The organism is Pseudomonas sp. WS 5071, assembly GCF_012985765.1.
In the GTDB taxonomy this organism is placed as follows: domain Bacteria; phylum Pseudomonadota; class Gammaproteobacteria; order Pseudomonadales; family Pseudomonadaceae; genus Aquipseudomonas; species Aquipseudomonas lundensis_A.
In genome coordinates, this window is the sequence record NZ_JAAQWY010000021.1 from 1 (window position 1) to 94836 (window position 94836).

The 94836-nt window shown below is 58.0% G+C and carries 95 protein-coding genes, 1 tRNA gene and 4 pseudogenes; 41 read left to right on the top strand and 59 right to left on the bottom strand.

Going from position 1 to position 94836, the window contains the following annotated elements:
• Window positions 1-128, top strand: a pseudogene (locus tag HBN61_RS13930) (IS5/IS1182 family transposase); the annotation flags it as partial.
• 185 nt (window positions 129-313) lie between these two features.
• Here the strand turns inward: HBN61_RS13930 and HBN61_RS13935 are convergent.
• The 3 genes from HBN61_RS13935 to HBN61_RS13945 are packed head-to-tail and all read right to left on the bottom strand — an operon-like array spanning window position 314 to window position 2861.
• Window positions 314-1363 carry an alkene reductase gene (locus tag HBN61_RS13935; protein ID WP_047277154.1) on the bottom strand — a complete coding sequence of 350 codons (1050 nt, stop codon included), beginning with the start codon at window positions 1361-1363 and terminating at the stop codon, window positions 314-316.
• Window positions 1364-1380: 17 nt separating this feature from the next.
• Window positions 1381-2547, bottom strand: coding sequence for an MFS transporter (locus tag HBN61_RS13940; RefSeq protein ID WP_047278244.1), 1167 nt, complete (start codon window positions 2545-2547; stop codon window positions 1381-1383).
• A gap of 11 nt (window positions 2548-2558) precedes the next feature.
• Window positions 2559-2861 carry an ArsR/SmtB family transcription factor gene (locus HBN61_RS13945; RefSeq protein ID WP_047277151.1) on the bottom strand — a complete coding sequence of 101 codons (303 nt, stop codon included), beginning with the start codon at window positions 2859-2861 and terminating at the stop codon, window positions 2559-2561.
• Between the two features lie 156 nt (window positions 2862-3017).
• Between HBN61_RS13945 and HBN61_RS13950 the strand changes: the two genes are divergently transcribed.
• Window positions 3018-3596, top strand: coding sequence for an acyl carrier protein phosphodiesterase (locus HBN61_RS13950; protein WP_047277149.1), 579 nt, complete (start codon window positions 3018-3020; stop codon window positions 3594-3596).
• 12 nt (window positions 3597-3608) lie between these two features.
• Here the strand turns inward: HBN61_RS13950 and HBN61_RS13955 are convergent, their stop codons facing one another.
• Window positions 3609-4406, bottom strand: coding sequence for a lysophospholipid acyltransferase family protein (locus tag HBN61_RS13955; protein ID WP_083333304.1), 798 nt, complete (start codon window positions 4404-4406; stop codon window positions 3609-3611).
• On the bottom strand, window positions 4406-5161 hold the full coding sequence (gene olsB, locus HBN61_RS13960; RefSeq protein WP_047277145.1) for an L-ornithine N(alpha)-acyltransferase: 756 nt from the start codon (window positions 5159-5161) through the stop codon (window positions 4406-4408). The genes HBN61_RS13955 and olsB overlap by 1 nt, the downstream gene beginning before the upstream one ends.
• Before the next feature lie 262 nt (window positions 5162-5423).
• Between olsB and HBN61_RS13965 the strand changes: the two genes are divergently transcribed.
• The 4 genes from HBN61_RS13965 (at window position 5424) to HBN61_RS13980 (ending at window position 9302) form a co-directional block, all read left to right on the top strand.
• On the top strand, window positions 5424-6014 hold the full coding sequence (locus tag HBN61_RS13965; RefSeq protein WP_047277143.1) for a YceI family protein: 591 nt from the start codon (window positions 5424-5426) through the stop codon (window positions 6012-6014).
• 1 nt (window position 6015) lies between these two features.
• Window positions 6016-7170 (top strand): phospholipase D-like domain-containing protein, encoded by a 1155-nt coding sequence (locus tag HBN61_RS13970; protein WP_083333306.1) that lies wholly within the window; start codon window positions 6016-6018, stop codon window positions 7168-7170.
• Window positions 7171-7294: 124 nt separating this feature from the next.
• On the top strand, window positions 7295-7930 hold the full coding sequence (locus tag HBN61_RS13975) for a LysE family translocator (RefSeq protein WP_047281096.1): 636 nt from the start codon (window positions 7295-7297) through the stop codon (window positions 7928-7930).
• A gap of 85 nt (window positions 7931-8015) precedes the next feature.
• The gene (locus HBN61_RS13980; RefSeq protein ID WP_083333307.1) at window positions 8016-9302 is read left to right on the top strand and encodes a diguanylate cyclase domain-containing protein; all 1287 of its coding nucleotides are present in this window, start codon (window positions 8016-8018) and stop codon (window positions 9300-9302) included.
• A 53-nt stretch (window positions 9303-9355) separates the two neighbouring features.
• Here HBN61_RS13980 and HBN61_RS13985 read toward each other — a convergent pair.
• The 4 genes from HBN61_RS13985 to HBN61_RS14000 all read right to left on the bottom strand — a co-directional run bounded on the left by HBN61_RS13985 (window position 9356) and on the right by HBN61_RS14000 (window position 11434).
• Window positions 9356-9429 (bottom strand) — tRNA-Gly (locus HBN61_RS13985).
• A 66-nt stretch (window positions 9430-9495) separates the two neighbouring features.
• Window positions 9496-10380, bottom strand: a complete 885-nt coding sequence (locus tag HBN61_RS13990; protein WP_083333308.1) for an alpha/beta fold hydrolase — start codon at window positions 10378-10380, stop codon at window positions 9496-9498.
• A gap of 103 nt (window positions 10381-10483) precedes the next feature.
• Window positions 10484-11176 (bottom strand): pseudouridine synthase, encoded by a 693-nt coding sequence (locus HBN61_RS13995; RefSeq protein ID WP_047281093.1) that lies wholly within the window; start codon window positions 11174-11176, stop codon window positions 10484-10486.
• 33 nt (window positions 11177-11209) lie between these two features.
• Window positions 11210-11434: a cysteine-rich CWC family protein gene (locus HBN61_RS14000; protein ID WP_047278229.1), complete on the bottom strand. Its 225-nt coding sequence runs from the start codon at window positions 11432-11434 to the stop codon at window positions 11210-11212.
• Window positions 11435-11582: 148 nt separating this feature from the next.
• On the opposite strand from HBN61_RS14000, the gene ung reads away from it, so the two are divergent.
• The gene (gene ung, locus HBN61_RS14005; RefSeq protein ID WP_047277131.1) at window positions 11583-12275 is read left to right on the top strand and encodes a uracil-DNA glycosylase; all 693 of its coding nucleotides are present in this window, start codon (window positions 11583-11585) and stop codon (window positions 12273-12275) included.
• A 95-nt stretch (window positions 12276-12370) separates the two neighbouring features.
• Here the strand turns inward: ung and HBN61_RS14010 are convergent, their stop codons facing one another.
• Window positions 12371-12730 carry a hypothetical protein gene (locus HBN61_RS14010; protein WP_083333309.1) on the bottom strand — a complete coding sequence of 120 codons (360 nt, stop codon included), beginning with the start codon at window positions 12728-12730 and terminating at the stop codon, window positions 12371-12373.
• Complete coding sequence (locus HBN61_RS14015; protein ID WP_080960237.1) at window positions 12727-12993, bottom strand: Ogr/Delta-like zinc finger protein; 267 nt, start codon at window positions 12991-12993, stop codon at window positions 12727-12729. Before HBN61_RS14015 ends, HBN61_RS14010 begins: the two co-directional genes overlap by 4 nt.
• Window positions 12994-13327: 334 nt before the next feature.
• Here HBN61_RS14015 and HBN61_RS14020 point away from each other — a divergent pair, with 334 nt between their 5' ends.
• The gene (locus tag HBN61_RS14020; RefSeq protein ID WP_047277128.1) at window positions 13328-13729 is read left to right on the top strand and encodes a helix-turn-helix domain-containing protein; all 402 of its coding nucleotides are present in this window, start codon (window positions 13328-13330) and stop codon (window positions 13727-13729) included.
• Window positions 13730-13746: 17 nt separating this feature from the next.
• Here HBN61_RS14020 and HBN61_RS14025 read toward each other — a convergent pair whose 3' ends face one another.
• The 7 genes from HBN61_RS14025 to HBN61_RS14055 form a co-directional block, all read right to left on the bottom strand.
• Window positions 13747-14100 (bottom strand): putative holin, encoded by a 354-nt coding sequence (locus HBN61_RS14025; RefSeq protein ID WP_047277126.1) that lies wholly within the window; start codon window positions 14098-14100, stop codon window positions 13747-13749.
• 112 nt (window positions 14101-14212) lie between these two features.
• A complete protein-coding gene (locus HBN61_RS14030; RefSeq protein ID WP_139047525.1) occupies window positions 14213-14509 on the bottom strand; it encodes a response regulator transcription factor in 297 nt (98 codons plus the stop codon).
• Between the two features lie 98 nt (window positions 14510-14607).
• Window positions 14608-15639, bottom strand: coding sequence for an AbrB family protein (locus tag HBN61_RS14035; protein WP_170047005.1), 1032 nt, complete (start codon window positions 15637-15639; stop codon window positions 14608-14610).
• Window positions 15632-17146: a tripartite tricarboxylate transporter permease gene (locus HBN61_RS14040; RefSeq protein WP_047277122.1), complete on the bottom strand. Its 1515-nt coding sequence runs from the start codon at window positions 17144-17146 to the stop codon at window positions 15632-15634. Before HBN61_RS14040 ends, HBN61_RS14035 begins: the two co-directional genes overlap by 8 nt.
• Before the next feature lies 1 nt (window position 17147).
• Entirely contained in the window at window positions 17148-17606 is a 459-nt protein-coding gene (locus HBN61_RS14045; RefSeq protein ID WP_047277119.1) for a tripartite tricarboxylate transporter TctB family protein, read from the bottom strand.
• 57 nt (window positions 17607-17663) lie between these two features.
• On the bottom strand, window positions 17664-18641 hold the full coding sequence (locus tag HBN61_RS14050; protein WP_047277118.1) for a Bug family tripartite tricarboxylate transporter substrate binding protein: 978 nt from the start codon (window positions 18639-18641) through the stop codon (window positions 17664-17666).
• A gap of 49 nt (window positions 18642-18690) precedes the next feature.
• Window positions 18691-18858: a hypothetical protein gene (locus HBN61_RS14055; protein ID WP_159434370.1), complete on the bottom strand. Its 168-nt coding sequence runs from the start codon at window positions 18856-18858 to the stop codon at window positions 18691-18693.
• Between the two features lie 236 nt (window positions 18859-19094).
• On the opposite strand from HBN61_RS14055, the gene tctD reads away from it, so the two are divergent.
• Window positions 19095-19766 carry a two-component system response regulator TctD gene (gene tctD / locus HBN61_RS14060; protein ID WP_047277116.1) on the top strand — a complete coding sequence of 224 codons (672 nt, stop codon included), beginning with the start codon at window positions 19095-19097 and terminating at the stop codon, window positions 19764-19766.
• Entirely contained in the window at window positions 19759-21150 is a 1392-nt protein-coding gene (tctE, locus tag HBN61_RS14065) for a two-component system sensor histidine kinase TctE (protein WP_047277114.1), read from the top strand. The genes tctD and tctE overlap by 8 nt, the downstream gene beginning before the upstream one ends.
• Window positions 21151-21185: 35 nt before the next feature.
• On the opposite strand, the gene HBN61_RS14070 is transcribed toward tctE, so the two are convergent.
• Together HBN61_RS14070 and ygfZ are read right to left on the bottom strand one after the other, a co-directional pair.
• Window positions 21186-22007 carry an HDOD domain-containing protein gene (locus tag HBN61_RS14070; RefSeq protein ID WP_047277113.1) on the bottom strand — a complete coding sequence of 274 codons (822 nt, stop codon included), beginning with the start codon at window positions 22005-22007 and terminating at the stop codon, window positions 21186-21188.
• Between the two features lie 39 nt (window positions 22008-22046).
• Window positions 22047-22988 carry a CAF17-like 4Fe-4S cluster assembly/insertion protein YgfZ gene (gene ygfZ / locus HBN61_RS14075; protein WP_047277112.1) on the bottom strand — a complete coding sequence of 314 codons (942 nt, stop codon included), beginning with the start codon at window positions 22986-22988 and terminating at the stop codon, window positions 22047-22049.
• A gap of 150 nt (window positions 22989-23138) precedes the next feature.
• Between ygfZ and HBN61_RS14080 the strand changes: the two genes are divergently transcribed.
• Both HBN61_RS14080 and HBN61_RS14085 read left to right on the top strand, forming a co-directional pair.
• Window positions 23139-23393, top strand: coding sequence for an FAD assembly factor SdhE (locus HBN61_RS14080; protein WP_047277109.1), 255 nt, complete (start codon window positions 23139-23141; stop codon window positions 23391-23393).
• Window positions 23377-23829, top strand: a complete 453-nt coding sequence (locus HBN61_RS14085; protein WP_080960236.1) for a protein YgfX — start codon at window positions 23377-23379, stop codon at window positions 23827-23829. Before HBN61_RS14080 ends, HBN61_RS14085 begins: the two co-directional genes overlap by 17 nt.
• On the opposite strand, the gene nadB is transcribed toward HBN61_RS14085, so the two are convergent.
• Window positions 23798-25414 carry an L-aspartate oxidase gene (gene nadB / locus HBN61_RS14090; protein WP_047277107.1) on the bottom strand — a complete coding sequence of 539 codons (1617 nt, stop codon included), beginning with the start codon at window positions 25412-25414 and terminating at the stop codon, window positions 23798-23800. The genes HBN61_RS14085 and nadB overlap by 32 nt on opposite strands.
• Before the next feature lie 512 nt (window positions 25415-25926).
• On the opposite strand from nadB, the gene rpoE reads away from it, so the two are divergent.
• From rpoE to HBN61_RS14110, 4 genes are all read left to right on the top strand, one after another.
• Complete coding sequence (gene rpoE / locus HBN61_RS14095; protein ID WP_047277106.1) at window positions 25927-26508, top strand: RNA polymerase sigma factor RpoE/AlgU; 582 nt, start codon at window positions 25927-25929, stop codon at window positions 26506-26508.
• Window positions 26509-26539: 31 nt separating this feature from the next.
• Window positions 26540-27130, top strand: a complete 591-nt coding sequence (locus HBN61_RS14100) for a sigma-E factor negative regulatory protein (RefSeq protein ID WP_047277104.1) — start codon at window positions 26540-26542, stop codon at window positions 27128-27130.
• Window positions 27131-27137: 7 nt separating this feature from the next.
• Complete coding sequence (locus HBN61_RS14105; protein WP_047277102.1) at window positions 27138-28100, top strand: MucB/RseB family sigma factor regulatory protein; 963 nt, start codon at window positions 27138-27140, stop codon at window positions 28098-28100.
• A 187-nt stretch (window positions 28101-28287) separates the two neighbouring features.
• On the top strand, window positions 28288-29718 hold the full coding sequence (locus HBN61_RS14110) for a DegQ family serine endoprotease (protein ID WP_371057692.1): 1431 nt from the start codon (window positions 28288-28290) through the stop codon (window positions 29716-29718).
• A gap of 104 nt (window positions 29719-29822) precedes the next feature.
• Here HBN61_RS14110 and HBN61_RS14115 read toward each other — a convergent pair whose 3' ends face one another.
• The 12 genes from HBN61_RS14115 to arcD (HBN61_RS14170) all read right to left on the bottom strand — a co-directional run bounded on the left by HBN61_RS14115 (window position 29823) and on the right by arcD (HBN61_RS14170) (window position 44088).
• Window positions 29823-30314 (bottom strand): RDD family protein, encoded by a 492-nt coding sequence (locus HBN61_RS14115; protein ID WP_083333312.1) that lies wholly within the window; start codon window positions 30312-30314, stop codon window positions 29823-29825.
• A 94-nt stretch (window positions 30315-30408) separates the two neighbouring features.
• Window positions 30409-30621 carry a cold-shock protein gene (locus HBN61_RS14120; RefSeq protein WP_007977299.1) on the bottom strand — a complete coding sequence of 71 codons (213 nt, stop codon included), beginning with the start codon at window positions 30619-30621 and terminating at the stop codon, window positions 30409-30411.
• Between the two features lie 388 nt (window positions 30622-31009).
• Entirely contained in the window at window positions 31010-32134 is a 1125-nt protein-coding gene (gcvT, locus tag HBN61_RS14125; protein WP_083333313.1) for a glycine cleavage system aminomethyltransferase GcvT, read from the bottom strand.
• A 17-nt stretch (window positions 32135-32151) separates the two neighbouring features.
• On the bottom strand, window positions 32152-33528 hold the full coding sequence (locus tag HBN61_RS14130; protein ID WP_047282971.1) for an L-serine ammonia-lyase: 1377 nt from the start codon (window positions 33526-33528) through the stop codon (window positions 32152-32154).
• Between the two features lie 91 nt (window positions 33529-33619).
• The gene (gene gcvP, locus HBN61_RS14135; RefSeq protein ID WP_083334346.1) at window positions 33620-36478 is read right to left on the bottom strand and encodes an aminomethyl-transferring glycine dehydrogenase; all 2859 of its coding nucleotides are present in this window, start codon (window positions 36476-36478) and stop codon (window positions 33620-33622) included.
• Between the two features lie 10 nt (window positions 36479-36488).
• A complete protein-coding gene (gene gcvH / locus HBN61_RS14140) occupies window positions 36489-36872 on the bottom strand; it encodes a glycine cleavage system protein GcvH (RefSeq protein WP_047277090.1) in 384 nt (127 codons plus the stop codon).
• Between the two features lie 356 nt (window positions 36873-37228).
• Window positions 37229-38737: a transcriptional regulator GcsR gene (gene gcsR, locus HBN61_RS14145; protein WP_047277088.1), complete on the bottom strand. Its 1509-nt coding sequence runs from the start codon at window positions 38735-38737 to the stop codon at window positions 37229-37231.
• 117 nt (window positions 38738-38854) lie between these two features.
• On the bottom strand, window positions 38855-39214 hold the full coding sequence (locus tag HBN61_RS14150; RefSeq protein WP_047277087.1) for a DUF5064 family protein: 360 nt from the start codon (window positions 39212-39214) through the stop codon (window positions 38855-38857).
• A gap of 56 nt (window positions 39215-39270) precedes the next feature.
• Window positions 39271-40200 carry a carbamate kinase gene (gene arcC / locus HBN61_RS14155; RefSeq protein WP_047277085.1) on the bottom strand — a complete coding sequence of 310 codons (930 nt, stop codon included), beginning with the start codon at window positions 40198-40200 and terminating at the stop codon, window positions 39271-39273.
• An 84-nt stretch (window positions 40201-40284) separates the two neighbouring features.
• Window positions 40285-41295: an ornithine carbamoyltransferase gene (locus tag HBN61_RS14160; RefSeq protein ID WP_047277083.1), complete on the bottom strand. Its 1011-nt coding sequence runs from the start codon at window positions 41293-41295 to the stop codon at window positions 40285-40287.
• Between the two features lie 75 nt (window positions 41296-41370).
• Complete coding sequence (gene arcA / locus HBN61_RS14165; protein ID WP_047277081.1) at window positions 41371-42627, bottom strand: arginine deiminase; 1257 nt, start codon at window positions 42625-42627, stop codon at window positions 41371-41373.
• Between the two features lie 33 nt (window positions 42628-42660).
• Window positions 42661-44088, bottom strand: coding sequence for an arginine-ornithine antiporter (arcD, locus tag HBN61_RS14170; protein ID WP_047277080.1), 1428 nt, complete (start codon window positions 44086-44088; stop codon window positions 42661-42663).
• Window positions 44089-44545: 457 nt separating this feature from the next.
• On the opposite strand from arcD (HBN61_RS14170), the gene arcD (HBN61_RS14175) reads away from it, so the two are divergent.
• Window positions 44546-45973 (top strand): arginine-ornithine antiporter, encoded by a 1428-nt coding sequence (gene arcD, locus HBN61_RS14175; protein ID WP_170047006.1) that lies wholly within the window; start codon window positions 44546-44548, stop codon window positions 45971-45973.
• Between the two features lie 31 nt (window positions 45974-46004).
• On the opposite strand, the gene HBN61_RS14180 is transcribed toward arcD (HBN61_RS14175), so the two are convergent.
• The 7 genes from HBN61_RS14180 to gap all read right to left on the bottom strand — a co-directional run bounded on the left by HBN61_RS14180 (window position 46005) and on the right by gap (window position 53083).
• Window positions 46005-46406: a YbaN family protein gene (locus HBN61_RS14180; RefSeq protein ID WP_047277076.1), complete on the bottom strand. Its 402-nt coding sequence runs from the start codon at window positions 46404-46406 to the stop codon at window positions 46005-46007.
• A 58-nt stretch (window positions 46407-46464) separates the two neighbouring features.
• Entirely contained in the window at window positions 46465-47073 is a 609-nt protein-coding gene (locus HBN61_RS14185) for a biliverdin-producing heme oxygenase (protein ID WP_047281073.1), read from the bottom strand.
• A gap of 110 nt (window positions 47074-47183) precedes the next feature.
• Complete coding sequence (locus HBN61_RS14190) at window positions 47184-49787, bottom strand: TonB-dependent receptor (RefSeq protein ID WP_083333315.1); 2604 nt, start codon at window positions 49785-49787, stop codon at window positions 47184-47186.
• A gap of 118 nt (window positions 49788-49905) precedes the next feature.
• Window positions 49906-50811 carry a FecR family protein gene (locus HBN61_RS14195; protein ID WP_095009092.1) on the bottom strand — a complete coding sequence of 302 codons (906 nt, stop codon included), beginning with the start codon at window positions 50809-50811 and terminating at the stop codon, window positions 49906-49908.
• Between the two features lie 167 nt (window positions 50812-50978).
• Complete coding sequence (locus tag HBN61_RS14200) at window positions 50979-51497, bottom strand: RNA polymerase sigma factor (RefSeq protein WP_047277068.1); 519 nt, start codon at window positions 51495-51497, stop codon at window positions 50979-50981.
• Window positions 51498-51612: 115 nt separating this feature from the next.
• Window positions 51613-52077: a methylglyoxal synthase gene (locus HBN61_RS14205; RefSeq protein ID WP_047282967.1), complete on the bottom strand. Its 465-nt coding sequence runs from the start codon at window positions 52075-52077 to the stop codon at window positions 51613-51615.
• A 4-nt stretch (window positions 52078-52081) separates the two neighbouring features.
• On the bottom strand, window positions 52082-53083 hold the full coding sequence (gene gap, locus HBN61_RS14210; RefSeq protein WP_047281069.1) for a type I glyceraldehyde-3-phosphate dehydrogenase: 1002 nt from the start codon (window positions 53081-53083) through the stop codon (window positions 52082-52084).
• 207 nt (window positions 53084-53290) lie between these two features.
• Here gap and edd point away from each other — a divergent pair, with 207 nt between their 5' ends.
• Genes edd through HBN61_RS14230 form a run of 4 tightly spaced genes read left to right on the top strand, consistent with a single transcriptional unit; the run spans window position 53291 to window position 58294 of the window.
• Window positions 53291-55117, top strand: a complete 1827-nt coding sequence (edd, locus tag HBN61_RS14215; RefSeq protein ID WP_047277063.1) for a phosphogluconate dehydratase — start codon at window positions 53291-53293, stop codon at window positions 55115-55117.
• The gene (locus HBN61_RS14220; protein ID WP_083333317.1) at window positions 55114-56070 is read left to right on the top strand and encodes a glucokinase; all 957 of its coding nucleotides are present in this window, start codon (window positions 55114-55116) and stop codon (window positions 56068-56070) included. The genes edd and HBN61_RS14220 overlap by 4 nt, the downstream gene beginning before the upstream one ends.
• Before the next feature lie 42 nt (window positions 56071-56112).
• Window positions 56113-56844: a response regulator gene (locus HBN61_RS14225; protein WP_047282965.1), complete on the top strand. Its 732-nt coding sequence runs from the start codon at window positions 56113-56115 to the stop codon at window positions 56842-56844.
• A gap of 19 nt (window positions 56845-56863) precedes the next feature.
• Window positions 56864-58294 (top strand): ATP-binding protein, encoded by a 1431-nt coding sequence (locus HBN61_RS14230; RefSeq protein ID WP_202969406.1) that lies wholly within the window; start codon window positions 56864-56866, stop codon window positions 58292-58294.
• Between the two features lie 57 nt (window positions 58295-58351).
• Here the strand turns inward: HBN61_RS14230 and HBN61_RS14235 are convergent, their stop codons facing one another.
• A complete protein-coding gene (locus HBN61_RS14235) occupies window positions 58352-58996 on the bottom strand; it encodes an AP2 domain-containing protein (protein ID WP_047281065.1) in 645 nt (214 codons plus the stop codon).
• Window positions 58997-59345: 349 nt separating this feature from the next.
• Here HBN61_RS14235 and HBN61_RS14240 point away from each other — a divergent pair, with 349 nt between their 5' ends.
• The 6 genes from HBN61_RS14240 to HBN61_RS14265 all read left to right on the top strand — a co-directional run bounded on the left by HBN61_RS14240 (window position 59346) and on the right by HBN61_RS14265 (window position 66018).
• The gene (locus tag HBN61_RS14240; protein ID WP_047277056.1) at window positions 59346-60623 is read left to right on the top strand and encodes an ABC transporter substrate-binding protein; all 1278 of its coding nucleotides are present in this window, start codon (window positions 59346-59348) and stop codon (window positions 60621-60623) included.
• A 107-nt stretch (window positions 60624-60730) separates the two neighbouring features.
• Window positions 60731-61639 carry a carbohydrate ABC transporter permease gene (locus HBN61_RS14245; protein WP_047277054.1) on the top strand — a complete coding sequence of 303 codons (909 nt, stop codon included), beginning with the start codon at window positions 60731-60733 and terminating at the stop codon, window positions 61637-61639.
• Window positions 61632-62468 (top strand): carbohydrate ABC transporter permease, encoded by an 837-nt coding sequence (locus HBN61_RS14250; RefSeq protein WP_047277053.1) that lies wholly within the window; start codon window positions 61632-61634, stop codon window positions 62466-62468. The genes HBN61_RS14245 and HBN61_RS14250 overlap by 8 nt, the downstream gene beginning before the upstream one ends.
• A 3-nt stretch (window positions 62469-62471) precedes the next feature.
• Window positions 62472-63632 (top strand): ABC transporter ATP-binding protein, encoded by a 1161-nt coding sequence (locus tag HBN61_RS14255; RefSeq protein ID WP_083333320.1) that lies wholly within the window; start codon window positions 62472-62474, stop codon window positions 63630-63632.
• Window positions 63633-63718: 86 nt separating this feature from the next.
• On the top strand, window positions 63719-65056 hold the full coding sequence (locus HBN61_RS14260; RefSeq protein ID WP_047277050.1) for a carbohydrate porin: 1338 nt from the start codon (window positions 63719-63721) through the stop codon (window positions 65054-65056).
• 98 nt (window positions 65057-65154) lie between these two features.
• Window positions 65155-66018 (top strand): D-hexose-6-phosphate mutarotase, encoded by an 864-nt coding sequence (locus HBN61_RS14265; RefSeq protein WP_047277048.1) that lies wholly within the window; start codon window positions 65155-65157, stop codon window positions 66016-66018.
• A 40-nt stretch (window positions 66019-66058) separates the two neighbouring features.
• Here the strand turns inward: HBN61_RS14265 and HBN61_RS14270 are convergent, their stop codons facing one another.
• Window positions 66059-66919, bottom strand: coding sequence for a MurR/RpiR family transcriptional regulator (locus HBN61_RS14270; RefSeq protein ID WP_169835829.1), 861 nt, complete (start codon window positions 66917-66919; stop codon window positions 66059-66061).
• A gap of 209 nt (window positions 66920-67128) precedes the next feature.
• Here HBN61_RS14270 and zwf point away from each other — a divergent pair, with 209 nt between their 5' ends.
• The 3 genes from zwf to HBN61_RS14285 are packed head-to-tail and all read left to right on the top strand — an operon-like array spanning window position 67129 to window position 69981.
• Complete coding sequence (gene zwf / locus HBN61_RS14275; RefSeq protein WP_083333321.1) at window positions 67129-68598, top strand: glucose-6-phosphate dehydrogenase; 1470 nt, start codon at window positions 67129-67131, stop codon at window positions 68596-68598.
• Window positions 68585-69298: a 6-phosphogluconolactonase gene (gene pgl, locus HBN61_RS14280; RefSeq protein WP_170047007.1), complete on the top strand. Its 714-nt coding sequence runs from the start codon at window positions 68585-68587 to the stop codon at window positions 69296-69298. The genes zwf and pgl overlap by 14 nt, the downstream gene beginning before the upstream one ends.
• 17 nt (window positions 69299-69315) lie before the next feature.
• Window positions 69316-69981: a bifunctional 4-hydroxy-2-oxoglutarate aldolase/2-dehydro-3-deoxy-phosphogluconate aldolase gene (locus HBN61_RS14285; RefSeq protein ID WP_047277040.1), complete on the top strand. Its 666-nt coding sequence runs from the start codon at window positions 69316-69318 to the stop codon at window positions 69979-69981.
• A 99-nt stretch (window positions 69982-70080) separates the two neighbouring features.
• Here the strand turns inward: HBN61_RS14285 and HBN61_RS14290 are convergent, their stop codons facing one another.
• On the bottom strand, window positions 70081-71268 hold the full coding sequence (locus HBN61_RS14290; protein WP_083333322.1) for an aminotransferase class V-fold PLP-dependent enzyme: 1188 nt from the start codon (window positions 71266-71268) through the stop codon (window positions 70081-70083).
• Between the two features lie 13 nt (window positions 71269-71281).
• The gene (locus HBN61_RS14295; RefSeq protein ID WP_047278153.1) at window positions 71282-71518 is read right to left on the bottom strand and encodes a DUF3820 family protein; all 237 of its coding nucleotides are present in this window, start codon (window positions 71516-71518) and stop codon (window positions 71282-71284) included.
• 209 nt (window positions 71519-71727) lie between these two features.
• Here HBN61_RS14295 and HBN61_RS14300 point away from each other — a divergent pair, with 209 nt between their 5' ends.
• Window positions 71728-72195, top strand: coding sequence for a ferritin-like domain-containing protein (locus tag HBN61_RS14300; protein ID WP_047277035.1), 468 nt, complete (start codon window positions 71728-71730; stop codon window positions 72193-72195).
• A 55-nt stretch (window positions 72196-72250) separates the two neighbouring features.
• Here the strand turns inward: HBN61_RS14300 and HBN61_RS14305 are convergent, their stop codons facing one another.
• Both HBN61_RS14305 and HBN61_RS14310 read right to left on the bottom strand, forming a co-directional pair.
• Window positions 72251-72721, bottom strand: a complete 471-nt coding sequence (locus tag HBN61_RS14305) for a MaoC family dehydratase (RefSeq protein ID WP_047277033.1) — start codon at window positions 72719-72721, stop codon at window positions 72251-72253.
• Window positions 72722-72793: 72 nt separating this feature from the next.
• Window positions 72794-73738, bottom strand: coding sequence for an alpha/beta hydrolase (locus HBN61_RS14310; protein WP_083333323.1), 945 nt, complete (start codon window positions 73736-73738; stop codon window positions 72794-72796).
• Window positions 73739-73947: 209 nt separating this feature from the next.
• On the opposite strand from HBN61_RS14310, the gene fadD2 reads away from it, so the two are divergent.
• Both fadD2 and fadD1 read left to right on the top strand, forming a co-directional pair.
• Window positions 73948-75636, top strand: coding sequence for a long-chain-fatty-acid--CoA ligase FadD2 (fadD2, locus tag HBN61_RS14315; protein ID WP_047281059.1), 1689 nt, complete (start codon window positions 73948-73950; stop codon window positions 75634-75636).
• A 350-nt stretch (window positions 75637-75986) separates the two neighbouring features.
• A complete protein-coding gene (gene fadD1 / locus HBN61_RS14320; protein ID WP_047277026.1) occupies window positions 75987-77678 on the top strand; it encodes a long-chain-fatty-acid--CoA ligase FadD1 in 1692 nt (563 codons plus the stop codon).
• A gap of 55 nt (window positions 77679-77733) precedes the next feature.
• On the opposite strand, the gene HBN61_RS14325 is transcribed toward fadD1, so the two are convergent.
• Window positions 77734-78114: a hypothetical protein gene (locus tag HBN61_RS14325; protein WP_094994245.1), complete on the bottom strand. Its 381-nt coding sequence runs from the start codon at window positions 78112-78114 to the stop codon at window positions 77734-77736.
• A 200-nt stretch (window positions 78115-78314) separates the two neighbouring features.
• Here HBN61_RS14325 and HBN61_RS14330 point away from each other — a divergent pair, with 200 nt between their 5' ends.
• From HBN61_RS14330 to def, 3 genes are all read left to right on the top strand, one after another.
• Window positions 78315-78506, top strand: coding sequence for a CsbD family protein (locus HBN61_RS14330; RefSeq protein WP_047277023.1), 192 nt, complete (start codon window positions 78315-78317; stop codon window positions 78504-78506).
• 193 nt (window positions 78507-78699) lie between these two features.
• The gene (locus tag HBN61_RS14335; protein ID WP_094994246.1) at window positions 78700-79653 is read left to right on the top strand and encodes a YihY/virulence factor BrkB family protein; all 954 of its coding nucleotides are present in this window, start codon (window positions 78700-78702) and stop codon (window positions 79651-79653) included.
• 2 nt (window positions 79654-79655) lie between these two features.
• Window positions 79656-80195, top strand: a complete 540-nt coding sequence (gene def / locus HBN61_RS14340) for a peptide deformylase (protein WP_170047008.1) — start codon at window positions 79656-79658, stop codon at window positions 80193-80195.
• A gap of 42 nt (window positions 80196-80237) precedes the next feature.
• Here the strand turns inward: def and HBN61_RS14345 are convergent, their stop codons facing one another.
• Window positions 80238-80648, bottom strand: a complete 411-nt coding sequence (locus tag HBN61_RS14345; protein WP_094994248.1) for a GNAT family N-acetyltransferase — start codon at window positions 80646-80648, stop codon at window positions 80238-80240.
• Window positions 80649-81040: 392 nt separating this feature from the next.
• Between HBN61_RS14345 and HBN61_RS22995 the strand changes: the two are divergent.
• Both HBN61_RS22995 and HBN61_RS23000 read left to right on the top strand, forming a co-directional pair.
• Window positions 81041-81712 (top strand): annotated as a pseudogene (locus HBN61_RS22995) (PAS domain-containing protein); the annotation flags it as partial.
• A 117-nt stretch (window positions 81713-81829) separates the two neighbouring features.
• Window positions 81830-82261, top strand: a pseudogene (locus HBN61_RS23000) (methyl-accepting chemotaxis protein); the annotation flags it as partial.
• An 82-nt stretch (window positions 82262-82343) separates the two neighbouring features.
• Here HBN61_RS23000 and HBN61_RS14355 read toward each other — a convergent pair.
• Window positions 82344-82808 (bottom strand): hypothetical protein, encoded by a 465-nt coding sequence (locus HBN61_RS14355; RefSeq protein WP_170047010.1) that lies wholly within the window; start codon window positions 82806-82808, stop codon window positions 82344-82346.
• A gap of 153 nt (window positions 82809-82961) precedes the next feature.
• On the bottom strand, window positions 82962-83993 hold the full coding sequence (gene gntR, locus HBN61_RS14360) for an HTH-type transcriptional regulator GntR (protein WP_094994251.1): 1032 nt from the start codon (window positions 83991-83993) through the stop codon (window positions 82962-82964).
• A gap of 226 nt (window positions 83994-84219) precedes the next feature.
• On the opposite strand from gntR, the gene HBN61_RS14365 reads away from it, so the two are divergent.
• Both HBN61_RS14365 and HBN61_RS14370 read left to right on the top strand, forming a co-directional pair.
• Window positions 84220-84753 carry a gluconokinase gene (locus tag HBN61_RS14365; RefSeq protein ID WP_170047011.1) on the top strand — a complete coding sequence of 178 codons (534 nt, stop codon included), beginning with the start codon at window positions 84220-84222 and terminating at the stop codon, window positions 84751-84753.
• An 85-nt stretch (window positions 84754-84838) separates the two neighbouring features.
• Window positions 84839-86191: a GntP family permease gene (locus tag HBN61_RS14370; protein ID WP_094994253.1), complete on the top strand. Its 1353-nt coding sequence runs from the start codon at window positions 84839-84841 to the stop codon at window positions 86189-86191.
• A 46-nt stretch (window positions 86192-86237) separates the two neighbouring features.
• Here the strand turns inward: HBN61_RS14370 and alaC are convergent, their stop codons facing one another.
• The 6 genes from alaC to HBN61_RS14400 all read right to left on the bottom strand — a co-directional run bounded on the left by alaC (window position 86238) and on the right by HBN61_RS14400 (window position 92073).
• A complete protein-coding gene (gene alaC / locus HBN61_RS14375) occupies window positions 86238-87446 on the bottom strand; it encodes an alanine transaminase (RefSeq protein ID WP_169964255.1) in 1209 nt (402 codons plus the stop codon).
• A 178-nt stretch (window positions 87447-87624) separates the two neighbouring features.
• On the bottom strand, window positions 87625-88134 hold the full coding sequence (locus HBN61_RS14380) for a GNAT family N-acetyltransferase (protein WP_094994255.1): 510 nt from the start codon (window positions 88132-88134) through the stop codon (window positions 87625-87627).
• Between the two features lie 115 nt (window positions 88135-88249).
• On the bottom strand, window positions 88250-89041 hold the full coding sequence (gene mddA, locus HBN61_RS14385; RefSeq protein WP_169964257.1) for a methanethiol S-methyltransferase: 792 nt from the start codon (window positions 89039-89041) through the stop codon (window positions 88250-88252).
• Window positions 89042-89190: 149 nt separating this feature from the next.
• Window positions 89191-90378: a GAF domain-containing sensor histidine kinase gene (locus HBN61_RS14390; RefSeq protein ID WP_170047012.1), complete on the bottom strand. Its 1188-nt coding sequence runs from the start codon at window positions 90376-90378 to the stop codon at window positions 89191-89193.
• A 157-nt stretch (window positions 90379-90535) separates the two neighbouring features.
• Entirely contained in the window at window positions 90536-90841 is a 306-nt protein-coding gene (locus HBN61_RS14395; protein ID WP_169964262.1) for a PepSY domain-containing protein, read from the bottom strand.
• 104 nt (window positions 90842-90945) lie between these two features.
• On the bottom strand, window positions 90946-92073 hold the full coding sequence (locus tag HBN61_RS14400; RefSeq protein ID WP_170047013.1) for a glycerophosphodiester phosphodiesterase: 1128 nt from the start codon (window positions 92071-92073) through the stop codon (window positions 90946-90948).
• Between the two features lie 233 nt (window positions 92074-92306).
• Here HBN61_RS14400 and HBN61_RS14405 point away from each other — a divergent pair, with 233 nt between their 5' ends.
• The gene (locus HBN61_RS14405) at window positions 92307-92633 is read left to right on the top strand and encodes a DUF2025 family protein (protein ID WP_094994260.1); all 327 of its coding nucleotides are present in this window, start codon (window positions 92307-92309) and stop codon (window positions 92631-92633) included.
• Between the two features lie 17 nt (window positions 92634-92650).
• Here the strand turns inward: HBN61_RS14405 and HBN61_RS14410 are convergent, their stop codons facing one another.
• From HBN61_RS14410 to HBN61_RS22430, 3 genes and pseudogenes are all read right to left on the bottom strand, one after another.
• Entirely contained in the window at window positions 92651-93727 is a 1077-nt protein-coding gene (locus tag HBN61_RS14410) for a diguanylate cyclase (protein WP_170047014.1), read from the bottom strand.
• Between the two features lie 416 nt (window positions 93728-94143).
• A complete protein-coding gene (locus HBN61_RS14415; protein WP_094994262.1) occupies window positions 94144-94461 on the bottom strand; it encodes a helix-turn-helix domain-containing protein in 318 nt (105 codons plus the stop codon).
• A 248-nt stretch (window positions 94462-94709) separates the two neighbouring features.
• A pseudogene (locus HBN61_RS22430) lies at window positions 94710-94836 on the bottom strand (ribonucleotide-diphosphate reductase subunit beta); the annotation flags it as partial.

Sequence of the window (94836 nt, forward strand, 5' to 3'; positions counted from 1 at the left end):
TTGGCTGGCTGAAGGAGAACCGTCGCATCGTGACGCGCTTCGACAAGCTCGCAACAAGTTTTGCGGCGATGGTCTCATTGGCCTGCGCTATGCGGTGCTTGCGACAATACTTTACGTACAGAGCCTAGGGAATAAATGTGGGCGGGTCAAACCGCCCCTTTTTTTACTTGGCCTACGTGCCACAGACGAACGCTTGATTTATCTCGCTTGCGTCTGAGTGTGACCCCCCTTATTTAAAACAAAACGCCCAAGGTCATTAAGGCCTTGGGCGTTTTTTATGGCGTGCGTTAAAGGCGCGTCATCTCAGCACCACTCACAGCGCCGGGTAGTCGATGTAGCCTTCCGGTCCGTGAGAGTAAAAAGTCTGCGGTTGAGGTTCATTGAGCGGGGCATCCGCTTTGAAGCGCTCAGGCAAATCCGGGTTTGCGATGTAAGGCACACCAAAAGCCACGGCGTCTGCTTTGCCAGCAGCCAGCAAGGCGTTGGCGCTGTCTTTGGTAAAGCGCTCATTAGCGATGTAAGGACCGCCAAACGCCGCTTTCAATTGCGGGCCCAGGCTGTCAGCGCCCTCTGCTTCGCGCGAGCAGATGAACGCGATACCGCGCTTGCCCAGTTCCCGTGCGACATAGCCAAAGGTTTCAGCTAGGTTCTCATCCCCCATATCGTGCAAGTCGGCACGAGGGGACAAGTGCACGCCCACACGACCCGGTCCCCAGACGCTGATAGCGGCGTCCGTGACTTCCAGCAACAGGCGGGCACGGTTTTCCACTGAGCCGCCGTACTGATCCGTGCGCTGGTTCGTGCTGCTCTGCAGGAACTGATCGAGCAGATAACCATTGGCGCCGTGAATCTCGACACCATCAAAACCAGCGGCCTTGGCGTTTTCTGCGCCTGTGCGATAGGCCTCGACAATGTCAGCGATCTCGGCTGTTTCCAGTGCGCGCGGTGTGGGGAAATCCACTTTCGGACGCAGCAGGCTGACATGGCCTTTAGCCGCGATGGCGCTTGGCGCAACTGGCGTTTCGCCGTTCAGGTAGGTGGGGTGCGAGATACGGCCCACGTGCCACAGTTGCAGGAAGATTCGGCCACCCGCCTGGTGCAACGCTTTAGTGATATTGGTCCAGCCGCGTACCTGAGCGTCTGACCAGATCCCTGGGGTGTCCGGGTAGCCAACGCCCATTGGCGTCACCGAAGTCGCTTCGCTGAGGATCAGACCGGCGCTGGCACGTTGCACGTAGTACTCAGCCATCAACGCATTCGGGACGCGGCCTTCATCGGCGCGGCAGCGGGTCAGCGGGGCCATGATGATGCGGTTGGGCAGTTCGAGCTCGCCCAGTTTGATAGGGTCGAAAAGGGTGGTCATGTCTGTAGCCTCTCGGATCAGTGTGTGGCAGTGGCCAGGTCGGGCGTCCCGCCCTGGCGAAAAGTAATCAGGGTCACCAGCAACGCCAGGACCGCCAACGCTGCGGCAGCCAGCGGCACGCTGGTCAGGCCGAAGCCATGTGCAATCACGCTGCCGCCTACCCAGGCGCCCAGTGCGTTACCGATGTTGAAGGCGCCGATGTTCAGGGTTGAAACCAGATTGGGGGCCGCTTTGCCGAAGGTCACGACGTTGACTTGCAGCGCCGGGACGGCTGCAAACGAGGCGGTAGCCCACAGGAACAAGGTGATCTCAGTCGGGATCACGGCCACGCTGGTCCAGGTCAGGACGGTCGATATCACGGCCATGGCGATGAAGACGCCCATCAGGGTGGCGGCCAGACGCTTGTCAGCCAATTTGCCGCCGATGATGTTGCCGACGGTGAGCCCGAGGCCGATCAGCAGCAAGGTCCAGGTCACGCCCCGCGGCGATACGCCAGTCACGTCACCCAGCAATGGCGCCACATAAGTGAAGAGGGTGAACATCGACGCGGCAAACAAAGCGGTCATGCTCAAGGACAACCAGATGCCAGCGCCTTTGAGTGCTCTGAGCTCGGCTCGCATGTCGAGTTTTTCTTCGTCGCGCTTGGTCGGCAAGAAGCGGATCAGGCCAATCAGCGCGATCACGCCGATGACGGTGACGGCGAAGAACGTCGAGCGCCATCCGGCGGCTTGCCCCAGCGCGGTCCCCAACGGCACGCCCAGCACGTTTGCCAGTGTCAGCCCCGTGAACATCAGCGCAACGGCGGAGGCGCGCTTGTTGGCGGGCACCAGGCCCGCCGCCACGACCGAGCCAATGCCGAAAAAAGCGCCATGGCAAAGCGCTGTGACGACACGGGCAAACATCAGCACGTTGTAATCGCTGGCCACAGCGCACAACAGGTTGCCGACGATAAAAATACCCATCAAGGCCACCAGCGCGGCTTTGCGTGGCAGCTTGGCAGTCGCCAGCGCCATGAACGGCGCGCCGATGGCCACGCCTAACGCGTAACCGGTGACCAGCCAGCCAGCACCGGGAATGGAGACACCCAGGTCGGCAGCCACATCGGGCAGCAAGCCCATGATGACGAACTCGGTGGTCCCGATAGCGAAGGCGCTAAGCGCCAGGATGAGAAGCGAGAGGGGCATGAAAATCCTTGTTAAAGCGTTTGGTTGAATTGTTCGAGGAAGGCCCTGATGGTGTCTTCGTTACGTTTGAAAAAGTGCCATTGGCCATGCTTCTGGCTGGTGATCAGGCCCGCGCGCTGCAAGGTCGCCAGGTGCGCTGAGACCGTCGACTGCGAGAGGCCGCAATGCTGGTCAAATTGACCGGCGCACACGCCGTGCTCGGTGGAATGCAATTGGTCAGGAAATGACTTTTCGGGATCTTTAAGCAGGTGAAGGATTTCTCGGCGTACTGGGTGTGCCAGCGCTTTTATTATTTCGTCGAGGTCGATGTTCATGGTGGCAGTGCTCAATGAGGTACAACGTTATATCGCGATGAGGCGAACTTTAAATCGTAATATCGCGATATACAAATATGATTTTGATCTGAGATCAGTACAAATCGGTATATCGGGTTATAACGATATGGAGGGTGCAGTGCTAAACTGCGCGCCATGAATTATCTCGCACATCTGCACCTTGGCGGCCAGCGCCCTGAAGAATTACTCGGTAGCCTCTATGGCGACTTTGTCAAAGGCCCGCTGCAAGGTGAATTCCGGCCGGGTATTGAGTCCGGCATCCAGTTGCACCGCAGCATTGATGCCTTCACCGACGCTCACCCCTTAGTCGGGCAGGCACTGTCGCGGTTTACCCACACGCGACGGCGGTATGCAGGCATTGTGCTCGATGTGTTTTTCGACCATTGCCTGGCCCGGGACTGGGGTCACTATGCCGATGTACCGCTGGAGCGCTTTACGTCGGGTTTTTATCGTGTGTTGGGGGCCGAGCCGCAGTTGCCCGCCCGATTGGCGGCCATTGCACCGCACATGGCCGCCCACGACTGGTTGGGTTCCTATCAGGACTACCCAACGCTGGAGCGGGTGTTTAGCGGGATTGCCCGCCGCCTGTCACGCCCCCAGGAACTGGCGGGCGCCATGCAGGACCTGGATGCGCTGTATCAGCCTTTAAGCGACGACTTTCAAGCGTTCTACCCCGAGCTACAGGCTTACGCCGCTCATGCGCTGAGCCGCTGAATGCGCGTTGAGTTAGCGCTGCATTAACCAGCTGGCCTGAGCTGCACCCGCAGGCCCTGTCTGTTGGGGCTGCACCAGCACGCGTTCAATGGCTTGCTGCGCGCGGAAGGCGAGGACGGCCCGTTCCTGATTCAGGCACGCAATGGGTTCGAGCAGGTGGATCTCCACGTCCGCCGTGTCGTGACTGAACAACCGCATCAAATGCGACAGCAAGTCGTCATCGCCGATGAAAGGCGCAATCGGGTCGGTCGAGCCATCACGCAGATAACGGATCGCGACCGGTTGCAGGTGCGCGCCGCTGTCGATCGCCGCGCAGAGCAGTCGGCCGTGGAAGGTGCGCACGCAGTGGCCATCTGTCGTGGTGCCCTCGGGAAACATCAACAGCGGCAAGCCCTGACTCAAATGGTGGTGCATCTGTTGGCGGATCAATTGGCTGTCGCCGGCACCGCGCCGGATGAACAGACTGCCCGCCTTGGCGGCCAGCCATCCTGCGATCGGCCAGCCGCGCACATCTGCTTTGGACAAAAACGACAGTGGCGTCAATTGCCCCAGCAGTGCGATGTCTGTCCATGACACATGGTTACTGACCCACAGCATCGAGGTGTCCGGCAACTGTCCGAACACCCTGATGCGAAAGGGCAGGGCATGGCTCAGGCGCGCCATGAAAAACTGTGACCAGCGCTGGCGCCTGACCTGAGTGCTGTTGAGTTTCAGGCGTTCCATCACGCCAAATACGCTGGCCATGCCCAGCCCCAACCCTACGACGCACAACACGTGGATCACGCGGCCGTAACGCCGCAAGCGACCCATTACATGGCCGCCTTGAAGTGCCGGGCATAACGCGGGCACAGCTCGTCACGTTTAAGCAAAATAAACACGTCGGCCACCTGGAAGTCTTCATCCCAGCAGGGTTCGCCGCAGATTTTCGCTCCCAGGCGCATATAGGCCTTGAGCAGCGGCGGCAGTTCGGCAATCACATTGGCGGGCAGTTCCTGGTGCGGAATCGGCTTTTTCGGTTCGGCGCGCAGGTGTTCGGTGCACAGGTAGCGTTCGCGCAAGCGCTGCATGATGGCATGGGCCTGAATGCCGCCGTCCTGCATCGGGATGCTGGCGCAGCCCATCAGGTATCGGTAGTGGCCCTGATTGAGGACTTCAGCCAGTTCGCCCCACAGCACGGCAATGGTGCCGCCATTGCGGTAGGCGGGGTCGACGCACGTTCGTCCGATTTCAAGAACAGGCCCTTGCAGGTGCGCCAGCCCGTGCAGATTGAATTCTTCTTCGCTGTAAAAATGCCCGATGCCGCGCGCGGCCGTGTGGTCCAGCAGCCGGGTGGTGGCGACCAGATGGCCGGTGTTGAGGTCGCGCACGCCGATGTGCGCACAATGCCTGTCGAAGTCGTCCTGATCCAGGCCGCCTTCTGCGCCTTTAAGCGTGGCCTTGAGTTCATCACTGAACACCCGGAAGCGCAGGGCCTGTGCCTCGCGCAACGCTTCGGGGCCGATCAGGCGTTCTGCTTGCAGGCGTCGTTCTTGAGCGGTGTCGCGAATGCGGGCGATTTGAGACATTGCGAATCTCCATGCAGGCCAGTGCCCGCCGAGGGTGACTGCCAATCGACTGAGGGGCGCAACGTCAGGCTAGGCAGGCGCAATGTCATCGCCATGACAATTGAGTGATGCTTGCGTGACAAGCGCCGCGCCGCTTTGGGCCTGATGAACTGTTTGGGCCGGCTGGCGTCCTACCCGATAAGCTAAAAAAATCCCTCGCACCGCTTGCATGTGCCCCGGCTCGGGGTAATGTTCGCCCACGTTTAATTGCCGAAGAGTTCTTATGTTCAAAGCGTGTTTGTCTTCTGTGTGCGCACTCTTGCTGACGCTGGGTGTCAGCCTGTCCGCACAGGCCAATTGGTATCTGGATGGCGAGTCGTCACGGCTGTCGTTTATCACCACGCAAAATGCCAACGTTGCCAACGTGCACCGTTTTTTGGTGTTGCACGGCAAGGTGAATAGCAAAGGGCAGGCGCAATTGAGGGTCGAGATGGATTCGGTCAACAGCGCGGTGCCACTGCTCGACGAGCGGATGCGTGATGTGTTGTTCGACTTCAAGCACTTTCCGGAAGCACAGATCACCGCGCAAATAGACCTGCAACCGATTAACGACCTGGCACCCGGCGCCCAGTTTGAGCTGCGTTTGCCGGTCACGGTCAGCCTGCGGGGCAAGCAGCACACCTATGATGCTCAACTGTTGGCCACCCGCCTGGATGAGCATCGGTTTCAGGTAGTGACGCTGGAACCGTTGGTGGTGCAGGCCGAGGACTTCGGTGTGCAGCCCGAGCTTGAAACACTGCGCAAACTGGCGGGATTGTCCGCAATCAGTTTTTCAGTGCCGGTGGGTGCCGTCTTGATCTTCACGGCCCGCTGAGATGGCTGGCGCAGTGTTTCCATGGCGTGACGCCAATCAGTTCGAATTGCTGATCGATGGTCCGCAATTCTTTGCGCGCATGATCGCGGCGATGGGCGACGCTCAGGCCCACATTGACCTGGAGCTTTATCTCGTCGAAAGCGGCGCGTGTGCCGAGGCCATTGTGGCGGCGCTGGAGCAAGCGGCCACGCGCGGTGTGCGCGTACGGTGTCTGTTCGACGGCTATGGCAGCCTGGCGTTTACCTTGGGGCTGCGTCGACGGCTGATCGATGCCGGCGTGGAGCTGCGCTTTTACAACGCCATCAGCTGGCGCAAAGGGTTGAATAACCTCTATCGCGATCACCGAAAGCTGTTGCTGGTGGATCAACGTCTGGCGGTAGTGGGCGGTACTGGGGTGACCGATGAGTTTTGGCAGCCGGGCACCAATACCTGTGACTGGCATGAAGTGATGGTCGACATTCAAGGGCCGTTGGTGTTGGACTGGCAAATGCTGTTTGACCGTCAATGGCGCGCCAATATCAGTCGTAAAGCCTGGAAACCCGCCACCCACTTCGGGTTACCTCATTTACCGCGCGTGCCGGCGTCGGGAACAGGCATGGGCCGTGTGGCCTACGCAGACGCCCATCAGCATCGCGATATTTTGAAGTCGCTGGTCAGGGCCATTAACAGTGCAAAACAGCGTATCTGGCTGGCAACGCCTTACTTTTTGCCCACCTGGCAAGTGCGCCGGTCGCTGCGCCGGGCTGCCAACCGGGGCGTGGATGTGCGTTTGCTGCTTACTGGCCCGCGCACCGATCACCCTTCTGTCCGTTATGCCGGGCACCGTTACTACCCGCGGCTGCTCAAAGCCGGGGTGAAGATCTTTGAATATCAGCCGTGTTTTTTACACCTGAAAATGGTGCTGATCGATGACTGGGTCAGTATTGGCTCATGCAATTTTGATCACTGGAACCTGCACTTCAACCTCGAAGCTAATCTGGAGGCGCTGGACCCTGCACTGACTCGCGCTGTGGCGGCCAGTTTTGTCACCGACTTCGCGCAGAGTCAGGCCGTGAGTTTGCAGGCCTGGCAATCGCGGCCTTTGTGGCGGCGGGTCAAACAGCGGGTCTGGGGTTGGGTGGACCGGCTAGTGGTGAATCTGGTCGGACGTCGATAGCGGTTTTATCAAGCGAGCCGCTGTTTTATTCAACACGCGGTTACATAACGTTTCAGAACGTGCAAAATCAAGCAGCCTTACGGGCACTTGGAGAGCGTGAGCGGGATTTCTGGAGCGTTTTTGCATGACACCTTCGCTGTTGTGGGCGGTACTGGCCTCGGGCTTCATTTATGGCATCACGCCGGGGCCAGGCGTATTGGCTGTATTCGGGATTGGCGCCGCGCGTGGTCGCCGCGCCGGCGCCGGTTTTTTGTGCGGGCACCTGCTGGGCGATGTGATGTGGTGCAGCACTGCGCTGATCGCCATTGTCGGCGCCCGTGAGTTCGGCAGCACGGCGTTCAACGTGCTGGGCCTGCTCAGTGGGCTCTACCTTTTTTGGCTGGGCGTGCGTGCCGTACGTGCACAGCCTAGCCGCGGGGCGCAGCAAGGCCCGGCCCGCCAGCCTTTTGCCCACGGCATTTTCTTCGGTTTGACCAACCCCAAGGCGTATCCCGTTGCCGTTGCCACCTTCACGGCCTTGCTCTCCAGTCGCGCAGAGTTGCTCACATGGACGATGCTGCCCTGGCTGATTGCTCTCAGTTTTGTGGGCGGCGCGGCGGCCTATGCCATTCTGGTCGCGATTGTGGGGGCCGGGCACGTTCGCGCGCTGTACCAGCGCCATGAATTACTGATTACGCGGTTGTGTGGCGTCATGTTCATCGGGTTTGCGATCAGCGCACTGGCGCATGCATTGCCCGGTTTGTGGATGAGTGTTGTGTGACCTGAGCTGCAAGGAATCAGCCGGGGGGAGTGCCGCATCAAGAGGATGGAGTGTGAGGTTTTACCTTCTGGCATAGAGCTGCCCAATGGATATTAAAAGCTACCTGTCGCAATCCAGCTTCATCGATCTGTTGCTTGATGCCGTGTGCGTGGTGGACCGTCAGGGGCGGTTTATCTTTGTAAGTGCGGCCTGCGAGCGCATTTTCGGGTACACGCAGGAGGAACTGATCGGAACGTACATGATTGAGCTGGTGTTGCCCGCTGATCGGGCGCGCACGTTGCAGGCGGCTCAGGACGTCATGGGCGGCGAGCCCAAACTCAATTTTGAGAACCGATACCTGCACAAGGATGGCCGAGTCGTGCATATCCTGTGGTCTGCCCGTTGGTCCGAGACCTGGCAGATGCGCATCGCCGTTGCACGTGACATCACCGAACGCAAGCACGCCGAATCGCGGCAGCAGGCGCTGTTTGATATCTCTGAAGCGGCCCATGGCGCCGAAGACTTGATGCAGCTGTTCAAACGTGTGCACCTGCTCATCGGGCAATGGCTGCCCGCGTTGAATTTTTCGGTCGCCCTGTGGGATCAGGCGCAAGGCACGTTGAGCTTTCCTTATCACGTGGATGACCACCCGCAACGACACAGTAACGAAGCCCTTGAGTTGAGCGAGCAGGTGATACGCACCGGGCAAGCGATGCTGCACCGCTCGCCGGATGCGCCTTCGAGGCTGGGTGTGCCGCTGGCCACGCATAAGGGCATTATTGGCGCGCTGCTGGTCAAGAGCTCGCTGGGCGAAGAGCGTTATACCGAGGAGCATCAGGAACTGCTGCAATATGTCTCGACGCAAGTGGCCGCCGCCATCGAGCGCAAGCAGTTACACGCCCGGTTGCAGTACCTGGCGCAGTACGATCCCCTGACACAACTGTTCAATCGCGAATCACTGTATGAACGGCTCGACCGGGCACTGGCCAAAGCGAGGCGGGAGTACGGGTTTGTCGGCGTGTTGTATGTCGACCTGGATCATTTCAAACAGATCAATGATCAATATGGGCACGGCATCGGCGATTGCTTGCTGCAGCAGATTGCTAAACGCATGAAGCACTGCGTACGTGAAAGCGACACCGTGGCGAGGATGAGCGGGGATGAATTCGTGGTCGTGCTGGATAACCTCAAGCACCCTGACCATGCACAGATCGTGTCGGAAAAAATCCGCCAGAACCTCAGTCAGCCACTCCTGATAGAAGGCCATACCCTGCACGTGTTGCCGAGCATTGGTGTTGCGGTCTACCCCGAGAACGGAGAAGTCGCGCAGCAATTGCTACACCATGCGGATACGGTGATGTACAGCGTGAAGAAAAGTGGTCGGGCAGTGTGAGGAGTGCTGCGAAGAAATGTCGCTTTCAGAAAGCTGACAGCGCAATGAAGAAGTGGAGCGGGTGAAGGGAATCGAACCCTCGTTATCAGCTTGGGAAGCTGGAGTAATGCCATTATACGACACCCGCTCAGAGCGGCTGACTTTGTACCAGAAGTCGGCGCGGATGAGAAGGTTTAATTGTTCATTCCCTCGTTTACAGCCCGATGTGCTCACCGGATGGCGTCATTTTCAGCCCTGCCGATGAAGGGGATTGCACTGGGTTCAGGAAGTCCAGCACGACGCTTTTCGTGTGTCGACTGGCAGCGGTGTGTTCCATGTCCAGAAAGTGTCCGGTGTTGTCCACGATGGCAAATTGGCTGTTGGTAACAGGGTGTGCGAATTGTCGAGCGTCTTTTGCCGCCGTGTATTCGTCCCATTCGCCATTGATGAACAGCACGGGAATAGCAATGCGTTCAGCCGCCTTGATCCGACTCGCGTAATCACTCGCCAGCAAATGGTCGATGTGGAAGTGCATTTGCGCGTATTCGTGATCGGCAAGGGTGCTGATGTGACGAAAATTAAAGCGTTTGAACAGGTGCGGCAAATGCTTGCCCAGTGTGTCGTTCACCAGATGGCCCAGCAGGGTGCGGTCGCCCCTGGCCAGCCCGTGACGGCCCCGTTCCAGATAATCCTGCATGGCCGTATTGATGGCGGGTGAGAACGAACTGATCACGGCTTTCTCAATACGCTGTGGTTGTTCAGCCAGGGCGGCCAGTGCAACCAGTCCGCCCCACGAAAACGACAACACGTAATGGGCGTTAAAGTGCTCGATCAACTCCAGCAACACGTGAGCTTCAAGCTCATTGGTCAGCAGGGAATGATGAGGATTGTGGGGTTTTGACTGGCCCGCGTAGGGTTGGTCGTACAGCACGACATTCAGTGCGGGGTGCAGGTTCTTGAGGGTCTGGGCAAATGAGGCCGTTGTGGACATCGACCCGTTGACCAGAATGATGGTGCGGTGTGCCGATTCGGATCGGTAATGCTCGGTATGGATTCGATACTGACCTTGTATATCCAGCACGGCGATTTCAGGCTTCATGGCGTCGGACTCCAGCACATCGAACGTCGTTTAATCCGAGAGTGAACCCGGAATGTGACAGTTAATCGTGCGGGGCTTGAGCTTACGCCAGAGGGTTGCGGTCTCAGAACAACTCGATTTCCTGCGCAGTCAGTGCCCGGTACTGGCCTGGCGCCAGGCGTTCATCGAGTACCAACGAGCCGATGCGCTCGCGGTGCAGGCGCAGCACTTTGTTGTTGAAGTGGCCGAACATGCGCTTGACCTGGTGATAGCGGCCCTCAACGATGCTCAGCCGGGCACAGCGCGGGCCAAGCAGGTGCAGGTGGGCTGGCTGGGTGGTGAGGTCTTCATACGCGAAATAAATGCCGTGGTTGAACGTGACGGCATACGCGTCGGTGATCACGTGCTCTGTTTCAACGTAATACACCTTGGGCAGTTTGGTTTCAGGTTGCGTGACCTGTCGTGACCAGTGCCCATCGTTGGTAATCAGCATCAACCCGCTGGTGTTGAAGTCCAGGCGCCCGGCGATATGCAGGTCGTCCTTGTCCGGCTCGTTCAGCCAGTCGAGCACAGTGGGGTGTTGCGGGTCGTGGGTGGCGCTGACACAGCCGGGCGGCTTGTGCAGCATGAAATACCGCGCGGGCTTGCCGACCTGCAGACATTGCCCGTCGCACTCAATGCGACTGAAGGCCCGCACCTCATGGTGAGGATCGCAGACGATGTGGCCATCGACCTGAACGCGCTTCTCGATCAGCAACAGGCGCACCTGTTTGCGATTGAATTGCGGCAAGTTGCTGAGGAAACGGTCTAAACGCATAGCCATCGATCACATGAAAAACCGGCGCGTAGCTTAACGGTTGGCGTCGCCAGTCGTTGCAGGAAGTTGCTCAAGTACACCGGCGCACCGTGGGCACAGACAGGCCGCATTGCGCAGTTCGGCAGGTAACGCGTCAATGACGCTCGGGTCGAGGGTGACGCTAAAACACCAGCATGCGCTCGTCGGCACATCGTCGCTGGCGAGCATCGCGCATTCATTGCTGGCGCCGCAGGCGGGGCACAGGGCGGGTGTTGACATGGTCAATCCAATAAAACCGTGGGAGCTGGCCGCCTTTATACAACAGTTGTGCGACCGGCATGGTCATCCGCGACAGACGTGCCTGATTGCATTGACAAGGCGGGTGGGCTTTTTTAGTGTCCGCATCATTGTTTTTCGAGATGTAGCCATGACGCTGGACGACCGTATAAAACTTGAACCCCTCTGGAAGCAGGCGCTGCGCGAGGAGTTCGAAAAACCCTATATGGGCGAGCTGCGTGAGTTCCTGCGTCAGGAGCACGCTGCGGGCAAAGAAATTTATCCGCCAGGCCCCCTGATTTTCAATGCCCTGAACTCAACGCCGCTGGACAAGGTCAAGGTGGTGATTCTGGGACAGGACCCTTACCACGGCCCGGGTCAGGCCCATGGGCTGTGTTTTTCCGTGCAGCGCGGCGTGCCTGCGCCACCTTCGCTGGTCAACATCTACAAAGAACTCAAGCGCGATCTGAATATCGACATTCCTTCGCATGGTTGTTTGCAGTCATGGGCCGATCAGGGGGTGTTGCTGCTCAATACCACCATGACCGTAGAGCGCGCCAACGCAGCGTCTCACGCCAAAAAAGGCTGGGAGCACTTCACCGACCGGATAATCCAGGTGGTCAGCGAGACGCAGCCCACGTTGGTGTTTTTGCTGTGGGGGGCACATGCGCAGGGCAAACAAAAGCTGATTGATGCCACCAAACATCTGGTGCTGACCTCAGTGCATCCTTCGCCGCTCTCGGCTTATCGTGGCTTTATCGGTAACGGGCATTTCAGCCGCACCAACAAGTTTCTTGAGCAAAACGGTTTAACGCCCATCAATTGGACATTGCCTGCCGATTGATCTGCGACCACTACAGGTGTGGTCAGAGAAACGCGGCATGACACACCAGGTGTGACGCCTGGTGTGTAAGTGATAACACGTGAAAATCGCGCGAATTAAACCAGTCGCATTCGACAATTGTCGGGTGCCTCAATAACTCTTTCTACAATGGCTTTAATTGGAACGGCCCACGTCATTCCACTTTCCGGGTCTGTGATAACGGCCAGATGTTCAGTACTGGCATCCAGATCCAGTCGGCACCGTTCATCAATGATTTTGAGTTCGCCGTAGGCGCGACTGACCAACTTCTGTGCCGCCGGAACGCTCAGCGCGTAAATACTGACCAGGTAATTGACGGTTTTACAAAATAAAATCTGACCGCTTTCCGGATGCTGGGGTTGGAACTTTCGCAAGAATGTCAGCGCTGAGGCCTGTATCTGTTGCTCGTCATCCTCGACTAAATGGGCAGATGTCATGGTGTTACTCCGCACGCATTATCAACGTTCTGAATAGCAGCGCGACGCAGGTCTTTATCAACATGAGGAAGACGAACATCCGGATTGGGCATACCGCTGGGTGATAGCTCATGGGTCATTTCGAACTCAGCTCGGACTGACCATCCACAGGCTTCGGTTGTACATTGCAAATAGGCAACACGTAAAAAAATATGTCTGCCTTCGCTGGTGCGGATCCGCATTTTACTCAAGCAATGTGGGCAAACCATTTTGTAGGTGCTCATGAGTGACTCCGGTTAAACATTGTTAAGTGCCAGTTGTAGCAGGCACGGCGTATAGAAAAGACCACTCCTTTGATCTCGGTGGGTGAGTGTCGGAACAGGCGGCAATAAGCAGTTCCGGCATTAAGTAAGTTTTTGGTTTTCTTTTTGTAGGATTTTTTGATTAATTTTGTATGAGTTGCGTTTTTTTGAGCCTGAAGCGAGTTGTATGAGAGGTAAGTCAGTGTTGTCATTTTCGAAATATTTATAAGGTTGCAATTTTTTAATAATCTTGAAGTACTCAATGTGAGTAGATATTGAAGCAAAATCGCGCTGAGTCAAATTTGGATTATTCAAAATGAGTAACAAGAAATCAATTGAAGTACTTTTAAGGTTGAAGCAGGTCTTCGGTGTTAAAACTGACGCTGACCTTTCAGGCGCCATGGGGGTTAGCCCTCAAACATTGAGCAGTTGGAAAGGACGCTCAAAGATTCCCTATGCGCACTGCATTGATCTCGCAGAAAAGCACGATATTTCTCTTGACTGGTTGTTTAGCGGGCATGGCCCCATGTTGCTGTCTAACTGCCATCAAGTAACGTCAGGGCATGACGTTTTTAATGCAAATGAGTTTCAAATCTTACGGCTTTACCGCGCCTTAAATACGTTCAATCAAGGGCTGGCGCTAAGTGCTATACAGGATCGTCAACATGTGCAGGGTTTGACGGAACGCATAGAAATTTTGTCACAGCGTGTCGAGTAGTCTGCTCAGCCATCTGGTCACTTTCCCCCTCTAAACCGTCGTATCAGGTCGACAATGTCCGTCACCTGTATCCAGTCAGTCAGTTTTCGGCTGAGGGGGATTACCACCAATGCACATATAAAACCGCACACGCCGGGCGGTATGACGGGCAAGTAAAGTGATGCCACCGGCGAGAATAAGTAACCCACACTTGCGCTGAGTAAAAAGCTCGCCATTTTTTTGAATATATTTTTATTTTTTCGTGAGCTCGCCACCAGCCATGCCCCTAAAAAAGCTCCCCAGAACATCGGGTTGTTCACCATGTTTTCCAGCACGAGAAGGCACAGTTCAAGGTATTTATTGGCTGTGTACGCTAATTCTTCAGTGGCCATGTCGGGACGCTCTTTTGTCGTAGGGCTGTGCAGGGTTCAGAACATCGTTTGACGTGCATTTCAGACGGATTAATACGTATCGCGTCGGTCAGTTTTTTGAGGTTTATAGACGTCAGATGTGTGTCAGGATGCCGAACTTTAATGCTTTTAAAACAGTGGCGTGACGGCACCGTGTTCCAAACTTTGCTCTGAGGTTGAAGAAGTGAAAGTTGATGGTGCTCTCGGCGCGGTGAAGTGTTCTGGCAATTTCTGCGGTGGTCATACCTTTTGCACAAAGTTGCAGTATTTGCTGTTCGCGAACGGTGATTTTTGGCGTGCAGGGCGCGTGCTCATTATCCAGAATTAATGATTTATAAGACTCGTCCTGTTTCATTTCAAAGCCTGCACTGTTGAAGGAATTAGGCTTCACAGTAAATGCTGAGTCTCAGGCGCTCAATGTAATTAGGCTGTAAGAATCGGTCTTACATTGCGTGCATTTTCCTACATGGGGCTGGCTGTTTTCGACTGTCAGGATTTAAGCCGTGTCCAGCGCCGGAACACAGGTTGCGCGAGAAACAACACAAACAGCAGGCGCATGACTTGCAGTGCCGTGACCAAAGGCACGGACAGTTGTAATACCTCGGCGGTCAGGCTCATCTCTGCGATTCCCCCTGGCATCATGCCCAGGGTCAGGGAGCGCAGGTCTAGATGCGTGAGCGCACTTAACCCCACAGCGCATGCACTGGCGATCATCATGGTGAGCGCTGTACCAAGGAGTGTGTGGGCGATAAAAGAAGGGGCGCGGCGAAAGAACTCGCGATTAAAGTGACAGCCCAGGCCGCTGCCGATCAGCCATTGGCCTGCCTGACTGCTGCCTTCAGGAAGCCCCGTGTGTACGTCCCACACACTGCTGACGCAAGCGCTGACAAGCAGAGGGCCGAACAACCAGGGGTTGGGTTGACCCAAACGTTGCCAAGTCCAGGCCAGCATGGCACCGGCCGCAAACAGTAACGTCAGCCTGGCGAAATCCACGGGTACGGCCTGCAAAGTCGTCGGCCCGGTGTCCAACGTGTATTTAAATGCGGCGGGTACGCATAAGACCACGGTCAATACGCGCAAACTCTGGCCCGCCGCCACACGGCTCAGAACAGCGCCGTTGCGTGCGCCGAGGTTGACCATCTCGCCCGAGCCGCCAGGCATGCTTGAGAAAAACGCAGTGGCTCGATCTTCTCCGCTGCGAAGCATGATCCATACGTTGATGATGCTCGACAGGCTCGTCAGCAGCGCACCGCACACAATCAGCCAAAAATGCGCGAGTACCTGCTCCATCACCGTTGGCGTGAAATGCAGGCCGATGCCAATCCCGATAATCCATTGGCCGCACTTTCTGCCACCGGGGATTTCGGCCAACTGCCAGGGTGTCAGGCAGCGAACCAGGATGACTGCCAGCAATGAGCCGACCATCCAGGGCAACGGCCAGCCGATCAGGCTGGCCAGATAACCGCCAGCCAGCCCGACCAGCGGCGTTGCCCCCCAGTGTTGGAAACGGCTGTCAGGCATTGGCCAGCGCACGGCGCTGAGCGCTGCGCTTGCGCCAGATTCGTACGATGGGCAGCAGTAACATCACGACCGTGAGCATCCACACGCCCAGCGTGATCGGGCTTGACCACAAGATCTCCAGCGCGCCATTGGAAATCGACAGGGCGCGGCGCAGGTTCTGTTCCATCAGGCCGCCCAAAATAAAGCCCAGGAGCACAGGCGAGAGCGGGAAGTCGAGCTTGCGCAGGATGTAACCGAAGATGCCTATGCCGATCATCAGGAACAGGTCGAAGGTGGTCGCATGCACCGCGTACACGCCGATCGCGGTAATGATGGCAATCACGGGCACCAGCGCCCAGTTCGGCACGGACAGAATGCGCGTGAAGATACGGATCATCGGGATGTTGAGGATCACCAGCATGATGTTGGCGATAAACAACGAGGCAATCAGGCCCCACACGATGTCCGGCTGTTGTTGGAACAACAGTGGACCGGGGGTGATGTTGTACAGCGAAAGGGCGCCGATCATCACCGCCGTGGTGCCTGAGCCCGGCACGCCAAGGGTCAGCATCGGCACCAGTGCGCCACACGCCGAGGCGCCGATGGCCGTTTCAGGGGCCGCCAGGCCGCGCATGTCACCCTGCCCGAATTGACCCGTCGCGCCGGCCATGCGCTTCTCGGTCATGTAGGCCACGGCACTGGCCAGCGTCGCGCCTGCGCCGGGCAGCACGCCCATGATGAAACCCAATAACCCGCAACGGATATTCACGACAAATACCGCAGACGCTTCTTTGAGGTTAAACATCATGCGGCCTGTGGCTTTGACCGCTTCCTGGCCCCGGTGGGTTTTTTCCAGCAGCAACAGAATTTCGCTGATGGAGAACAGGCCCAACACCAGGACCACGAACTGAATGCCGTCAGTCAGGTGAATGTTGTCCCCGGTGAAACGGTACACACCGCTGTTGGCATCGATACCGACACTGGACAGAAACAGGCCGATCAGCGCGGCGATAAAGGTTTTCAGGGGGCGGTCGCCCGCCATCCCGCCCAGGCACACAATTGCAAAAACCATCAGCACGAAATACTCGGCGGGCCCGAATGCAATGGCCCACTTGGCGAGCAGTGGCGCGAACAGCACCATGCCGCAGGTCGCAATAAAGGCGCCGATGAACGAGCTCCAGGCTGACAGCGAGAGTGCGACGCCCGCCAGGCCTTTGCGGGCCATCGGGTAGCCGTCCAGGGTGGTCATGACGGTTGACGCTTCGCCGGGAATGTTCAGCAGGATCGAGCTGATCCGCCCGCCGTATTCACAGCCCAGATACACCGCTGCCAGCAGGATGAGTGCGGACTCGGGCGGCAGGCCCAGTGCAAATGCAATCGGGATTAACAGCGCAACCCCGTTGATGGGCCCAAGGCCGGGTAACAATCCTACGACCGTGCCGATCAACGTCCCGCACAGCGCAGTGACCAAGTTGTAGGGGCTGAGTGCGACGCCGAAGCCCTGGCCCAAATAACCAAAAGTGTCCATATCAGTTCTCCAGAACGTCGAGCAGGCCGAGGGGCAGTGGAACATCCATGGCTTTATCGAACAGCAGATAAAGGCCGACGCTCATCACACTGATGATCACGACACTGGGCATCCAGCGACCGCCGTACAGACGGGCCATCGGAATGCCAATCAGGATGCTGCTGAGGATAAAACCCAGGGGTTCGAAGGTGCCGGCAAAGATCAGCAATAGCACGACGCACACCGCGATCTTGAGCAGGGTGTCGCGGTCCAGCTGTGGGTCTTCTTCGCTGTGCACCACGGGCGTCGGGCGCACAATCATGTAGATCAGGCCCAGCCCCATCAGGCCCAACATTAAGAGCGGGAAAGCCCGGGGGCCGACGGGCTCGTAGGAAAATGCTGCCTGATACGGCCAGGCCATCAGCGCCAGACCGACGCAGACCAGCAGCAACACCGAGGCAAAAATGCGTTGTAAGAGCATGGTTCACTCCTGCGCTGCGCGCCGGCGGTACGGCGCGCAATCAACTGTCAGCGGCGGTTACTGGATCAGGCCGAATTCTTTGGCCAGCACTTTGTAATCGCTCACCTGTTTTTTCACGTAGGTGTCCAGCTCGGGGCCGGTCATGGCGAACGGGAAGAGTTCGCGCTGATCGCGCAACGTGGCGAATTCCTCAGAGGCTAGCAACGTGTCAAAAGCGCCTTTCCACCACGCGTAGTCCTCGTCGCTGACTTTTGGACCAAGGTAAAAGCCGCGCACCACTGGCCAGACGATGTCGTAGCCTTGCTCTTTGGCCGTGGGAATATTCTTCATTTCGGGTTCATCCAGGCGGGTGTCAGAGAACACTGCGAGGATGCGCATGTCGCCGCTCTGGATGTGCGGCATGGAGTCGGAAATATCCGTACTGCCAACCTGAATGTGGCCGCCGAGCAAGGCGGTGGCAATTTCGCCGCCGCCTTCGAGCGCCACGTAACGCAAGTCGCGCGGGTTGATGCCGGCCGCCTTGGCGATCAGCGCCGTTTGCATCCAGTCCTGACTGCCTACGGTGCCACCGGAGCCGATGACCACGCTGCTGGGATCTTTTTTCAGGGCCTGCACCAGATCATCGAGGTTTTTGTAAGGTGAGTCGCTTTTAACGGCAATGGCGCCATAGCTGGTACCCACGGCGGCAAGCCAGCGCACTGCGCCCTCATCGAAACGTCCGAATTTACCCTGCGCCAGATTGAGCAATGAGCCACTGGACCAGGCCACCAGCGTGCCCGCGTCTGCGGGGCGTTGCGCCACGACCGCGTTGTAGGCCACTGCCCCGACGCCACCCGGCATGTAGGTCACGCGCATGGGTTTGCTCAGCAGCTTTTCGTTCACCAGCGCGCTTTGCGCCAGTTTGCAGGTCAAGTCAAAACCTCCACCCGGTGAGGCGGGGGCGATGCATTCGGGGCGTTTGGGTTCGGCAAGCGCGTGGCCCGCCAACACAAGGCAACTGGCCGCAAGGGCAAGGGCGCGCAGTGATTGATTCATGGTGTCTCCCGGTGCGTTTTTGTTTTTAGAGAGGGGCGGGGCCGCGTCACTACAAGGCGATACCGAAACCGATGAGCAAGCTGATTTCAGTGGCATTGCGTGGCAGTGAGGGGCGAGGCAGCAGGTGTCGCAGGCGCAACCTGGCGCTGAGTGAGGCGATTTGGCGAATACGCAATAAACGGACGGGCCAGGTGGCCCAAGGCTTTAAAGCCGGCATGAGGCAGTGCTCCATTATTGTTCTTATTGGCGAAAACGCTTCAGGGCGCTTTTCGGGTCGCTACGGCATCCATAGCGAAGACAGTTGTAACTGTCCGTTTCAGGATCCTAATCGGCCAACCTTTCACCAACCTTTCAAGACTTTTTCACGCCGTTTCGTACTTCACAGCCGGGCTGGCGTCTGTACACTCCGCGCAAAGAAGGGCAGGTGCCTAGAACAATAATGAGGACGATCCGATGCGTGTGCTCTTGGTCGAAGACCAGCCGCAACTGGCCGAAAGTGTGGCTCAGGCGTTGAAAAGTACCGGCCTGACCGTGGACGTGTTGCACGATGGCGTGGCTGCCGATCTGGCGTTGGCCAGTGAAGACTATGCCGTAGCGATTCTGGATGTGGGGCTGCCGCGCATGGATGGGTTTGAGGTGCTGGCGCGTTTGCGTGCCCGTGGCAAAACCCTGCCAGTGTTGATGTTGACTGCCCGCAGTGACGTCAAGGATCGGGTACACGGCCTCAATTTGGGCGCCGATGATTATCTGGCCAAACCTTTCGAGCTGACCGAGATGGAAGCCCGCGTCAAAGCCCTGTTGCGTCGCAGTGTGTTGGGTGGCGAACGTCAGCAACGCTGCGGGGCGTTGGTGTATGACCTGGAAACCCGCCGCTTTACGCTCGGTGACGAACTGCTGACCTTGACCTCCCGCGAGCAAGCGGTGCTGGAGGCTTTGATTGCCCGGCCGGGGCGGGTCATGAGCAAGGAACAACTGGCGGCGCAGGTGTTTGGTCTGGACGAGGACGCAAGCCCGGACGCCATCGAGATTTATGTCCATCGCTTGCGAAAAAAACTCGACGGCCAGCCCGTTGCGATCGTGACCTTTCGTGGCCTGGGCTACTTGCTGGAAAGCCGTGATGCGTAAGCTCGACAGTTTGCGCGGGCGACTGCTCTGGCACCTGACGCTGATGTTAGTGGTGTTGATGCTGGCCAGCAGTTTGAGTGCCTGGTTCAACGGCCGCGAGGCTGCTGACACCGCTTACGACCGAACCCTGCTGGCTTCGGCGCGCACCATTGCGGCGGGCTTGTCGCAGCGAGATGGCAGCCTGAGCGCCGACGTGCCCTACGTCGCGCTGGACACGTTTGCCTATGACAGCGCGGGGCGGATCTACTACCAGGTCAATGACATTCATCAGCGCCTGATTTCAGGGTACGAAAACCTGCCAGCGCCGCCGCCCGGTACGTTACGGACTGACGATTACCCGGCGCTGGCGCGTTTTTATGATGGCCAGTATCGGGGGCAAAACGTGCGCGTAGTGAGTTTGCTCAAGGCCGTCAGCGAGCCGAACATGAACGGCATGGCTGAAATTCGGGTGGCAGAAACCGATGAGGCGAGGGTTGCGATGGCGCGCAGCCTGATGGCGGACACCGTGCTGCGTCTGGGCATGCTCGGGCTGGGCGCGCTGTTGGTGGTGTGGTTTGCCGTGAGCGCTGCGTTGCGTCCGCTGGAGCGTTTGCGCACCGCGGTGGAGGAGCGTGAGCCTGATGATTTGCGCCCTTTACCGTTAGTGCCGGTGCAGCGTGAGCTGTGGCCGCTGGTACAGGCGCTCAACCACTTTACCGAGCGTTTGCGTGGGCAGTTTGAACGTCAGGCGCAGTTTATTGCCGATGCCGCCCACGAGCTAAGAACCCCGCTGGCGGTGCTCAAGGCCCAGCTTGAACTGGGCTTGCGCGCGCATGATCCGAACGTATGGCGCACGACGTTGACACAGGCGGTGCAGGGCACGGACAGGGTGACCCACTTGGCCAATCAATTGCTGTCGTTGGCGCGGGTGGAGAACGGAGCCCGGGCGATTGCCGAAGGCGGCGCGCAGTTACTGGATCTGAGCCAATTGGCGCGTGAGCTGGGCATGGCGATGGCGCCCCTGGCGCATGCGCGTGGCGTGGCGCTGGCACTTGAAGCGGACCGGCCTGTGTGGCTGCACGGCGAGCCCACCTTGCTCAACGAGTTGCTCAGTAACCTGATGGACAATGCGCTGGCCCACACACCCGTGGGCGGCAACGTGATTTTGCGCGTGACTGAACCTGCCGTGCTGGAGGTGGAAGATGACGGTCCGGGGATTCCCCATGAAGACCGTGAACGGGTATTCGAGCGGTTTTACCGACGAAATCCCTCTGTGGCGGGTTCAGGGCTTGGGCTGGCGATTGTGGGAGAGATCTGTCGCGCCCATCTGGCACACATCACTTTGCATGATGGCGCGCAAGGCGGGTTGAAAGTCCGGGTCAGTTTTGTGTACGCCCAGCGTTGAAGGGGGTTGCTGAAGGGGGTTAAAGGCGGTGTGGCTCAGATGAACATGACGCGCGCGGCGTTCAGTTCTTCCTGCAGCTTGATGCTCATGCCATCAAGGCCCAGCCTTTTGAAGGCGGGCAGGGTGCTCAGCTCAAGGTTCAAGAGGGCGGAATCGCCCTGCTTAAGGCAGAAAACCGTGGCGATTTGCACCAGGTCGATGTAATCCACTGCTGCGGATTCGCGAGAAAAGTCCAGATATTGGCCCGGCAGCTTGACCAGCATTTCAGGGAACTCCCAGACGCTCAGCAGTTTGTCGCCAATCAGCGGGTGGATGTTTTCGATGACATGGTTAAGGGAAACCGGGTCCGAGAGCAGTTCGTTGTGTTCTTCGGCGTAGGTCAGGATCGGCAGCACCCCGATTTGATGCACCAACCCGCCCAGCGCTGCCTGATCCGGTTTAAGGGAGGTGCAACGGCGGCACAAGGCGTAACAAATGCCGGCGATTTCGAGGCTTTGACGCCACACATCACGCATTTTGTTTTCAACCACCTCGGAGCGGGCATGGAAGATTTGCTCCATGACCAGCCCGATCGCGAGGTTGCTGCTGTAGTTGACACCCAATCGGGTGATGGCGGTGTGCAGGTTGGTGACCTCCTGAGCGGCGCGCAGCAGCGGGCTGTTCACCACTTTGATCAGGCGCGCTGACAGCGCGGTGTCACGGCCAATCACTTTGCTCAGGTTGCTGACGCTGATGTCGGGGTTTTCGGCGGCCTTGCGAATGTTCAACGCTACTTCGGGTAGCGTGGGCAGAACCAGGTCATCTTTGGTAATGGCCTGAATCAAATCCTTTTGGACCTTATGCGCCAGGTTGCTCATTTCTGTTCTCTAGGATGCTGCGTTTCAAGGTGTTGCAATTTAGCGCTGGATTTCGCGATCACGGTCCAGTTGATAAGGCAGATCCAGAAGGGTCAATTCAGGGCCTTGCGCATCACCCAGATGCACGTCGCCGGCGTGTGCTGCTTCAGATTGCAGGACAGCCAGCAGTTCAACGCCGTGCTCACTGCGGGCGCCGATCACGACTTCGCCAATGGCGCTGCTATGAGTCGGGGCAAACAGCGGAGTTCCCGGCAATGGCACCTCATTGAGGTCGAGCGACAAGCGGTAGAGGTGGCGCTTGAGTTTGCCCAGGTATTGCATGCGCGCCACGATTTCCTGACCCGTGTAACACCCTTTCTTGAAGCTCACGCCCCCCACGGCCTGCAGGTTGATCATTTGCGGAATGAACAGCTCGCGGGTCTGTTCCATCACCTGACCGATGCCGGCGCGTATTTGCCCAAGCAACCATTCATTGAGGTTTGCCTGAGGCAAGTGGGCGTGAAGTTCACGGGTGACGCTGTCGGCCTGATCGGCGGGGGCCCAGAGTTCTGCACGATTGTGGCTGGCGCGAATCGCGATCAAGCCGTTGGCACGCACGACGCTGTCGGTGTCGGCTGGCAGGTCGAGCCCGAGCCCGGCCAGCACTGCGTCTGCACCGGAGAGGCCGAAGCGTACCCAGTTAGCGCTGTCATCGGTGAGTTTGGACTTTGAGAAGACGGCGTACTTTTTCAGGTCGGCCAACTGTGGCTCAACCAGTTCCCGCGCCATGGCCAGCAAGCAGCCGTCGGGCTGAAGCAGGATACGGAAGCTCGATTGCATGCGGCCTTTTTGCGTGCAGCGCGCGCCCAGACTGGAGCGCGTGTCGCTCAAGTAGTTGAGATTGCAGGTCAGCTGCCCTTGTAAAAACTTGCTGGCGTCAGCGCCGATCACAGCAAGAACGCCTTCGTGGGTCAGGGTGCAGAAAAAAGCAGAGTCGGCCATGGTTCATCGCAGGTCAAAAAGTCTGAAGGACATCATAGAGGGGCGATCCTCAAATGGATAGTTCGCGCAGGACCTGTGGGGGCCCGACCAAAGCCGACTGGTCTATGTTGGAGCGGCCTGTATACTTGCGCTCTATTTGAGGAGCGCTCCATGGTCGAAGATGTTGAACTCAATCGTCTCTACTGGCACAGCCGTCGCGGCATGCTTGAACTGGACGTGCTGCTGGTGCCTTTCGTTAAAGAGGTGTATGCCACCCTCAATGATGTTGACCGCGAGTGCTATCGCAGGCTGCTTGAGTGTGAAGACCAGGACATGTTTGGCTGGTTCATGGAGCGCAGCGAGTCTGAGGACCCTGAGCTGCAGCGCATGGTTCGCATGATTCTGGATCGTGTCCAGCCTAAGTAAGTATTTCGAATGCCGCTGGCGTGCTTCCGGGCACTTGCTGGCGGCGTATCTCGCAGCCCAGTCTTTGGCGCTGATCTCAATATGCCTTCTGTCGATTCCCCTCTGGGCCCGCATGCTCGGTGTTTTAGCGTGCCTGTCTCATGGGATTTGGGTGTGTCCACGGCATATTCGCTTGACTCACCCGACGGCTATTACGGGGTTGCGCCGTACGGCCGAGGGCTGGCAGCTATGGAGTCGCGCCACGGGTTGGCAAGCGGTGCAGTTGCGTCGTGACAGCATGGCGCTGCCGATGTTGGTGATTGTGCGCTTCAGCCGACGCGGGGAGCGCCGCGTGCGAGCGGTGTGCATTCCCCGCGACGCGCTGGCGCCCGATCAGCATAGGCGCTTGCGCGTACGGCTCAAATTCAGTCGGCGTAGGTGGTTGGCACCAGAATAGTGTCCAGTGCTTCGGGCAACATGTCCGGGTAGTCAAGGGTGTAATGCAAGCCACGGGACTCCTTCCTCGCCATGGCGCTGCGGATCATCAATTCGGCGACTTGCGCCAGATTGCGTAACTCGATCAGGTCGCGGCTCACTTTGTAGTTGCTGTAGAACTCGTCGATTTCATCCAGCAACAACCGCACGCGGTGTTGCGCGCGTTGCAACCGCTTGTTGGTGCGTACGATGCCCACGTAGTCCCACATAAAGCGCCGTAGCTCATCCCAGTTGTGGGCGATGATCACGTCTTCATCCGAGTCGGTCACCTGGCTGGCATCCCAACTGGGCAAGGCCACTGGAATGGCCACTTGTTGCAATTGCGAGAGGATGTCGTCAGCGGCTGCACGGCCGTACACGAAGCATTCCAGCAACGAATTGCTGGCCATTCGGTTGGCGCCGTGCAGGCCGGTGAAGCTGGTTTCGCCAATGGCATACAGGCCCGGGACGTCGGTTCGGCCATGGGCGTCAACCATCACGCCACCGCAGGTGTAATGCGCGGCCGGGACGACCGGGATGGCCTGGCGGGTGATGTCGATGGAAAAGCCGAGGCAGCGCTCATACACCGTCGGAAAGTGGGTTTTGATGAATGTTTCGGACTGATGGCTGATGTCCAGGTAGACGCAATCAATGCCCAGGCGCTTCATCTCATGGTCAATGGCGCGGGCGACGATATCGCGAGGCGCCAGTTCACCGCGCGGATCAAAGCGGTGCATGAATCGCTCGCCATTTGGCAGTTTTAAATGCGCCCCTTCGCCGCGCAGGGCTTCGGTGATCAAAAAGCTTTTGGCTTGCGGGTGGTACAGGCAGGTAGGGTGAAACTGGTTGAACTCCAGATTCGCCACTCGGCAGCCCGAGCGCCAGGCCATGGCAATACCATCGCCACAGGCGCCATCCGGGTTGCTGGTATAGAGGTAGACCTTGGCGGCTCCGCCGGTCGCCAGAATGGTGAAGCGCGCCCCGAACGTGTCGACTTCCCCGCTGCTGCGATTGAGTACATAGGCGCCAAGGCAGCGATCGCCCTCCAGGCCCAGTCTGCGCTCGGTGATCAGGTCCACCGCTACCCGTTGTTCGAGCAGCTCAATGTTGGGCCGCTGCTGTGCCTGTTCGAGCAAGGTTTTGAAAATGGCCGCACCAGTGGCATCGGCGGCGTGGATGATGCGCCGATGACTGTGCCCGCCTTCCCGGGTGAGGTGAAACTCAAAACCGGCATGCTGCGGGTCGGCAGGTTCATCGCGGGTGAAGGGCACGCCTTGATCGATCAGCCACTGAATGGCTTCGCGGCTGTGTTCGACGGTGAAACGCACGGCGTCTTCATGACACAGCCCGCCACCGGCGTTAAGCGTGTCTTCGACATGGGATTGAACGGTGTCGGTATCATCCAGCACGGCGGCCACGCCACCTTGTGCCCAGAACGTCGAGCCATTGGCCAGATCGCCCTTACTCAGGACTGCAATGCGCAAATGGCTGGGCAGGGTAAGCGCGAGGCTCAAACCGGCAGCGCCGCTGCCAATCACCAGCACATCATGTTGAAAATGTTGGCTCATTCTTCTGACGTCCGCAAAAAAAGCGCCCACTAGTATATAGAGGGGGGGATCGGCACAATAGCCGGGCCTTTATGGCATTGTGAAACTACAGCGGGCACGAAGTGTGCCTCACTCGTGTGGGATCTGTATGCCGATTTGCAGAATTAATCTGCCAGAATCGTTCGGGCCCCAGGGGTGTAGAGCACCCTGACGATGCAGTGAAACAATGCGCGGCACCTCGCCGGAATATTGAACTTTTCCTACAGGCCAATGTTCCATAGAGGGTTGCCCATCATGAAGGGGAGCAGCGTTGGCTTTGAAGCGGAGCTTGCGGTACGGCTTCAGCAGGTAAATTCAACGACAAGATTATCGACGCAGCCGGCAAGGCCCGAGCTGCGTTTTCGTGCGTGCCAAATCCGAGTGCGCAGGAAACTTGCCAGGGGGAGAGAACTTTTGCGCAATGCCCGAGTCTATGTTTGCAAGCCTGATCACTTAGCAAAGCAATCTCCCTCTCGGTCTTATGAGGAGTATTCATGCTAACCCAGGAAGAGGATCAGCAGCTGGTCGAGCGCGTACAGCGTGGCGACAAGCGTGCATTTGATCTGCTAGTGCTGAAATACCAGCACAAAATTCTCGGGTTGATCGTGCGTTTTGTGCACGACACCCATGAAGCCCAGGACGTTGCACAAGAAGCCTTTATTAAGGCTTACCGGGCACTTGGTAATTTTCGCGGTGACAGCGCTTTTTATACCTGGCTGTACCGTATCGCCATTAACACGGCGAAAAACTACCTGGTATCACGCGGTCGACGTCCGCCTGACAGTGATGTGAGTTCTGAGGACGCTGAGTTTTACGATGGTGACCACGGCCTCAAAGATCTTGAATCGCCGGAGCGCGCATTGCTCCGTGACGAGATTGAAGGGACCGTTCATCGCACGATTCAGCTATTACCAGAAGATCTACGAACGGCGTTAACTTTACGCGAATTCGACGGTCTGAGTTACGAGGACATTGCGAGCGTCATGCAATGTCCGGTGGGTACCGTGCGCTCCCGGATTTTCCGCGCTCGGGAAGCCATCGATAAAGCCCTGCAACCTTTGTTGCAGGAAACCTGAGACAGCGGCGACAGCCAAGAGAGGAACCGCCATGAGTCGTGAAGCCCTGCAGGAATCGCTGTCCGCGGTGATGGATAACGAAGCGGACGAACTGGAACTACGTCGGGTGTTGAATGCCTTCGACGATGCGCACACACGTGATACCTGGTCGCGTTACCAGGTGGCCCGTGCGGCAATGCACAAGGATTTGATGATTCCACGGCTGGACATCGCATCGGCCGTATCGGCTGCATTGGCCGAAGAGCAAACCCCGGCCAAAGTGGCCCGTGGTCCCTGGAAGAGCATTGGCCGTCTGGCTGTTGCTGCTTCGGTGACCGTGGCAGTACTGGCAGGTGTAAGGCTTTACAACCAGGATGACATCGTGGGTGCGCAACTTGCCCAGCAAGGCAGCCAGCCAAGCATGAGCGCTCCGATGGTTAAAGGTCCTGCCGTATTGGCCAACTACAGCGAAAGCGCCGATCAGGCGACGGGTCCGATGGCTAACGGTGTACTGCAAGGCCAGTCCGGCTGGCAGGATCAGCGTTTACCCGGCTACCTGCGTCAGCATGCCCAGCAAGCCGCCATGAAAGGCACTGAAGGTGTCCTGCCATACGCTCGTGCAGCCAGCCTGGAAAACCGTTAAGACCACCATGCGCGTCCTCCCTCTGTTACCGCTGTTGCTCAGTGGCTGGTTTGCAGTACCAGCCCATGCCGATGAAGCCCGGGACTGGATTAAACGTCTCGGTCAGGCTGAGCAGCAGCAGAGCTATCAAGGCACCTTCGTCTACGAACGCAACGGTAGTTTTTCTACCCACAGCATCTGGCACTTGGTGCAGGATGGGAGCGTTCGTGAGCGCTTGCTGCAACTTGACGGCCCTGCGCAAGAGGTCGTTCGCACCAATGGTCGTACTGAATGTGTAACGGGCAAGCTGGTTTCCGGGCTCGCAGGGGTATCTGCAAGTGCGGTACGTAAACTGGATGCCGATAAAATCAGCAACTGGTACAGCGTCGCCAAGTCGGGTGATTCGCGCGTAGCGGGGCGTCCCGTCGCCATCATCTCACTGACCCCACGGGATCAGCACCGCTATGGGGTTGAGTTGTATCTGGATAACCAGACCGGTCTGCCGCTCAAGTCATTGTTACTCAATGACAAGGGGCAGTTGCTGGAGCGCTTCCAGTTCACCGAACTCGATCCTCATGCGCCAGAGGTCACCTTGCTCAACCCCGGCGCTCAATGCCGTCAGATCGCTGCTCTGGAGCCCAAAGACCTTGTCGTCAAGCAAGTCAATAATTGGCACTCCGACTGGCTGCCTCCGGGCTTTGAATTGGTCAACAGCACCGTTCACCGTGATCCGAAGAGCAAATCCGAAGTCACCAGTCTCTTGTACGACGACGGTTTGACACGATTTTCTGTCTTTCTTGAGCCTCTCAATGGCGCTTCAGCCCCTGATACACGGGTCCAGCTAGGGCCTACTGCGGCGGTTTCAAGGCATCTCACCACCAATAATGGCGATATGCTCGCCACGGTGGTCGGGGAAATCCCGATCGGAACCGCTGAGCGCATTGCATTGAATATGCGCCCGGGTCAGGCCTCCACACAGGCCAAGCCATAGTGGTGCGCAGAAATGTCTGGTGAAGAATTTCATTTGCCAAACGTTTCATCTTTTTCTATAGGTCAGAGCCCTAAAGGCTCTGGCCTTGTTTGTTTTCGGGTATCCAAAATTAAGGTCTATGCTTTGACCTTGAACTTTGAATGCCAGCCGCTTAACTCTGCTTGCTATTAACGGGAGCTGTATGTCGATGCCTCGATTGAAAAATTACTTACCCATTTTTGCGGCCGTGATGATGCTAGGGCAGGCAGTCCCGGCCCTGGCAGATGCGCCGGTGGTGCAACTGCCGGACTTTACGCAATTGGTGGAACAGGCTTCCCCGGCGGTCGTCAACATCAGTACCACGCAGAAACTCCCGGAACGTCGCGTCTCCAACATGGGGCAAATGCCAGATCTGGAAGGCTTGCCGCCAGGCCTGCGTGACTTCTTCGAACGCAGTATTCCGCAGCCACCGCGCAGCGGCGGCGGGCGTCAGCGCGAGGCCCAGTCCCTGGGTTCGGGTTTCATCATTTCTCCTGACGGGTACATCCTGACCAACAATCACGTGGTGGCCGATGCGGATGAAATCATCGTTCGCCTGTCAGACCGCAGTGAAATGAAAGCGAAACTGATCGGCACTGATCCGCGCTCCGACGTGGCGCTGCTCAAAATCGAAGGCAAAAACCTGCCCGTGCTTAAACTCGGCAAGTCTCAAGATTTGAAGGCTGGCCAATGGGTGGTTGCCATCGGTTCACCGTTTGGTTTCGATCACACAGTGACCCAAGGCATCATCAGCGCCATCGGCCGTAGCCTGCCGAACGAAAGCTATGTGCCGTTCATCCAGACCGACGTGCCCATCAACCCCGGTAACTCGGGCGGCCCATTGTTCAACCTGGCCGGTGAAGTGGTCGGGATCAACTCCCAGATCTACACCCGCTCAGGCGGCTTTATGGGCGTGTCGTTCGCAATCCCTATCGATGTGGCGATGGATGTGTCCAACCAGCTCAAAAGCGGTGGCAAGGTCAGCCGTGGCTGGCTGGGCGTAGTGATTCAGGAGGTCAACAAAGACCTGGCTGAATCCTTCGGTCTGGAAAAACCCGCCGGTGCGCTGGTGGCCCAGGTACTGGAAGACGGTCCGGCTGCCAAAGGCGGGCTGCAAGTGGGGGATGTGATCCTCAGCATGAACGGTCAGCCGATTGTCATGTCAGCCGATTTGCCGCATCTGGTAGGGGCACTCAAGGCTGGCAGCAAGGCAAGCCTTGAAGTCGTGCGCGACGGCAAGCGTAAAACCCTCGACCTGACCGTGGGCGCGATCCCCGATGAAGGCAAGGAAATGGATTCGCCAAGCGGCGCAGAGCGCAGCAGCAACCGTCTGGGCGTGTCTGTGGCGGACTTGAGTGACGAGCAGAAGAAAACCAACGACATCAAAGGTGGCGTGATCATCAAGGATGTTCAGGATGGCCCGGCTGCCTTGATTGGTCTGCGTCCAGGCGACGTCATCACGCACCTGAACAACCAGGCGATCAGCGATGCCAAGCAGTTCACTGAAATTGCCAAGGCATTGCCGAAAAACCGTTCGGTGTCGATGCGCGTCCTGCGTCAAGGCCGTGCCAGTTTCATTACTTTCAAACTGGCAGAGTAAGCAGTGCGCTCGCTTGGGGTGAGGGAGGTCATCTCCACCTGAGGTGAGCACTGCACAACAAAAAAGCCCGTATCAAGTGATACGGGCTTTTTTTGTGCGGCGTGTTATTTCTTTTTTTGCTTGGGAATTCTGACGAGCTGCGTGTTGGAGTACATGTCATGCCAGGTGCGTTTTTGCTTGTCGATCAATGACCAGAAAAAACCCAGCCCGAAGCATAACCACGAGCCGATGGACACAATAAAACGCAACAGCGCCTGCCACAGGCTGATAGCTGTTCCGTCTGCGTTCTGAACACGAACCCCCCACACTTGCATGCCCAGGGTTTGCCCGGAGTGGGTCCAGAACTTGGCAAAGAAGCCGAACAAGACAAAAAACAGGAGTGTCGACAGCAGCGGATCGCCGTCAAGGGCACCGGCTTCAGACAAGGCACGCATTTTAGCCTCGCCGATAAAAGCCATCATGATCAGTTTGTAAAGGAACGTGGTGACGATCATCAGCGCCGTGCACAACAAAAAATCGTAGAACATGGCTGCCAGGCGGCGCCCCAGTCCAGCGGCGGGAAACGCGCCTTGAGGGCTTAACAGTTGTTTCGACATGGCAGGGTCTCTAAAAGAAAAAAGCCATCTTACGGAATTGCGCCCATAAAAAAGCCTCTGATGTCACCATCAGAGGCTTTTCTGTACGAGAACGTTAAGCTTCGGCTTGAACTTCGTCAGCCTGCATGCCTTTTTGGCCCTGCACGGCGATGAAGGTGACTTTCTGGCCTTCTTTCAGGCTCTTGAAGCCGTTGCCCTGAATGGCGCGGAAGTGCACGAACAGATCCGGTCCGCTTTCAGGCGTAATAAAACCAAAACCTTTCTCATCGTTAAACCACTTAACGGTACCGCTCTGACGTTGGGACATTTCTTAATTCCTTGACGCTAACAATTAATGACAGTCTCTTTCACCTGAAAGAGTACTGGTGCTGGGTTGCAGGAAAGTAAGAGACGTCGAACGGGTTGTAGCAAACTTAGAGCTACTGCCCAGGTCACGATTCCAGCGACCCATGCAAACACAGTGGGCAAACTCTACGACAACTTAGACGATAAAAACAAGCCCCGAAAATAAACCGTCTATCCCTGATTTTCAGAGGCCCCGGCGCTTTTTTACAGCACAGTGACGGTATAGAAAGGTTCAATTATTTTCGACATTAAGTGCACGCTTTCACTATCGAAAGTTTGCACGGTAATGGGGCAGTTGCATGACACGCGCATGGCGTAAACATGCAACTGTGTAACTTCCAGTGAAGCGTTTAACCTCTGTAATAACGCTGCGGTACAAACGGCATTTTGGACACTTTCATCGCGACTCGCTTAGCGCGCACGATTGCCCATACTTCGGTGTCCATAGGCGCATGCTCCACGTCCAGATAGCCCATGGCGAGCGGGGCTCCCAGCGTCGGACCAAACCCACCGCTGCACACCTGGCCAATAACAGTGCCTTCAGCATCCACAATCTCGGCTCCTTCGCGCACGGGTGTTCGCTCTTGGGGCAGCAGGCCGACCCGTTTGCGTGCAACGCCGCCTTGTTGTTGGGCGAAGATTGTTTCTGCCCCCGGGAAGCCGCCTGCACGAGGCCCGTCTGCGCGGCGCGCCTTTGAAATGGCCCACAGCAAACTGGCTTCGATCGGTGTGGTGGCTTCATTCATGTCATGGCCGTACAGGCACAATCCGGCTTCGAGTCGCAGCGAGTCCCGCGCACCCAGGCCGATGGCCTTGACTTCGGGTTGGTCGAGCAAATGACGCGCGAGTGCTTCAGCTTGTTCGCGCGGTACTGAAATCTCAAAACCGTCCTCACCGGTATAGCCAGAGCGACTGACGTAGCAGTCCGCGCCCATCAGTTTGACCGGGGCAAACTGCATGAACGTCATCTTGGCCACGTCCGGTGCCAAACGCGCCAGCACGTTGACTGCATCGGGACCTTGCAAGGCGAGCAGTGCGCGAGATTCAAACAGCGGTTCAATCTCGCAGCGATCGCCCAAGTGTTGACGCAGATGCGCGAGGTCCTGTTCCTTGCAGGCGGCGTTGACCACCAGAAACAACGTGTCATTGCCCAGATTGGCCACCATCAGGTCATCCAGAATGCCGCCTTGCTCGTTGGTAAACATGGCATAGCGCTGCATGCCCACCGGCAGGTCGAGGATATCCACCGGGACCAGCGTCTCCAGGCCTTGGGCTGCTTGCGCACCGCGCAGCCGGATCTGGCCCATGTGCGAGACATCGAACAACCCGGCGTGCTCACGGGTGTGTAAATGCTCCTTCAGTACGCCCAGCGGGTATTGCACCGGCATGTCATAGCCGGCAAACGGCACCATGCGCGCGCCTAGCTCCAGGTGAAGGGCGTGCAGCGGGGTTTTAAGCAGGGGTTCGGTAGACATTCATGACTCCTTGAAAATCAGCACTCAATAATGTTGACGGCCAGGCCGCCGCGGGCCGTCTCTTTGTATTTGCTTTTCATGTCGGCGCCGGTCTGGCGCATGGTGCGGATCACTTTATCCAGCGAAACAAAATGCTGGCCGTCGCCGCGCAGGGCCATGCGTACAGCGTTGATGGCTTTCACTGAACCCATGGCGTTGCGCTCGATACAAGGCACTTGCACCAGACCGCCAATGGGGTCGCAGGTCAGCCCCAGGTTGTGTTCCATGCCAATTTCGGCGGCGTTTTCGACTTGCTGCACCGTGCCGCCGAGCACCTCGCACAAGGCACCTGCGGCCATGGAGCACGCCACGCCGACTTCACCCTGGCAGCCCACTTCGGCCCCGGAAATCGACGCGTTTTCTTTGTACAAAATGCCGATGGCCGCCGCCGTCAGCAAAAAGCGCACCACGCCGTCTTCATTGGCACCACCGATAAAGCGCATGTAGTAATGCAGCACCGCGGGAATAATGCCGGCCGCGCCGTTGGTCGGTGCCGTGACCACACGGCCACCGTTGGCGTTTTCTTCGTTCACCGCCAGCGCGTACAGGTTGACCCAGTCGAGCACCGACAACGCGTCGCGCAATGAGGCTTCAGGGTGGGCACATAACTGACGATGCAAGGCCGCGGCCCGACGTTTGACCTTCAACCCGCCAGGTAGAATGCCTTCATGTCGACAGCCCGCGCTGACGCAGTCCTGCATCACTTGCCAGATGTTCAACAACCCGCTTCGGGTCTCGGCTTCGGGTCGCCACGCCCGCTCGTTGGCCAGCATGACCTGGCTGATCGACAGGTGGTGGGTGACGCAGTGGCGCAACAGGTCTTTGGCGGTCTTGAACGGGTAAGTGAGTTCAGTGCTGTCCTCGACGATCCGGTCAGCCCCCGCCGCCCCTTCGTCCACCACAAAGCCGCCCCCCACCGAGTAATACTCGCGGCTGCGGATCTGAATGCCTGCGTCGTCCAGGGCGCGAAAAATCATGCCGTTCGGGTGATAGGGAAGGGGTTTACGAATCATCGCCAAGTGCAGTTTTTCGTTGAATTCGATGCTGTGGCGGCCCAGCAAGTTGAGGTGGCCGCTGTGGCGAATCGTGGCCAGACGTTCGTCCACGGTGTCCGTATTGACGGTGTCCGGGTGTTCGCCTTCGAGCCCCAGCAGCACCGCCTTGTCACTGCCGTGACCTTTGCCGGTGGCCCCGAGCGAGCCATACAGTTCCACTTTGACGCAGGCTGTTTGTTGCAATAACGCATCACGCTGCAACCCTTCAACAAACCGCGCAGCGGCCCGCATGGGACCAACGGTGTGTGAGCTGGAAGGGCCGATGCCAATTTTGAACAGGTCGAACACGCTTAACGACATGGGGTTCTCCGGTTTCTTATAAAAGGATTGGCATAAGGTCAATGCTCCCGCCGCACCGGTTTAAATCGCTGCGGCGGGAACTGAGGGGGTGTCAGGCCTCCTGATAGCTCTCGATTGACGGGCAGGCGCAGACCAGATTGCGATCGCCGAAGACGTTGTCGACACGCCCCACTGGCGGCCAGTATTTGCCTTCGATCAACGACTCGACCGGGTACACCGCCTGTTCGCGGCTGTACGGGTGGGTCCATTCGCCGACCATTTCCGCTGCCGTGTGCGGGGCGTTTTTCAGCGGGTTGTCTTCTTTGTCCAGCGTGCCGTTTTCTACCGCGCGGATTTCTTCACGGATGCGGATCATGGCGTCGCAGAAGCGATCCAGTTCGTGTTTGGACTCACTTTCGGTAGGTTCGATCATCAGCGTGCCGGCCACCGGGAACGACATGGTTGGCGCGTGGAACCCAAAGTCGATCAGGCGCTTGGCCACGTCATCCACGCTGATCCCGCTGCTGTCTTTGAGCGGGCGCAGGTCGAGGATGCATTCGTGTGCCACCAGTCCGTTGCTGCCCGAATACAGCACGGGGTAGTGCTCTTCGAGGCGACGGGCGATGTAGTTGGCATTGAGAATGGCCATTTGCGACGCGCGCTTGAGCCCTTCGCCGCCCATCATGCGGATGTACATCCAGGTAATGGGCAGAATGCTCGCGCTGCCAAACGGCGCGGCGCACACGGCGCCCTGTGTGCGAGGCAAGCTGGCATGGCCTGGCAAGAAGGGGGTCAGGTGCGACTTGACGCCAATCGGGCCGACGCCCGGGCCGCCACCGCCGTGGGGGATGCAAAAGGTCTTATGCAGGTTGAGGTGAGACACGTCGCCCCCGAACTTGCCCGGCGCGCACAAGCCCACCATCGCATTCATGTTGGCGCCGTCGATGTACACCTGACCGCCGTTGTCGTGAATGATGCCGCAGATTTCGCGGATACCTTCTTCGAACACGCCGTGGGTCGACGGGTAGGTAATCATCAGTGCCGCCAGATGTTCGCGGTGCTCGATGGCCTTGGCGCGCAGGTCTTCGATGTCAACGTTGCCACGGGCGTCGCAGGCCGTAACCACCACGCGCATGCCCGCCATGTTGGCGGTTGCCGGGTTGGTGCCATGGGCCGAGGACGGGATCAGGCAAATGTCGCGGCGCTCGTCGCCACGGCTCTGGTGGTAGGCACGTATGGCCAATAGCCCGGCGTATTCGCCCTGTGAACCGGCGTTGGGTTGCAGGGAAATGGCGTCATAACCGGTGGCAGCGCACAGCATGGCCTCCAGTTCAGTCGTGAGCTGCTGGTAGCCCTGACTTTGTTCGGCCGGTGCAAACGGGTGCAGGTTGCCAAACTCGGCCCAGGTGACCGGGATCATCTCGCTGGCCGCGTTGAGTTTCATGGTGCAAGAGCCCAGCGGAATCATGGTGCGATCCAGAGCCAGATCCTTGTCTGCCAAACGACGCAGGTAGCGCATCAGTTCAGTTTCAGAGTGATAACGGTTGAACACCGGGTGGCTGAGGATTGGCGATTGGCGCAGCAGGGCAGGCGGCAGGGTGCTGCTCACGGTGGCGGCCAGCGTGTCGACGTCTGGCAGCGCTTGACCCTCGGCTGCGAGCAGGGCCCACAGCGCAGTGACATCGGACGGGCCGCAGGTTTCATCCAGCGACACCCCCAGACGCTCGTCATCCACCACGCGCAGGTTGATGTGTCTGGCGTGTGCCTTGGCATGCAGGGCCGTTGTTCTGGAGCCGGTGTGCAGGGTCAGGGTGTCGAAAAACTCGATCTGCTCGACGTTGAGTCCCAGTGCAGTCAGGCCCTTGGCCAGAATGGCCGTGAGCTGATGAACGCGCCGGGCGATTTGAGTCAGGCCCTGAGGGCCATGGTAGACGGCGTACATGCTGGCCATGTTGGCCAGCAACACTTGTGCCGTGCAGATATTGCTCGTGGCCTTCTCGCGGCGGATGTGTTGCTCGCGGGTTTGCATGGCCAGACGCAGCGCAGGTTTGCCGTGACGATCCACCGACACACCCACCAGGCGCCCCGGCATGTCGCGTTTGAACGCATCACGGGTGGCGAAATACGCCGCGTGCGGGCCGCCGAAGCCCAAGGGCACGCCAAAACGCTGGGCGCTCCCGATGGCCACATCGGCGCCGAATTCCCCCGGAGGGGTCAGCAGGGTCAGGGCCAGCAAGTCAGCGGCCACGGCCACCAGTGCGTGGGTGGCGTGAAAACGCTCGACCAGCTCGCGGTAGTCGAACACATCGCCGTTGCTCGCCGGGTATTGCAGCAGCGCGCCGAAGAACGGAGACAGGTCGCTCAGACCGCGCTCGTCGCCCACCACCACTTCGATGCCCAGCGGTTCGGCACGGGTGCGCAGCACGTCGAGGGTTTGCGGGTGGCAATGGCGCGAAGCAAAGAATGCGCGGCCGGATTTGTTTTTGCTCAGGCGTTTACAGAAGGTCATGGCCTCGGCCGCCGCAGTGGCTTCGTCGAGCAACGACGCGTTGGCAATCGGCAGGCCGCTGAGGTCGCTGATCAGGGTCTGGAAATTGAGCAGTGCTTCCAGGCGGCCTTGGGAAATTTCTGGTTGATAGGGGGTGTAGGCCGTGTACCACGCCGGGTTTTCCAGCAGGTTGCGCAAGATCGGCGCGGGCGTGTGGCAGTTGTAATAGCCCTGGCCGATGTAGGTCTTGCACAGCTGGTTTTTGCCGGCGATGGCTTTGATCGAGGCCAGTGCATCGGCTTCGCTTTGCCCGGCGGGCAGGTTCAGAACGCTGGTGCCCTTGATGCTTTCGGGGATCACGCTGGCGCTCAGGGCCTCTAGCGAGTCAAAACCCAGCGAGGCGAGCATGGCGTGCTCGTCGGCCTGATCCGGGCCGATGTGGCGCGCGATGAATTCGTTGGCGGTGCTCAGGTTAATGGTCATGGCGCTGTCCTCAGGCTTGGGCATTGGCTTTGATCAGGCGGTCATAGGCGTCCTGATCCAGCAACTGGCTGACGGCGTTGGCGTGCGCCGGCTTGAACCGGAAGAACCAGCCTTCGCCCAACGGATCTTCGTTGACCACTTCGGGGCTGCTGTCGAGCGCCGGGTTAACCTCCAGCACCTCACCGTCCAGCGGCATGTACACGCCGCTTGCGGCTTTGACCGACTCAACGGTGGCCGCTTCTGCGCCTTTTTCGTAAAACTGCAACTCGGGCAGTTGCACAAACACCACATCACCCAGAGCGTTTTGCGCAAACGCGGTAATGCCCACGGTCACGCTGCCATCGGCTTCGGCGCGCAGCCATTCGTGGTCTTCAGTAAAACGCAATTCGCTCATGGAAACTCCTCAAGGCCAGACTCGTCTGGTGGTCGCAGTTAAATGCTCGTGCAAGATCGAGCGCATTGAGGAGTGCTCTGCAAGATGGCTGCCACAATCAATAAACGTTTATTTATCAAGTGGTTATGGGTTTCAGGATGGAATGTGATGGATGAGTGTGTAGCGAAATCGCTACACGGCGACCGGGTTTAAAAAAACGAAGGGGATCAAAGCCTTGCAGCACTGCGTCGGGCTTTGGCTGTAGCGAATTCGCTACACTGGAACGAAATCAATACGGCCGGGCGGTGGGCATCGACGCCACCTACATCATGTCGACGTCGAGTAGAACGCGGGTTGTATGAAGGGGCGGGCAACCTTCAGGTCTTGTCGGGGATCCCGTATTTTCGCAGGCGGTGGGCGATGGCGGTGTGGCTGGTTTGCAGGCGGCTGGCCAGTTGGCGGGTCGAGGGGTAGCTGACGTAGAGCTTTTCCAGCAGGGCTTTTTCGAAGCCTTCAACGGCGTGCTCCAGGGTTTCGACGTCTGCGTCGCTTTGGCGTGCGACGGAGGTTCCGGCAATGTCGAGGTCGCCAATGTCGACCACGCTGCTTTCGCAGATGGCCGCGGCGCGGAAGATCACGTTTTGTAATTGGCGAACGTTCCCCGGCCAGCGGTTACCCAGCAAGGCCGGGTACGTACCGGGCGCCAGGCGACACACCGGACGCTGTATTTGAGTGCAGGCCTGCTGCATAAACGTGCGCGCCAGCAGCAGGATGTCCTGGCCCCGCTCACGCAAAGGAGGCACTTCGATGTTGAGCACGTTCAGCCGATAGAACAGGTCTTCGCGAAACGTGCCTTCGTTGACCATTTTTTCGAGGTTGCGATGAGTAGCGCTGAGGATGCGGACATTGACCTTTACTTCGCGCTCGCCGCCCACACGGCGGAAACTGCCGTCATTCAAAAACCGCAGCAATTTGGCTTGCAGGTAGGGCGACATCTCAGCGATTTCATCCAGAAACACCGTACCGTTGTTGGCCAATTCCATCAGCCCCGGCTTGCCGCCCCGTTGTGCGCCGGTAAAGGCGCCGGGGGCGTAGCCGAACAGCTCGCTTTCGGCCAGGTTTTCCGGCAATGCCGCGCAGTTGAGGGCCAAAAACGGTGCGCCGACGCGATCGCTGATGGCATGACACGCGCGGGCGACCAGTTCTTTGCCGGTGCCGGTTTCGCCCTGAATCAATAACGGCGCATCCAGAGCGGCGACGCGTTGGGCTCGTGCCTTCAGGGTACGTATTGCCGGTGACTCACCCAGCAAGGCGTCAAACCCCTCGGCGTGGTCGTGATGCAGCGCGGCCAGACGTTCACCGATGCGGCTGGGCTGATACAGGGTCAACAAAGCCCCCGCGTCGGTAATCGGCGTGGCATCGAGCATCAGCGGGTGGCCGTTGAGCGTGACTTCACGCAGGGGCAAGCGAAAGCCGTTTTCCAGCAAGGCGCTCAGCAAGTCGGGATCGGTGAACAACTCGCCAATGCTTTCGCCGGCAGGTTCGCGGCCATACAGCGAGACCAGCGCCGGATTGGCCAGCAGCACATGGCCTTCACTGTCCAGGGCCAGCACCGGATCGGTCATGGCGGCCAGCAGGGCATCGAGTTGCAGGTGCCGACGCTGCCCCGGGAGGATGTCCACCACCATCACCGACTGCACGCCCTGAACCCGGAACAGCGCTTCACGCAACTCATCGAGTACGTGCGGGCTCAAGGTCGGGGCATCGATATACACGTTGGGGGGGATCATCTCCACGGCGTCGAGATTGAGATGGCGTGCCCCCAGCAGTGCCAGCACTTCCTGGGTAATACCGACGCGGTCAATAAAGCTGACATGGATACGCATGAGAACGGGGAACACTGTAGGCCGTGAGACGGCCAGTATGCCTTGGGCGAGGCTACAGGACAAAGAGACGCGTCCTGTAGCGGCTGGCGCAGCCTGCGGCAGCGGCTACAGGCAGGATCAGTCCAGATGATCGAGGTTAATCGGGTCACCGGGTTTGTGGTTAAGCTGGGCCATCACATCCGAAAACATCTTGTCGTAGTGACCGTGCATCGAACGGATGTCAGCGGTCTTGGGAATGCCATGTTTGACAGCAATCTGAAAGGCATCGTGGGCAAAATTGAAGGCCACGTCTTTAGGCAGCGTGAATGAATCCTTGAAATCCTTTCCGTTGATCTGACCGTGCATGTCGAACTGCATGGACTTGCCTTCCTTGGGATCCTGAACGACCTGGTAATCAATCTTGATGTCATACCCGAAATCGCCCGGTTGCAGCGGTTCGCGGTGGATATGCAGGTGACCGGGTTCGAACGAGGCCATAGGGTGACTCCTTGGGCAGGGGGTAAAAGGGCAGGCCCGAAAGCCCGCCCCGTGGTTCAGAAGTAGGTAATACCAGATTTTTCAGTGCTGACGCGAGTACCGGCTTTGCCCTGAACGATGGCCTCGATATCGGCCAGGGCGCCAATGACGGCGGTTTTGCCTGTTTTACGGGCAAACTCACAGGCCGCTTCCACTTTTGGCCCCATGGAGCCGGAGGCGAAGCCGAGTTTTTCCAGCTCGTCAGGGTGCGCCTGGGAAATGCCCTTCTGGGTTGGCTTGCCCCAGTCAATAAAGGCGGCATTGACGTCAGTGGCAATGACCAGCAAGTCGCTGTCCAGTTGCTGCGCCAGCAGGGAAGAGGCCAGATCCTTGTCGATCACCGCCTCAATGCCTTGCAGCTTGCCGTCTTCGCCATACATGGTCGGAATGCCGCCACCGCCCGCGCAGATCACGATGGTGCCTTTTTCCAGCAGCCATTTGATCGGACGGATTTCAAAGATGCGTTTTGGTTTAGGGCTGGGCACCACGCGGCGGAACTTGTCGCCATCGGGGGCAATGTTCCAGCCTTTTTCAGCGGCCAGGCTTTTGGCTTCGGCTTCGCTGTACACCGGGCCGATCGGCTTGGTCGGGTTCTGGAAGGCCGGGTCTTTGGGGTCCACTTCCACCTGGGTCAACAACGTGGCGAAGGGCGCGTCCTGCGGCAACAGATTGCCCAGCTCTTGCTCGATCATGTAGCCGATCATGCCTTCAGTTTCAGCACCCAGCACATCCAGCGGGTAAGGGCTGACGGCGGTGTAGGCGGCAGCTTGAAGGGACAGCAGACCCACTTGCGGGCCGTTGCCGTGGGCGACGACCAGTTCATTGCCAGTGGCGATGCGGGCGATTTGGGCAGTGGCGGTGCGGATGTTTTCGCGTTGATTCTCGGCAGTCATGGGTTGACCGCGACGCAGGAGGGCGTTACCGCCCAGTGCAACGACGATACGCATAGGTATTTCCTTAATAGAAGGGAAGTTCACAACAGCCGGGTTGTGCCGGAGCAGGCGAGCCCGCTCCGGCAGCCATGCACGTCCTTAGATATCAGCCAGGGCTGCAACCAGGATTGCCTTGATGGTGTGCATGCGGTTTTCGGCTTGTTCAAAGGCAATGTTGAAGGGGGATTCAAACACTTCCTCGGTCACTTCAATGCCGTCTTTGAGGTTTGGATGGTGCTCAGCCACATCTTTACCGACCTTGGTTTCACAGTTATGGAACGCTGGCAGGCAGTGCATGAACTTCACACGGATATTTTCGGCGGCTTTGATCAGGTCCATGTTGACCTGGTAAGGCAGCAGCAGTTTGATGCGTTCGTTCCAGGCTTCAACCGGCTCGCCCATCGACACCCAGACGTCGGTGTGGATGAAGTCCACGCCTTTGACGGCTACTTTAGGGTCTTCGGTCAGGGTGATTTTGGCACCGCTTTCCTTGGCGAATTCCTGGCATTGCTTAACGAACGACTCTTCTGGCCACAGGGCTTTAGGGGCGGCGATGCGCACGTCCATGCCCAGTTTGGCGCCGATCAGCAGCAGCGAGTTACCCATGTTGTTGCGGGCGTCGCCCAGGTAGGCGTAGCTGATGTCGTGCAGAGGCTTGTCGCTGTGTTCGCGCATGGTCAGCACGTCAGCGATCATTTGCGTCGGGTGGAATTCAGCGGTAAGGCCGTTGAACACCGGTACGCCAGCGTACTTGGCCAGTTCTTCAACGATTTCCTGCGCAAAGCCACGGTATTCGATGGCATCAAACATGCGGCCCAGAACGCGGGCGGTGTCTTTCATGCTTTCTTTGTGGCCGATCTGCGAAGAAACCGGGTCGATGTAGGTGACGTGGGCGCCTTGGTCGTGAGCGGCCACTTCGAACGCGCAACGGGTACGGGTCGACGTTTTTTCAAAGATCAGCGCAATGTTTTTGCCTTTGAGGTGCGGCTCTTCAGTACCGGTGTACTTGGCGCGCTTGAGATCACGAGACAGGTCCAGCAGGTAGTGCAGTTCGCGTTGGGTGTGGTGCACCAAGCTGAGCAGGCTGCGGTTTTTCATGTTAAACGCCATGGGAATCTCCTGGGTTTCTGGTAACCGGCTTGCGCCGCCCGGTTCGGGGCTGGCGCAAGCATTCAAAGGGATGAATTAATAGTCAATCGGGTCGCGGATGATTGGGCAGGTCATGCAGTGACCGCCGCCACGGCCGCGTCCCAGCTCAGAGGCGCTGATGGTGATGACTTCCACACCGGCCTTGCGCAGCAGGGTGTTGGTGTAGGTGTTGCGGTCGTAACCGATCACCACGCCAGGCTCCAGTGCCACAACGTTGTTGCCGTCGTCCCACTGCTCGCGTTCTGCCGCGAAGGAGTTGCCGCCGGTCTCAACCACACGCAGGGCTTTAACGCCCAGCGCTTTGGCGACCACATCCAGGAAGCTGCTTTCTTCACGTCGAACGTCAATGCCGCCCTGTTTGCTCTCGTCCGGGTACAGCGAGAAGGCAACAATTTGGTTCACGACTTCAGGGAAGATGGTGACCAGATCGCGGTCGCAGAAGCTGAACACGGTGTCCAGGTGCATCGCGGCGCGGGATTTAGGCATACCGGCAACGATCACGCGTTCCACGGCTTTGTTCTTGAACAGGTTCTGCGCCAGTTGGCCAATGGCCTGACGCGATGTACGTTCGCCCATACCGATCAGTACCACGCCTTTGCCGATTGGCATCACGTCGCCACCTTCAAGGCTGGCGTTGCCGTGGTCCAGAGTCGGGTCGCCGTACCAGATCTGGAAGTCGGCGTTGGTGAACTCAGGGTGGAATTTGTAGATGGCGGTGGTCAGCAGGGTTTCCTGACGACGCGCTGGCCAGTACATCGGATTCAGTGTCACGCCACCGTAGATCCAGCAGGTGGTGTCACGGGTGAACTGGGTGTTGGGCAGCGGTGGCAGGATAAAGCTGGTGTGACCGAGGAAGTCACGGAACATCTCGATGGTTTTGCCACCGAAGCTGTCTGGCAGGTCGTCGGCCGACACACCACCGATCAGGTACTCAGCCGCTTTGCGTGGCTCAAGGCTTTTGATCCAGGCTTTGACTTCGTGCACCAGACCCACACCCACCTGATTGGGGGTCACTTTGTGGTCAAGAATCCAGTCCAGTGCTTCAGGCATCGCCACGATGTCGGTCAGCAGGTTGTGCATTTCCAGTACATCGATACCGCGCTCGCGCATCTTGGTCACGAAATCGAAGTGGTCGCGCTTGGCCTGGTTGACCCACAACACGTCATCAAACAGCAGCTCGTCGCAGTTGTTTGGCGTCAGGCGCTGGTGAGCCAGGCCAGGGGAGCAAACCATCACTTTGCGCAGTTTGCCGGCTTCGGAATGTACGCCGTATTTCACTTTTTCCGTGGTCATTACAGTCAACCTCCAAAGTACATAAACAGGGACTTACAGGGTCAGGAAGCCGTCGTACAGTCCATAGGCCGCCACCAGGGCGCCGATGATGACGGCAGCAAAAATCACTTTTTCAATGCTGGTAAACACTTGCTGGCCTGTCTCGCGTTTAGCCTTGGCGAAGAAGATCGCGCCAGGTGCGTACAGCAGGGCTGATAGCAGCAGGTATTTCAGGCCGCCGGCATACAACAGCCACACGGCGTAGATCAGGGCGATGCCGCCGATGATCAGGTCTTTCTTGCGTTCTGCCAGTGCGTTCTCGTAGGTCTCGCCGCGCACCGCCAGCAGCAGGCCGTAAGCCGCCGACCAGAGGTAAGGCACGAGGATCATCGAGGTCGCCAGGTAGATCAGCGACAGGTAAGTGCTGGCCGAGAACAGGGTGATAACCAGGAACACCTGCACCATGGCGTTGGTCAGCCACAGGGCATTGACCGGTACATGGTTGGCGTTTTCCTTTTTCAGGAAGGCCGGCATGGTGTGGTCTTTGGCGGCCGAGAACATGATTTCGGCGCACAGCAGGACCCACGACAGCAGGGCACCCAGCAGCGAGATGATCAAACCGACGCTGATCAGCACCGCGCCCCAGTGACCGACCACATGCTCAAGCACGGCCGCCATCGAAGGGTTTTGCAGTTTGGCCAGTTCGGGCTGAGTCATGATGCCCAGCGACAGCACGTTCACCAGTACCAGCAACAGCAGCACGGTGATGAAGCCGATCACAGTGGCTTTACCCACGTCCGAACGTTTCTCGGCACGGGAAGAGAAGATGCTCGCGCCTTCGATACCGATGAACACCCAGACGGTGACCAGCATCATGTTGCGCACTTGGTCCATCACGCTGCCCAGATCAGGGTTTTTCAGTCCCCAGATGTCACTGGTGAAGATGTCCAGTTTGAAAGCGAAGACCGCGATCAGAATGAACAGGATCAGCGGCACGACCTTGGCCACCGTGGTCACCAGGTTGATGAACGCTGCTTCCTTGATGCCGCGCAGAACGAGGAAGTGAACGGCCCACAGCAGGACCGACGCGCCGATGATCGCGGCGGGGGTGTTGCCTTCACCAAAGATCGGGAAGAAATACCCCAGAGTACTGAACAGCAACACAAAGTAGCCGACGTTGCCCAACCAGGCACTGATCCAGTAACCCCAGGCGGATGAGAAACCCATGTAATCGCCAAAACCGGCCTTGGCATAGGCGTAGACGCCGCCGTCGAGGTCGGGTTTGCGGTTAGCGAGGGTCTGGAAGACAAAAGCGAGGGTTAGCATACCGACTGCGGTGATTGCCCAACCAATAAGTACGGCTCCAACATCGGCACTTGCTGCCATGTTTTGAGGTAGCGAAAAAATACCGCCACCAATCATTGAGCCGACTACCAGAGCAACCAACGCACCCAATCGTAGTTTTCCGGGAGTATCAGACATTTGTGTTAACTCCAATCCAGGAGAAGTGAGGCCTTAAGATAATTCCGTTGATATTTCAGCCGTTTGACTTAGATCAGGGCATTACTACATTCCATTGTGTGGCGCGTGGGAAGGTCGCAATCACGTATTATTTTGACGCTTCCTGAAAGGCCCGCTCCAGAGGACTTACAGGTTCTTAATACGCATGTGGCAACGAGGTCGTGGGGATTGAAGCTAGTCACTATTTTCAGTTTTGCAAATGTAGCTTTCATATTTCATGAACCGCGCCATGAAATAAAAACGTCATGTACACAGGGTTGTTTTTTCAGGCTTCAATAGAAAATCTTGCGATTAAAAAGAAGGGGCTTATTGCGGGGTGCTTATAGACGTTTAACCGGCTCATATATTTAGTCAGTGAACATCTGTAGCCTATTAAGCGTGTATCGAAAACAGTTCCAGACCCAATAACGAGGTGGCGATGTCGCAACAAACCCAGAAGCTTCGGCTTAATGCTTTGATCGCCCTGGTGGTCGGTTCCATGATTGGCGGCGGGATTTTTTCGCTGCCGCAAAATATTGCGGAACACGCCGCTGGCGGGGCAGTCCTGATTGGTTGGGGCATTACCGCGGTGGGGATGCTGGCGCTGGCGTTTGTGTTCCAGACCCTCGCTAACCGCAAACCGGAACTCGATTCCGGGGTCTACGCCTACGCCAAGGCCGGTTTTGGCGATTACATGGGCTTCTCCTCGGCCTGGGGCTATTGGATCAGCGCGTGGATGGGCAACGTCGGCTACTTCGTGTTGCTGTTCAGTACGCTGGGGTATTTCGTACCGGTCTTCGGTCAGGGCAACACGCCCATCGCCATTGGCTGCGCCTCGCTGTTGCTGTGGGGTGTGCACTTTCTGGTGCTGCGCGGCATCAAGGAAGCGGCGTTTATCAACCAGATCACCACCGTGGCGAAAATCGTCCCGATCGTGATGTTTATCGTGTTGACCGGCGTCGCGTTTAAAGCCGACATCTTCACCCTGGACTTCTGGGGCACCGAAACCCCCAGCCTGGGCAGCGTGATGGACCAGGTGCGCAACATGATGCTGGTGACAGTATTCGTGTTTATCGGCATTGAAGGCGCCAGTGTTTATTCGGGGCGCGCCGAAAAACGCTCGGACGTGGGCAAAGCCACGGTCATCGGCTTTTTGGGGGTGCTGGCATTGTTGGTGCTGGTGAACGTGCTGTCGCTGGGCATCATGACTCAGCCGGAATTGACCAAACTGCAAAACCCGTCCATGGCCGGCGTGCTCAAGCATGTGGTGGGGGAGTGGGGCGCCATTTTGATCAGCATCGGGTTAGCCATCTCGTTGCTGGGGGCGCTGCTCTCGTGGGCGCTGTTATGCGCTGAGATTCTGTTTGCCACGGCCAAAGACAACACCATGCCGGCGTTCCTGAAAAAGGAAAACGCCAACCATGTCCCGGTCAATGCCCTGTGGCTGACCAACAGCATGATCCAGATATTCCTGCTGATCACCCTGGTGTCGGCGGGCACGTACACCAGCCTGATCTACCTGGCGTCGTCGATGATCCTCGTGCCTTACCTGTGGTCGGCGGCTTATGCGGTGTTGTTGTGCATCAAGGGCGAGACCTACTCGCAGGCCAGCCGCTCGCGTTTCAAAGACCTGTTGGTGGGGCTGATCGCCCTGATCTATGCCATGTGGTTGCTGTATGCGGCGGGGCCCAAGTACTTGCTGCTCTCGGCGTTGCTGTATGCGCCGGGAGTGTTCTTCTTTGCCCAGGCCAAACGTGAACAGCGCGAGCCGCTGTTTGTCGCCGCGGAACGGGCGATCTTCGGAGCGGTGGTGGTGGCGGCCCTGGCGGCGGCTTATGGGCTGTATGCGGGTGAATTGACGTTATAAGCGCGCCGGATTGAATCGATGGTGCCGCCTGCTACAGCGCTGGCGGTAACCGTTCCGGCCGGGACCAGATCCACAGATTGCCCAGGCTCATGCCCGCAATGGCCAGAAACACCGGCCATTGATGCTCAAGCACATACAACATCAACCCCGCGCAGATCAGCATGCTGATGGTGGCGCTGACTTTGGCTTTGCGTTGAATGATTTTGCCGTTGCGCCAATTGCTCAGGATCGGGCCGAACAGGCGGTGGTTTTCCAGCCAGGCGCTCAGTCGCGGCGAGCTTTTGGTCGCGGCCCAGGCCGCCAGCAAAATGAACTCGGTGGTCGGCAGCCCCGGCACCACGATGGCGATCAGGCCGATGCCCAGGCTGACGTAGGCCAGCAGGCCGAAGAGGATTTGGGCTATTTTCGACGGGGATTGGGTTTGGCGGGTCATAAGCTCAAGACGCAAAAAAGAGTGCTCGGCCAGCGCGCGCCGACCGAGCAGGTCTAGCTTAAGCCAGTTCTGGCTGAGCAGCGTAGGCGTGTTCCAGTAATACGGTGAAACGCTCGAAGGCCGCTACTGCACCTTTGTCTAGATCGGCCTCTTCTTCAGCACTCAGCTCCAGGCCATCAAGGGTTTTGACGAAGCGTTTCCAGCCTTCAGCGCGGCCGCCGGCTGGCTCGCCCAAGTGACGGGCGCCAAAGGTGTCGCTCAGCTCCAGTGCCACGGCCCGTTTGATCAGGAAGGCGGCGCCCAGCTTGGAACCTTCCGACACAAAGATCCAGCCCAGCGCGTGAGCCTTGCTTGGCGCGTTTACCGCGCCTGCGACAGGAGCCGGGACTTCCGTGTCGAGGTCTGCGAGGTCAGCTTTGGCTTGCTCTGCGCGGCAACGCTCTGGCAAGTCCGGGACGATTTCTTTCAACGAAGGGTCGGTGTACAGCGCTTGCAGTTCCGATTGAAAGAGGTATTGAGCCACCACAAAGCGGGCAAAGTTTTCCCGGGTCTCAAAGGGTTTGTGGGCCTTGACCAGCGCGTCGAGTTTTTGATGAGGCTCGTGGGTGATCTGGTTCAGGCGTTGGGAACGCAGGGCAGGACGCTGTGCAGTGTCTTGAGAGGTCATGAAGATGTCCTTGAGAATGAGATGCGCTTGGTAACTAGACGTACAAGAAGACGCGTGACAGTAAAAAATCCTCACTGCGCAGCGAAAACACCGCGCAGTGAGAACGCCGGCTAGATGTCCCAGACCAGGTTGATCGCGAAGTTGCGGCCCGGCTGGGTCAGGCGGTCGAGGTTGGCCGGGTTTACGGCCGATGCTTCACCCACGCCGTCGTAGCTGCGCACGTCATCCCACAGCCAATATTTTTTGTCGGTCAGGTTGTACACGCCTGCGCTGACGGTCACGTCTTGGGTCACTTTGTAATAGGCGCTCACGTCCACAATGCCGAACCCCGGGGTTTCGAATCGTTTGCCCTGAATGTCTGGCGCTTTGAAGGCCGTGTCGTCGATGCGGTCTTTTTTCTTGACCAAGGTCCAGCTCACCAGAGCGCCATAGTTGTCCTGGTCATAACCGAGGCCAAACACTCCCGTCAGCGGGTTCACGCTGTTGAGTGGCTGGCCGGTGTCATCGTTGCGGCCATAGGCGTAAGCAATCGACCCTTTGGTGTACAGGCCACGCGGAGCCCCGAAGGCGTCCAGTTGCAGTTGGCCTTTAAGCTCGACCCCCTTGATGGTGGCGTGCTTGATGTTGCGGCTCTGGAAGCTGTCCATGTCATAGCCGGGCGTGACGTTATCTTCATCGATAAAGTCGCGGTATTTGTTGTAGAACACCGCCACGTCAAACGAGCCTTCGTCGAAGTGGCCGCGCAGGCCGGTTTCGTAGCTTTTGCTCTTTTCCGGCTCAAGGTTGGGGTTGGGTTCGACGACGTAACCTTCCTGCAGGTTTTCGAAGCGGCCGTACAGCGCCTTGGCGGTCGGGGTGCGGAAACCTTCGGAGTACTGGCCGAACCAGGTGTAGTTATCGTTGAACGCGTAGGTCACGCCCAGTTTTGGCGAAAGGCGGTGCCAGGTTTTTTCATCGTCGCTGACGGGGTATTTACCGTCGGGGTTGACCGCGTTCTGGAACTCCTGGGTGATCTTGGGCTTGAGGCGCGTGTAGTCGTAGCGCACGCCGGGCATGAAGGTCCATTGATTCCAGCTGATTTCGTCTTGCGCAAACAGGCTGTAGGTGTCGATGGTCGGGTCCGGGAAGTCGCTGACTTTGGCGAACACGTCGCCTTTGGCCGTGCTCAGGGCGCCGACTGCTTTACAGCCAGCACCTACCGCAAGGCACACCGCGCTGCCGGAACGCGAGCCGGTGACTTTGTCGTGTTTCAAAGTGGTGCCATAGGTCAGCAAATGGTCGGTGGGGCCGACTGCGAAGGCTTTGTCGAACTGGGCATCGAACACCCATTGCTGCTCTTTATAGCGGGTGTCGCGGGTGCGATACACATCACGGCTGAACGGGAAGTAGCGTTCTTCGGTGCTTTGGTCGGTCTTGGCCACCTGATAGTTGAGGCTCAGTTTGCCGTGGTCGGCCAGCAGGCTGTCGAGCGCGAAGGTGTTTTCAATGCCGAAACGCTCGCGGGTCACGGTGTCATTGCCGTTGCGTGACTTGTACATGCCCAGCGGTTGGCCCAGGTTGAACGGGCCGCCTACCACGCTTTTCTGGTTGATGTCGCGCTCGTCCCGGTAGTTCTCGTAGGTGAACGCCAGTCGGTCGTCATCGTTGTAGTTCCAGCCCGCCTTGGCCAATACGTTGGTGGTGTTCACGTCTTCCGGGTTGGCCGCAGTGCGCGTCAGGCCGGTGCCGCCGTGGTTGCCATAGGATTCGGTTTCGTGGCCGTCCCGGCGGCTTACATGCAGCAAGCCGTCGAACTGGTCGGCGCGGCCTGCCACGGTGGCGGACTTGAGCCAGCTGCGGTCGGCCGAGCTGTAACCGGTCTTCAGACGCGCGCCTGCCTCCTGGCCCGGTTTGATGATGTCGTCCGGGTTGAGGGTGAAGTAGCTCACCGCGCCGCCGATGGCGTTGCTGCCATACAGCACCGAGGCCGGGCCGCGCAGGATTTCTACGCGCTTGACGATTTCCGGGTCGACGTAGTTGCGCTGGGTTTTGGCGAACGGACCGTTGAAGAACGAGTTGGGGATTTCAACGCCATCGACTTGAGTCAGGATCCGGTCACCGTCGATGCCGCGAATGTTGTAACCGCTGATGCCGCCGCGCAGACCGCCGCCGCCCACGGACACGCCCGGTTCATAGCGCACCAGTTCTTTGATGGTGTTGACGTTTTGACGGTCGAGTTGTTCACGGTCGTGCACGGTCACGGTGCTGGGCACGCTGATGACGTCTTGCTCCTGACGCGTGGCGCTGATGGTCACTTGCTGCAGAGCGAGGGTGCCGCTGCCGGCGGAACGTTTTTCGAGGACGATGTTATTGCTGCCCAGTTTGCGGTAGCCCAGGTTGGTGCCGATCAACAGGCGGTCGAGTGCCTTTTCTGGCGACAGAGACCCGCGCACACCCGGTGAAGACACGTTCTGCCCCAGTTCGGCGGGTAAACCGACTTGCCAGCCGGTGACGGCCGTGAAGTCGTTGAGTGCCGACACCAGCGGCTGCTGTGATATCGCGAATTTGTAATTGCCCACAGCGCGGCGTTCAGGTGGCGCATCGGTTGCGGCCATGGCCGGAACGACGTGCGCGCCGGCCATCAGCACGGCGACGGTCAACAACGACAAGGTGCACGGGTGTTTTGGGCGGGTGCGACCGTTGGAAGAGGACCGGCTGTTGAAACGTGTGGGCATTGATAGCGCTCCGTGGTGAACGAATCTTATAGTTGCGAAGCTGACTCAAAATGCGAATCAGTTGCATTGACTACAACGAGACGTATGACCTCGTGCTATCGCGTAAAAAAAACCGGATTTAGTTGAGAATGACCAGCGCCGGGAATTCCGAGAGGCTGGACGAGGTGATGTGGGCGAGGGAACGAACGATGTCCAGAGGCTGGTCCAGACGGTAATTGCCGGTCACTGCGACGCTGGCCAGTTGCTCGTTATTATTGACGATCCAGCCGGGGTAATAGCGCCGCACTTCCTCCAGCACTTGGCTCATGGGGCAGTTTTCGAACACCAGTCGCCCCTGAACCCAGGCCAGATCGGTTTGCGGGTTGAGCTTGACCGGTTGGCCAAAACCATTGGGGCCGATATTCACACTGTTCCCGGCAGACAACCGCATCTGCGTGCCCACGCTGTTCATGCGTAAATCGACATCGCCGCGCTGCACGCGCACTTGAGCCTGCCCGTTGAGGTAGCTGACGGCGAAAGCGGTGTCGCGCACGCTGACGCGAACCGGGCCGGCATCGAGCACCAGCGGGAATTCAAGATTGGCCGGAACCTCGAAAAACGCTTCACCCTGATACAACCGCGCATTGCTTTGCGCATTGACCCGGTGGCTGGAGAACGCCGAATTGGTGTTGAGCAACACTTTCGAGCCGTCTTCCAGCTCCAGGCGCTGACGCTCGCCCACCACGGTCAAATGATCGGCCTGCAAGCGCAATGGCACATTGCTGTAACTGCCCACGCTAATCACCAGCACCGCCGCAGTGGCCACGTGTTTCCAGTGACGGCCAATGCGTTGCAACACGGTGGGCGCACGGCGTGTGTTCAGGGTGTGTGCCGCGTCAATCAGCGGCTGGCCATTCCAGACGGCATGGGCTTTGGCAAACGCTTGGGCATGGGCCGGGTCTGCCTTGAGCCAGGCCTGGAACGCTGTTTTTTCGCAGGCGTCGGCACACTCCAGGGTGATCAGCCAGTCCAGCGCCTGATCCATGGCACTGTCTTGCAGAGCATCCTGCGCCAGTTCCGGCACGGCGGGGGGTGGAGTGTCCTTCACGGGTGATCCTTGGCAGTCTCAGGCACAGTGGTGTTCAACGTCTTGGAATCCTTGGCGTGAAAGCGGCCAAGTCGGATTTTTCTTACGGGGTTGTCCCGGCAAGATTACGGCCGATTGATTCGATCGGCTACCCCGACACAGATTGCCATGATTAATTTGAGTTCCTTTTGAACGGTGCTCAGGGACACGTCAAGCTCCCGTGCGATCTCCTGATAGCTGCAACCATGCAGGCGACTGAGAATGAAAATGCGCTGCTGACGTGCGCTTAGCTGGCTCAGGCTCACACTCAAACGCTCCAGTAGTTGCGCGGCTTGATGGGCTTCTTCGGGTGTGCTGAGTGAGGAGGGGACGCTTTCGATGACCTCGGTAGGCACATCTTCGAGCACCGTGCGCGACTGAATACGCCGTGAGCGCAGGTGGTCCAGCGCCAGATTACGCGCAGTCTGGAACACAAACGGCTCCAGATGCTCGACCGTGCGTTCGCTCAGCGCGCGGGTGACGCGCAGGTAAGTCTCCTGCAACAGGTCCTCGGCGGTACTGGGGTTATTGACCATCCGCTGTAACGTGCGCAACAGGATCACCCGTTGCGTCAGGAAGACTTGATTGAAGTGGGACTGACTCACAGTGCTACCAGACCGAATTTGAGCGAATGATAATGCTTATCATCTGTGCGTTTGGTCAAGCGCTGTTTTTGTCTCCCGCCTTTTATGCGCGGTTTACGGCGATGTGCCTGCGGGTTTACACGCGTCCTTTCAAATACGCGGCGTAATCCGGCACCCGGTGATCGTGGGGCTGGCTCATGAGCGGGCTGCTGAGCAGGTAATCCGCGCTGCATTCATTGCACGCCACAGGGATGTTCCACACCGCCGCAACCCGCAGCAGGGCCTTGATGTCCGGGTCATGGGGTTGCGGCTCGAACGGGTCCCAGAAGAACACCAGCATGTCGACCTGTTGCTCGGCGATGCGTGCCCCCACTTGTTGGTCCCCGCCCAGCGGGCCGCTGATCATGCTTTCGATCGGCAGCCCCAAGCGCTGGCTCAGCAACAGGCCGGTGGTGCCGGTGGCGCACAACTGATGCTGGCTGAGGGTGGCCTTGTGACGCTCGGCCCAGTCCAGCAAGAACCCTTTGCAGTGATCGTGCGCCACCAGGGCGAGACGCTTGCGCGCCGCCAGGGTGGCCGTGGTGAAGCTGATACCGATCATCGCGTCACTCCGCGTTGCACAGCGCCAGGCAGTTATCGAGCATGCGGTTGGAGAAGCCCCACTCGTTGTCGTACCACGCCAGGACTTTGAGCATCTTGCCGCTGACTTTGGTGTGGTTGGCATCGAAAATCGACGACAGCGGGTTGTGGTTAAAATCGCTCGATACCAGCGGCAGGCTGTTATAGCCCAGCACTTTGGAATGCTGGCTGGCTTCTTTGAACAGCGCGTTGACTTCAGCCGCCGTGGTTTCGCGCTTGAGCTCGACGGTCAGGTCAACCAGCGACACGTTGATCACCGGGACGCGCACCGCCATGCCGGTCAATTTGCCCGCCAGTTCGGGCAATACCAGGCCCACGGCTTCGGCGGCGCCGGTTTTGCTCGGGATCATGTTCTGCGTGGCCGAGCGCGCGCGGTACGGGTCGCTGTGGTAAACGTCGGTCAGGTTCTGGTCATTGGTGTAGGCATGAATGGTGGTCATCAAACCGTTGGCAATGCCCAGTTCGCGGTGCAGGATTTGGGCAACCGGCGCCAGGCAGTTGGTGGTGCAGGAGGCGCTGGAAATAATTTGATGCGATTGGCGCAGGATGTCGTGGTTCACACCGTACACCACCGTGGCGTCGGCATTTTTGCCCGGCGCGGAGATAATCACCTTGCGCGCGCCAGCGCTAATATGCGCCTCGGCCTTGCTGCGCTCGGTGAAGAAACCGGTACATTCGAACACCACGTCGATCTTCAATGCAGCCCACGGCAGTTCAGCCGGGTTACGAATAGCCGTGACGGCAATGCGGTCGCCATTGACGGTCAGGCTTTCCTGATCGTGCTCAACGGTTGCATCGAAAGTGCCGTGAACGGTGTCGTACTTGAGCAGGTGTGCATTGATTGCGCTGTCACCCAGATCGTTGATTGCGACGATCTGCAGGTCCTGACGGTAGCCTTGGGTATACAGTGCGCGCAGGACGTTGCGGCCGATTCGGCCAAAACCATTGATTGCGATTCGTAGAGTCATGGAAAGCGCCTGCCATCGATTTGTTGTTGGAATTACAAGATTATTCGCATAGAAATAGAAAACAAGCCATTTTGGTGGCAATATTTTGTTTTATCTACAACGAGTGACCTGAATCAACGGGTCCAAATGATCGAAGTGCGTGTCTGGCCCCTCGATCAGCATAGGACACGCACAGGTCGCCACATCCGTTAGCCTGGAGTTCAACACATGCATCCCCGCGTTCTTGAAGTCACCGAGCGTCTTATTGCCCGCAGTCGAGCAACCCGTGAGGCATACCTGACACTCATTCGTGGCGCCGCCAGTGATGGCCCGCAACGCGGCAAGCTGCAATGTGCCAACTTCGCCCATGGCGTGGCCGGGTGTGGCACGGAAGATAAAAACAACCTGCGCTTGATGAACGCCGCCAACGTAGCGATTGTTTCGTCCTACAACGACATGCTCTCGGCGCATCAGCCTTACGAGCACTTTCCCGAGCAACTCAAAAAGGCCCTGCGTGAAATGGGTTCGGTCGGGCAGTTCGCAGGCGGCACCCCGGCCATGTGCGATGGCGTGACGCAAGGCGAAGCGGGCATGGAACTGAGCCTGCTGAGCCGCGAAGTGATCGCCCTGTCGACGGCGGTCGCGCTGTCGCACAACATGTTCGACGCGGCGCTGATGCTGGGCATTTGTGACAAGATCGTGCCGGGTCTGATGATAGGGGCGCTGCGCTTTGGCCATTTGCCGACGATCTTCGTGCCGGGCGGGCCGATGCCATCGGGCATCTCCAACAAGGAAAAGGCCGACGTGCGCCAGCGCTACGCCGAAGGCAAAGCCAGCCGCGAAGAGCTGCTCGAATCGGAGATGAAGTCCTACCACAGCCCCGGCACCTGCACGTTTTATGGCACCGCCAACACCAACCAACTGTTGATGGAAGTGATGGGCCTGCATTTGCCGGGCGCCTCGTTCGTCAATCCCTACACGCCTTTGCGTGATGCGCTGACACGCGAGGCCGCGCATCAAGTCACCCGCCTGACCCGGCAAAGCGGCAACTTCATGCCTTTGGGCGAGATCGTGGACGAGCGTTCGCTGGTCAACTCCATCGTGGCGTTGCATGCCACCGGCGGTTCCACCAACCACACCTTGCACATGCCCGCCATCGCCCGGGCCGCCGGGATTCAACTGACCTGGCAAGACATGGCGGACCTTTCCGAAGTCGTGCCGACCCTGTCCCACGTCTATCCCAACGGCAAGGCCGACATCAACCACTTCCAGGCCGCTGGCGGCATGGCATTCCTGATTCGCGAGCTGCTGGAAGCCGGGTTGTTGCATGAAGACGTCAACACGGTGGCGGGTCGCGGCCTGAGCCTTTACACCCGCGAACCGTTCCTGGTGGACGGCGAGCTGGTATGGCGTGATGGCCCGATTGAAAGCCTCGACGAAAGCATCTTGCGTCCGGTTGCACGCGCCTTCTCGTCCGAGGGCGGATTGCGGGTGATGGAAGGCAACCTGGGGCGCGGGGTGATGAAAGTTTCGGCCGTGGCGCCCGAGCATCAAATTGTCGAAGCCCCGGCGCGGGTGTTTCAGGATCAACAACAACTGGCCGATGCGTTCAAGGCGGGTGAGCTGGAACACGATTTTGTCGCCGTCATGCGCTTTCAGGGGCCGCGTTCGAACGGCATGCCGGAGCTGCACAAGATGACGCCGTTTTTGGGGGTGTTGCAGGACCGCGGTTTCAAGGTCGCGTTGATTACCGACGGACGCATGTCAGGCGCTTCCGGCAAAATTCCGGCGGCGATCCACGTCAGCCCGGAAGCGGCCGTCGGTGGTCCGCTGGCCCGGGTGCAGGATGGCGACATGATTCGCGTCGACGGCGTCAAAGGTACGTTGCAACTGTTGGTGGATGAGGCAGAATTCGCCGCACGCACCCCGGCCATCGGCACCCTGAGCGACGCGGTCGGCACCGGGCGCGAGTTGTTTGCGTTTATGCGCCAGGCCTTCAGCTCGGCCGAGCAGGGCGCCAGTACCTTTACCTCGTCTCTGGAAAACCTTAAATGAAGCTTGCTCTGGTCGGTGACATCGGCGGCACCAACGCGCGGTTTGCCTTGTGGGAAAACGATCAACTGCGCGCAGTCAGCGTGCTGGCCACTGCCGACTTTGCATGCCCGGAAGATGCCATCAAGCTCTACCTGCAAGGCTTGAACTTGCCGCTGGGCGCGATCGGCGCGGTGTGCCTGTCCGTCGCCGGACCGGTGAGCGGCGATGAATTTCGCTTTACCAATAACCACTGGCGCCTGAGCCGTTCGGCGTTTTGTCAGACGTTGCAGGTGGACAACCTGCTGCTGATCAACGACTTCAGTGCCATGGCGCTGGGCATGACGCGCCTGCAACCGGGCGACGTGCGCCAGGTGTGTGCCGGCCTGGCCGAACCGCTGCGCCCTTCGGTGGTGATCGGGCCCGGCACCGGCCTGGGCGTCGGGACTTTGCTGAGCCTGGGCGAGGCGCAGTGGATGGCCTTGCCCGGCGAGGGCGGGCACGTTGACTTGCCCATGAGTAACCCGCGTGAAGTCCTGTTGTGGCAGCACATTTACAACGAAATCGGTCACGTCAGCGCCGAATCCGTCCTGAGCGGCAGCGGCTTGCCGCGTCTTTATCGCGCGATTTGCGCGGTGGACGGGCATGCACCTGTGCTCGACAGTGACCGCGCCATCACGGCCGCTGCCCTGGCAGGCGACCCAATTGCCTTACAGGTCCTTGAGCAGTTCAGTTGCTGGCTGGGTCGAGTGGCGGGCAACAACGTCCTGACACTGGGCGCACGTGGCGGCGTCTACATTGTCGGCGGCGTGGTGCCACGCTTTGCCGACCGTTTTATGGCCAGTGGTTTTGCCCGCAGCTTTGCTGACAAAGGTTGCATGAGCGATTACCTCACGGGCATACCGGTCTGGCTGGTCACCGCGCCGTATCCGGGGTTGATGGGGGCGGGCGTGGCATTGCAACAAGCGTTCGCCTGACCGCGAAACGCCGCACTCACAAAAACAATAAGGAACACCGCTGTGAGCTCACTCGGTAAATCCATTTTGCTGGTCGACGACGATCAGGAAATCCGCGACCTGTTGGACATCTACCTGACCCGCGCCGGTTTTCAGGTGAGCACGGTGAGTGATGGCGCGGGCTTTCGCAAAGCCCTCGAACACACGCCCTGCGACTTATTGATTCTGGACGTCATGCTGCCCGACGAAGATGGCTTCAGCCTGTGTCGCTGGGTCAGGCAGCACCCCCGTTGTGCCCAGACGCCCATCATCATGCTCACTGCCAGCTCCGACGAAACCGACCGCGTGTTGGGGTTGGAGCTGGGGGCCGACGACTACCTGGGCAAACCGTTCAGCCCCCGTGAATTGCAGGCAAGGATTAAAGCGCTGCTGCGGCGTGTGCAATTTGCCAGTGCCGGTGCCGGTCACGAAATCATGGCCTTTGAAGGATGGCGCCTGAACACCGTGACCCATCGCCTGTTTCACACCGACGGCGAAGAAGTCATTCTCTCGGGGGCCGACTTTGCCTTGCTCAAATTGTTTCTCGATCACCCGCAACAAATTCTGGACCGTGACACCATCGGCAATGCCACCCGTGGCCGCGACCTGATGCCGTTGGACCGCATCGTCGACATGGCGGTCAGTCGCTTGCGCCAGCGCCTGCGCGATACCGAAAAGCCCCCGCGACTGATCCGCACCATTCGCGGCAGCGGCTATCAGTTGGCCGCCGAGGTCACGACAGGTCATGGCCATTAAGTACTGGCGCCGGCCGCGTATGCCCCGCTCATTGCTCGGCCGTATGTTGTTGCTCACCTTGATCGCCATCTTGCTGGCGCAAACCTTGTCCAGCGTGATCTGGCTGTCGCAACTGCGGGCCACGCAACTGCAAGGGCTTGTCACCAGTGCGCGCAGCCTGGCGCATTCGATGAACGCCACCGTCACCTACATGAAGTCATTGCCGCTGGCATACCGGCCGCTGGTGCTGGACCAGATGCGCAGCATGGGCGGCACGCGCTTTGTCGTCAGCCTCAATGAGCGGCCCCTGGACATGCGCGCGTTGCCACTGACCCAGCGCAAACAGGCTGTGCTTGAGGCCGTGGACCAAGTGCTGCGCCAATCCCTGGGCCCTGCTGTCGACCTGTCGGTGAAGTTTGTCAGCCCGCAAGACCTGCGGATCTTCAACGCCGGGCTGACGCTCGATGAGCTGCCGCGCTCTTGGGCGCACTTTGCCCTGACCCTGGAACCGGTCAACCCACCGGTGCTGGTGACGCAAATCCAGATGTCCCCCGGCGAGTGGCTCTATATCGCTTCCCTGTTGCCCCAGCCCTATACCAGCCTTGAGGAAGAAGGCCTGCCCGCGATGCAGTTATGGTTTATTGCGCTGAGCAGCGGGTTTTTATTGCTCTCCATCGGTGTGCTGGTGCACTGGCAAAGTCGGCCCCTTAAGCGTCTGGCCCGTGCAGCGCGGGATTTGTCACTGGGCGAGGAGCAAGTCGAGCCAGTCGAAATCGGGGGCGGCAGTGAGGTGGCTGAGGTCGGGCGAGCGTTTAATACCATGCGGGTGCGCATCAGCCGTTACCTCACCGAGCGCAGCCAGTTGTTCAGCGCGATTTCCCACGACCTGCGAACCCCGATTACCCGTTTGCGCTTGCGCGTCGAGCTACTGGAAGACGAAGCGTTGCAGCACAAATTCGGCCGAGATCTGGATGAGCTTGAACTGCTGGTCAAAGGCGCCTTGCAGTGTGTGAAAGACACGGACATCCACGAAAACATCGAGCCGGTGAACCTGAACCTGTTGCTCGAATGTTTAATCGAGCCCTATTTGCTGCCCGACGGCAATGGCCGCGTGACGGTGACCGGGCGGGCGTCGAGACCCTTTTCTGGCAAGCCCCTGGCCTTGCGCCGGTGCATGGGCAACCTGATCGACAATGCGCTCAAATACGGCAAGCACGCGCACCTGGTGATTGAAGACCACGCGCACGCGTTCGTGTTGCATGTCGACGATGACGGCCCCGGGGTTCCCGAACAGCGACTGGAGCAAGTGTTCGAGCCGCATTTCCGGTTGTCAGGGCATCAGCAAGGCTATGGCTTGGGGTTGGGCATTGCCCGCAACATTGCCCATAGCCATGGCGGAGAAGTCAGCTTGCAAAACGTGCGCGGCGGTGGCCTGCGGGTCACGTTGTCAGTACCGCGAACAGCGGATTAAAGCGGCCCCGGCGCTTGCCCGGCGCACCCTGCAACAGCAACCACACAGGCCTGTGGCTCACTTGCCGCTTGCCGCCAGATGCCGACTGATGGACAGGCTTGCCTGTTCTGGCGTGATGGGCAGTACGGGCTCCAGGCACGAACTGGCCGCGGACTCGGTTTCGGGTTCTTGAGCCTTTTTGTTCATGGCCGCCTTGATGCGATTTTCGCGAATGCGGGCGCTGGTTTGACTGAAGTGCTGCTGCAGTTTTTCCATGGCCACGTCGTAGGGTTCGTTACACAGGGTTAACTGCCGCTCGCGTTCTTGCAACGCCATCATTTTGGCCTGCTCGTCGCCATAACGGTCGATACGAAAACTTTTGCTCAAGTTGTAACCGTGAATACGGGTGGTGGCCCGCCAATATTCAATGTTGTTGGACTGGATCCGGTAAACCCCGGGATGGCCACTGGTGTTATGGGGCATCAAGCGTTGACGGTTTTCATAGCTAAAGGCCTGCGGCATCTTCAACACCCATTGATTGCGCGCCTGTTCAGCGGCCTGTAACGCGGCGTCTATACCGCCATACTCGCTCGCATCGAACACTTGAACGTGAACTTTTCCTGCACGCTGGATATCGACTTTCCAGGCATAAATCTCACCGTTCTGATGTTTGAGAGGGTAAATAAAATGCTGGTTGGGCAGAAAAGGGTTACTTCTGGACATGGCTGCTATCTCCTGATGGGTGTCGACATCCGTTCATAAGTTGTAACGATGTAGAGAAGATTCGCCGATGTATTTAATGGGTACAACGTGGGGAAGGGACTTAGGGATGCGTCCTACAGGCAAAGCGGAAATTGCTTTACACGTCTGATGGAAAAGAATCTTCTTTTTTTCAGATTCGCCAACTTGTGGAATACGGTTGCTGTTTGAGCGTGTAGCACGTGAGTGATTTGTCACTGACTTGTGACAAAGGCGCATCTCTTCGTTACGTGCGGCCTATGCCGGATGACTACACTCGTCCCAAGCGCAAGCACCAGACTTGCCCCGTCATAACAACAAGAAAGGTCTACCGATGAATGCGTTCAATCGCCTCGCCCTTGTTATTTCCCTCGCCTCGATTTTTCCCCTCCATGCTTACGCCGCCGACACCAAAGGCAACGTTGAAGTCGTGCACTGGTGGACGTCCGGTGGCGAAGCCAAAGCGGTGGATGTGCTGAAAAAACTGGTCGAAAAAGACGGCTACACCTGGCAGGACAGCGCGGTGGCAGGGGGCGGCGGTGCCGCGGCCATGACCGTGCTCAAAACCCGTGCCGTGTCCGGTAACCCGCCGTCTGCCGCGCAGATCAAGGGGCCCGACATTCAGGACTGGGCCGCGCTAGGGTTGCTGACCCAAGTGGACGATGTGGCAAAGGCCAACAATTGGGAAGCACTGCTCCCTAAAACGGTCTCCGAGACCATGAAGTACGAAGGCCACTACGTTGCCGTACCGGTGAACATCCACCGTGTGAACTGGCTGTGGATCAACCCAGAGGTCTTCAAGAAAGCGGGCATCGAAAAGGCACCTACCACCCTCGACGAGCTGTATGCAGCAGGCGACAAGCTCAAGGCGGCCGGTTTTATTCCGTTGGCCCACGGCGGGCAACCCTGGCAGGACAGCACGGTCTTCGAGGACCTGGTGCTGAGCGTGATGGGGCCGGAGGGCTACAAAAAGGTCTTCGTCGATCAAGATGAAGCCACATTGACCGGCCCGCAGATGACCGAGGTCTTCACCCAGTTGAAAAAACTCAAGGGTTACATGGATCCGGACGGCACGGGGCAAGACTGGAACCTCGAAGCCGCCAAGGTCATTAACGGCAAGGCCGGCATGCAGATCATGGGCGACTGGGCGAAAAGTGAATGGACGGCTGCCGGTAAAACAGCTGGCACCGATTACGAGTGTGTGCCATTCCCCGGTACCGACGGCAGCTTTACCTACAACATCGACTCACTGGCGATGTTCAAACTGGCCAAGAAGAACGACACCCCTGGCAACAATGCCGCGCGTGACGATCTGGCCAAAGTCGCACTGGAGCCGGAGTTCCAGTACGTGTTCAACCAGAACAAAGGCTCGATCCCGGTTCGCAATGACCTGGACATGAGCAAGTTCGACAGCTGCGCTCAAGCCTCGGCCAAAGACTTTGCCAGCGCGGGTGAAAAAGGGCAGTTGCCCAGCATGGCCCACAACATGGCCACCTCTCTGGCGGTGCAGGGCGCCATTTTTGATGTCGTCACCAACTTCATGAGTGACAAAAACGCGGATCCGTCAAAGGCTGGCAAGCAATTGGCTTCCGCGATCAAGGCTGCCCAGTAATCCGCTGACATGAACCGCCGCACACCCGTGCGGCGTCCCCCTTAGATACCCGGCGTGTGCGGCATGTGCGAAGGCAGATGCCGGCATACCCTCTCGGGAGCAATTCGATGAGTGCCGTGGCTGTGTTGAGTAAAGCCTCGCCGTTTGATGCGCTGCAACGCTGGTTGCCCAAGTTGGTCCTGGCACCCAGCATGCTGATCGTGTTGGTCGGTTTTTATGGCTACATTTTGTGGACCTTTGTGCTGTCGTTCACCAACTCCAGCTTTATGCCCAGTTACAAATGGGTGGGCTTACAGCAATACGTGCGGTTGATGGAAAACGATCGCTGGTGGGTGGCCAGTAAAAACCTGGCGGTGTTTGGCGGTTTGTTTATTGCCATCAGCCTGGTGATCGGGGTTTTTCTGGCCGTATTGCTCGACCAGCGCATTCGCAAAGAGGGCTTCATTCGCACCATTTACCTGTACCCGATGGCGCTGTCGATGATCGTCACCGGTACGGCCTGGAAATGGCTGCTCAACCCCGGGCTCGGGCTCGACAAGATGCTCCGCGACTGGGGGTGGGAGGGGTTTCGGTTCGACTGGCTGCTGGATCAGGACCGCGTGGTGTACTGCCTGGTGATCGCTGCCGTGTGGCAAGCCTCGGGCTTTGTGATGGCGATGTTCCTGGCCGGGTTGCGTGGTGTGGATCAATCCATCATTCGCGCGGCTCAAGTCGATGGCGCAACCCTGCCGACCATCTATTTGCGCATTGTGTTGCCCAGCCTGCGTCCGGTGTTTTTCAGTGCGTTCATGATTCTGGCGCACATCGCCATCAAGAGCTTTGACCTGGTGTCCGCGATGACCGCGGGCGGGCCGGGTTATTCGTCTGATTTACCGGCCATGTTCATGTACTCCTTTACGTTCAGCCGTGGGCAAATGGGCGTCGGCTCTGCCAGCGCCATCATGATGCTGGGGGCGATTCTGGCCATTCTGGTGCCGTACCTGTACTCCGAGCTGAGGAATAAACGCCATGATTAATGCGCAGCGTTTTACCTTCAGCCGTCTGGCGATTTACGCCACGTTGATCCTCGCCGCAGCGGTGTATCTGGTGCCACTGGTGGTGATGCTGCTCACCAGTTTCAAAAGCCCGGAAGACATCCGCACCGGCAACCTGCTGAGCTGGCCGCAGGTGATCGACGGGATTGGCTGGATCAAGGCGTGGGACACCGTGGGTGGCTATTTCTGGAACTCGGTCAAAATCACCGTCCCGGCAGTGCTGATCTCCACGTTCATCGGCGCCCTGAACGGCTACGTCCTGTCGATGTGGCGCTTTCGCGGCTCGCAGCTGTTTTTCGGGTTGCTGTTGTTCGGCTGCTTCCTGCCGTTCCAGACCGTATTGCTGCCTGCCTCGTTCACCATCGGCAAGCTGGGGCTGGCCAACACCACCACCGGCCTGGTGCTGGTGCACGTCGTCTACGGGCTGGCCTTCACGACGCTGTTTTTCCGCAACTACTACGTGAGCATCCCCGACGCACTGGTCAAGGCGGCGCGTCTGGACGGAGCGGGGTTCTTCACGATTTTCGGGCGCATTCTGCTCCCGATGTCGGTGCCGATCATCATGGTGTGCCTGATCTGGCAGTTCACTCAAATCTGGAACGACTTTCTGTTCGGCGTGGTGTTCGCCAGCGGCGACGCGCAACCCATCACTGTGGCGCTGAACAACCTGGTCAATACCAGCACCGGGGCCAAGGAATACAACGTCGACATGGCTGCGGCCATGATTGCCGGGCTGCCGACACTGCTGGTCTACATTTTTGCGGGCAAGTATTTCCTGCGCGGGCTGACGTCCGGCGCGGTCAAGGGGTAACGCATGGCAACGCTCGAATTACGCAATGTCAACAAAACCTATGGCAAGGGTTTGCCGGACACGCTGAAAAACATCGAACTGAGAATCGACGACGGCGAATTTTTGATTCTGGTCGGCCCGTCGGGGTGCGGCAAATCCACGTTGATGAACTGCATCGCGGGGCTGGAGAGCATCAGCGGTGGTGCGATTCTGGTGGACGACGCCGACATCAGCGGCATGAGCCCCAAGGACCGCGACATTGCGATGGTGTTTCAGTCGTACGCGCTGTACCCGACGATGAACGTGCGCGACAACATCGCCTTCGGTCTCAAGATTCGCAAAATGAGCACGGCCGCCATTGATGAAGAAGTGGCGCGGGTGGCCAAGCTGCTGCAGATCGAGCACCTGCTCAACCGTAAGCCCGGCCAACTGTCGGGCGGGCAGCAGCAGCGGGTGGCCATGGGCAGGGCGCTGGCGCGGCGACCGAAGATCTATTTGTTCGATGAGCCGTTGTCCAACCTCGACGCCAAGCTGCGGGTCGAGATGCGCACGGAAATGAAGTTGATGCACCAGCGTCTGAAAACCACCACCGTGTATGTCACCCATGACCAGATCGAAGCCATGACCCTGGGCGACAAAGTGGCGGTGATGAAAGACGGGATCATCCAACAGTTCGGCACCCCGAAACAGATCTACAACGATCCGGCCAACCTGTTTGTCGCCAGTTTTATCGGCTCGCCGCCGATGAATTTCATCCCGTTGCGTTTGCAGCGTCAGGAAGGGCGATTGGTGGCGTTGCTCGACAGCGGGCAGGCGCGTTGCGAGCTGCCGTTGGGCACCCGTGATGCAGGTCTGGAGGACCGTGACGTGATCGTCGGCATTCGCGCCGAGCAGATCGTGCTGGCGGCTAACGAGCCCAACGGGTTGCCGACCATTCGGGCTGAAGTGCAGGTGGTAGAGCCCACCGGGCCGGACACGCTGGTGTTTGTGAACCTCAATGGCAGCAAAGTGTGCTGCCGTCTGGCCCCTGATGATGCGCCTCAGGTCGGTCAAAGCCTCAACTTGCAGTTCGATCCTGCGAAAGTGCTACTGTTTGATGCGAACACAGGTGAGCGATTGGGGGCGATGAATGCGCCCCCTGCGCAGGGCCGGGCGGATAACGTGGCGCATTTCAAGGGGCGTTGAATCTGTACAGGGAGCCTGTCATCAGGTGCTTCTTGAGCGGTGCCGCGTTAAACAAAGCCAATAAGAAACCAACGAGGATCCAAGGGATGAACAACACAATGACCCGCACCCGTCTGGCCTGCCAACTGTCGGTGATGGCCGCACTCAGCCTGGGTGCAACCGGCAGTTATGCAGCCGACGCGTTCAGCGCCGACTCGAAATGGATGACCGGCGACTGGGGCGGCGAGCGGACCAAGTTGATCGAGCAGGGTATCGACATCAAGGCCGATTACGTCGGTGAGGTGGGGGCCAACCTGCACGGGGGTTACAACCACGACAAAACGGCGCGCTACAGCGATCAGTTTGGTTTGGGCGTGGCCTTGGACCTGGAAAAACTCTGGGGATGGGATAACACCCAGGCCAAGATTCAGCTCACCAACCGTAATGGTGAAAACATCTCCAATGACCGCGTTGGCGATCCGCGTGCTGGCACGTTGAGTTCATCGCAGGAAGTCTACGGCCGTGGCCACATGGTGCGTCTGACCCAGCTGTGGATCCAGCACCAGTTCCTGGAAGGCAAGCTGGACGTCAAAGCGGGGTACTTTGGCGAAGGCGAGGATTTCAACACCTTCCCTTGCGACTTCCAGAACCTGGCGTTCTGCGGCTCCCAGGTGGGCAACTGGGCCACCAACATCTGGTACAACTGGCCGGTCAGTCAGGCGGCGTTGCGGGTCAAGTACAACATCACGCCCGAGCTGTATGCGCAAATCGGTGCCTACAACCAGAACCCGTCGCAACTGGAACACGGCAACGGCTTCAAGCTCAGTGGCAGCGGCACCAAAGGTACCGTGCTGCCGGTTGAATTGGTGTGGTCGCCCAAGGTCAATGAGTTGCCGGGCGAATACCGTGTCGGTTACTACAAAAGCACCGCCCCGGCGGATGACGTGAAAGTCGACCTCACCAATGATGGCCAAAGTTACCGCGTGCGCGACAGCAAACACGGTTACTGGTTTGTCGTGCAGCAACAGCTCACTCAGCACAATGGTGACCCCACCCGCGGCCTGCACGTAGCCGCCAATGCCACCTTCCATGACAAGGCCACCAACATCGTCGACAACTACCAGTCGCTGATGTTTGTGTACAAAGGCCCCTTCGATGCGCGTCCAAAGGATGACATCGGTATTGGTGCCGCCCGTATTCATGTCAACGATGACGTGAAAAAAAGCGCTGAGCTGATCAACGCATCCATCGGCGCCACTGACTACAGTGACCCGCTGTACTCGCCTCTGCGTTCCACCGAGTACAACTACGAACTCAACTACGGTTTCCACGTGACCAATTGGCTGACCGTGCGTCCAAACCTGCAGTACATCACCCATCCGGGGGGGGTGGACAAGGTGGATAACGCACTGGTCGCCGGGCTGAAAATTCAGTCGACGTTCTGATCGCGCCAAGCTTGCGCTTTATCTGGCGGGTAGCCTTGGCTATCCGCTTTTTTTCGGGTCGACCCAACCCGACGCATGATTTTTCAGGATTGCGGCACATGCACGAGCATCCGCTTCATCGCTTTTTCAAGTCCAAACGTGAACAGCCCGTCTTTCAGTGGGAGCGCTTTCAGCAGCGCGACGTGCTGGTAATCGATCACCCGCATTGTCAGGCCGTGTTCAGCCGTCAGGGCGCGCAGTTGTTGCACTTCAAGCCGACGGGGCAAAAGCCCTGGCTATGGTGCGCGGCGAAATGGCCGCAGGTGGGCGCCATTCGTGGTGGTGTACCGATCTGTTGGCCCTGGTATGGCCGTCATCCTAGCGAAAATGCCTGGCCGTCCCATGGGTGGGCGCGGTTGATTGACTGGAAGTTGCTGGACAGTCATGCCGACGAAGAAGGCGTGAGCCTGCACTGGCGTTTGCAACTGTGCGACTGGCAAGTGGACCTGCACGCCCGCTTGGGTGAAAGCATGACGCTGCGCCTGAGTACCGAACACCAGGACGACGAACCTTGCCACATGAGTCAGGCACTGCGCGCCTATTGGCGTATTGGTGACGTTGCTGAGGTAGCGCTGTCCGGGCTGGACGGGGTGGTGGGTTATGACCAGTTGAATCGTGAGCCGTGCGAACAAAAAGGCGAGTTGCGGGTGGAAGGCGGTTGCCAGCGCGTGTTTCACCACGACGGTGAAATGCAACTCAACGACCATGCCTGGCAGCGCGCGCTGAGCATTGATACAGGCGACAGCGGCAACACAGTGGTGTGGCACCCCGGCAAACGGCCGCTATTGGGCGTCAGTTGGAGTGAAGTCATGGGGTTTGTGTGTGTCGAATCCACCAGTGGTGGCACCCGGCACCAGAGCCTGGCGCCGGGTGAGCAAGCGCATTTGAGCCTGCATGCCCGGGCGGGGTTATGTCATGCCTGATGAGCCTGCGGCTCGCGCTTGGACTTGACCGGCCCGGCGCTTACTCCAGCTCATCGCCCACCGGGTAACGGCTGGCGTTGAGGCTTTCTTTGATCTTGCGCAGGTGTGGCTGGAAGTCGACGCCACGGCGCAGGGTCATGCCGGTGGCCAGCACGTCCAGCACGGTCAGCTGGATAATGCGCGACGTCATGGGCATGTAGATGTCCGTGTCTTCCGGCAGCGGAATGTTCAGGCTCAAGGTGCTGGCTTTGGCCAGGGGCGAGTTTTCAGCCGTCAAGCCCAGCACCGACGCGCCATTGGCCCGTGCAATGCGCGCCACTTCAACCAGTTCTCGGGTGCGCCCGGTGTACGAAATAATCACAAACAGCTCGCCCGTGTGGGCCACCGACGCAATCATGCGTTGCATCAACACGTCGGCGTGGGCCGTCACCGCCAAATTGAAGCGAAAAAACTTGTGCTGTGCATCCAGCGCTACCGGGGCCGAAGCACCCAGGCCGAAAAAGTGGATCTGTCGGGCCTGAATCAACAGGTCCACGGCCCGGCTGATCAGATTGGGGTCCAGCGCCTGGCACGCGCTGTCGAGGGAGGCGATGGCGCTGCCGAAAATTTTCTGGGTGTAAGCGGCGGGGTTGTCGTCCGCTTCCACGGCACGGCTGACATACGCGGCGCCGCTGGCCAGGCTTTGCGCCAGTTGCAGCTTGAGCTCGGGGTAACCGCTGACGCCGAACGAGCGGCAGAAACGGTTGACGGTCGGCTCGCTGACCGACGCAGCCTGGGCCAGCGCCGCAATGCTGAAGCGGGTCGCCTGCTGCGGGTTTTGCAGAATGACCTCGGCCACCTTACGCTCGGCCTTGTTCAGCTCTTCGAGGCGGCCTTTGATTTGTTCGAGTAGATTGCGCACGCGGTCCATTTATGTTCCTTGGGGCGTCGATGCAAAAGAGCCGCATGCGAATGCGGCGCTGAAAGGTGGCCTATCCTACTGTTGGCCCGATACCACCACTAGTAGCAATCTGCATTTAGAGAAAATGTTGTGTTTATTACTACATTTCTCCTTGAGTGATGCCTTGAAAAAAGGTATTTGTAGCTTAACTTGATAAAAGAACCAACATCATGTCTTCGATTACGGTTGAACCGTGCACCTTTGCCTTGTTTGGCGCCCTTGGCGATCTGGCGTTGCGCAAATTGTTCCCTGCTTTGTATCAACTGGATCGCGCCGGTTTGCTGCATGACAACACGCGGATTCTGGCGTTGGCTCGCGAGCCGGGCGACGCACTCACGCATCTGGCCCATATTGACAGCCAGTTGCGCCAGTACGTGGGCGACAAGGAAATCGAAGATCAAGCCATCGGCCGCTTTTTGGCCCGATTGAGCTACCTGCATGTGGACTTTCTCAAGACTGACGATTACGTGGCGCTGACCGAACAGGCGGGCACCGCACAACGCTTGATCGCCTATTTCGCCACACCGGCGGCGGTGTACGGGGCCATTTGCGAAAACCTGTCCCGCGTTGGCCTGACTGAAAACACCCGCGTGGTGCTTGAAAAACCGATCGGCTCGGACCTTGAATCCTCGCGCAAGGTCAACGACGCCGTGGCGCAGTTCTTTCCCGAGAACCGCATCTACCGCATCGACCATTACCTGGGCAAAGACACCGTTCAAAACCTGATCGCCCTGCGCTTTGCCAACAGCCTGTTTGAAACCCAGTGGAACCAGCGTTACATCTCCCACGTGGAAATCACCGTGGCGGAGAAGGTCGGGATCGAAGGGCGCTGGGGCTACTTTGACAAGGCCGGTCAACTGCGCGACATGATCCAGAATCACCTGTTGCAGCTGTTGTGCCTGATCGCGATGGACCCGCCTGCGGACCTCTCGGCCGACAGCATTCGCGACGAGAAGGTCAAAGTGCTCAAGGCGCTGGCGCCGATTACCCCGGAGGGTCTCACCACCCAAGTGGTGCGCGGCCAGTACATCGCCGGTTACAGCGAAGGGCAGTCGGTGCCGGGCTACCTGGAGGAAGAAAATTCCAACACCCAGAGCGACACCGAAACCTTCGTCGCGCTGCGGGCTGATATCCGCAACTGGCGTTGGGCGGGTGTGCCGTTTTACCTGCGCACCGGTAAGCGCATGCCACAAAAGCTGTCGCAGATCGTCATCCATTTCAAAGAACCTTCGCACTACATCTTCGCCCCGGAGCAGCGTCTGCAAATCGGCAACAAGCTGATCATTCGCCTGCAACCGGACGAAGGCATTTCGTTGCGCGTGATGACCAAAGATCAGGGCCTGGACAAGGGCATGCAACTGCGCAGCGGGCCATTGCAATTGAATTTTTCCGACACGTATCACAGTGCTCGGGTCCCGGACGCTTACGAGCGTCTGTTGCTGGAAGTCATGCGCGGTAACCAAAACCTGTTTGTGCGCAAAGACGAAATTGAAGCGGCATGGACATGGTGCGACCAGTTGATCGCCGGCTGGAAGAAGTCTGGCGATGCGCCCAAGCCTTACGCGGCGGGCTCCTGGGGACCGATGAGTTCCATTGCCCTGATTACCCGAGACGGGAGGTCCTGGTATGGCGATATCTGATTTGAAACTGCCTGAAGGCGTCATTGCGCACACCTTCACATCACCGGCGGTATTGGCCGATGAACTGGCCGCGGCTGTGGCCGTGCAATTGACCGAAGCGATTCAACAGCAAGGCACGGCCACGCTGGTGGTGTCGGGCGGTCGCAGCCCGGTAGCGTTTTTTCACAGCCTGATCAAACAGCCTGTCGACTGGTCGCGCGTGGTGGTCAGCCTGGCCGATGAGCGCTGGGTGCCGGTTGAACACGCCGACAGCAACGCCGGCTTGCTTAAAAAACACCTGCTGCAAGGCCCTGCAGCCAAGGCCCGCTTCGTGGGGCTGTACAACGTGGCGGCCAATCTGGAAGAGGCCGCGCAGCAGGCCGATCGCCAGTTGGCCGAGTTACCGCCAATTGACGTGCTGATCCTCGGCATGGGCGATGACGGTCACACGGCCTCGCTGTTCCCTGACAGCCCGAATCTGGCCAGCGCACTGGACCTCAATAACCAGCGCCGCTGCTGGCCGATGCTGGCGCCGACCGTGCCGCATCAGCGCCTGAGCATGAGTCGCAGCCTGCTGAGCAGTGCAAAGCACACTGTGCTGTCGATTCAGGGGCCGGCCAAATTGAACACCCTTAACACGGCGTTGGCTGGCCATGATGTTGCTGCCCTGCCGATTCGAGCCTTTCTGCAACCTACGTTAGAGATTTACTGGTGCCCATGAGCCAAGGATCAGCTGCCATGCAAACAACCACCCCGAACGTTTCGATGGCTGAGAAAGTCGCCCTGATCGATGCGCTGTGTGCCAAGGCCCGGATCCTGCCGGTCATCACCATTGCGCGTAAGCAGGACATCTTGCCGCTGGCCGATGCGCTGGCCGCGGGCGGTCTCAATGCCCTTGAAGTGACCCTGCGTTCGGAGTTCGGGCTGGAGGCGATTCGCATCCTGCGCGACCAGCGCCCCGAGCTGGTGACGGGCGCTGGCACCATCCTGGACCGCCATATGCTGGCAGCAGCCGAAGAAGCCGGCTCGCAATTTATCGTCACGCCGGGCATCACCCGCGACCTGTTGCAAGCCAGTGTGGCCAGCGACATTCCACTGCTGCCGGGTATCAGCAATGCCTCGGGGATCATGGAAGGCTACGGGCTGGGGTATCGCCGTTTCAAATTGTTCCCGGCCGAGGTCAGCGGTGGCGTTGCGGCCATCAAGGCGCTGGGCGGGCCGTTCGGTGAAGTGAAGTTTTGCCCGACCGGGGGCGTCAGCCCGGCCAACATCCGCAGTTACATGGCGCTTAAAAACGTCATGTGTGTAGGCGGCAGCTGGATGCTCGACAGCGAGTGGATCAAAAACGGCGATTGGGCCCGCATCCAGGAATGCACAGCGGAGGCGCTGGCGCTGCTGGACTAAGGGTTGTTTCACGAATGTGTTGTGTGTTCTACGGTTTTTCGGTGCGCTTGGTCGGCGCACCTTTTTTTTTCCTGTGTGTTTTGCCGTGAGGCGCGATTGTTAGCCCACAGCCAGCTCACGCAACGCCCGGATCAATTGATGGATGTCATCCCGCGTCGTGGCCATGCCCACGGTGATGCGAATGCAACTGCCGCACGCCGAGCCATTACGCGCCACAGTCAATAGGTTGTAGTCCTTGAGCAGGCGCTCGACCATCGGCTGCTGATCATCCAGGTGGGTAAAGCGCAACGAGGTGATGGCGCAATACAGGCGCGGGTCGTCGGGCGTCAGCACTTCGATACCCGGCAGCGTGCGCGCTTCACGCACCCACAGATCGCGCAGGGCCCTGAGGCGCTCGCCCTTGGCCTTGGAACCTCCCAGGTCGAGGTGTTCTTGCAGCACTTTGGGCAGGCTCAACCACGCCGGAATGTTGGGTGTTCCGTATGGGGCACGGTTGCGGATGTCCGGTTCCGGGTAGTGCTGGCTGCCCATGTCCGGCGCAATGTCGGCCAACCGCTGCGGGTCGATGTACATAAAGCCCAGCGTCAATGGCGCACCGATCCACTTGTGCAAGTTAAAACCGGCAAATGCCACGCCCATGCCCGGCAGGTCGAAGTCGATCTGCCCCAGCGCGTGGGCGCCGTCCAGAATGACATCGACCCCATGCTCTTTCGCTAATTCGATAATCGCCTGCACCGGCATCACCAGCCCTGTGCGATGGGTGACGTGGGTCAGGGCCATCAGTTTGATGCGCGGGTGTTGCGTAAAGGCTTCTCGATAGCCGTTGAGCAGGCTCTCGTACGTGGCGGGGTGGGCATGGGTGATTTCAATCATCTCCAGCCCGTGTTGCTGTGCCACCCAGCGCATGGCGTATTCGACGCTGTGGTATTCGAGGTCGCAGATCAGCAACTGGTCACCGGGCTGCAAGCCTGTGTAGTTGCGGATCAGCGACTGCAAGGCGTCCGACGCGCGGTTGGTCAGGGCAATACTGGCGGGCTCGACCTTCAGCATGTCGGCCAAGTGAGCACGGATTTCAAGGCTTTGCGTGTCGTCGAAGCGCTGACGCACGTGCACTGAGTTGCTGCGGTTAATAAAGTCGACCTGACGCTGGTAGTCCTGCGCGACGCCGCGGGTCATGCGTCCAAAGTAGCCGTTCTCAAGATTGATCGGGCCGGGGGCCACGTCGTAGCGTTGAGCGATGGCGTGCCAGAAGTGTTCGTCGCGGGCGTTGTCTTCAATCCTTGGCATAGGGGGCGCTCTGTCAATGGCGAGGTTTGGGTTTTCCGTGTTTGGCGCGCAACGGGTCAAGCAGATCGGACAGCCCGTTGTGATCGATCTCTTGCATCAAGGCCAGCAAGCCACCCAGCTCTCCATGGGGGAAACCTTCGCGGGCAAACCAGTTCAGGTACTGGCCGGGCAAGTCAGCAATGAGCCGGCCTTTGTATTTGCCGAACGGCATTTCGCGGGTTACCAGCAGTTCGAGTTTTTCGGGGTTCATGGTTCGGCCTTTTCTGGCGTGAAACGTTGATCTGGAAAATACAGGCATTCTGCATGCAGGCCAATTGACAGATCATGCAAAAAAACCGGATACAGAAGTTCAGTTAATTATTAAGTCTTTGTTTTTAAAGGGTTTTATAAAAATTAAAAGTCTGGCACGGGCCATGCAATCTCTATTGCACGATCCTCAACCTTGTAAGGAATTGAACAATGACTGACATCAATAAAGAATCCATCAAAGTTTTGAACGATCTGATCGAAACCAGCAAAGACGGCCAGGAAGGTTTCAAAACCTGTGCAGAAGACATCAAGCACCCTGAACTCAAAGCCCTGTTTGCCAAACGTTCCGCTGATTGCGCAACCGCCGCCGCTGAACTTCAGGCAGAAGTGCGCAAACTTGGCGGCGACCCGGAGACCAGCACCAGCGTTGCCGGTGATTTGCACCGCCGTTGGGTGGACGTGAAGTCCATGTTTACCGGTAAGGATGAAGAGGCTGTGCTGAACGAAGCCGAGCGCGGTGAAGACCATGCGCTGAAGGCTTACAAAGAAGCCCTTGAGAAAATCACCAAGCATAACCTGCTGGGTATCCGTGACCTGGTAGAGCGCCAATATCACGGCGTGCAACGCAATCACGATCAGGTGAAAGCGCTGCGCAACCAGGCGCGTGCTCAGTCTTAAGTTCAGGCTGAAATGAAAAAACGCCGGTTATCCGGCGTTTTTTTATGCGTGTCATTCAGCCAATGCTGATGGCGGGCAAGGTGGGCAGGGTGACGGTCTGTTGCTTGCGCGGGGCGAGGATTTCGGCCTCACCGTCCACCACCAGTTCGTCGCGCTGATTGAATACGCGGGTGGCAATACGGACGCGAAATTTTGGCAGTTTTTCCAGGATTTCCAAGCGTACGGTCAGGGTGTCGCCAATCTTCACCGGTTTTTGGAAGCTCATTTGCTGACCGATGTAAATGGTGCCGGGGCCGGGCAACTCGCAGGCGACGGCCGCGCTGATCAGAGCGCCGCTGAACATGCCGTGCGCAATGCGCTCCTTGAACATGGTTGCCGCGGCGAACTCCGGGTCAAGGTGGACCGGGTTGTGGTCGCCGGACATGGCCGCAAACAGTTGAATGTCACGCTCTTCCACAGTTTTGCTGTAGCTGGCCGTCTGGCCGACTTCGAGGGCTTCGTACGGGGTGTTGGTAACTTGAGTCATCTAGCGCATGTCCTGTGCCGGTTTTAATTGCAAGTTTTTGATTCTAATGGCTTTTTTAATGATGCTGGGTGTTCATTCGCTGCGCGCGGGCCGTGGGTGAGTCAGTGCCTGTTCGAGCCAGGCAATCACGTCGGCCATCACCGCATCGCGATTGGTTTCATTAAACAGTTCGTGCCGCGCCTGGGGGTACACCTTCAGTTGTACCGACTGATTGCCCGACTGGCGCAAGGCATTGGCCAAGTCAGTGAGACGCTTGCCTGCACTGACCGGATCACATTCCCCGCCAATGATCAGTATTGGCAGGCTCGCGTCGATCTGCGACAGGTTCGCGGGTGTGCTGATTTGCTGCAAACCGCCCAACAGATCGATCCAGAACTGGTTGGTACAGCGAAACCCGCACAACGGATCTGCCGCGTAGGCATCGACCTCGGCAGGGTCGCGGCTGAGCCAGTCATAGCGGGTGCGATTGGGCTTGAAGGCTTTGTTGAATGAACCGAACGACAGCCAGTCGATCAGCGCACTGCGCCCCGTTGGTCCCTGGCGCCAGCGTTCAAAGCGGGCAATCAGGCTGGCCGCGCGGTAGAGCATGGCCGGCTGGAAGTTCGACGCACTGAGGATCGCGCCGTGCAGGCTGGCGCTGTGGTGCAGCAAATAAGATTGAGCGACGTAACTGCCCATGCTGTGCCCCAGCAAAAACACCGGAACACCGGGATGTGCCTGATTGATGTGCTGTTGCAGGGTGGCCACGTCGCTGACCATGGCACACCAGCCGTCGTGATCGGCAAAATAGCCCGGCGTGCCGCGTTCGGCGGTCTTGCCGTGGCCACGCTGATCGTGGGCGTACAACCCAAAACCGGCACTGCACAGGGCGTCCCCCAGCCGTGCATAGCGCCCGCCATGTTCCGCCATGCCATGGGCCAGCAACACAATGGCTTTCGCTGCGCCAGCGGGCAGCCAGCGATTGACGAAAAGACCGGTGCGGTCATTTGCATCCAGCCAAAAACTGTCCGTGGTCATGGTGAGTCCTTCCTCGCGAGTCGTAGCAGTGTATAGCGCATTTGCGCGCTGGCCACTCAACCGGCGGCGTCGCAGCAAAACAATTCAAGATGTAAATGGCGAAGATCGCTGTATTTGCCTACTACTTGAGAACTGTTAACGTCCGCAGGTTCCGCTTTTTAGTGCATGAAAGAGGCGGCCAGACTGGCTCAGGTAAGAGGATAAAAACAATGCAACCTGATTTCTGGAATGACAAACGTCCCGCCGGTGTACCGCTGGACATCGATATGACGGCTTTTACGTCGGTCGTGGATGTGTTTGAACGCTCCTGCAAGAAATTCGCCGACCGGCCCGCTTTCAGCAATTTGGGGGTGACCCTCACGTATGCCGAGCTTGAGCGTCACAGTGCGGCATTTGCCGGGTATTTGCAGCAGCACACCGACCTCAAGCCGGGTGACCGCATCGCGGTGCAAATGCCCAATATCCTGCAATACCCCATCGCGGTATTCGGTGCGCTACGTGCCGGGTTAGTGGTGGTCAACACCAACCCGCTGTACACCTCCCGTGAAATGCGCCATCAGTTCCAAAGCGCCGGTATTCGTGCGCTGGTGTACTTGAACATGTTCGGCAAGCGGGTGCAGGAAGTCTTGCAAGACACCGACATCGACTACCTGATTGAAGCCAAAATGGGCGACATGATGCCCGCGGTTAAGGGCTGGGTGACTAACCTGGTGGTCGACAAAGTCAAAAAGCTGGTACCGGCCTACAACGTGGCGCAGGCGGTGTCTTTCAAAACCGTTTTGCACCGTGGCGCCGGTCAGCCGCTTCATGCCCTGAACGCGACCCTGGATGACATTGCCGTGCTGCAATACACCGGTGGCACCACCGGTTTGCCCAAAGGCGCGATGCTCACCCACGGCAATCTGGTTGCCAACATGCTGCAAGTGCGAGCGTGCCTGTCGCAGCATGACGCCCAGGGGCAGTCGATCCTGCGCGACGGACGCGAAATCATGATCGCGCCGTTGCCGCTTTACCATATCTATGCCTTCACCGCGAATTGCATGTGCATGATGGTCACCGGCAACCACAACGTACTGATTACCAACCCGCGTGACATCAAGGGGTTTGTCAAAGAGCTGAGCAACTGGCGCTTCACGGCGTTTCTGGGGCTTAACACGTTGTTCGTGGCGTTGATGGATCACCCGGATTTCAAGGCGCTGGACTTCTCCGGGCTTAAAGTCACCAACTCCGGCGGTACGGCCTTGGTCAAGGCCACGGCCGAACGCTGGGAGAAACTCACCGGTTGCCGCATCGTCGAAGGCTATGGCCTGACCGAAACGTCGCCGGTGGCCAGCGCCAACCCGTGTGGTTCGTTGGCACGGCTGGGCACGGTGGGTACGCCAGTGCCAGGCACTGCGATGAAAGTCATCAGTGACGACGGGGTCGATCTCGGGTTGGGGGAGCGAGGCGAGTTGTGCGTCAAGGGCCCGCAGGTAATGAAAGGCTACTGGCAAAATCCGCAAGCCACCGCTGAAGTGCTCGACGCTGAAGGCTGGTTCAGAACCGGCGATGTGGCGGTGATTGACCCGGACGGATTCGTGCGCATCGTGGACCGCAAAAAAGACCTGATCATCGTGTCCGGTTTCAATGTGTACCCCAACGAAATCGAAGACATCGTCATGGCTCACCCGAAAGTGGCGAACTGTGCGGTCATCGGTGTGCCGGACGAGCGCACCGGGGAGGCGGTCAAATTGTTCGTGGTGGCACGTGAGGGCGGGGTCACGGTTGAAGAACTCAAGGCCTACTGCAAAGACAACTTCACCGGTTATAAAGTCCCCAAGCAAATCGTGCTGCGCGAGTCATTGCCCATGACCCCGGTGGGCAAGATCTTGCGCCGTGAGTTGCGTGATATCGCCTGATTCGTTCAACCAGGCGACAAACGCCCGTTTACGCGACGTGAACGGGCGTTTTTATTCGTCTCCATTAATAGGACCCGCGTGCCGCCTCCGCCCGGAGAGGCCCGGAATAGAAGGGGTTTGAACGATATTGAGTTTTTATTCTAATGATGACTTAGGATTGTCCTACAGTCAGGTTGGTTACTTTGAAGCCCACTTTTGGCTCTAGGCGGCCTTTGGCAAAGCTGCTACTCTCGGCGCGCTTTGTGACTTCTCGGTAAGTAAAAAGCCAGAGTTATCAATTATAAAAATCAAACAAATAATAACCGCATCAAATGCGGTGAAGAATTCGCGTCGCTGAGGAGTGGGCTTCCATGTTTGAAGGCTTTTGGAAGGATAAGTACCCAGCTGGGATTGCTGCTGAAATCAATCCGGACGAATATCCAAATATCCAGACGGTACTGAAACAATCTTGCCAACGCTTCGCCGACAAACCGGCGTTCAGCAACCTTGGCAAAACCATCACCTACGGTGAACTGTACGAATTGTCGGGTGCCTTTGCGGCCTATCTGCAACAGCACACTGACTTGCAACCCGGCGATCGCATCGCTGTTCAATTGCCTAATCTGCTGCAATACCCCATCGCTGTGTTCGGAGCCATCCGCGCCGGCTTGATCGTGGTCAACACCAACCCGCTGTACACCGCGCGGGAAATGGAACACCAATTCAATGACTCGGGCGCCAAGGCGCTGGTGTGTCTGGCGAACATGGCGCACCTGGCCGAAAAAGTCGTGCCCCAAACGTCCGTCAAATACGTATTCATCACCGAAGTGGCCGACCTGCTGTCTCCGTTCAAGCGCGTGCTGATCAACAGCGTCATCAAGTACGTGAAAAAAATGGTGCCGGCCTATCACTTGCCCAATGCCATCAAGTTCAACGATGTGCTGAGCAAAGGGCACGGCCAGCCGGTCAGGGATGCCAACCCGCCGAGCAGCGATGTAGCCGTGCTGCAATACACCGGTGGCACCACCGGCGTGGCCAAGGGTGCGATGCTGACCCATCGCAACCTGATCGCCAACATGTTGCAGTGCAAGGCGCTGATGGGCTCCAACCTCAATGAAGGTTGCGAAATCCTCATTACGCCATTGCCGCTTTACCACATCTACGCGTTCACCTTTCACTGCATGGCGATGATGCTGATCGGTAACCACAACGTGCTGATCAGCAACCCCCGTGACCTGCCGGCCATGGTCAAAGAACTGTCGAAATGGAAGTTCAGCGGTTTCGTGGGCCTGAACACCTTGTTTGTGGCGCTGTGCAACAGCGAAGCATTCCGCAAGCTGGACTTCTCCGCGCTTAAAGTCACGTTGTCGGGCGGCATGGCCTTGCAGTTGTCCGTGGCCGAACGCTGGAAAGCCGTGACCGGCTGCCCGATCTGCGAAGGCTACGGCATGACCGAAACCAGCCCAGTGGCGTCGGTCAACCCGATTCAGAACATCCAGGTCGGCACCATCGGTATTCCGGTCCCGTCGACCCTGTGCAAAGTCATCAACGATGCCGGTGAAGAGTTGCCGCTGGGTGAAGTGGGCGAACTCTGCATCAAGGGCCCGCAGGTCATGAAAGGGTACTGGGAGCGCCCTGACGCCACCGACGAAATCATGGACAGCGAAGGCTGGTTGAAGTCGGGTGACATTGCCATCATCCAGCCGGACGGCTACATGCGCATTGTCGATCGCAAGAAAGACATGATTCTGGTCTCGGGCTTCAATGTGTACCCCAACGAGCTGGAAGACGTGATGGCCTCGCTGCCGGGCGTGCTGCAATCAGCGGCCATCGGCATTCCGGACGAGAAAACCGGCGAGTTGATCAAGGTCTTCATCGTGGTCAAGCCGGGCATGACGCTGACCAAGGAGCAAGTCATGGCGCATATGCGTGCCAACCTGACGGCTTACAAGGCGCCGAAGATCGTTGAGTTCCGGGACTCATTGCCTACCACCAACGTGGGCAAAATCCTGCGTCGCGAGTTACGTGACGAAGAGCTGAAAAAGCTGGGCCTGAAAAAGTAACTGCCCGAATACGACAAAGCCCCGCAATGCGGGGCTTTGTCGTTTCTGCAGCGGGCTACTTCTGCAAGAACTGGGCGAAGTTCACACCGGTGCCGGTCGGGCGTACGTCCTGCAAAAACGAATCCTTGTCAGCGCTCAGTTCCAGGCTCATGGTCGGCGTGCGCTTGTGGGTCGCACGTACCACCATGCCTTCGCGCTTCTCGCGCAGAAACGCCGTGGTCACTTTCACGTGCAGCAGTTCATCGGTGCTTGGGGTGTGCAGCAGCAGGTGCACCCATTCGTACTGACCAATGGCCAGGCGGGCCAGCGGGATGTCGAACCACCAAATATTTTTGTTGGTGTTGAGTGAGGCGAAGTGACCGTTGTTGACGCCGATCACTGCACCGCCAAGTGCCTGGTTTCTGCGGGCAATGGCCTGCTTTTTATCGAGTTTCATAACCTTCCTGTCTTTCTGGATCTTCAGCGCCTGAGCCTGAATACGTCGCGCATTCTCGGGGGTTCGCGGGCAAACATAAAGCCCAACCTGCGTCGGGCGATGAAATGACTCACAGAAAATAAATGAAACTCCTCTGTAAAGCCTCGGGTCAATCCTATTGTCGAGTTAATGACATCCGAAATTTCACTAGGAGAAATCCCATGAGCAGCACTGGCGATAAGATCAAAGGCATGGCGAACGAAGCAGTAGGCAATGTCAAACAAACGGTTGGTAAAGCCACTGACAACGACAAGCTGCGCGCAGAAGGCAAAGCCCAAGAAGTGAAAGGCGAAGGTCAGCAGGCGGTCGGCAAGGCCAAAGACGCGGTTAAAAAGACCGTCGACAAAGCCTGAACGGCGCTGGATCCTGTGGGCAATTGATTTGCCTGAAGAAACAAATGACGGCCATCCTGTGATGGCCGTTTTTACACCTTGGGCGCGGACATGTTTCCAAAGTCGCCAACTCGACTACTTTGAGGTAAAACCCCTCAGCTAAAGTCGTTGTATGGCTTGTAAACCCTCTCATTGAGCGGCGAAAGGAGACGCTATGTTATTTCCGGTCTTGAATGGCCTGCCGTTGGGCAAAGTATTGATCCGTACGGTCAAGGAATTCATTGACGATGAGATGTCGACGTACGCCTCTGCGTTGGCCTATCAAATGTTGTTTTCATTGTTCCCGTTCATTCTGTTTCTGATCGCGTTGATCGGTTTTTTGCACCTGCCGGACTTCTTCAGTTGGCTGCGCCTGCAATCGGAACTGGTCCTGCCGCCACAGGCGCTGGAACAGGTCAATCCGGTGATCGACCAGTTGCAACAGTCCAAAGGCGGGTTGCTCTCGGTGGGTATTGTGATTGCCTTGTGGACTGCCTCGGCCGGTGTGCGCCTGATGATGAGCGCCATGAATGCGGCCTACGACGTGGTGGAAGGGCGTCCTATCTGGAAGCGTTTACCGCTCTCGATTTTTTACACCATCGGTCTTGCGGGCATGTTACTGGCCGCCGCCGCCTTGATGGTGCTGGGCCCGCAGGTGATGAGCTGGCTGGCGGGGCAGGTCGGTCTTGAAGAATTTGTCGTCACGCTGTGGACGATCTTGCGCTGGCCGGTGATTGTGCTGCTGATGATGGTGGCCGTGGCGGTGATGTATTACGTGATGCCCGATGTAGAGCAGAAGTTTCGTTTCATTACGCCGGGCTCGGTATTGGCCGTGGTGGTGTGGATCGCCGCTTCGTTGGGGTTTGCTTTCTACGTCAAGACCTTCGCTGACTACAACGCCATGTACGGCAGCATCGGGGCAATCATCGTGTTGTTGTTGTACTTCTACATCTCGGCAGCGGTGTTGTTGCTGGGCGCCGAAATGAACGCGGTGATCGAACACATGTCCGCCGAAGGCAAGGACCCCGGGGAGAAGACGTTTGATGAAGCGGACGATCCCAATCCCAAGCAGCATGTCTCTGGCCTTGGTCGCGACCATTCCCTTACCTCCACTTCTGATGAAGCCTGACTATGATTCGTGAAATTTTGAAAATGGGCGATGAACGTCTGCTACGTGTGGCTAAACCAGTGCCAGATGACATGTTCGACTCGCCCGAGTTGTGGCAATTGATCGATGACATGTTGCAGACCATGGAACATGCTGGTGGCGTCGGCCTGGCTGCGCCGCAGATCGGGGTAGATCTGCAATTGGTGATTTTCGGGTTTGAGCACAGTGAGCGGTATCCGGATGCTGAAGCGGTGCCGCAAACCATTCTGATCAACCCGCTGATTACGCCGTTGAGCCCGGTTGTTGAAGAGGATTGGGAGGGGTGCTTGTCGGTGCCGGGTTTACGGGGCGCGGTTGAGCGTTACCAGCGCATTCGCTATGAAGGCTTTACGCCCAAGGGCGAACCCGTGGTGCGCGAAGCTGAAGGTTTCCACGCACGGGTGGTGCAACACGAGTGCGATCACCTGATCGGCCGCCTGTATCCGTCGCGGATCAGGGATTTCAGTAAGTTTGGTTTTATCGACGTGTTATTCCCCGAGCTGGAACCTGGCACCCTGGAATAAACGTCGTACATCGGTAGTCGCCGTGTCTGGCTTCGACGGCGACTATGAACCTATACCCAGTGCGATCATCGCTTTACTGCGTTGATAACGAACCAGCCGTTCATGCAGAGCAGCGGGCAACCGCGTTTCTAGCGAAAAACCCACCCCTTCATAAAAGCCCTGCAATCCGGGCTCGCAAAACAACCATACAGGTCCGCCGCACGCTGTTACCGCTCGGTCAATCAGCGCTGCGGCGACGCCTTGTCTGCGCGACTCGGGCGCCACGAACAAGCCGGTCAACCAAAAACCGTCCGCCACAGGCCTCAGGCACAGACCGGCGATGATTTCTTCATGGCGCGCCACCCACAATTGCGCGTCTTTGACGGCCTTCATCGACGACTGATGGCTGCGGTAAAACTTGTTCATCAATGGCCACAAGGGCGCATCAAGCAGGGTGTAAGCAAGGGCAGTCATAAGGCGCTGATCGGTGGCTGAAGGCGGCCGCCAGTATATACATCGAGCCCTGGCACCGTGCGCATCGTCCATTTGTTATCTTTTTTCGAAGTGAGCGTTTTTTCGCATTCTGATAGCCATTGGCTTGCACGCCTTTGTGGGCTGGCTATGCTCATTAAACACGGGGCCCGAATGCTCAATGCTTAACTCCCCGAGATGCGTTTGGTTCTAAGGTCATGAGCCAGGTACGCAGGTGGTTAGTTGTGTCTTGAAACCTTTGAATTATCAATGACAACATCTCCAGGGATTGAGCCATGTTTGATTTACACCGCAAAGCCGACCTGCTTGAAAATCAACGCCTGAACTGTTCCCTCAGCGAAATGAAGGCCAAAGTTATGGCCATCAGCCGCTCCATGGCCATTATCGAATTTGCGCCCGATGGCACCATTCTTGATGCGAATGACAATTTTTGTCGGGTTATGGGTTACCCCGTCGACGAGCTTCGTGGCAAACATCACCGACTCTTTTGCGAAGAGCCTTACACCCGAACCGAAGAATACGCACGCTTCTGGCGTGACTTAGGCGATGGCGAAGCCATGAGCGGCACCTATTTGCGGCTCGACAAATCGGGCCGCGAGGTGTGGCTGGAAGCCAGTTACATGCCCATTATCGGCGCCGACAAGCAGGTCAGCAGTGTGATCAAGGTGGCATCGGACATCACCGACCGTATCCACACCGAACATGAGAACGAAAGCATCGTCAACGCGTTGAGCCGCTCGATGGCGCTCATTGAATTTTCGCCGGATGGCCGTGTGATCAATGCCAACCAGAACTTTCTCAACACCATGCATTATTCGTTGGCTGAGATCGTGGGCCAGCACCATGGCATGTTTTGCACACCCATTGAGCGTGAGTCTGCGCAATACAAAGCGTTTTGGGCCTCGCTCAACCGTGGCGAGGTCCACTCGCGGCGGTTTGAGCGGGTCGATAAATATGGCCGTACCGTGTTCCTGGAAGCCTCGTACAACCCGATTTTTGATGCCAAGGGCCGTTTATACAAAGTGGTGAAGTTCGCCAGTGATATCACCGCACAAGTGACCAATCTGCAAACGGCAGCAGAATCCGCCCATGCCACCTCGGTGCAAAACGATGCGAGTGCGCAAAAAGGCTCTCAAGTGGTTCAGCAAACCGTGCAAATCATCGAGGCCATTTCTCGGGATCTCAACGAGGCGGCCCAAAGCATCGATGCCGTGAGCAAGCAATCCGACATCATTGGCAAGATTGTGCAAACGATTCGCGGCATTGCCGATCAGACCAACTTGCTTGCGCTCAACGCAGCCATTGAAGCTGCACGGGCCGGGGAGCACGGACGGGGTTTTGCTGTGGTGGCCGATGAAGTTCGAAGCCTGGCGGCGCGCACGAGTGCGGCGACGGTGGAAATTGTCGAAGTGGTGCGCAAGAACCATGACCTGTCCCTCAATGCCGTGAACAGCATGCAATCGAGTTTGAGTCGGACAGGACTGGGCGTTGAATTGGCCAATGAGGCCGGTGTGGCGATTCTGGAAATTCAGCAAGGCTCCAGGCACGTGGTGGACGCCATCAGCCAGTTCAACTCTACGTTGCAGTTGCACTAAGGAAGCGTGCCGCACCTGACACGGTCGGGTGCGAAGCTGCGATCGGGCTGACGGACTGCCGGCACCTGGATGGACGGTCGCGTCAGACCTGACTTTCCTGTTTCTGCAGGGCAATTTCAGCCTGTTTGACGGCCTCTTTCTGTTTCAGCAAATCGCTGATTTTATCGTTGATTGCCTGCTGTTTCTCAGGCGGCATGGCTTTCACGTCGTCCTCAGTCAAGCCCATTTCCTTCAGGAACTGTTCACGAATCCGCTGCGCCACGGGCTTATCCATGTACTCCTTGAACGCTTCAGCTGCGGTCCCTTGGGCGGCGGCGGTTTCAGGCACGCTGGCTTGCAACAGCACGCGGGTTTTGGCGAAGGCGGCGTTGACGTTATCAGCTTGAGCATTCCCGGCTGCTGAAGTCGGTGTGGCCTGAATATTGGTCAGTGGCTGGCTGTTTTGCAATTGGCCGCTGTACAGGGCGCTGGCAGCCCCAGTGACAGGGTCCAGGTCCGGGCGTTGAGTTTTCAGTAGCGTCGAGGTAGTTTGCGCAGTAATCAGCATGAGTGAGCCCTGTTCAAATCGTAGATAGTCACTCCACGAGCAATTAGCATGCCGGGCCCGCTAACCCTCGTAATACGCGGGGCTTGGCCATCAATGGCAAGGCGAGGCGGACAAAACTTGCCGCCCGCCTGCCGCTTTGGGGCCACATCGGGATTAACTGCTTTCGCGCACCATCAATTCAAATCCCATGTCTTGCACAGGATTGGCGACCTGATTACCCGCCATCAGGGTCAGCATTTGTTCCGCCGCACGACGGCCAATGGCTTCGCGAGGCGTACGAATGCTGCTCAGCCGCGGCACCATAAACTCGGAGGAGGGCAGGTCGTTGAACCCCAGAATGGCGATTTGCTCAGGGATTTTGATGCCGAAGCGCGCCGCTTCCAGCAAGGCGCCGTGGGCAAGGTCGTCATTGCCGAAGAAAATGGCATCCACATGCGGGTGCGCGGCCATCAATTGCAGGAATAATTCGCCACCCAAACCCACGGATGAAGGGCGGGGTGTCAGCACCTCAAGATCGGGGTTGTAGAGACCGACTGTTTGCAGGGCGCGCCGATAACCTTCACCGCGCAGCAAGGTTCGCTGGTCGAGTTGCGCACCGATATACGCCAGGTGTTTACGACCGCTGGATATCAAATGGTGCGCGGCGGTCTCGCCAGCTTTCAACTGGGAGAACCCTACACAGTTCAGGCCGGCGCCTGCGTCCAGTTCCATCATGTACACGCAAGGCACATTGCTGGATTCGATCATGCGCCGTGAACTTTCAGAGCGATCGAACCCGGTGAGCAGCAGGCCACGCGGCTGGTACGCCATGTAGTTACGCAGCAAGTCTTCTTCTTCATCACGCGAGTAATGGAAGTTGCCGATCAACACTTCAAAGCCCTTGGGTCGCAATACCGAATGGATGGCTTCGAGGGTGTCGATAAACAGCAGGTTGGACAATGACGGCACCAAAACCACTACAGAATGGCTCTGAGCCGAGGCCAAGGCGCGGGCGGCGGGATTGACCACGTAGTTCAGATCGGCAGCGGCCTGGCGCACTTTTTCGGCCAGTTCGGTGGCCACACTGCTGATGCCGCGCAGCGCGCGCGAGGCTGTAATGGGGCTGACGCCTGCCAGTCGGGCGACTTCATTGAGGGTCGGGCGGCCCGTTGTGCGGGTATTTTTATCGTTTTTGACGGAGGTCATCGCGGCTTGCCAAACAAAAAACAAGCCACTAAGGTAGCGCTGTCCACGGATGCCCGCAATTGCCTGATTGTCGGCACTCCGGTTACCCCAGCTTTGTATGTCGAGAGCGTCACCGCGTCTCCCCACAAAAATGAGAAATAGACGTCGGTAGCCCCGGCTTTGTGCTTTGCTTTCAACTATTGAACGCACGGACAAAGACAGCGCTGTCTACGGACTGAGGTGTTTCATGAGTCAACCTATCACTGCCCTGGTCATTATGGGTGTCGCTGGCTGCGGCAAATCCAGCGTGAGCCAGGCGTTGTGCCAGCTCAATGGCGCGACCCCGATTGAGGGTGACGCGTTCCACCCCGCGGCCAATATTGCCAAGATGAGTGCCGGTATTCCCCTGACCGATGACGACCGTGCCGGATGGCTTGCCAGCCTGGCAAACGAGTTGCAGCGTGCGATTGAACGGGGCCAGCGCCCGGTATTGACCTGTTCGGCGCTGAAGTTGCGTTACCGCGATCGTTTGCGCAGCGCAGTCGACGGCTTGGGGTTTGTGTTTCTAGAGCTGACGCCCGAAGTGGCGGCCGACCGGGTGGCTCATCGCCCTGGGCATTTCATGCCAAAAACCCTGATTGACAGCCAGTTCGCGACCCTTGAATCGCCGGTCAATGAACCGTTGGTCTTAACGCTTAACGCTGGCACCCATGACATCGATGAGCTGGCGACCAAGGCCCGCGATTGGTGGCGTGAACATTCGTTGCAGACAACCCCATGATTTCGCTTAAAAAAGACAGCGCTATCCGCATCAGCCCCGGTTGCACATCCGCGCCAGATAACAAAAACAAGCCAGGAGACGCCCCATGCTAGGCATGTCCCAGAACACCTTTCTACTGCTTGACGCGGTCATTACCATCATCGGGCTGATCGTGTTGATCACCCGGTTCAAGTTGCACCCGTTTATCGCCTTGATCATTGCATCGGCGTTTCTCGGCCTGACCTCGGGCATGCCGACAGACAAGATCATCAAATCCTTCCAGGACGGTTTTGGTGGCGTGCTGGGCTTTGTGGGCATCATCCTCGCGCTGGGAACCATGCTCGGCAAAATGATGGCTGACTCCGGCGGGGCCGATCAAATCGCGCGCACCCTGATTCGTGCGTTCGGTAAAGAGCGTGTGCAGTGGGCGATGATGTTTGCGGCGTTTCTGGTGGGCATTCCGCTGTTCTTCGAGATCGGTTTTGTTCTGCTGATCCCGTTGGTATTTATCGTGGCGCGTCGCACAGGGGTGTCGCTGATCAAAATCGGCATTCCGTTGCTGGCCGGTTTGTCGGCCGTTCATGGCCTGGTGCCACCACATCCGGGGCCGTTGCTGGCCATTGGCGTGTTCGGCGCGGACATCGGCAAGACCATCCTTTATGGCCTGATAGTGGCTTTGCCAACGGCAATCATCGCGGGGCCGATTTACGGCACCTTTATCTCGAAATACATTCCCGGCAACCCGTCGCAGGAACTGGTGGATCAACTGGCCAGCGAGCCTGAGTCCAGTAGCTTGCCGAGTTTCGGCATCACCCTGACCACCGTGCTATTGCCGGTGTTCTTGATGTTGCTCAAGACATTTGCCGACGTGGCACTGCCTGACGGCAACTTTTTCCGGGGCTGGATGGACATGATCGGTCACCCGATCACTGCGTTGTTGCTGGCACTGCTGCTGTCGCTGTACACCTTTGGAGCGCGTCAGGGCATCGACTCCAAGCGCATTCTCAAATTGCTGGACGCAAGCCTGGCGCCGACTGCGGCCATCATTTTGATCATTGGTGCCGGCGGTGGTTTCAAGCAAATGCTGGTGGCCAGCGGTGTGGGCGATGTGATCGGTCACATGGCGGTGAATGCGCAAATATCACCGATTCTTCTGGCGTGGCTGGTGGCGGCGGTGATTCGGATCGCGACAGGTTCTGCGACCGTTGCAACCATTACCGGGGCAGGCATTGTGCTGCCAGTGGTGGACTTGATCCCGGGCGTGAACCGCGAATTGTTGGTGCTGGCCACGGGTGCAGGTTCGTTGATCCTGTCCCATGTAAACGATGCGGGGTTCTGGCTGGTCAAGCAGTACTTCAACATGACCGTGGCTGAAACATTCAAAACCTGGACCGCGATGGAAACCATTCTGTCGGTCGTCGGTTTGATCTTCATTCTGCTGCTGTCGCTGGTGGTCTGAAGCCCCGGCCCTGCCTGAGCGAACGCGTTCGCTCAGGCAGGTTATTTCAGCTGGCGCTCACGCCATCTGCACGGAACATAGCGCGAATACCGCGCACAGCCTGACGGATTCGGTCCTGATTTTCGATCAGTGCAAAACGCACATGATCATCGCCATATTCACCAAACCCTACACCCGGTGAGACGCAGACTTTGGCGTCCGCCAGCAGTTTCTTGGCAAACTCCAGCGATCCCATCTGCGCGTAGGCCTCAGGGATCTTTGCCCATACATACATGGACGCTTTCGGGTTTTCCACCATCCAGCCCAGCTCATGCAGCCCTTTGACCAGCACATTACGGCGCTGGCGATACTGCTCGGCAATGTCTTTTACGCATTGTTGATCGCCTTCCAGGGCGGCAATGGCGGCGACTTGCAACGGTGTGAAGGTGCCGTAGTCGTGGTAGCTCTTGATGCGCGCCAGCGCGCTGACCAACTCGGGATTACCCACCATGAAGCCGATGCGCCAACCTGCCATGTTGTAGCTTTTTGACAGGGTGAAAAATTCCACGGCGATGTCTTTTGCCCCCGGCACTTGCATGATGGAAGGGGCTTTCCAGCCGTCGTACACGATGTCGGCGTAGGCCAGGTCGTGCACTACCAGCACATCATATTGTTTGGCCAGCGCAACCACGCGCTCGAAGAAATCCAGTTCAACGCACTGCGCGGTGGGGTTGGACGGGAACCCCAGAATCATCATTTTTGGTTTGGGAATTGATCCGCGGATGGCTTTTTCCAGCTCGGCAAAAAAGTCTACGCCGGGTATCAAAGGCACTGACCGTACTTGAGCGCCAGCAATCACGGCACCGTAGATGTGGATCGGATAGCTGGGGTTTGGCACGAGCACAGTGTCGCCCTGATCCAGCGTGGCCAGCATCAAATGGGCGAGGCCTTCTTTCGAGCCGATGGTAACAATGGCTTCTTCTTCGGGGTCTATTTCAACGTTATAGCGGTCGGCGTACCAGCGGGATATAGCCCGACGCAGGCGCGGGATACCGCGTGAAGTGGAGTAGCCGTGGGTGTCTTCGCGTTGTGCCACCGTGCAGAGTTTTTCAACGATATGCGGTGGTGTCGGACCGTCGGGGTTGCCCATGCTGAAGTCGATAATGTCTTCGCCACGGCGCCGCGCAGCCATTTTCAGCTCTGCGGTGATGTTGAACACGTACGGGGGGAGTCGATCGATGCGCGCAAAGCGGCGCGGCGAACCTTGGTCTGCCATGTTGGCCTCTGATACGTAAGCGCCCGGAACCGTCCGAGCGACGTTGACCACTGCGGTGGTCAGGGCGAAACAATAAGGGCGATGCTGGCACTTTGTCTAGATACAGTGAGCGGGTGTTTTTGGCCAAAACCGGGTTGATTCTGTATGGGTTCTCTTAGCTGACCGCGAAGTGCTTTGCTCACTTCACGTGAGTTGGGCGAGTCAGTCCGGTGTTTTGCAGCGCGCGTATCAAGCGCCGCTCGCCTTGGTACGCCTCGCCACCCTCAATCCACCCCTGGCGTTTGTAAAGGTTTATGGCCGTCGTGTTGGACGGGCTGACCGAGAGCATTATGTGAGTGATCTCGGGCCAGTGCTGAGGGAGTTGCTGTGCAAGCAGGTGGAGACAGGTCTTGCCGAGCCCTTGGCCCTGAAAACGTTTGTCGACCTGAAATGCATGCAGGGTGGCGCTCTGCGGTGCGGCCCAGTGCGCCAGGAACGGGGTCCGCTTGAGCAGCAAAAACGCCACCGGGCTTTCATCAGCGAGTAGCACAAACCCCTTGATTGCGGCATGCGGCGACGCCGGAAGGGAGTACAGGGCGCATTCAATGTCGCCGCAGAAAGGTAGTTGCTCCGGGTGAACCTGAATCTTGAGCAGTTGCAGGCGTTGGTCTGCCGACAGGTCTTCGTACGTGCACAAGCGGTTGAGCATGGTGAGGTCTGTCGTGGTGCGCTGGGATGGCTCACAGGCAACATCTGCCCTGAGAGCGTTAAAACAGTGCGCCAGTGTCTACTGATCCCTGCTGCAAATACAGGTTTTTGTGTGTTCAGTGATCGTGAGATTTTTTGCGTCCTGCAAACGGGATCAGCATGCCGATGCGTTGTTGGTAGCGCCGGTAATGGTCACCGAACAACGCCACCAGGTCCTTTTCCTCAAGACGGGTGCCGATGACGATGTACAGCGTACAGGTCACCGCGAAGACCAATCGGCCTACGCTCATGTGCGGTGTGGCCCAAAAGGCCAGCAGTAACCCGAAATACATGGGGTGCCGCACCAGTTTGTAAAGCAGCGGCGTTTTGAAAGACACGTCGGACGGCGGGGATTGTTTGACGCTGTCGAGTGCTTGTTTGATACCGAACAATTCAAAGTGACTGATCAGGAAAGTGGCGACCAGCACGACGATCCAGCCCAACCAGTAAGCGCCCGTGAGCAGGAGCGTGGCGAGCGGTGACTGAATGTCCCAGACCGTGATGCTGACGGGTTGCCATAGCCAGTACATCAGCGCCAACACAAGGCTGGTGAACAGGACGTAAGTCGCCCGCTCGATTGGCGCAGGTACATACCTGAGCCACCAGGTCTTGAATCTGTTGCGCGCCATGCCGCTGTGTTGTACCGCAAATAACGTGATCAGCAGCACATCCATCGCGATCGCCCACGGCCAGCTCAGTGCGCTGACGCCGGTATCGATGCCTTTGGGCACCCCGATCGTGGCAATAAATCCCATGAGGTAAATAAAGACAAGAAGGAAAAATACGTAGCTGACCAGGCTGTATGCCAAACCGGACAGTCGACCGGCCAGTGTGAGGAGGGAAGGTTTGAGGCGAGTGTGGCTATGCATGATCGACTCCTTTCGAGCATGGCGTATCGCTATTAGCGCGATAAGTGTGTCAACCAAAGCCCAACGTAGACACCCCGACGTGCCGCTGGTCGTGTCGAAAAGAGGTCTCGTCTAGGTTCAGCCCTTCAAATGCAGTGATGCCTGAGCACTCACTGTTTGGCCCGCAAGGGCAAATGGAAGGAAAACACAGTGCCATGTGCCGCACTTGAATCGACTTCTAGGCGGCCGCCGTGGGATTGGGCAATCTGGCTGGCAATGTACAGTCCCAGCCCGAGTCCGGCTTGCGGGGTGTCGTTGGCAGGGCGTGAGTAGGGCTGAAACAATTGCGCTTGTACGTGAGGTGCAATGGGATTGCCCTGATTGGTCACGGTCAGGGTAAACACGTTTTCATGTACCTGCGCCTGTACTTCCACCACGCCATCCGTTGCGCCATGGTGGATGGCATTGGACAGCAGATTGGAGAGCAATTGCGACAGGCGTCCGCTGTCACAATACACGCCATCAATAGAGCCGATGTCAGCCTGAATCAGGCGTTGCGGGTGCACACTCTGGACTTCCGAGATCACATGCGTGAAGACGTCATTGAGGTCGGCAGATTCGTGCAGCATGAGCGGGATGCCTGCCCCCAGGCGACCCCGGGCGAAGTCCAGTACGTCTTCAACCAAGCGTGCAGCGCGGCGGCCACTGGTCAGAATATGCTGCACCAGGTGATCGGATACCGGGTTGGGGTATTTACGTAAGAGTCGTTCGGCGGCAGTGGTAATGGCGAACAATGGGTTACGCAAGTCATGGCCCAGCACGGCAATAAATTGTTCGCGCAATTCGGCGGTTTCACGCTCCAGTAGCAAGGCAGATTCGGTGCGCTGCTGGTTTTCTTCGGCGTCCATTTGCAACGAAATCAGTCGCGCGAACGACTCCATGGTGGCCTGGATCGTGCTGCTTTTGAGTTGCGCGGGCTCTGGATCCAGTGCGCAAATTGTGCCGAAAAAGCTGCCATCGGTGCGGAACACCGGAATCGTGATGTAACTTTCGAAGCGATACATTTTGGGTGTTTGGTGCTCGCAATAATGCGGGTCGAGGCTGACGTGGTCGATGATGATCGGCTGATGCGATCCCATGCTTTCGAAGCACAAGGTGGTGGTCAAATCCAGTTCGCCGCCGGTTTCTAACCCGAAACCGAGCTTGTCGAGCACGGCACAGGCCGTCCAGCGAGTGGATGTCACGCGGGCGATGGCCGCGAATCGCATGCCGGTCATTTCACTGATGACTTGCAACATGGCCGGGACCGCACTGATGCGATTGATCGTTGCGATGTCAGTATCTACGCCTTGCACCATGGATCGGGGTCTCGGTTGAGCGGGGGTAGAGGCAATTTTAGCGAGTACTCGCTTATGCGCTACAACAGAGTAGGTTTTTTATTAAATAGCGTTGCCGAGGACATAAAAAAGCCGCGCCTCTTAATGAAAGGGCGCGGCTGTTTATTAACGCTACAACTCAGGTGTCTTGTTTGTTCTTCAATACGTCAACTGTTTTTGCGTCCAGCTCTACATCCCACTTAATGCCTTTGGCGTCGCGCATTTCAACTTCGTACACAAATTTGCCGTATGTCTTATCAAGTTCAGTATCAACAATAGTAGCGTCCGGATGCAGCTCCAGTGCTTTGGCATTGAGCTTCTCAAAAGAGCTGATGTCACCCTTTTTGAGCATCTCGGGAATAAGGTCCGGACGAACATCGGCTTGAGCCAGGCCCGCAGTCAGTGTCAGGGCGGCCGTAGCAAACAGTACGTTAAGTGCTTTCATGTTTAATCCCTCTTGGGTGAGCTGTTTAAGTGGGACCAGATTAAACGCCGCAACTTAACTCACCCTTAATTTTTGCCCTGAGGCTGATGAAGGCGACACATCAATCAGTAACCGTTCTTTTCCAACAATTGATTGACCGTGAAGGGGGCGGGGCGTTGATAGAACTTCAGCAGCGCAGAGGCGCGGTTGGTAAAGATGCCGTCTACGCCTGCCTGCATGACATTGTTGAAGTCGGTGGGTTCATCGAGGGTGTACACATGCACCAACATGCCTTTGTCGTGCGTCGCCTTGTTCATCCAAGGCTGCACGAGGTCAAAGTAGCTCTGATCGCCACCGGCCACCAGCGCTGCCGACGGCCCTGTTCCAATGGCGCCGTGGGCTTTGGCAACGTCCAGCCAGTGTATGAACTCGGCTTTATCTTTGGGTTGCAGTTTGGCGTAGTAGGCCGCTTTATCTTTCTCGCCCGAATCAGCAAAACTCACCTCGGAGTTGGGCGCCATTGCGCCTTCACCCACCCACAGCAGCAATATTTTCGGGGTGTTGGGCATTTCTTTTTGCAGCAGTTCAAGGCTGCTTTTTTCAAACGTTTGCAGGATCACGCGGCCTTTGCCCTGACCCGTTTGAGGTTCGCCGCTGAGCGTGGTGACAGGTTGCAGCCAGCCGCGCTTGCTCAGGGCATTTTTAAGGTCATGTTCAAGGCCCGGGAACTGCTTGGGCTCCTTGGTTTCGATGTACAGGCCGGGTTTGTGCTGCGGGTTGGCCTCGGCGATGTCGATGATTTCATCCAAGGTAAGGATTTGCAGCCCCTTATAAGACGCTCGAGCGCGCTCAGGATAGGCTGCGTTGAACCAACTGCCCGCATCCAGGGTTTTTAGCTCGGCCATGGTGAAGGCGTTGGCAGGGCTGTCCTTGCGGTCCGGGAATTTTTTAGCGACGTCGGTGGTACGCAACAGGCTGTTGTCATGCAAAGCAAACAACACACCATCTTTACTGCGCTGTACATCCATTTCCAGGTAATCGGCACCCAGGTCGCGGGCAACGGTATACGCCGCGGCCGTTGACTCAGGAGCGTCGAATGAGGCGCCACGATGGGCAATAACTGCCGGACGCGGGATGCCCTGAGCCTTGGCCAGCTCCGCTTGAGCAGTGTCAGACGGGCTGGCGGCGTTTGCGCCGCTCATGCCCAGCAGCAGGCTGAGGAGCAGGGCGCTTTTGCCAAACATATCCGGCATGGGGTGAGTTCCTTTCGGTCAGTAAAATTAAGGGCGTCTTTTTAACAACTGACAGCCGTGAGGGCTATCGAGAACCCGACATAAATGTACGTGAGGTTCAATTTGCAGCGCTTTAAAGGTGTGTTCTGCAGTATTCTGGCGCGCAGCAGCGTCCCCAGCAGAGGGAGCAAGCCTTTATCCTTGCGTGTAAACCATCGTCCTAGAGCCTTTAGTGCTCATTAGTGAGGTTTACCATGCGCATCACTTCAGAACTGATCTGCCAAGCCGCCGATCAACTTAACGGCTTCGTCGGTTTCAATCGTAAGACAGGGCAGTACATTGTCCGTTTTAGTGAAGATTCCTTCGGGATGGACGTTGCTGACGACAACATCACCCCCACCAGCGAATTTGTATGGCAAGCCGGCAATGCCGACACCATGACACTCAAGCGCGAGCTGGTTCAGTTGCTGCTGGATCAAAATATCGATGATCGGCTGAACATCACCGAGCCGTTGCGTGTGTACATGCGCAGGCAGGATGTTCCTGAAATCAGTGCCGTACGACGTTGCGTTACCCCTTAGGTTGGCGGGGCGCGTGTTTATCCGGGGTTGCGCAATGCGGGTTCCGGAAACACATCGGCCGCAGCAATGCTGATTTTGTTGCGGCCGGTATTTTTGGCGATATACAGCGCTTTGTCGGCTTCGCCAAGCCATAGGGAGGCATCGTTGAATTCGGCGCGGTATGACGCCAGCCCGATGCTCAAGCTGACGCGCAACGCCGGGTCATTGTTATGCAGGTCATTGCAGAAGACCTGTCGCAGCCGCTCCATAATGTCTTGCGCCTGCTCCAGGTTGCGGTCGGGGAGAATGACGCAAAACTCGTCCCCGCCGTAACGCCCCGCCAAGTCCTCAGCCCTCAAGTTGTCCTTCAATTGCTTACTGAACTGGCGCAGTACGCTGTCGCCGACGATATGCCCGTAGGTGTCATTGATGCACTTGAAATGGTCGATATCAATCAAGGCCAGCGTCGCACGTGCGTTATTTTGCCGACACTGCTCAAAGCTGAGCTTTAGAAGGTCTTTCCAGGAGCCGTGGTTTAAAAGTCCAGTCAGGCTGTCGGTACGGCTGAGTGCACTGAGGGTGCGCTTGTGTTCGGCCAGCTTGATGGCCAGCCGATAACAGACCATGCCCACCGCGAACGGGTAGAGCGTCAGCATGGGCAAGCAGGCGTAGATCTGCAGGGGCGTGATGGTCGTGTTAAACGCCGCGCCCAATAACGACCAAGAAATCAGTACGCCGCTCAGTTGGGCTATCGCGCCACGAAGCAGCATTTTTTGGCCACCCGCTGCGACGTTATTCATGGTCATCATTGACAGGATGGTAACCGTGGGCAATGGATTGAACTGCATACTCGCCGCCCAAAACCCGCCCCACAGTGAGTCGATCAACATGTTGCGGCGCTCGGCCTGAAACGGATACGCCGAACGTGTCGAGAGCAGCAGGGCCAAGTGTGGCCATATGAACCCGTTGAACAGCAGCAATACCCATACCCAGGCAGGCCTGTCGAGTGGATAGAGAGTCGCCATCACGCTGAAACAGCCAATGCCCAACCCTACGATGCGTGGCACGTAGATGCGTTTGGCGAATGACAGGCCTTTGCCTCTTTTATAGTCCATGGCGTGGTCTACAGAAAAAGGTCGTTCAACGTGAATTGGGTTTGATAGAGGCCGCGCGTGCTTTATGCACTTAAGATCAACTGTGTTCAAGCGTAGCTGCTGAACGTTTCTCAAGGACCTCATTTAATCTGACCGTGTGGCGGTGTGTTGACGCAGGGCTCAGCAAACAGCGATGGGGCGGCAATCGGGGTCAGCGCGAGCCTTTTGATCTGTTTTGGTCGATTGAGGTGGGCCGTTGCATGCCGGAGGTGCCAGGCCCTTTTACGGGTACAACCGAGATGTTTCCGGGCGCCGTCATTGGCAACTGACCCCACCACGTTGGATCTGGCCTTCCATGGCCGGCACGACGCCTTTGCTCGGATGCATCTGCCCGCCGGGTGACGGCTGGCGTGGCGTTGAATCTACACCGCCGGTGTTTACTCGATCATTGCGTAATCGCTGCGACCCATCGGGTCCGGCGTCGTGCCGCGAATGTTCTCACCTCTGCCTGGAGCGAACCCCGGAAAGAACACCAGGCCTTCAGCCTCAAGGCGGTGAGCCAGGGCCAGCAGGGTTACGTCACGAACGGGCTCCCCGGACTCAAAACGTTTAATGGCCGCTACCGAAACTCGGGACGCTTCGCTCAGTCGTTCAAAGCTCCAGCCCAGCATTTCGCGTGCCTGAGCGCAGTGCAACGGGGTGAATTGGTTGAGGACGATTCGCTCAAACGTAGTGCGCATCGCTGAGTTCGACATGGGCATTCTCCGGGGCTGAGTCTAGGTTTGAAAACACTGTGTTTTTATACAGTTATTTCAAAATTTGAACAAATCCATTTTTTTGATCTGTTCCTGCGGAGCCGCAGTGTGCTTAACCCTTGATTTGAGCCGGTCTGCAACAGACCTGATCTGTCGAGAAATTCGATATAGCCCGTTGCTTATTCCCTGGCCATAAAAAAGGCTGCCCTTGGGCAGCCTTTATAGTCAGCGTTTTGTCACGTCTGGAATCAGTCCCAGCTCAGTGCGCCGCCCGTTTGGTACTCGATCACGCGAGTCTCGAAGAAGTTTTTCTCTTTCTTCAAGTCCATGATTTCGCTCATCCACGGGAACGGGTTAGTGGTGCCCGGGTATTCT

Bases quoted from the DNA above. Each gene is read 5' to 3' on its own strand.
- HBN61_RS13935 (WP_047277154.1), bottom strand. From the start codon at position 1,363: ATGACCACCCTTTTCGACCCTATCAAACTGGGCGAGCTCGAACTGCCC.
- HBN61_RS13940 (WP_047278244.1), bottom strand. From the start codon at position 2,547: ATGCCCCTCTCGCTTCTCATCCTGGCGCTTAGCGCCTTCGCTATCGGG.
- HBN61_RS13945 (WP_047277151.1), bottom strand. From the start codon at position 2,861: ATGAACATCGACCTCGACGAAATAATAAAAGCGCTGGCACACCCAGTA.
- HBN61_RS13950 (WP_047277149.1), top strand. From the start codon at position 3,018: ATGAATTATCTCGCACATCTGCACCTTGGCGGCCAGCGCCCTGAAGAA.
- HBN61_RS13955 (WP_083333304.1), bottom strand. From the start codon at position 4,406: ATGGGTCGCTTGCGGCGTTACGGCCGCGTGATCCACGTGTTGTGCGTC.
- olsB (WP_047277145.1), bottom strand. From the start codon at position 5,161: ATGTCTCAAATCGCCCGCATTCGCGACACCGCTCAAGAACGACGCCTG.
- HBN61_RS13965 (WP_047277143.1), top strand. From the start codon at position 5,424: ATGTTCAAAGCGTGTTTGTCTTCTGTGTGCGCACTCTTGCTGACGCTG.
- HBN61_RS13970 (WP_083333306.1), top strand. From the start codon at position 6,016: ATGGCTGGCGCAGTGTTTCCATGGCGTGACGCCAATCAGTTCGAATTG.
- HBN61_RS13975 (WP_047281096.1), top strand. From the start codon at position 7,295: ATGACACCTTCGCTGTTGTGGGCGGTACTGGCCTCGGGCTTCATTTAT.
- HBN61_RS13980 (WP_083333307.1), top strand. From the start codon at position 8,016: ATGGATATTAAAAGCTACCTGTCGCAATCCAGCTTCATCGATCTGTTG.
- HBN61_RS13990 (WP_083333308.1), bottom strand. From the start codon at position 10,380: ATGAAGCCTGAAATCGCCGTGCTGGATATACAAGGTCAGTATCGAATC.
- HBN61_RS13995 (WP_047281093.1), bottom strand. From the start codon at position 11,176: ATGCGTTTAGACCGTTTCCTCAGCAACTTGCCGCAATTCAATCGCAAA.
- HBN61_RS14000 (WP_047278229.1), bottom strand. From the start codon at position 11,434: ATGTCAACACCCGCCCTGTGCCCCGCCTGCGGCGCCAGCAATGAATGC.
- ung (WP_047277131.1), top strand. From the start codon at position 11,583: ATGACGCTGGACGACCGTATAAAACTTGAACCCCTCTGGAAGCAGGCG.
- HBN61_RS14010 (WP_083333309.1), bottom strand. From the start codon at position 12,730: ATGACATCTGCCCATTTAGTCGAGGATGACGAGCAACAGATACAGGCC.
- HBN61_RS14015 (WP_080960237.1), bottom strand. From the start codon at position 12,993: ATGAGCACCTACAAAATGGTTTGCCCACATTGCTTGAGTAAAATGCGG.
- HBN61_RS14020 (WP_047277128.1), top strand. From the start codon at position 13,328: ATGAGTAACAAGAAATCAATTGAAGTACTTTTAAGGTTGAAGCAGGTC.
- HBN61_RS14025 (WP_047277126.1), bottom strand. From the start codon at position 14,100: ATGGCCACTGAAGAATTAGCGTACACAGCCAATAAATACCTTGAACTG.
- HBN61_RS14035 (WP_170047005.1), bottom strand. From the start codon at position 15,639: ATGCCTGACAGCCGTTTCCAACACTGGGGGGCAACGCCGCTGGTCGGG.
- HBN61_RS14040 (WP_047277122.1), bottom strand. From the start codon at position 17,146: ATGGACACTTTTGGTTATTTGGGCCAGGGCTTCGGCGTCGCACTCAGC.
- HBN61_RS14045 (WP_047277119.1), bottom strand. From the start codon at position 17,606: ATGCTCTTACAACGCATTTTTGCCTCGGTGTTGCTGCTGGTCTGCGTC.
- HBN61_RS14050 (WP_047277118.1), bottom strand. From the start codon at position 18,641: ATGAATCAATCACTGCGCGCCCTTGCCCTTGCGGCCAGTTGCCTTGTG.
- HBN61_RS14055 (WP_159434370.1), bottom strand. From the start codon at position 18,858: ATGCCGGCTTTAAAGCCTTGGGCCACCTGGCCCGTCCGTTTATTGCGT.
- tctD (WP_047277116.1), top strand. From the start codon at position 19,095: ATGCGTGTGCTCTTGGTCGAAGACCAGCCGCAACTGGCCGAAAGTGTG.
- tctE (WP_047277114.1), top strand. From the start codon at position 19,759: ATGCGTAAGCTCGACAGTTTGCGCGGGCGACTGCTCTGGCACCTGACG.
- HBN61_RS14070 (WP_047277113.1), bottom strand. From the start codon at position 22,007: ATGAGCAACCTGGCGCATAAGGTCCAAAAGGATTTGATTCAGGCCATT.
- ygfZ (WP_047277112.1), bottom strand. From the start codon at position 22,988: ATGGCCGACTCTGCTTTTTTCTGCACCCTGACCCACGAAGGCGTTCTT.
- HBN61_RS14080 (WP_047277109.1), top strand. From the start codon at position 23,139: ATGGTCGAAGATGTTGAACTCAATCGTCTCTACTGGCACAGCCGTCGC.
- nadB (WP_047277107.1), bottom strand. From the start codon at position 25,414: ATGAGCCAACATTTTCAACATGATGTGCTGGTGATTGGCAGCGGCGCT.
- rpoE (WP_047277106.1), top strand. From the start codon at position 25,927: ATGCTAACCCAGGAAGAGGATCAGCAGCTGGTCGAGCGCGTACAGCGT.
- HBN61_RS14100 (WP_047277104.1), top strand. From the start codon at position 26,540: ATGAGTCGTGAAGCCCTGCAGGAATCGCTGTCCGCGGTGATGGATAAC.
- HBN61_RS14105 (WP_047277102.1), top strand. From the start codon at position 27,138: ATGCGCGTCCTCCCTCTGTTACCGCTGTTGCTCAGTGGCTGGTTTGCA.
- HBN61_RS14110 (WP_371057692.1), top strand. From the start codon at position 28,288: ATGCCTCGATTGAAAAATTACTTACCCATTTTTGCGGCCGTGATGATG.
- HBN61_RS14115 (WP_083333312.1), bottom strand. From the start codon at position 30,314: ATGTCGAAACAACTGTTAAGCCCTCAAGGCGCGTTTCCCGCCGCTGGA.
- HBN61_RS14120 (WP_007977299.1), bottom strand. From the start codon at position 30,621: ATGTCCCAACGTCAGAGCGGTACCGTTAAGTGGTTTAACGATGAGAAA.
- gcvT (WP_083333313.1), bottom strand. From the start codon at position 32,134: ATGTCTACCGAACCCCTGCTTAAAACCCCGCTGCACGCCCTTCACCTG.
- HBN61_RS14130 (WP_047282971.1), bottom strand. From the start codon at position 33,528: ATGTCGTTAAGCGTGTTCGACCTGTTCAAAATTGGCATCGGCCCTTCC.
- gcvP (WP_083334346.1), bottom strand. From the start codon at position 36,478: ATGACCATTAACCTGAGCACCGCCAACGAATTCATCGCGCGCCACATC.
- gcvH (WP_047277090.1), bottom strand. From the start codon at position 36,872: ATGAGCGAATTGCGTTTTACTGAAGACCACGAATGGCTGCGCGCCGAA.
- gcsR (WP_047277088.1), bottom strand. From the start codon at position 38,737: ATGCGTATCCATGTCAGCTTTATTGACCGCGTCGGTATTACCCAGGAA.
- HBN61_RS14150 (WP_047277087.1), bottom strand. From the start codon at position 39,214: ATGGCCTCGTTCGAACCCGGTCACCTGCATATCCACCGCGAACCGCTG.
- arcC (WP_047277085.1), bottom strand. From the start codon at position 40,200: ATGCGTATCGTCGTTGCACTGGGCGGTAACGCCCTCCTGCGTCGCGGT.
- HBN61_RS14160 (WP_047277083.1), bottom strand. From the start codon at position 41,295: ATGGCGTTTAACATGAAAAACCGCAGCCTGCTCAGCTTGGTGCACCAC.
- arcA (WP_047277081.1), bottom strand. From the start codon at position 42,627: ATGACCACGGAAAAAGTGAAATACGGCGTACATTCCGAAGCCGGCAAA.
- arcD (WP_047277080.1), bottom strand. From the start codon at position 44,088: ATGTCTGATACTCCCGGAAAACTACGATTGGGTGCGTTGGTTGCTCTG.
- arcD (WP_170047006.1), top strand. From the start codon at position 44,546: ATGTCGCAACAAACCCAGAAGCTTCGGCTTAATGCTTTGATCGCCCTG.
- HBN61_RS14180 (WP_047277076.1), bottom strand. From the start codon at position 46,406: ATGACCCGCCAAACCCAATCCCCGTCGAAAATAGCCCAAATCCTCTTC.
- HBN61_RS14185 (WP_047281073.1), bottom strand. From the start codon at position 47,073: ATGACCTCTCAAGACACTGCACAGCGTCCTGCCCTGCGTTCCCAACGC.
- HBN61_RS14190 (WP_083333315.1), bottom strand. From the start codon at position 49,787: ATGCCCACACGTTTCAACAGCCGGTCCTCTTCCAACGGTCGCACCCGC.
- HBN61_RS14195 (WP_095009092.1), bottom strand. From the start codon at position 50,811: ATGGATCAGGCGCTGGACTGGCTGATCACCCTGGAGTGTGCCGACGCC.
- HBN61_RS14205 (WP_047282967.1), bottom strand. From the start codon at position 52,077: ATGATCGGTATCAGCTTCACCACGGCCACCCTGGCGGCGCGCAAGCGT.
- gap (WP_047281069.1), bottom strand. From the start codon at position 53,083: ATGACTCTACGAATCGCAATCAATGGTTTTGGCCGAATCGGCCGCAAC.
- edd (WP_047277063.1), top strand. From the start codon at position 53,291: ATGCATCCCCGCGTTCTTGAAGTCACCGAGCGTCTTATTGCCCGCAGT.
- HBN61_RS14220 (WP_083333317.1), top strand. From the start codon at position 55,114: ATGAAGCTTGCTCTGGTCGGTGACATCGGCGGCACCAACGCGCGGTTT.
- HBN61_RS14230 (WP_202969406.1), top strand. From the start codon at position 56,864: ATGCCCCGCTCATTGCTCGGCCGTATGTTGTTGCTCACCTTGATCGCC.
- HBN61_RS14235 (WP_047281065.1), bottom strand. From the start codon at position 58,996: ATGTCCAGAAGTAACCCTTTTCTGCCCAACCAGCATTTTATTTACCCT.
- HBN61_RS14240 (WP_047277056.1), top strand. From the start codon at position 59,346: ATGAATGCGTTCAATCGCCTCGCCCTTGTTATTTCCCTCGCCTCGATT.
- HBN61_RS14245 (WP_047277054.1), top strand. From the start codon at position 60,731: ATGAGTGCCGTGGCTGTGTTGAGTAAAGCCTCGCCGTTTGATGCGCTG.
- HBN61_RS14250 (WP_047277053.1), top strand. From the start codon at position 61,632: ATGATTAATGCGCAGCGTTTTACCTTCAGCCGTCTGGCGATTTACGCC.
- HBN61_RS14255 (WP_083333320.1), top strand. From the start codon at position 62,472: ATGGCAACGCTCGAATTACGCAATGTCAACAAAACCTATGGCAAGGGT.
- HBN61_RS14260 (WP_047277050.1), top strand. From the start codon at position 63,719: ATGAACAACACAATGACCCGCACCCGTCTGGCCTGCCAACTGTCGGTG.
- HBN61_RS14265 (WP_047277048.1), top strand. From the start codon at position 65,155: ATGCACGAGCATCCGCTTCATCGCTTTTTCAAGTCCAAACGTGAACAG.
- zwf (WP_083333321.1), top strand. From the start codon at position 67,129: ATGTCTTCGATTACGGTTGAACCGTGCACCTTTGCCTTGTTTGGCGCC.
- pgl (WP_170047007.1), top strand. From the start codon at position 68,585: ATGGCGATATCTGATTTGAAACTGCCTGAAGGCGTCATTGCGCACACC.
- HBN61_RS14285 (WP_047277040.1), top strand. From the start codon at position 69,316: ATGCAAACAACCACCCCGAACGTTTCGATGGCTGAGAAAGTCGCCCTG.
- HBN61_RS14290 (WP_083333322.1), bottom strand. From the start codon at position 71,268: ATGCCAAGGATTGAAGACAACGCCCGCGACGAACACTTCTGGCACGCC.
- HBN61_RS14295 (WP_047278153.1), bottom strand. From the start codon at position 71,518: ATGAACCCCGAAAAACTCGAACTGCTGGTAACCCGCGAAATGCCGTTC.
- HBN61_RS14300 (WP_047277035.1), top strand. From the start codon at position 71,728: ATGACTGACATCAATAAAGAATCCATCAAAGTTTTGAACGATCTGATC.
- HBN61_RS14305 (WP_047277033.1), bottom strand. From the start codon at position 72,721: ATGACTCAAGTTACCAACACCCCGTACGAAGCCCTCGAAGTCGGCCAG.
- HBN61_RS14310 (WP_083333323.1), bottom strand. From the start codon at position 73,738: ATGACCACGGACAGTTTTTGGCTGGATGCAAATGACCGCACCGGTCTT.
- fadD2 (WP_047281059.1), top strand. From the start codon at position 73,948: ATGCAACCTGATTTCTGGAATGACAAACGTCCCGCCGGTGTACCGCTG.
- fadD1 (WP_047277026.1), top strand. From the start codon at position 75,987: ATGTTTGAAGGCTTTTGGAAGGATAAGTACCCAGCTGGGATTGCTGCT.
- HBN61_RS14325 (WP_094994245.1), bottom strand. From the start codon at position 78,114: ATGAAACTCGATAAAAAGCAGGCCATTGCCCGCAGAAACCAGGCACTT.
- HBN61_RS14330 (WP_047277023.1), top strand. From the start codon at position 78,315: ATGAGCAGCACTGGCGATAAGATCAAAGGCATGGCGAACGAAGCAGTA.
- HBN61_RS14335 (WP_094994246.1), top strand. From the start codon at position 78,700: ATGTTATTTCCGGTCTTGAATGGCCTGCCGTTGGGCAAAGTATTGATC.
- def (WP_170047008.1), top strand. From the start codon at position 79,656: ATGATTCGTGAAATTTTGAAAATGGGCGATGAACGTCTGCTACGTGTG.
- HBN61_RS14345 (WP_094994248.1), bottom strand. From the start codon at position 80,648: ATGACTGCCCTTGCTTACACCCTGCTTGATGCGCCCTTGTGGCCATTG.
- HBN61_RS14355 (WP_170047010.1), bottom strand. From the start codon at position 82,808: ATGCTGATTACTGCGCAAACTACCTCGACGCTACTGAAAACTCAACGC.
- gntR (WP_094994251.1), bottom strand. From the start codon at position 83,993: ATGACCTCCGTCAAAAACGATAAAAATACCCGCACAACGGGCCGCCCG.
- HBN61_RS14365 (WP_170047011.1), top strand. From the start codon at position 84,220: ATGAGTCAACCTATCACTGCCCTGGTCATTATGGGTGTCGCTGGCTGC.
- HBN61_RS14370 (WP_094994253.1), top strand. From the start codon at position 84,839: ATGCTAGGCATGTCCCAGAACACCTTTCTACTGCTTGACGCGGTCATT.
- alaC (WP_169964255.1), bottom strand. From the start codon at position 87,446: ATGGCAGACCAAGGTTCGCCGCGCCGCTTTGCGCGCATCGATCGACTC.
- HBN61_RS14380 (WP_094994255.1), bottom strand. From the start codon at position 88,134: ATGCTCAACCGCTTGTGCACGTACGAAGACCTGTCGGCAGACCAACGC.
- mddA (WP_169964257.1), bottom strand. From the start codon at position 89,041: ATGCATAGCCACACTCGCCTCAAACCTTCCCTCCTCACACTGGCCGGT.
- HBN61_RS14390 (WP_170047012.1), bottom strand. From the start codon at position 90,378: ATGGTGCAAGGCGTAGATACTGACATCGCAACGATCAATCGCATCAGT.
- HBN61_RS14395 (WP_169964262.1), bottom strand. From the start codon at position 90,841: ATGAAAGCACTTAACGTACTGTTTGCTACGGCCGCCCTGACACTGACT.
- HBN61_RS14400 (WP_170047013.1), bottom strand. From the start codon at position 92,073: ATGCCGGATATGTTTGGCAAAAGCGCCCTGCTCCTCAGCCTGCTGCTG.
- HBN61_RS14405 (WP_094994260.1), top strand. From the start codon at position 92,307: ATGCGCATCACTTCAGAACTGATCTGCCAAGCCGCCGATCAACTTAAC.
- HBN61_RS14410 (WP_170047014.1), bottom strand. From the start codon at position 93,727: ATGGACTATAAAAGAGGCAAAGGCCTGTCATTCGCCAAACGCATCTAC.
- HBN61_RS14415 (WP_094994262.1), bottom strand. From the start codon at position 94,461: ATGTCGAACTCAGCGATGCGCACTACGTTTGAGCGAATCGTCCTCAAC.